The sequence below is a fragment of the Streptococcus australis genome (assembly GCF_003943615.1).
Taxonomy (GTDB): domain Bacteria; phylum Bacillota; class Bacilli; order Lactobacillales; family Streptococcaceae; genus Streptococcus; species Streptococcus australis_C.
The window spans coordinates 1-87,807 of sequence record NZ_RJPZ01000008.1 but is presented as its reverse complement, the minus strand read 5'-3'; the positions used below and the strand labels follow the sequence as shown (position 1 = coordinate 87,807).

Genomic DNA, 87,807 nt, shown 5'->3' with positions numbered 1-87,807 from the left:
AGCTATCGTTTCCAATAGTTATCCCCCGCTACCAGGCAGGTTACCTACGCGTTACTCACCCGTTCGCAACTCATCCGCTCGGTGCAAGCACCAAGCTTCAGCGTTCTACTTGCATGTATTAGGCACGCCGCCAGCGTTCATCCTGAGCCAGGATCAAACTCTCATTAAAATAATTGTTTGTCTAAACTCATTCTGTCACTGACAGATTTATTGTTTTTTTCATTGTTCAGTACTATAACTTCCGTTATAGCGCCCTGCACATTGGTTCGTCTTGTTCAGTTTTCAAAGGTCTTTGTCGCTCTCGCGCGACAACTATATTAGTATATCACGACCAATTATTCTTGTCAATATCTTTTTTCTATTTTTTTATTTTTTTTGTTATTTTTTTGATTTGCGACTATTTATTCCCTATATAAAAGGAAAGCTCCTGTATATTCTACAGGAGCTTTCTGACTGAATTTATTTATTTTTCTTTAACTTCGAGAAGTCCAATATCTCCATCTTCACGACGGTAAATAACGTTAGTTGTATTGTCTTCCACATCCTTATAGATGAAGAAGTCATGTCCCAATAGTTCCATTTGAAGAATCGCTTCATCTAATTCCATTGGTTCAATGTCAATCGTTTTTGTACGAACAACTTTTTCCAATGCAACACTTTCTTCTACTAAAACGTCTGTAAAGATTTTGCTAGTTGCAGATTTACTACGATTTTTCTTTTCAATCTTTGTTTTATTCTTACGAATTTGACGTTCAATCTTATCAACTACCAAGTCAATAGATCCATACATATCTTGAGAAACATCTTCTGCACGAAGCGTAATAGAACCAAGTGGAATCGTGACTTCAACTTTTGCAGTTTTTTCACGATAAACTTTTAGGTTTACACGTGCATCCAATTCTTGCTCTGCTTGAAAATATTTTTCAATTTTTTCGAGTTTAGAAACGACATAGTCGTGAATGGCTTCTGTTACTTCTAGGTTTTCACCACGGATACTATATTTAATCATATAAGTACCTACTTTCTAAACGTTTTTCTTTTTATATCTATATTATAACGCTTTCATTTTATTTTTGCAAATATATTTTTGATTATTCTATCTTGCTAATGAAAAAGATCTTATTTCTTTCACCCCATTTACATTTAACATTTCTTTAGCTCTCTCTATTGTTGCCCCTGTTGTGTAGATATCATCAATTATCAGTATTTTCTCCGGCCAGCTTTTGTTTTTAAACTCTTTTCGTTCAAAGGCTTGTTCTGTTTTTAATCTTTCCTTTTTATTTTTCTGTGATTGGGCTTTTGTATTCTTTTTTTTCAATACGTCTTGATAAGGGATTCTTGCAGCTTCTAAGATGGCTGTTACCTGATTAAATCCTCTCTTCTCATTTCTCTCATCGCTTAAAGGAATTGGAACAATGGTATACCCTTTATACTTTTTGAGCGCTAGCTTTACTTCCTCAGCAAAGAGACCAGCTAACAGTTGGTCCCCCTGGAATTTGTATTTCTGAAAATATTCCTTCATTTCCTCGTTATAGTAGTAAAGTGCTTTATGGTTGACACTTTTCCCTTTTCGCTCCCACTCTTGGCAATCTTCACAAGATGTCTCAGAACTTTTTTTACAACAAGTCTTGCAACTAGCTTCACTAACTGCTTCGAACTTGTTTTTACAGTTTTCACATATTGTGAGATTCTTTTTTGTCATTAAGATTAGATTCCTTAAGGATTCTTGATTGGATAACTCTTCATCACATAACAAACAGTTACTCAAAATCCTGCCTCCCGATTCATTTCTTTTATTTCTTTAATGGCTTGTGTCATTTCTTGGTTGCTTCCTTCTGCTAGGAAAAGCAATTCCCCTGTAGGTCTTTCCATACTTCTTCCCACACGACCAGATATTTGAACCAGTGCGCTCTTAGTGAACAGCCGATGATTGGCCTCAATCACAAACACATCTACTTTAGGGAAGGTGACTCCCCGTTCCAGGATTGTCGTTGAAACAAGGATGGTAATTTCTTGGTTGCGAAATTTTTCTACCAGTTCCAATCTATTTTCTGTTTTAGAGGTCACCAGTTCGATGATTTCATCCTTGAAGTTCTCTCTTAAGAGTTTAAGGATCTTTTCTCCTAATTCAATCTCTGATACAAATAGGATCAGTGGAAAGCTTGTTTTTCGTTGTTTCTTTATTAGTCTGAGTAACTTCCCTGGTATTTGCCTCTTTTCAACTTTCTTTCGTAGATCTTTTAGCCATACTTTTTTAGGAATTACTAGAGGATTTCCGTGAAAGCGCCTGGGTAGGCTAACGCGGGTTATTTCCTTTTTTTTGACCTTTTTATCTAACTCTTTTGTAGAGGTAGCTGTCAAATAGATAAGTTTCCCTTTCTTGGTTACGGCATTTGAAACGGCATGATAGAGAACGGGGTTATCAACAAAAGGAAAGGCATCGACTTCATCGATGATGAGGAGGTCAAAAGCTTGATAGAACTTTAGTAGTTGATGAGTGGTGGATATGATAAGAGGCGTTCGGAAATAAGGTTCTGAATCACCGTGCAACAAGGAGATGGGGCAGGAAAAGTCCTTTGTCATTCGCTTATACAATTCAATACACACGTCAATCCTTGGTGTAGCAATACAAACACATCTCCCCTTTTTTATCACTTCTGCCACCACTTGGTACATCATTTCCGTTTTACCCGCTCCTGTTACTGCGTGTACCATCATCGGCTTGCTATCTGTTAAGGATTGAACCAACTCTTGAGAAACCCGACTTTGAAATGGTGTCAGACTCCCCTGCCATCTTAAGACTTCTTCTTGGGGAAAAGCTTCTTGGGGAAAGTGATAGAGTGTTTGGTCGCTCCTAACTCTTCCTAATTGAATGCAAGCTCTACAATAGTAGCTTCCTATCTGCAGTTTCCATCTAGTCTTATCAATCTGGCTTCCGCAACGATTACAAAGCAAACCCGTCTTTTCCTCTACCATAGTTGGCAGTCGCTGGGCTTGTCCAAGTAGCTCCACCTCTAGTTGATCTTGGGTAAACAACCTTCCATAACAATCTTCAACTTTCATACTTATATATTCGTAAAAGCTCGCAGTTTTAAGAGTTTTTTTGTAAAATAAGTGTATGGAATACAAGACATTTAAAGAGGACGGCCTCATCCAAGAAGAAATTAAAAAATCTCGCTTTCTTTGCCATGTTAAACGGGTCTATACTGAAGAGGAAGCTCGCGACTTTATAGCTGCTGTCAAGAAAGAACACTACAAGGCAACTCATAATTGCTCTGCTTTTGTCATTGGGGAGCAGTTTGAAATTAAACGGACCAGTGACGATGGCGAACCGAGTGGGACTGCTGGCGTGCCTATGCTCGGCGTTTTAGAAAATCATGAGTTGACCAATGTCTGCTGCGTTGTCACTCGTTATTTTGGTGGGATCAAGCTAGGCGCAGGCGGTCTTATCCGCGCTTATGCCAGTAGTGTCGCTCAGGCTGTGAAAGAAATCGGTCTCGTTGAAATCAAGGAGCAAGTTGGTTTAGGGATTACCTTGACTTATCCCCAATACCAAGAGTTTGCGAACTTTCTATCCGCTCACCAATTAGCAGAATTCCAGACAGACTTCACCGATGCTGTCTTTAGTCTGATTTATGTAGATAAAGAGCAAAAAGAAAATGTGATTGCGGACCTGATTGATTTTTACCATGGAAAAGTTGAGATTAGTGATCAGGGATTAAAGGAAGTGGAAGTTCCCATTCAGCTATAAAAAAAGGCTATCACCTCGATAGCTTTTTTATATTTTACAAACCTTCTTACTGGCGGTATACTGGATACACTAACAAAGGAGTGTATATCGTATGCCAATCTATGAAAATATTACAGAATTAATCGGAAAAACACCTATTGTAAAATTGAACCACTTGGTACCTGAAGGAGCTGCTGATGTCTATGTTAAACTAGAAGCCTTCAACCCTGGTTCATCTGTCAAAGACCGGATTGCTCTTAGCATGATTGAAAAAGCAGAACGAGATGGTCTTCTTCAACCAGGTTCTACTATCGTTGAAGCAACCAGTGGGAATACAGGAATTGGTTTGTCATGGGTCGGAGCTGCCAAAGGGTATAAAGTCGTTATCGTCATGCCTGAAACTATGAGTGTTGAACGCCGCAAAATCATTCAAGCTTATGGAGCTGAACTGGTCTTAACTCCAGGTAGTGAAGGAATGAAAGGCGCTATCGCTAAAGCAGAAGAAATCGCTGCAGAACGAAACGGTTTCCTTCCCCTCCAATTTAACAACAGCGCCAACCCAGAAGTCCATGAAGCAACAACAGGACAAGAAATTTTAGAAGCTTTTGGACCAAATGGATTGGATGCTTACGTCAGTGGTGTTGGTACTGGTGGAACTATTTCAGGTGTTTCTCATGCCTTGAAAAAAGTCAACCCAGCTGTCCAAGTCTATGCAGTTGAAGCAGATGAATCAGCAATTCTTTCTGGCGAAAAACCTGGACCACACAAAATCCAAGGACTTTCAGCAGGTTTCATTCCAGAAACTCTGGATACAAATGCTTATGATGGCGTAATCCGTGTCACTTCTGAACAAGCTTTAGAATTAGGGCGCTACATTGGTGGACAAGAAGGATTCTTAGTCGGAATTTCATCTGCTGCCGCTATCTATGCAGCGATTGAAGTCGCAAAAGAGCTGGGAGCTGGTAAAAAGGTCTTGGCCTTGGCACCAGATAATGGGGAACGGTACCTTTCGACTACTCTTTACGATTTTGAACAAGAATAAGAAAGAGAGTGGGACAGAAATCGGTAATTCGTTAGAATTCGATTTCGTCGTCCCACCTCCGCACAGTTGAGTAGGGCTCTACTACTGCGTCTTGCTCGACAATCCAAAGACAATTGAGAGGCTGGGACTTTTGTCCCAGCCTCTTTTTCTTCTATCTGCAGAAACAAATTCTTATTTTCCCTGACCGGTATCACTCAAAAATTCTTTACTTTCTTTAATCCAAATAGGTAATTGCTTGGCTAATGGAGTAAAACCGATCTTATGGCGATCATTTGAAAAACGATGATGACGAAAATGTTTTCTGTTCCCAGTTTCTAGGGTTCGAAGGGACAAACTAGCCTTCCCCGAATATTCATCAATATCGATGACCTGAGTAGTAACTTCATCTCCAATTTTTAAAATATCATGAATGTTGTCAATATACCCACTGCGGATTTCAGAAATATGGATTAAACCGGTTCCCCCTGTCTCTAGTTCAACAAAGGCTCCATAAGGTTGCAACCCTGTCACAACACCCTTCAGTTTATCCCCGATTCTCATGCGTCTCCCTCAATATCAATCGATTCCATCACCACATCTTCTTTGGGTTTGTCCATGGCACCTGTCTCAACTGCCGCAATTGTATCCAATACTTGATAAGAAGCTTCGTCCATCAACTGACCGAATACTGTGTGACGACGGTCCAAGTGAGGAGTCCCTCCTTCTTCTGCATAAATCTCTGCAATAGCTTCAGGCCAACCACCACGGGCAATTTCCTTTTTAGAATAAGGAAGGTGTTGGTTTTGAACAATGAAGAATTGACTGCCGTTGGTATTTGGTCCAGCATTGGCCATAGATAGCGCACCACGGATATTGTACAATTCTTCAGAGAATTCATCTTCAAAAGACTCTCCGTAGATGGATTCCCCACCCATACCTGTTCCAGTTGGGTCCCCACCTTGGATCATGAAATCTTTAATGATGCGGTGGAAAATCACTCCGTTGTAATAGCCATCTTTCGCAAGCGCAATAAAGTTTGCAACGGTTTTTGGTGCATGATCAGGGAAGAGACGAATCTTCAGATCTCCATAGTTGGTATGAATCGTCGCAATTGGTCCTGTTTCCTGATCCATTTTTGTTTGTGGTAAATGCAATTCTTTTTCAACCATTTTTAACTCCTCTAAGGCATGTAAAATGCCATCTTCTTCTAAAGTTATTGTGACATAATCTGCTTTAGCTTTTAATGCTTCCTGGGCATTTCCCATGGCAATCGCTAAACCAGCATAGTCAAATAATTCTATGTCGTTCAATCCATCCCCAAATGTTAAGACATTTTCTGGTTTGAGCCCTAGTTTTTCTACTACCTTTGAGACACCATGAGCTTTGGATTGCTGATTCAAGACAACATCAGATGAAATTGGATGCCAGCGAACCAAACGCAATTCTTGTGCCAAATCCTCTGGGAGAGCATCGAATGCTTCACCAGTCTCGAAGGTCCACATTTGATAGATAGAATGCTTAGTAGCAAAATCAGGATCCACAGGTAAATTTGGATAGATGGGATCAATAGCCTGGCTCATCTCTTCCGTCCGAACAGACAGGGCTGATTGATGACTCCCAACCAAACCATAATGAATTCCAACTTGCTTGGTCCAAGCAATAAAATCCTGAACCAGTGGATTTGGCACCCTTTCTTCATAAATGACATTTTCCTTGCGATCAATCACGTAGGAGCCATTCAGAGTGACATAGAAGTCTGGTTGGAGAGCCTTGATTTCTTCTGGCACTCCAAAAATCCCTCGTCCACTAGCAATAGCTGTGTAAATTCCTTTTTCTCGTAATTGAGAGAATACTCTGATGATCGAAGCTGGAACATAGCCTGTCTCAACGTTTCGTAAGGTATCGTCAATATCAAAAAATACTATTTTAATCTTTTTCGCTTTGTAGCGTGTTTTTGCATCCATGTTGGTCTCCATTTAATATGCTGTCTATTATAGCATGTTTTTGACTAAAAATCTTCCTGAGAGACCAAGTGATGTTGGAAGGCATAAACCACTGCTTGGGTACGATCGCTCACTTCTAATTTTGACAATATATTCGATACATGGGTCTTGACTGTTTTTAATGAAATGAATAATTCATCAGCTATCCGTTGATTTTCATATCCTTTGGTTAGCAAAGCCAAGATATCTCTTTCGCGTGCAGTCAAGTCATCATGGAGTTCCACGTGATTTTTCCGATATTCTACTTTTTGGCTGACTTCTGTCTCAATCGCCAACTCTCCCTGCTCCACCTTGTAGATTGCACGAAGAATTTCCTCTGCACTGGAAGTTTTGAGCATATAGCCTTTAGCTCCCGCATCCAAGACAGGGTAAATTTTTTCATTGTCCAGATAGGACGTTAGGATTAATATTTTTGCATCTGGCCATTTCTTTAAGATGGCGAGCGTCGCTTCAATCCCGCTCATATGGGGCATGACAATATCCATAATAATGACGTCTGGTCGTTCTTGTAAAGCTAACTCGACACCCTCTTGACCATCGCCGGCCTCTAGGACTTGGTCAATCCCCTCTTGCATACTTAAATAACTTTTTAATCCTAATCGGACCATCTCATGATCATCTACTAGTAATAATTTCATCATTTTCTCCTTCTACTAATGGCACTTTGATATCAATGGCCACTCCTTTTTTGGGACTGGCCAAAATTTTAATTCTTCCTGCCATGTCATCCACTCGATCTTGAATATTTTTCATACCGTAACTTAATTCACCCAGCGATTCTGGATCAAAGCCTACTCCGTCATCTGCTATCTTGAGATGGAGGGATTGTTCTGCTTGCAAAAGATAAACATCTAATCGCTTGGCATGAGCATGTTTCAATGTATTGCTAACCACTTCTTGCACAATCCGGAAAATATGCTCTTCAATGGCTTTAGGTAATTTTTGAACATCGTGTTCAAAATGAACTTCTAAATTGCTCTTTTCTTGCAGTTCTCTAAAAATCACCTGCAGACCTTCTACTAGGTTCCGACCTTCCAATTCTGTCGGCCGTAAATGCAGTAGCAAAATTCGCAAATCATTTTGAGCAGTATTTAGAATCTCTGTAACTCCCTTCAACTGTTGCCCTACTTTAGGAAGTTGAAGAACTTGATCCTGGCTGGCTACACCGGACAAGATCATGTTGGCTGCAAATAATTCTTGGCTCACCGTATCATGGAGATCTCGCGCAATTCGCCTGCGTTCTCTTTCCACAATCTCTTCTTCATTTTGCATGACTCGATTTTCTGTTCGTTGCAAATTTTCTGTCAGGCGTTTGAGCTTCCGATCCAAGCGCTGAAATTCTTCATTAATCTCTTTGTTTTCTCCAAGTTTTAGCTTCTTGCCTTCGAGCAAGCTTCTTAAGTTTTTTTGGACGGTGTTCATAATTGTAAATTGAATCAATTTAATCAATAAAATCATCAAGATAGTAAGAGCAACCGTCAATCCAAAGCCAATAAACAGAAATGCACGAAGCTTTGATAAATCTTCCAATAGATAAGTCCACTGAAAGTCGAAGAGACCAAAGATAGAATGGATAATAACAGCTAGAATCAAGACCGTATAAAGGAAGATTAAAAGATAGTCTGTTCGTTTCATCCTCTAACCACCTCCACATCTCCAACAATTCCTGCTACAACAAGCTTCACTGTCCGATGAGAACTTCGATAATTTGGCGTCTCCATGCTAACTGTCTCATTTCTCAATTTCCTAGGTTTTTGAGAGAAGAGGCGTAATTCTCCATATAAGGTATTCACTTGCAAGCTAAGCTCCACATCCACTGGCAAAATAATTTTAGTATTGCCAAACATCTTTCTCATGATTATGACATTGTCATGATTTACGACAATCACTTCGTCTAAGTGAATCGTATCCTTCCCGACTAAACGTATAATCGTTAAATCACGAAAATGGCAGTTTACCTTTGAAAAATGATGCAGATCTCCAATCCAAGGCGTTTTCTCTTGTCGGATTTCTACATCTTCCTCATAATCTATCTTCACTTCTTCGTTTTCACGGTAAAAATAAGGATAAGCCACTATCATGGCATAGACTACGGCAAACAAAAGCGCAGCGATGACATAGGGATTTAGCATGACAATAAAAAACAGCAGGATGCTGGATGCCACTAAAAGAAAATTACTCCGCTGTTTTCCGATGTAATAATACAATAGAAGTAAGCAAAGAACCACGATTAGGACAATACGAGATATATTTCCCGCTAAAATAGTGATTGCAGCCATGGTGAGTAACAAAGCTTCCACAAACACAAACAATTGAATCTTCCACATAATTGAACCTCTCCATTCTATTTTATCAAAATTCCAAGGGATTCGCTTCCGCCTCTAGAAGGATTCATCCCAACTCTCTCTGTACTAAAAAAACCAGACCAATTTGGTCTGGTTTTATATGATCATCACGTTAAGGTTCTGGTTCAGTGGTAGCTGAGGATTCTGTATTGGAATGTGATTCCACTGTTGTAGAGGTTGAACCTTCTGATGAACTGCTTGAAGCTTTCGTACTACTTGATGGTTCCGTCTTCGGTTCGTACACGGTCAAGACAATGCGAGTCTTCTTAATATCGATGCTTGATTGAGCTGCCGGAGTCTGACTCACAATTTGACCTGGTAAGACTTCTACTCCAGCTGGAAGATGCGATGTGGTCTTCCGTTCAATATTTGCTTCCTTCACACCGTAGATTTCAACGAGATTAGAGACAGCAAATTCATAATCAGAACCGACATAACTTGGTAAATCGATAGAATTACTTTCCTTAGATACTTTCAGAACAACCTTCGTATTAGAAGTCAAATCATATTTTTGACCAGCAGCAGGAGATTGCTCAATAACGATTCCTGGTTCTACTTCATTGGTCTCGACTTCTTCAATCGAAATGAGTTTGCTAGAAAGCTTGTAGTTGGTTTTCAGATCATTTTCTGCATTTTCTCTAGACATACCAGTATAGTCTGGCATATCAAAGGTGCTTGGTCCTTTCGAGACAACCAAATCAACCTTGCTGTTTTCTTTTTTCTGAGCTCCTGCATTTGGATTGGTACGAATCACATAGCCCTCAAGTACAGAATCACTGTATTCTTCTTTTTCGTCTCCAACTTGAAGATCCTGATCTTCAATGATAGCACGAGCTTCTGCAACAGTTTTTCCAGATACATCCGGAACTGTTTTGTTGGCTGGACTCATATAAAGAAGAAAGGCAAAGGCAGCTAGTACCAAAGCTAAAGCAACAAACAAGACTTTGTAGCGTGTCCTCAAACGACGACGTGGCTTATTTTTTGGAGAAACTGGAACCGTTCTATCCTCTGAAGCCCCTGGTAGGTCCTCATGAACAACTGGACGAACATCTGATGTTGGAAGTGGCGTTGGTTTTGGAACCACGTTTACCTTTGGTAGGGTTTTGGTATCTGCTTTTGAAGCATCATCAAAGACCAATTTTTTCTCGTTACGACGCTCATAAGATAAGCAACTAGAGAGGTCAACATACATTTCAGCTACCGACTTATAGCGATCGGATAGTTTCTTTGCTGTTGCTTTAATAACCACATTTTCCAAGGCCTGTGGAACATTTTTATTCTCTTCGATGATGGATGGAAGTGGTTTTTGGAAATGTTGCAACGCGATCGTCACTGCACTATCCCCATCATAAGGGATATGTCCCGTCAGCATTTCGTAGAATATAATCCCCATTGCATAAATGTCGCTTTGAACAGAAGCTTTCGATCCTCTGGCTTGTTCAGGAGACAAATAATGAACCGATCCCAACATAGAGTTTGTCTGAGTGAGACTCGTTTCTGCAAAGGCTACCGCAATCCCAAAGTCAGAGACCTTGGCATTTCCGTCCGGTGTTAAAAGTACGTTTTGAGGCTTTAAGTCACGGTGAATAATCCCTTGCGTGTGCGCCAAGCGCATAGCAAGAAGGATTTGCCCCATCAAGCGAACGGCTTCTTCATTTGAAAGAGGAGCATTTTCCTTGATATAACGTTTCAAGTCTAAGCCAGCGACATATTCCATCGCCAAGTATTGTTGGCCTTCCTCTTCACCTATATCCGTGATCCGAACGATATTTGGATGATCCAAATCTGCCATCGCTTTAGCCTCTCGTTGGAAGCGAGCAACTGCAATTGGATCTGTTTGGTAATTGGTCCTCAGTACTTTAACTGCAACTTCTTCACCATCTAAGATTAAATCCCGAGCGAGATAGACATCTGCCATCCCTCCACGCCCAATTTGGCGGATTATCTTATATCGTCCGGCAAAAATTTTGCCGATTTGAATCATGCCATATCCTCCTCAGCAAAGTGAATCAGTACAACTGTAATATTGTCCAAACCACCAGCATTATTCGCAAAGCGAACCAAGGTTTTTGCCTTTTCTTCAACCGATAAATCGCTGACAAGGATATCACGGATTTCATCTCCAGAGATCATATTGGTTAATCCATCACTATTGATAACAATGAAATCTCCCGCTTCAACCGTAAGCATACCAAAGTCCGGTTGTAATTCATCCTTTTGTCCAATAGATTGGGTGATGATATTGCGTTGTGGATGATGAGCTGCCTCTTCTTCCGTAATTTGTCCAGCTTTGAGCAAGGCATTTACTAAAGAATGGTCATTGGTCAATTGATGGTATTCCCCATTACGCACGAGTCCAATTCGGGAATCTCCTACATGCGCAAATAAGACTTGGTCATCGATAATGGCAAGAGCTTCCAGCGTTGTTCCCATTCCTTTATGTTCTTCATCTTGACCAATGCGATGGATCTGCTGGTTTTCTTTTTCCAAATTCTCTGCAAACCACTCTCTTACTTCGTTAATGGTGCTGATTTCAGTCGCTACCCAAGCAGCGCCAAGATCTGTAACAGCCATCTCGCTCGCAATATTGCCAGCACGATGCCCCCCCATCCCGTCAGCTAGAAAAATCATAGATTTTCCTGCTTTGTTTTTATATTGATTTGCATAGTCTTGGTTATTTGTCCGTCTTTGACCTACATCGGTTAAGATAGAAATTTCCATACTGTCCGTATCCTCCTGAGATTACGATATTCTTCGAAAACGACTAATGAAGAAACCATCGCTTCCATACAATTCTGGTGTAATTAACATACAACCCTCTTTCAGAATATCTTTTCGTTCATGATCTAATGGCACGAGTTCAAAATTTGGATGGGTTTCTAAAAACTGGTGAACCACATCAAAATTCTCTTCTCCTATAATTGTGCATGTACTGTAGACTATTATACCATCTTTCCGTACACTTTGACAAACTCCATCCAATATTTCCAATTGAATCGCCTGCAGAGACGCAAAGTCAGCATTATCTTTATTATACTTGATGTCTGGCTTTCGGCGGATCAAACCAATCCCAGAGCAAGGGGCATCTACCAAGATTTTATCGAAGGCATCCGCCCCAAAAGCTTCAAATACCTTGCTGGCATCCAGTTTTTTTGTCTGGATTTTATCTGCTACTCCAAGACGCTCCGCGTTTTCCTGAATTAATTGGAGCTTATGATCGTACAAGTCCAAAGCTGTAATCTTCCCATCGACTAGATAAGAAGCTAGATGAGTGGTCTTACCACCAGGAGCCGCACAGGCATCCAACACCTGATCCGTAGGTTGAATTTCCAAAGCTGGTGCCACCAATTGACTGGTCTCATCTTGGATGGTTATCTTTCCTTGTTTAAAGTAATCAGAGCCCGCAAAATAGCCGTTTTCCTTTACAAGAGCTGTTGAGGCCAATAAGGAATCCGCAGCCTGCAACTGTTCCTTGATATCTTCTTTTTGGTCAAGGTCAACAACTCGAACACTGGCCTTGTTGCGAACATAGAGACTTTCAAAAATAGCGATTGCCCGCTTTTCCCCATACTCATCAAGCAACTTTTTCACCAACCAAACCGGTAGTGAATAACGGATCGAAAGTCGTTTGTTGACTCGTTTAATCTGGTCAATCGACGGAAGCCCCTCTCGTAGCATTTTCCGTAAGAGAGCATTGACATATTTTTCGCTCCCCTTCTTCCGTTGCTTGGCAAGCTCTACTGCTTCATGGACAACAGCATGGGGAGGAATCTTCTCAAGATAGACGAACTGATAAAGGCTCATCAATAAAAGATGATAAATCCATGGGTCTACCTGGTCTCGATCAGCGACAAAGTGCGATAGATACCATTCCAAGGTTAGTTTACGCGAAACCGTCCCATAAACGATTTCGGTCACTAGACTTTTATCCACTTCTGACAAAGTTGCCTTTCTCAGAGCTTTTTTGAGGGCAATATTTGAAAAAGCACCGTCCTGGAAAATCTCTCCTAGGGTCGATAGGGCCAACCCTCGTGCAGTCTGCATCTTAGTTACCAAATTGATCACCTACTTGCAATTGTCGACCTAAGCCATTTAAGAAATCTCCAACAGCCATTTTAGGTTTACCAGCTGGCTGAACCAGGGTCAAGGCCAAGGCTCCCTCACCTGTCGCAACAAGGATTTCATTTTTATGGAGAGCCAAAATTTCCCCTGGTTGACCTTGTCCTTCACACGGTTTCGCTTGGTAAATCTTGAAGCGTTCTCCCTTCCATAAGGTATGGGCAACCGGCCAAGGATACATGCCTCGAACTTGGTTGAAGAGTTCACGGTTGGTCCGTGTCCAATCCAGACGTTCTTCTTCCGGTTTGATATTGGGAGAGTAGGTTACTTGTTTGGGGTCCTGGGCTTGTGGCTTAAGTTCTCCTGCAAGATAAGACGGCAAGGTCTCTAAGAGAAGATCCCGACCGATAAGAGCTAATTTCTCAAACATGGTTCCCACATTGTCCTCTTCTAAAATAGGGATGGCACGAGAGGAAATCATATCTCCGGCATCCATCTCTTTGACCATTTCCATGATGGTCACACCAGCTTCTTTATCCCCATTCATAATGGCATAATGAATAGGAGCCCCACCACGGTATTTTGGAAGAAGAGAAGCATGGACGTTTACAGCAAACTTCATCGCCTCTAACAAACGACTCGGCAAGAATTGTCCAAAGGCTGCTGTAACAATCCCGTCTGCTCCCAAAGCCAATAAATCTTCTAACTCCTGGCTTCCCGATAGTTTCTCCGGCTGGTAGACTGGCAAACCTGCTTCTAAAGCCACTTCTTTTACCGGCGTCATCCGAATTTCTTTTTTTCGCCCAACTGCCCGATCTGGTTGGGTCACAACGGCTAGAATCTCATAGCGTTCATCAGAAATCAAGCCTTTTAAAACTGTAGCCGAGAAATCAGGCGTTCCCATAAATAGTATTTTTGTCATTTTTTCTCCTTCTACATAAAACTTTGCGGTTCATTGTCAATGCTGACTCGAAGATCTTGATTTTCCCGCTCTTGAGTAAAGTCCAAAATCTGATTTAAGACTTGTGGTAACTGGTCTTCAAACCGGTACTTCAACAGGATCTGGTAATGGTATAAATTATGCGTACGAGCAATTGGTTTTGGCGTTGGTCCCAAAATTTGAACCTGTTCCGACAAACCTGCTTTCAACAGGTCCATCACCTGATAAGCTTTTTTAACGACAACCTCTTCTTGTTTGTGAGAGAGGGTCAAACCTACTGTGTAATAATAAGGCGGATAGCCTAACTGGCGACGAACCTTCATTTCATAGGCATAAAATCCTTCGTAATCTTGGCGTTTTGCATATTCAATAGCATAATGATGAGGATTATAGGTCTGGATCAGAACCTGTCCTTCTTTATCCGCACGACCAGCCCGTCCTGCCACCTGGGTTAATAGTTGGAAGGTCCGCTCTGACGAGCGAAAATCAGGTAAATTCAGCGCTGTATCCGCATTGAGGACACCAACAAGGGTAACATTGGGGAAATCCAAGCCCTTGGCAATCATCTGGGTCCCAAGCAAAATATCAGCTTGCCCTTGACCAAACTGGTCCAACAAGGCCTCGTGACTCCCTTTTTTCCGAGTGGTATCGACATCCATCCGCAGAATGCGGGCTTCAGGAAAAATTTCTTGTAGCTCATCGTAGGCCTTCTGGGTCCCCGTCCCGTAGTAACGAATCGATCGACTTTGGCAATTAGGACAGACTGTAGGAATAGCCTTATGGTAATTGCAATAATGGCAGTCCATCGTCTTAGTGTCCATATGGAGGGTCAAGGAAATATCGCAATTTGGACAGGTATCTACCTGACCGCACTCGCGACACATGACAAAGCTGGAATAACCCCGGCGATTGAGCATGAGGACGACTTGCTCTTTTCGTTGCAGACGTTCTGCTATCGCTTCAAGCAACTTGGGGGTATAGGTTCCAGATTCCTGCTGGCCAATATAGTCCCTGAAATCGATCACCTCTACCTCTGGAATGCGAGCAAGCGGATTGGCCCGTTGGGTCAGTTGAAGAAATTCATAAACCCCTTTTCCTGCACGGGCCCGCGTTTCCAAGCTAGGAGTCGCCGACCCCAAGACCAAAACAGCTTGGTGGTATTGAGCTCGTAACAAAGCCACTTCACGCGCATGATAACGAGGATTGCTATCTTGTTTGTAAGTAGCCTCATGTTCTTCGTCAATAATGATAGCTCCCAAATTCTTAAGAGGAGCAAAGATAGCAGACCGAGCTCCAACGACTACTTGGGCCTCCCCTCGCTCTACTCGTCTCCATTCATCATATTTTTCACCGTTGGATAGACCCGAATGAAGGATGGCTACCCGATCCCCAAAGCGAGAAATGAAGCGGTCCGTCACTTGAGGCGTCAAGGAAATCTCAGGAACCAACATAATCGCTGTTTTCCCTTTTTCTAGCACCTCTTGGATGATTTGGAGATAAACCTCTGTCTTCCCACTCCCCGTCACTCCTTCAAGTAAGAAGGGTTTGGAAGGTTGACCAATTTTGCTCGTTATTGCTTGCACTGCTCCTTCTTGTTCAGCATTCAAAACCAATGCCTCCGTCGACTCCTTGTCCTTAAAGTAGACTGCCGCACGATTGACTTCTTTCTCAAACACAAGCAAGGCACCTTGGTCGATGAAATAGTTCACCACTGGACGAGAGAAATCCGCCAACAAATCCCTCAAAGGTGCTTCCTCTTTTTGACCTTGAACAAAGTCTCGCAAGGCCAAGCGCTTTTTAGCATTCTTGGCGATGTCTAAGTTTTCAAGTAGGAGATGATTTACCCGATACCATTTTTCTGTCTTGATATGTTTACGATCTACCGCTTGGTACTCTACTTCCAGCTCTCCCTTACGAGTCAGTCGCATCATCCGTGCTTGGGCTTCAATATCTAAAGAAGAAAAAGCCAAGCTAGTCGCTGTTCCAAAAATATCCTCTCGATCTTCTGGCGATAATAGTTCTGTCGGATGGAGAATTTTATCATAGGAAGAATTTAAAACACTCGGGAGCATGGCTTTCAAGAGGGTAATTTTGTAGGCAAAAACTGTCTTTCGCAACTGATCTGCTAGCCAAAATTGCTCCTCTCCTAAAACCGGTTGGTAGTCTAAGACTTCCACAATACTTTTTAATTCTTGGTCTTGAGCTGCTAGAGTGGTTTCCTCTAAGCCAACTACAATTCCTTGAATGAGCCGATTGCCCTTTCCAAACGGAACATGCACCCGCATTCCTTTTTCCAAGAATGGAGAAAACTCTTCCGGTACTTGGTAACTATAGGGTTTATCCGTCTGCATCAAGGGAACATCAACAATGACTTGTGCAAGCATGTTTCCACCTCCTTCCTGCCCTAGTGCTAAATAGCAAAAAATAAGATTGAGCGAACCCAACCTTAAATTTTTTCCCCATCTTCTTTTTCTTTTGCGATTTGTTCTTTAATTTTACGCTCTTCTTCTTCTTTACGCAAGCGTTCTGCTTCGATTCGGCGACGAACCGCTTCGCGCTTGGCTTCTGGATCTGGGTGAATCACCACATTTCCTGATTCAATCTCTTCCAAGGCACGCAAGGTAGATTTTACGGATTGAAATTCTTGAGTGGGACTTGCACCACTCTCTAACTCATGAGCTCGTTTGGCTTCAAGAATAACCAAAGAATATTTTGACGGTACTTTATCCAACAATGTATCAATGGATGGTTTTAACATCATAATCTTTTTACCTAATTCCTATTCTAAATTATCGTACCACCTGAGTGGCTTTGGGAAGCATTTCTTGGTAGTGACCAATCACCCGATCAACACGGAAATGTTCCGCCTCAATCACACGTTTGACACGTTCCGCAGCCAGAGGCACTTGGTCATTGACAATGGCATAGTCATACTCACGCATCAAGGCAATCTCTTCTTTGGCCTTTTCGATCCGTTGGGCAATCACTTCCGCACTATCCGTGCCACGTCCAACCAATCGATCTTGCAACTCATCCAAATCTGGAGGAGTCAAGAAAATGAAGACGGCATCGGGTACCTTTTTCTTCACCTGCAAAGCCCCTTGCACTTCGATTTCAAGGAAGACATCGATCCCCTTATCAAGAGTCTCGTTCACATAGGTCAAGGGAGTCCCATAATAATTACCTACATATTCAGCATATTCGAGCATTTGACCTTGACGAATCAACTCCTCAAATTCTTCACGTGTACGGAAGAAATAGTCTACTCCGTCCACTTCACCAGGGCGTTGTGCACGTGTTGTCATCGATACTGAGTATTGAAATTGATTGTCTGAGCTTTCAAAAATCTCGCGTCTAACCGTCCCCTTCCCAACACCTGAGGGCCCTGAGAAAACGATTAATAATCCTCGATCCGCCATTTTATCTCCTTCGCTATCTTTCTATCTAGTGTAACAAAAATAGAAAGATTTTTCAACAGATTTTTCCTAGAGACAAGGCTCCTAACCCCTTCTAGACGAAATAATGGTTTTCTTTTTTTCATCATGGAAGAAAATGAAAAATAGTCAACCAAGACCTTGTCGTCTTTGCTGACTATCTTTTCATAATTTAGCAAGCTTTATTTTGCATAATCAACGGCACGCAATTCACGAATAACGTTCACCTTGATATTACCAGGATATTCCAAGTTAGACTCGATCTTCTCACGGATATCATGAGCTAAGATGGTCAACTTATCGTCCTTCACTTCTTCAGGGCTCACCATAATTCGAATTTCACGACCTGCTTGCAAGGCAAAACTAGTCTTAACTCCCTTGAAGCCATTTGCAATTTCTTCAAGATCTTGAAGACGTTTGATATAGCTTTCGAGAGACTCACTACGAGCACCTGGACGAGCCGCACTCAAAGCATCCGCTGCTGCTACAATAACAGCAATGACACTTTCTGGTTCAACGTCTCCATGGTGGCTAGCAATGGTATTAATAACAACAGGATGCTCTTTGTACTTGCGAGCCAACTCTGTTCCAATTTCTACGTGACTACCTTCTACCTCACGGTCGATGGCTTTTCCAATATCATGGAGGAAACCAGCTCGACGAGCCAAGGTAGCATTTTCACCAAGTTCACTAGCAATAATACCAGATAACTTAGCAACCTCAATCGAGTGACGCAAAACATTTTGACCATAAGAGGTTCTAAATTGCAAGCGTCCCATAATCTTCATCAAGTCTGGATGTAGATTTGGTGCGCCAATTTCATAGGCTGCTGCTTCCCCATATTCACGAATCCGTTGGTCAATTTCCAGACGGTTTTTCTCTACCAACTCTTCAATACGAGCTGGATGGATACGCCCATCTTTCAAAAGACTTTCCATAGTCATCCGTGCAATTTCCCGACGAATTGGGTCAAATCCAGACAAGGTGACCACTTCTGGTGTATCGTCAATAATGACATCCACACCTGTTAAACTTTCAAAGGTACGAATATTTCGACCTTCGCGACCAATAATCCGGCCCTTCATCGCATCATCTGGCAAATGAACCGTTGAGTTGGTCTGTTCTGCCACAAAATCCCCGGCCATCCGTTGCATGGCTTGAACCAGGATTTCTTTTGCAACTTTATCTGAACGTTCTTTCACTTCCACTTCTGCTTCTCGAATTCGAGTCGCAATTTCTTTGGAGAGTCGTTCTTCTGTTTGCGTTAAGATAATATCACGTGCTTCCGATTGAGTCAGAGAAGCAATTTTTTCTAATTCTTCTTCTTTTTTCTTTTCTAGCTCATGTAATTGTTCTTCACGCGCATCAATGTGTTTAGTTCTATCTGAAAGACTTTGCTCTTTTTGTTCAAGAGTTTGTTCTTTGCTCGTAAGAATATCATCTTTGCGATCAAGATTATTTGAACGTTCCGCTAAGCGGGTCTCTAATTGTTTTAATTCTTGACGCTCTGATTTAAACTCAGCATCGACCTCTTCTCGATATTTTCTGGCTTCTTCCTTTGCCTCCAAAAGTGCTTCTTTTTTAAGTGAACTAGACTCATGCTTAGCTTCTTTCAAAATCAAATCAGCTTCACGCTCTGCCTGTCCACGTAAATTCGTTGCTTCTTGTTCAGCATTTAAAAGAGTAAGTTCTGCAGCTTCTTTAGATGCTTTCATCTTGACTGAGATCCCTACATATCCAATGACTAAACCAATGATTGCGGCAAAAACAATTGCAATTCCAAATTCCATGTTTTTACCCCTAATCTAATGAATAGTTGAATTAAAAAATTCTTTATTATTTTATCATATTTTTACAAAATTAACAAACAAATTTTCTAGCGAAAACCAATCTATTTCTGCTATTATTCAAATGCCTCCTTCCTTTGATTTTAATGAGAAACTCCCTAAAAAACAAGTTTCTAGCCCCTACTTTAACGGCCACTTTCCTCCCTCCTCTCTTGTATTTTATTCCACCGCCAATTGTGCTATAATCAAGAAAAAAGAAATTGAGGAAGATACATGACTAAAGAAGTTATTGTGGAAAGTTTCGAACTAGACCACACTGCTGTAAAAGCCCCTTACGTCCGCCTAATCGGAGAGGAAACAGGGCCAAAAGGAGATGTCATCTCAAACTATGATATCCGCTTAGTTCAACCAAATGAAGACTCTATCCCGACTGCTGGTTTACATACGATTGAGCACCTCTTGGCTATGTTGATCCGCAAACGCATTGATGGGATGATTGATTGTTCACCTTTTGGGTGTCGTACAGGATTCCATATGATTATGTGGGGACAGCACGATCCAAAAACCATTGCACAAGTGATTAAATCTTCCTTAGAGGAAATTGCTGAAGCAACTAGCTGGGAAGACGTTCCAGGAACGACGATTGAGTCTTGTGGAAACTACAAAGACCACAGCCTCTTCTCTGCTAAAGAGTGGTGCAAACTGATTCTTGAACAAGGCATTTCTGACGATCCATTCACACGCCATATCGTATAAAAAAGTAAAGAGGCTAGGACAAAAGTCCTAGCCTCTCAATTGTCTTTGGATTGTCGAATAAGACGCAGTGGTTGAGTGGGCTCTACTACGCTGATTTCATCAGCTTTTACAGCCCTACTCAACTGTGCGGAGGTGGCGACGACGAAATCAAATTCTAACGAATGACCGATTTCTGTCCCACCCTCCTTTTTTAGCTCTTAATAATCCAATGCATCGGAATGGCCTTTTCCGTTTCCGACAAAGTAGCCAGTTTTAGCATTGATACTAAATAAATACGTTCCATCTGGCTTAAAGAGGTTGTAATAACCATTACCGTTGATAATATTCACGCGTTCCAAAATGTATTGATCCCCAACGATATGGCCACGTTCCCGAGCAATTTTCAGAACCTTCTCCAAGATACCAGGGTTAAAGGTCCATGCAGGATTGTTTACATCGTCAAGTGCTGCCTGATTGTATGGCACCCGGCTCAAGTTTCGTTGGAGGGGCACACCAGTGCTTTGAAGACCGAAGCCAGAATAACCTGGATTCACTCCACCTGTCGTATTCCCTTCAGTAGCTGGAGTAGGAGTAGGAGCAGGACTTGTGACCGTTCCAGAAGAAGCTCCGCTTCCGCCCGTAGCAATGCCACCACCATCTGTCACAGGAGCTGGAGTGGCAACTTGTTGTGAGCGCCCTTGAGAAGCAGCATCCTTCAACAATTGATTCAATTGTGTATTAGATGTCGACACATCTGAAAAAACTGCATTACTCTTTACCTGTGCATTGGCATCGATGACCCCATCCTTAATCACTGGGCTGGTAAATTGAGAGTTCACTGTTTGAATAGCAGAAACTTGCTTCACCAATTCATCGTATTTACTCTTTGCTGCGTCGTATTCCTTGGTATCTTTCAATTTTTCTAAACTTGCTTTCAGTTTTTCCAAATTACCAAAAGAATCATTTTTCAACTTCGTCTGTGTGTCGTCTGTAAAGAAGGCTGCATACTGATCATTAAAGTCCTTCAATAAGGTCTCCGTATTGGCACTGGTTGACGAAGAAGAGCTGGATGACTTTTTCTTTGACGAGCTAGAAGAAGAGACGACGGTGGTTTCCCCTTTAGACTGGTTATGGATCCATTGATAAGACAACCAACTAGCTGTAGCAACTGCTGTCAGAGCTAAAACTGAAAATAAAATTGGTTTTACCCGGCTTTTTTTCGGTTCTTCAGGAATCTCAATGTCATCATCCACATATGGCTCTGTTGGCTCTGGACCAAACTTAATTTTTGCAGGGAGTTCCCCAGGAATTGGATCTGGAATGCGACTAGACGCAACTTCTTTTTGAGTTGCTTCAAAAGGTGCTACTTCTTTGGCAGGCTCTTCGTTTGGAATGGACTCCGTTGCTTCTTCAGTGACTGCTGCCTCTGCATCTGCCAGCATTTCCTTCTTCATGACGATCGTATCAAACTTATGAGCTTCGATTTCGTCACGGTGTTGTTTGATGTATTTATCGAGGACGTTGTCTGTATCCTTGACTCCTGCTTCGATTTCTTCAGCTTTGCGGTTCGCTTGGCCAATCGTCATCTCTTTTGCGTCCTTAAAATCAAGAACTGACTCTGCCTCTTGGCCCAACTGTTGTTTATCTTCTTTTGTCATATGTTTCCTTTCTCACTAGTCGCTTGTCGGCGTACCCGCTCCCCAAAGAACTGATACAAGTCAACCTTTAAGGTTCCGTTATATAATTTTCGTTTTTTATCCGCTTGTCGCCCAAATTTCTTTTCAAAATTTTCATCGCTGGTCAGGATAAATTTGCTCCAAGTATTCAATGGTGCAAAGACCTCTCCCATTTCAGCATACAATTTTGTCACCCCTGCATCATCGGATAAGCGTTCACCATACGGTGGATTGGAGATGATGACCCCATTGATCTTATCTGAACGCAAATCTTGCACCCGCATCTGCTTGAAGGTGATATCGCTCGCAACTCCTGCTTTTTGAGCATTTTCTTTAGCTATCTCAACCATCCGCGCATCGATATCCGTCCCCATGATGTCTAGAACAAGATCACGATTTATCTTTTTAGTAGCCTCTGTACGCACTTCTTGAATCAGGCGATCATCTACCCAGTTCCAGCCTTCAAAAGAGAAGGTCCGTCTCAAGCCTGGCGCTATCTGGCGAGCCATCATCGCCGCCTCGATACAGAAGGTCCCTGACCCACAAGTCGGATCAACCAAGGGCTTATCAGGATACCAATTGGATAGCTGAAGAATGGCTGCCGCCATATTTTCCTTAATGGGTGCCCCACCCTTTTCAGTCCGATAACCGCGCTTGAACAGGCTACTACCAGTGGTATCAATTAAAATGGTTGCTTGGTCCTTCAAGATAGAAACTTCAATTTTAAATTCTGCTCCATTTTCAATCAATGGAACGCCTTCCGGACGAGCATAGTGTTTTTGCAACTTTTTAACAACTGCCTTTTTCGAAATAGCTTGTACACTCGGTTCGTTATGCAGTTTGGATTTGACGCATTTTGCTTTGGAGATTGGGAAACGTGCTCCCAAAGGGAGATATTGGTCCCAATCCAAGGCAAAAACTCCTTGAAAGAGTTCTTCAAAGGTGCGGGCAGGAAAAGATCCTACAACGATCTTGATTCGATCCGCAGCCCGCAACCAAAGATTGGTTTCGATAATCGCACGAATATCACCCTTGAAACGAACCCGTCCATTTTCCACTTGGCAACCGTAGCCTAGCTCACGCAATTCTTTCCCAACGACTGCTTCTAATCCAGCAGCAACTGTCGCAATTAATTCAAATTGTTTTTTCATTTATTCCCCATTGTTTAAAAAAGGAGGTTGAGATTTCTCTCCCCCTCACCACCTATATGCAATTTTCTATAAGCCATGTTTTGTTCCAGAAATGACTAGGTACCATTTCCTTCGATAATCATCTGTCTACTGTTTCCAGTCAGAATGCTATGTTCGTTTCCATGCATCCTATGCCCCGACCAAAGTTTGGGTTGCTAGCTTGAGGGGTTTACCGCGTTCCACTTTTTAGGTTTCCCTAAAAACTACGTCACTGTGGCACTTTCAGAGCTAGTAGAACTTATCCGAAGACTTAGCCCGTTCGCTCGCCGTAACTTGAACATCAAGTCCCTAGGCTTATGGATTCACCTAGCACAAACACTACAGGCATCACAGCCTGTGCTAGCATGGACTTTCCTCATGAGAGAAAGCTCTCACGCGATTATCCAAAAATTGCACGATTTATATTTTATGTCTTAAAAATCACGATCAACGACTTGTTTTCCGAAGACTTCTTTTTCTAGACGGTTTAAGCGTTTCAAAATATCGAAGTTTGTCGTAGTAGTGACCTGAGGAAACTCATGCTTTGGAGTAGACTCAGGAACTGATGGATTCGGAGTTACTTGGCTCGTTTTCTTAGCTAATTCTTCACGGAGCCGAGCGTTTTCTTCTTTCAATTCCTTAACTAAGGCAGCATAGGTTTCATAGTCTTTGATGACATCATCCAAAAACTCATTTACCTCAACTTTACTAAATCCACGAACTTCTTTTTTGAAATCTTGATCAAAAATATCTTTCGCAGTAAATATAATACTTGCCATCATTCTCTCCGTTCTAGTTAATCATAATCATTATATAAAAAATGAGGGGCAAAAATCAAGGTAAACCACTTATTTTTCGTAAATTTTTTCTGCTACTTCATTTAAGTCATCAAAGTTTAATCTTTTGACATGATACTGATCCATTTCTAGCATCATTTTGTAAAGATATTTGAGATTTGTTTCATGATCTGGATCGTAAAATAAATAAGCAGCATCTGTATTTTCTAACAAAAATGTATTGTATTCTTTGAACTGACCTGGCTGGCTATAAGAGGGATAGGCATACTTGACAAAATCAACTTGTTTAAAGCGACTAAGGACTTCTTGATTGGCCTCATTCCAGTTCTCTCCTTGGTTTTCAAACATAAAAATCGTGGCCAACTGTATCTCGTAATCTTTTCTTAATTCCTGAGCAACCTCTAAGGCCCAAGCTTCAAAACCTAGATTCCCCGTGAAAATTAACCACTTGACTCCCTCTTCCAAAAAACGGACTAAATCCCTGCGAATCGCCTCTTTAATAATTGGCAATCTAGGATCCTTAGCTGTCAGAATTCCCAACTCAAATGCCTTATAACCTGTAATCAGTAAACTATTCATTATTTCCCCTCCCTTCTTCATTTTGTGATATAATAGAGTGATGTAATTGTACCAATAAGGAGAATTATGGTCAACTATCCTCACAAACTTAGCAAGAAATCTTCTTCGCCCATCCAGAGGAAGCAAAGTGTGAACTTTGCCAATCGGGGGATGACATTTGAAAAAATGATTAATGAGAGCAATCACTACTACCTTTCCAGAGGACTAGCGGTTATTCATAAAAAGCCAACCCCCATCCAGATTGTAAAGGTAGACTATCCTCATCGCAGTCGGGCAAAGATTGTGGAAGCTTATTTTCGCCAGGCGTCTACTACAGACTATTCTGGTGTTTACAAGGGACACTACATTGATTTTGAAGCAAAAGAGACTCAGCAGAAACAATCCATGCCGATGAAAAACTTTCACCAGCATCAGATTGATCACATGGCTGCAGTCCTTCAACAGGGAGGAATTTGTTTTGTGCTCTTGCATTTTGCAAAGCTCAATGAGACCTATCTACTGCCCGCTCCTTCCTTAATCGACTTTTACAACATTGATCACGGCAGTAAATCTATGCCCTTGACCTTTATACAGAAAAATGGTTATCGTATCGAGACAGATCGCCTTCCAAGCGTCCCTTATCTCGATATTATCGAACAGAATCTACTAGGCGGTAATTAAATGAACAAACAAACAGTTATCCAGTGGTTAAAATATGCGGCGATTGTGGCTATTTCCTTATTTTTCCTTTTACTTATCCTGGGTGGATTGGTATTTGGATATTATGCTGCAAAAGCACCGACTCTTTCTGAGAAAGACCTGGTCGCAACGACATCCAGTAAAATCTATGACAACCAAAACAATCTGATTGCAGACTTGGGTGCTGAAAAACGAATTAACGTAAAAACAAATGAAATCCCAACCGACTTGGTCAACGCAATTGTGGCGATTGAAGACCATCGCTTTTTCAACCACCGTGGAGTCGATATTATTCGAATTGGTGGCTCCTTCCTTTACAACTTGCGAGGAGGAAGCCAAGGGGGATCAACCTTGACGCAGCAATTGATCAAATTAACCTATTTCTCAACTTCTGCTTCCGATCGTACACTATCACGTAAGGTTCAAGAAGCTTGGTTAGCAACCCAATTGGAAAAGAAAGCAACCAAACAAGAAATCTTAACCTATTACGTCAATAAAGTATTTATGGCGAATGGGAACTACGGTATGCAGACAGCTGCTCGTAGCTATTATGCAAAAGACTTAAAGGATCTTTCTCTCCCACAACTAGCCCTATTGGCTGGAATGCCTCAGGCACCGAACCAATATGACCCCTACACTCATCCGGAAGCTGCTCTCCAACGCCGTAATCTGGTTCTCAAAGAAATGTTAGATATGAAGTCCATCTCTAACGAGCAGTACGAAAGTGCCGTCAATACACCTGTTACAGATGGTTTACAAAGTCTAACCAGCTCAAGCAACTACCCTGCTTATATGGATAACTACCTCAAAGAAGTCATCCAACAAGTCGAAGAAGAGACAGGCTACAATGTCTTGACAACTGGTATGGACGTTTACACCAACGTAGATGCCGAAGCTCAAAAACGTCTTTGGGATATTTACAACTCTGATGAATATGTTAATTATCCAGATAATGAGTTGCAAGTTGCTTCTACTATCATCGACGTTACCAACGGAAAAGTCATTGCCCAGTTAGGATCTCGTCATCAATCATCTAATGTATCCTTCGGTACCAACCAAGCTGTAGAAACGAACCGAGATTGGGGTTCTACAATGAAGCCTATCTCCGATTACGCTCCTGCAATTGATAATGAAGAATACAGTTCAACTGCAGTAACTATTCCTGATACACCGTACAACTTCCCTGGTACAAACACGCAAATTTATAACTGGGATAAGCAGTACTATGGTAATATCAGTATGGTCTATGCTCTTCAGCAGTCCCGTAACGTACCTGCCGTCCGAGCTCTTGAAAAAGTTGGTTTAAAGAAGGCTCAAAAATTCTTAAGCAACATGGGAATCGATTATCCAAAAATGGTGTATGCTAATGCCATCTCAAGTAACACCAGCGACTCTAGTAGCAAATACGGTGCTAGTAGTGAGAAAATGGCCGCTGCTTATGCAACCTTCGCCAATGGAGGCACCTATTACAAACCTCAGTATGTTAATCGGGTTGTCTTTAGCGATGGTACAACGAAGAACTTTGACACTTCTGGAACAAGAGTGATGAAAGAGACCACTGCTTACATGATGACTGATATGTTGAAATCTGTAATCACTGCTGGTACAGGATACAATGCTTATATCTCCGGTATTTATCATGCCGGTAAAACAGGTACTTCTAACTATGCTGATAATGAATTGAAGAAACTAACTAAAGACTACAGTTACTCAAGCATTGTGACACCAGACGAATTGTTTGTTGGCTATACCACTCAATATTCTATGGCTGTTTGGACAGGATATACCAATCGCTTGACTCCCGTACTGGATGATGGAATCAAAGTCGCAACAGATGTCTACAAACAAATGATGTTGTATTTGTATGAGCAAAATGGATCAGGTGGCACGGATTGGACCCAACCAAGTGGTATATACCGTAGCGGTTCTTACCTATATCTCAATAACGGTAAGAGTAACTACAATTACTACAATTACTATTATGAGCCGAGTACCGTCAGTCAGGACATCGAAGCTACAGAAGATAGTTCTAGTTCATCTAGCTCAGAAGAGAATTCTGAACACACTTCACCTTCTACCAAAGAAAATGAACAAAATCGCTAGTCAGATAATTTAATTCCAAACAAAAGCACGATTGTTGATCAACAATCGTGCTTTTCAATTCAACTTACTTAGAAGCCAAGGCCCCCATCGGATCCCATGGAGCTAAGACAATTGGTTCTGCCTCATAAGCAGTCAATTCTTCGGCTGTCAACAATTCCTTGCGGACAACGATCTGGTAGGTGTATTCATCCATCCAAGCATCGGAAGCTACAAAGTAACCATCTGTTCCGACTTTTTCTCCCCAAGAATTCTCAACCTTCCATTTGAGAGGGCGTCCAGCTTCGTCCAGATCCACACCAGTCAAGACCATGGCATGGGTCATGAGACTTTCTGCATAATCCAAACGTCCTGCCTTATCTTGAGTCAGCTGGATATCCATTCCCGCTTCAAAGTCGTAGACATCTGTTGCAAGGATTCCAGCTTTGCGGTTGCTGACTTGGCCAACATCCGATCCAAACCAAACAGTTTCCCCAGCTTTCATTTGAGCAATGGCTAATTCCTTCAAGCGCTCCATCGGAACGTTGAGGTAGCGGACTTCACGGCTACCGACCACATTTCCAAGCATCTCAACAGTGTAGGAATGACTATAAGGCTTGTCTGCCGTAGGCGCATTGATAACAGAAACGTAGTCCTCCAACTGAAGATCCACATATTTTTTGTAAAAGCTTTGAGGCGTCAAGCCAGCTTCTTTGTGGAAGTTATTGTCCTTATCGCGGTAAGAGAAACTAAATGTACGAGGGGGCAAGCCCAGTGACATAGCCAAGAAATTAAAGATTTCTTGTAGAAGCTCTTCTTTCTTGCTCTGAACCGTCGCTTGATCTGCTCCACTTGCAAGCAATTCACGAAGGATTTGAGCATCTTGGCGCAACAATTTGTTTAAGTAGCTATTGAGCTCTCGGCTATTGCTAGAAGAGATGGATTCTGGATAAACAGACTTAGGTACGACCCCATACTTTTCAAAGAGGGAAACGACCATATCCCATTGGCCACCATCTTGTTGAGGGGTTTGAAGGAGGAAAGCCACCTTGCGGCTAGTCAAGTCCTGATCCGCTGTCGCAATGATTTGCTCCAAGAACCAGTTGGATTTTTCGTATTTATCCCAGAAGAAGGTATGAGCTTGAGACAACTCAAAATCCTCTAATCGGAAGCTCGAAATCATTTTATGACGGAAGGTATTCAGCGCCGCAAACATCCAGCAACGACCAGAAGCTTTCTGATCCGTCACCTTGTCCTTGGTTAAATCAAGAGAAAAGACGGGTGTGTTTTCTACTGCACTTTTGCTTGTCTCTAAAGCTGCATGAATCCCATTGTGGGTGATGGCATTTTCGAGAGCCGCAAATTTCACATTTGCTTGGTAATTTGCATAAAGTTGATCTGTAAATTCTTGTGTTAATTCTGACATAAGATTCTCCTTTGTAAAGCTACTTACCATTATAGACCATTGGCTAAAATCTTCAAGTAAAAATTGTTTTAAAGGTCAGAAGAATGAATCGTGTAGATGATTTGATCTCCGACATAGCCTTTTCTAGCGACCACATTGGGGAGAGTTTCAAGAACATGCATCCCAGCTTTTGCCATTACCTTTCCTGAAGCAGGGTTCAAACTGACGTACTTGGCCTGAACTTCCTTGAATCCCACTTCTACCAACAAAAAGTGTAAAACCGCCTGGAGGGCTTCTGTCATCAGACCTTGACCCCAGAATTTTTTCCCTAGAATATAGCCGACTTCACATATTTCTTTTTGTGGATCCTGAGAAACGACACTGATATCACCTATCACTTGTGCAGGATCATCTTTTTTGCAAATTGCCCATTTGTAGGTAATTTCCTCTTGGTACTGACGGAGCCACCTTTCGATCGAAGCCCGAGTCACTTGAGGATTTGGATGCGGATCCCAAGTCACATATTTAAGATTATCTACATCAGACGCCCAATTTTTAAACATTGCCTTTGCATCCTCTACAACAAAGCGTCTTAATAATAAACGATTGGTCTCCAGTTCAATAGAACCCAATTTTCTCATCCTCTTTCCTCCTATCCTGTTTTAAAAAAGTCGGCTCAACCGACTTTTTCTTTATTATCAACGCCAGAAGGTATCAAATACTGTAATTGGTAAATGGCGTTTGTGTTGGCCTTTGTGCCACCAGCTTTCAATGGTTGCTTGAGCTTCTGGGCTAACTGATTTCCCTTCTAGGTAGTCATCAATTTCTGCATAGGTCACTCCAAGAGCTACTTCATCAGCGATGCCAGGCTTTTCCTCTTCCAAATCGGCAATCGGTACCTTCTCATACAAGGCTGGCTCAGCTCCCAGTGCCTGAAGCAACTGCTTGCCTTGGCGCTTGTTGAGGCGATAGAGAGGAAGGATATCAGCTCCGCCATCTCCAAACTTGGTAAAGAAACCAGTGATATTTTCGGCTGCATGGTCCGTTCCAATGACGGCTCCGCTGTAGGCTCCAGCTAAAGCATACTGAGCAATCATCCGGCTCCGCGCCTTGATATTGCCCTTGTTAAAGTCTGAAACATCCGTTCCTGTCGCTTCGACAGCACGTTCCATGGCATCGACCGATTCCTTGATGTTCACGACTAGGCTGACATCTGGTTGGATGAAGGCCAAGGCCTTTTGGGCATCTGCTTCATCCGCTTGGACACCGTAAGGCAAGCGGACAGCAACAAACTGATAGCTGGCATCTCCAGTCTCGCTCCGCATTTCCTCCATGGCCAATTGAGCCAGGCGACCAGCTAGGGTAGAGTCCTGTCCTCCTGAAATTCCTAAGACAAAGGTCTTCAGAAAGGGATGTTTTTGCAAGTACTCCTTCAAAAAATTAATCGACCGACGAATCTCTTCCTGAGGATCAATGACCGGCTTGACCCCTAATTGGGCAATAATGTCTTCTTGTAGGCTCATTCCTCATCACCTCCCAAGGCTTTCTGGCGCATTTGATCAATGAGGTCCATCTTATCTTGCCAAACATCCTTAGCCAAGTCCACTGGGTAATGTTGTGGATTAAGGACACGTTTGTACTCATCCCAGAGCTTATCGAATTCTTTCCGAGCATAGGCTTGGATATCCATCAAAGCTGGCAATTCGTAGACTTGTTTCCCATCCTTGAAAATATCAACCAAGAGCGGGATAGCATCAAAATCCCGAACCGTCTTCTTGATATAGGTATAGGTCGGGTGGAACATCTTGATTTCTGTCAATTCATTGACATCGACTCCATCGTAAGTGATGTAATCTCCTTCGGATTTGCCCTTTTCGCGACTGGTAATACGCCACACTTGCTTCTTCCCTGGAGTTGAGACCTTCTCAGCATTGTTAGACAGCTTGATAGTGTTTCGCATTTGACCATTTTCGTCTTCGATAGCCACAATCTTATAGACTGCTCCGAGAGCCGGTTGGTCATAGGCCGTAATCAACTTGGTTCCGACACCCCAGACATCAATCTTAGCCTTTTGCATCTTCAAGTTGAGGATGGTGTTTTCATCCAAATCATTTGAGGCATAGATCTTCGCTTCTGTGAAACCAGCTTCATCCAACTGCTGGCGAACTTTTTTCGAGATGTAGGCAATATCTCCAGAATCAATCCGCACACCTAGGAAGTTGATGCGATCGCCCATCTCGCGCGCTACCTGAATAGCAGCTGGGACTCCGATGCGGAGGGTATCATAGGTATCCACTAGGAAAACACAGTTGCGATGGGTCTCAGCATAGGCCTTAAAAGCTTTGTAATCGTCGCCATAGACCTGCACCAAGGCATGGGCATGGGTCCCAAGGACTGGAATGCCAAAGAGTTTTCCAGCACGAACGTTACTGGTCCCACTAGCACCTCCAATAACGGCTGCACGGGTTCCCCAAATAGCCGCATCTATTTCTTGCGCTCTGCGAGTCCCGAACTCCATCAACGGTTCGTCCTCAATAACAGACTTAATCCGAGCTGCTTTTGTGGCGATCAAGGTTTGGAAATTAACAATATTGAGGAGGGCTGTTTCGACCAATTGACACTGGGCAAGTGGTCCTTCTACTTGAACGATTGGCTCATTGGCAAAGACCAGGTCCCCTTCTTTGGCAGAACGAACAGTCAATTCCATTTTGAAATTTTTCAAGTAATCTAGGAAGGCTCCTTCGTAGCCCAAGGATTCTAAGTAGGCAATATCTGACTCAGAAAAACGTAGATTCTTCAAATAGTTGACAAGGCGCTCAAGACCCGCAAAGACGGCATAGCCATTTTTAAAGGGTTGCTGGCGGAAATAGGCTTCGAAAACTGCCTTTTTATTGTGGATGCCTTGCTCAAAGTAAACCTGCATCATATTGATTTGGTACAAATCAGTGTGGAGAGTTAAACTATCATCTGGGTACATTTTTGATCCCTCTTCTTTTTTCTTACGTCGTGGCACCAGTCACGCTCCGTCAACTGGCACAGTCCAAAATAATTTTAAACACATTATAGCATATTTTAAGCAGGACCACATGAGTTTAATCCGGGCTAAGCCTCATTTTTCATCGTAAAAAAGAAGGGATATTTGTCTCTTTCCATCAGACAAACATCCCTTCTTTCTTATTCTTCGTGTTCAGTAATGTATTTATAGGCTTCTTGACCGGCAACAGCGCCGTCCCCAACAGCTGTGGTTACCTGGCGAAGATCTTTTTGGCGGACATCTCCAACCGCAAAGATTCCAGGAACTGAGGTTTTCATATGATCATCTGTGATCACCCAACCATTCTCATCCAAAATACCCAATTCTTTGGCAAAGTCACTGACAGGATCCAGTCCTACATAGATGAAGACGCCACCTGCTGCTTGCTCGCGGACTTGACCTGTTTGAACATCTTTTAAGACCAGGCTAGTCACACGGTTGTCCCCCTTGATCTCTTCGACCACTGTATTCCAAGCAAAGTGAATCTTTTCATTGGCAAAAGCCCGGTCTTGAAGAACTTTTTGGGCACGTAGGGCATCGCGGCGGTGAACAATGGTAACAGACTTAGCAAACTGAGTCAGGAAGATTGCCTCTTCAACCGCTGAGTCCCCTCCACCAACGACCATGAGGTCTTCATCTCGGAAGAAGGCCCCATCACAGACGGCACAATAAGAAACCCCACGACTATTCAATTCTTCTTCACCTGGAACTCCCAACAAACGATGGTTGGAACCTGTCGCAATAATAACGGTCTTGGCTTGAAGGAGGCCATCATCTGTCGTAATTTCCTTGTAGCTTCCTTGATCAACAATGTTTTCGGCTCTGCCGAACAAGTGTTCCACACCTAGTACTTCTAAAGGCTCGAACATTTTTTCTGCCAATTCAGGTCCACTGATATTAGCATAGCCTGGATAATTCTCGATATCGGACGTGTTGTTCATCTGTCCGCCAGGAATTCCTGCTTCTAACAAGGCAACCTTGAGATTGCTACGAGCCGCATACAAGGCAGCAGTCATTCCCGCAGGTCCTGCGCCGATAATCAGTGTATCATACATAAGCTTCTCCTTTTGTTGTAACTATCTTGATTCTAACTCCAATTGAACCATTTTGCAATTATCTTGCTCGAAGAATAAACAGAACTCCAATGACTGCAAAGGTAAGGACTGGAATTGTCATAATATCAATTAATAAAATATCATAGAGGTGTAACTGGCGTTCCTTAGCTGTTTTATCCTTCTTACGAGCCGCTCGCAAGCCTATCCAAACAGCTGAGGCAACCAACACCCCAACTGAAGTGATGATTAAGCTCTCGATATAGAGAGATAGCAATTGGTTTAACATAAGATCTCCTTAGTATCCAAAATTGGAATGAGGGGACGAGGTGCCATTTCGTTTCGTTAACCGTTGATCAACTTGAAACACCTATCTATGCAGAAAAGTAGACTAGGAATAATCATCTTCTCCTGAGGCACCTACTCAAAGAAAAATCCGAGTCTGAAACATCGCGTTCCAGACTCGAGCTCTTATATATTATATCAAACAAATGTTCGTTTGTAACTAGCAAAGAATTCTTTTGTCCGCTCTTCTTTAGGAGCTTTCATAATCTCTTCTGGTGTTCCAGTTTCAATAATTTTCCCCTGGTCGAGGAACAAGACCTTGTCTGCCACTTGGGAAACAAAGCTCATATCATGGCTGACCAAAATCATGGTTTGACCTGCCTGAGCTGCTACTGCGATGGCTTTTTCTACCTCTCCAACCAATTCTGGATCGAGAGCTGAAGTTGGCTCATCCAATAAAAGGACTTCCGGCTTCATAGCTAGGGCACGTGCCAAAGCTACCCGTTGTTTCTGCCCTCCTGACAAATGACGAGGGTAATGGTTTTCACGGTCCGACAAACCGACTTTTGCGAGTTCTTCTTTGGCAATCTCGGTTGCTTCCTGTTCGGATAAGCCTTTGACGACGATCAGTCCTTCCTTGACGTTGTCCAAAGCTGTCTTGCGACTGAAGAGATTGAATTGTTGAAAGACCATAGCTAGCTTTCTTCGAAGGGTCAGGATCTCGTCCTTGCTGATGTTTTCAAAGTCTACCTTCTCCCCATTGATCTCAATACTCCCACTATCTGGAGCTTCCAAATAGTTCAAGCTTCTCAAGAAGGTTGATTTACCAGCTCCAGAAGAACCAATCAAGGCAACAACTTCCCCTTTTTGAATTTCTAAATCAAGATGGTCTAGGACCACTTGACCTGAAAAGGATTTTGATAATTGTGAAATCCGAATCATGCTGCTCTTTCCTCCTCTTGCAAGGTTTGGGTTACGACTTGTGGATCTTTGATAGAGAGGACCTGTTCGATCCAGCGACCCAATTGTTCAATCAAAATATTGATAACCCAGTAAATCAATGAAACAGAGATAAAGCGTTCAAAGTAGCGACTGTCATTCCCCGACATAATCTTGGCTTGGGCAAAGATTTCCAAAACACCTGCATAAAAGGCTAGAGAAGTCCCCTTGGTCAAACCGATTAAAGAGTTGATCAAGGTCGGTGTCGCCACCACTGCTGCATTTGGAATGATAATCCGTCGATAGACTTGAGTATTGGTCATCCCGATACTCTTCGCTGCTTCGATTTCACCCGCATCAACAGACAAAATCGCTGCCCGAATGGTCTCACTGGCATATGCCGCCTCATTGAAGGCAAAGGCCACAATGACAAATAAATGGGCCGGCACATCGTTGATATTAAAGGTTGTACCATATTGTTGGTTAATGGCTTTCAATAGGAGCGGAATTCCATAATAGGTCAGCATCAACTGGACCAAAATCGGTGTCCCTCTAAGAAAACTCACAAACAAGGCTTGAATAGGGTAGAGAATTTTTACCCGATTGATTTTGACAATGGCAAACAATAGGGCTAGCAATAAACCAAAAAATGCTCCTGCCAAGGTTAACAAAATCGTATTTGGAAGCTCTTTTAAAATTCCGGGAATAGCTTCAAAAACGACGCGTAGGTTAAAGATTTCTCCCTCTGGTATCCATTTTAAAAACTGTTCATACCAACCAGACGCCAGATAAGTAGTTGTAAACATCTCCGTTACTTCCTCCCTAGATAATGAATCATTCTATCATATTTACAGCTAAAATGCTGAGTTTTGCTATTGATTGTTCGTAAATCATGCTCAAGGTATCATGCACTAGCAAGCAACACTCTCCCTTAGGAGCAAAAAAATAGACTATCTATAGATAGTCTATCACAAAATAAATCAGCGACCAAATAGTTAATTTTTATGGAAATCTTTAAATTTCTTTATCACTAAAAGGTTTGGCGTTTAGCCTTTCTTTCTGCCCGACCACGAGCACGATTCTCAGCCCTCTTGGCTTTCCGGCGTTTCTCGTCCACGGCCCATTTGATTTTTTTCTTGTAGCCTGGTTTGATTTTTTTCTTTTTCTTCTTGACCAAGCCAATCATCTCAATATCGAGTTTTTCTTGGCGCTTTTCGCGATTAGCCCGACGATCCCGGTCATAGGTATCCTCGATAGCTCCGGCCTTCAAGACCTTGGGTACAAATTGAATCCCCAATTTTTCAAGCTCTCTAATGTCTGAGTCATCACTCGGTTGATAGAGGGTGATGGCTGTACCAGGAAGGCCATTTCGACCAGTCCGTCCGACACGGTGGACAAAGAAGGACAAGTCTTGTGGAATGGCATCGTTGATAACATGACTGACTCCTTCAATATCAATACCACGCGCTGCCAAGTCCGTCGCCACGATATATTCAAAATCCAGGTTTTTGACTTGGTTCATGATGCGCTTGCGCTCCCGCGGAGGAACCCCTCCATGGATTTTAGCGACTTTAAGCCCCTTCTCTACTAGAAAAGCATGCAAGTCATCTGCTCTATCCTTGGTATTCACAAAAATCATAGCTAGATAAGGTTGAAGAGCCTGGGTTAGTTGATAGACTTGCTCATTCTTATCGCGCCCTTTTGTCGATACCAACCAGTTATCAATGGTATCCGAAATCACCGTTTTAGTTTTAATCTGCTCCATGACAGGGTTGGACAGGTATTTTTTTAAAAAGGGTTGTAATTTTTGCGGAATCGTCGCTGAGAAGACTAAAAACTGAAGTTTCTTGGGAAGACTAGATGCAATCTTATCTACCGTCGTCAAAAAGCCCATATCGAGAGTCATATCAGCCTCATCGACCACAAAGGTATGAGCCTTATGAATGGCTAAATCTCCAGAAGCGACCAAATCATAGATACGCCCTGGTGTCCCAATCACGATATGGGGTTGCGCCACTTGGAGCTTATCAATCTGACGAGCCTTATCAGTCCCACCAACATAGTTAGCAATCCGAATTTCCTTTTCACAGTGGCTAGCAATCTGACGGGCCGCTTGGTAGATTTGAGTGGCCAATTCCCGACTCGGTGCTGTGATGACCACTTCAACCTGGCTACTATCTTCGTTCAAGGTTTGAAAAATAGGCAAGAGGAAGGTATGGGTCTTCCCTGATCCTGTTTTGGATTCGCCGACTAAGTCACGCCCTGCTAATACAATCGGAATGAGTTTTTCTTGAACTTCTGTTGCTTCGATAAAATTAATCTCTTTTAAGGCCTCTTGGATATAGTCCTTAAACTTAAAATCTGTAAATTTCATTCTCTTATCCTTTCATCATCTCTACTATTATATCAGAAAAATCTTCTTCCCGCTCTTCTTTTGGACAGTAATTCCTAGCCAGCGAAAAAGGTTGAGATAGCATCCCAACCTATTATTTTTAATGACTTACGAATTGGTTAAAAAGTAGATCAAAAGAGTCAAGGCACTCATTCCTGCACCGACACTCCAAAGAAAGGCATCGACCTTCCACTCAGACCATTTAGGTCCATTTCCAGACAGACCACCCAATTCTAAATGGTGATGGAAAGGCGTCATGCGGAAAATCCTACGTCCTTCACCTGTCCGTTTTTTCGTCCATTTGAAGTACGACACTTGGAGCATGACTGAGCTAGTCTCAAAAACATAGACAATTCCTATCAAGAGCAAGGTCCACTCTACGTGGAGAGCCATGGATAGAGTCGCCAGCATCCCACCTAGGGCCAAGCTTCCAACATCGCCCATGAAAATCTTGGCTGGCTTGTGGTTGTAGACGAAGAAACCTAATAGAGCTCCAATCATACTGATGGTCACAAAGAGGATATCGATTCGTCTTTGCCAAACAGCGATGATGGAATAAGCGATTAAACTGATGGTCACCGAAATGCTCGCCAAACCATCAATCCCGTCCGTCAAGTTGACTGCGTTTGAAAAACCAACCAACCAGAACAAGGCAAAGACAATGTAGAAATGTCCCAAATAGACATCCCAACCAAAGACATTGAGAAGGCTGCCGCCTCCATGTCGTTCAGAAAATACATAGAAAATGATCCCGCCCACCAATTGCAAGGCTAATTTTTGCTTAGGATTCAGCCCTTCATTAATCTTACGAAAAACTTTTAAGAAGTCATCCAAGAAACCAACGATTCCATACAAGACCAAAATAAAGAGAATCAATTGGACGGGTCGCGTAAAGTTCCCAGTTAAAAAGCTAAAAACAAGGGTGACAAAGACAGAAGTGATCAAGAAGACCACTCCCCCCATGGTAGGAGTGCCCGCCTTGGCTTTGTGTTGCTTTACGTCTTCGTGCATTTGTTGCCCTGAAATATGGGCTCGTTGATAGAAACGGATGAAGGCAGGAATGCCAATAACCGTTAATATAAATGATACTACTAGGGTAGCAAATAACATATCAATCTCCTAATGTAATTGTTATTTTCTTCGTCTTCTTTAAAGCAGTTTCTACTTTGACGTTTTGTTTGCTCACACGAGAACCTTTCCCTTTATAGGTGATCTCAATGCCCGTCCATTCAGCAAATTTATCAACATTTTCCTTGGTCCAGCCGTACATATCCGGAACTGAATCCAAATCATCTGTCAACAACAACACTTGCTCATTTGCCTTTAATTTCGTTCCTGCTGAAACAGACATCTTTTTAATATTTTTTCCAGTTCCTAGAACGACAGGCTGGATCAGATTGCGACGCAGTTCATCTGCGAAGCCACCTGGGCTAATAGTCTGCTTCAACTTCAATTCTTTCGACAAGGATTCTGCCGACGGCATCTTATAGGTTTCCTCTTTCGTAACCCCATCCAAGGCTTTGGTTTCTGATACCAGATTCAGTTCATCCTTCAAAGCCACCGCATCTTCTAGAACTGGATTCACCAGTTCTTGCCAACTCTTTGGACTAAAGCTGACTTCTGGCTGTTGAACCGTCACATACATAATGAAATCTGGGTCTTCAGCTGGTGTCATGACAACTATCGAGTTGATATTGTCATTTTCTCCTTCCAAATAGCCATTAGCCGTTGCAATTTGGGCTGTCCCTGATTTGACAGCAACATTTTGTCCAGCTACTTGAATAATAGGACCATCCGACGAGTAGAGGGTACCGAATTGAGGATCAGTCCCTACTGTAATCATGTAATTACGAGTCTGCTGAGCAGCTGAAGCGGAAACTGGATTGCCGACGACCTCTCTTTGTGATTTACGAGCGGATTCATGCTTGCCGTCGTAGATCGCACTGATAAATTTAGGCTCTAACATTTCCCCATCATTGGCAATGGCAGAAAATGCTCGCAACATCTGCGTTTGGTTGACAGATATCCCTTGTCCAAAGGCAGACATAGCTTGAGTAACATAGTTATCACCCGGAAGGCTTCCAAAACTCTCATCGCCCATGCCAAAACGGGTAGGGAGACCAAATTTGAAGCGGTGGAGGTAATTCATCCAGACGTTATTTCCCATCTTCTGCTCTAGCTTGGTCATCCCAATGTTACTTGAATAGGCAAAACCTTGAGCAATATTCATATAGTGGCCTTCTGACAAGCCCATATTGATTTCCCAGTCTTTGATGATCGCATCTTTTACTTGCAGCTCGTTATTGTAATATACCTCATTATAGGCTGGGAAAGTCCCATGATCAATCGCCGCGGCCAAGGTCATGACCTTCATAGTCGAACCTGGTTCGTACTGATCCTGGTAAAGAATCGTATTCCAAGTTCTCAAATTCTTGATATCCAGACCTTCTTTGGTATCTGCATTATAGGTAGGACGTTGAGTAGTCGCCAGGATTTCCCCTGTTTTGGCACTCACTAGGGTCGCATTGACAAATTTGCCTTTTACCTTTTCTTGGAATACATCCATTCTGGTTTCGAGATAGGTTTGCAGTTCCGCAGAAAGGGTTGTATAAACATCCTTTCCATCTTCTGTCTTCACGGCAACCTTGTCTGATCCCGGCACAATATTTCCGTTACGATCCTTTTCATAGGTCACAACTCCATCCTGACCACCCAAGATACGATCCAAGGATTTTTCTATTCCCGTTGTTCCCTGCAGGGTTTTATTGCCTTCTTTATCTTCTACCAATTGAGCTTGACCGATAAATTGAGAGGCAAAGGTCCCATTTTTATAACTCCGGTTTGGACTCGTCGTAAAATCAACACCTTTAATGTTGGCAGCTTCTAGTTCACTCCGGATAGCATCCATATTGCTATAGCTGATATCGTTCCCCGCCGCACCAAAAGAAACTTGGTTGAGCCTCTTTTGAGACAGTTGTTGGACGACATAATCTTTTTCCATCCCCAAATAACGATTAAAAACGTCCGCTACTTGGTTGTATTGGCTTTCTTCAACGTATAAAACTTCACCTTTTGCTGATTTATAAGTTTTGTCGATGATAGCATAAACATTATAAGTCGTCGCATCTTCAGCAATGACAGCTCCATTTCGATCATAAATTGTTCCTCGTTTGGCTGGAACAATCTCGGTTTTCTGATGGACTTGATGCGATAACTCAGATAAATTTTTTCCAAATTTGCTATCTGTGCCTATAATAACTGCAAAATTAATGAGAAAAATGAAGAAAACAAGAATGGAAAGCAAACTCAAATTCTTAGCTACTTGCCGACGATTTTGGTCTGGAAGTTTCCTTTTTTTAAGGGAATAACGAATGATTTTCTTTTTTAATTTACTCATCGCTACTTGAACTCACCACTTTTCGATTTTCTTTTTGGAGGGTCATCCCCTGAGAACTAGCTAACTTAGACAAGCGTTCATATCGAGTCAACTCATTGACTTCTTGCCGGATATCTTCTAGTTCAGTCTCTTTTGTTTTTAGTTCCGTATTGAGGTTTGTCAAATCACTTTGCACTTGTAGAATCCGCGTCTGCATAAAAATAATACTGACAGCAAGGATAATCCCTGTTAGGACAATCGAGCCATAAAAGGCTTTCTCTACTCTGGTAAAGCGACGAATACGATCTTGCAATTGACTGCCACGAGATCGTAATGGTTGATCTGCCATGTTCATTTCCTCTTACTTATGAATTTTTTGAGCAACCCGCAATTTTGCAGAATGAGCTCGGTTGTTATTTTCTAACTCTTCTTGGCTTGGAAGAATCGGTTTTCGAGAAACTAATTCCATTTTTGGTTTTAAGTCCTCTGGGATGAAGGGCAAGCCCTTCGGTACATCTACTGTAGAAGCTTCTTTAAACAATTGCTTGGTCAAACGATCTTCCAAGGAATGAAAGGTAATGACTGAAATACGACCACCAACTGCCAACAAATCCATAGCCTGCTGGATTGATTCATCAGCCGCTCCCAATTCATCATTGACTTCGATCCGAATAGCCTGAAAAATTTGTTTGGCTGGATGTCCCTTTTTCTTTAGTTCCTTGGCTGGTTTTGCCGACTTAATAATCTCTGCTAATTCTGTCGTCGTTTCAATCGGTTTGACAGCACGCGCCTGTTCGATCTTTCTAGCAATTTGTTTAGAGAATTTATCTTCTCCATACTTGAAAAAGATGCGAACCAAATCATGGTAATCATAGGTATTGACTACTTCATAAGCTGTCAAAGAAGCTTCTTGATTCATCCGCATGTCCAAGGGAGCGTCTTTTTTATAAGAAAAACCACGAGACCGCTCATCTAACTGAGGACTAGAGACTCCCAAGTCATAACAAATGCCATCAATTTCACTGACTCCCAATTCTTGGAGACGGGCTTGAAGATTCCGGAAATTGTCTTTGATGAAGGTTACCATGCCCTTTTTAACATAAGGAGTCAATCGTTTCTCCGCATTATCAATCGCATGCTGATCTTGGTCAAAGGCATATAAATGTCCTTTTTCACTTAATTGACTTAATAAATATTCGCTATGGCCGGCTCCACCTAATGTGGCATCCACATAGATTCCATCTGGCTTTACATCCAGCATATCAATCGTTTCATGGAGCAAGACCGTTACATGATGAAATTCTTTACTCATATCTTATCTATTTTACCACAAATCTGACCAGGATGCACTTGAGATTCTTTCCTCTATCCACACACCGTTTCAAGATAAAAACTTCCTATTCTTTAAAAACCTCATCCTATTTCATTCTATCAACCAATAGACCTAGAGAAGCAAATTGTGATACAATAACTCTATGAAAGATAAGAAATACCTTCTCCTTGGCCTGCTAGTTGCCGATCTTATTGCAGTTTACTTTTTCCTACAAACTCCTGTCCCTTGGATTTTTTGGACAGCTACCTTTGTTCTTGCCGTCTCCATTTGGATATTTAAAAATCAATGGAAAAACTACAAAAATAGAGATAAGGATTCAGAGTAGCCCATATAGAACTAGAAAACTCGATCAGTTCAACATCTGATCGAGTTTTCTATTGTCTATTTATGAATTGGGATCATCAAGGCTACGGCCATGCAAGCCTTTTTCTCGTTGGACTTGACGTAGTTTTTCTGGTGTCACGTCATTTCCTTCTTCATCCACGATTTTAATTCCTTCCACGTGGTGACGAACGGAACGACGATAGCCTTCGATATACTCTTCACGAAGTTTGGCTTGTTCAACTTTTTCTTCTGCAGTCAAACCTTCCGTCTTTTTCTTTTTAGCAAGCTCATTAATACGAGCAATTTTTTTAGGATCCATATTCTTTTACCTCTATTTTGTGTTCAATTGGTTGAAAGCGGCGACAGCCTTAGCCTTCGCTACAAGACCAGCAAGAAGGGCCAAACGGTTATTTTTAACAGCCTCATCTTCTGCCATAACCATGGTATTGTCAAAGAAAGCGTCAATGACTGGGCTGAGAGCAAAGAGTTGAGCTAATTTGTCGCTAGCTGAACCTGTCAATTCAAGACTTTCTGCTGCTTGAGCCAAGGCTTTTTCTTGATCATTTTCAAAGAGACTAGCATCGACCGCTACTGAAGCATCTGCTTTTTCTGCCAAGTTGAAGGCACGAGAGAGTGACTCAACAGCTGCCTTATAACCATCAGTCTTAGCAGCTTCTGAAAGAGCTTCAGCCGCTTCAAGCATATCCGCTACCACGAAGTTTGAACCAGCAAGTACAGCTTCTTTGATGTCTTTAGATGTGCGTCCCATCATCTTGTCTACACGCGCCTTGATGAAGTTGAGCACTTCTGCTTGATTGGCATACGAAAGACTAGCAAATGAAAGTCCGTAAAGACTATCGATTAACTCATCCATCGGGATGTTCCAACCAAAGGCATCCAAGATCCGAACAATCCCTTGTGTTGCACGGCGAAGCGCATAAGGGTCATTGGAACCAGACGGAATCAAACCGACTGAGAAGAAGGAAAGAAGGGTATCCAATTTATCCGCAAGAGCAAGGATGGCACCAACCTTGGTTTCAGGAAGGGCTCCGTCTGCTGCATCAGGCAGGTAGTGCTCACGGATAGCTGTCGCTACTGCAGCATCTTCACCAGCAAGGAGGGCGTATTTTTCACCCATGATTCCTTGCAATTCATCAAACTCTCCAACCATACCAGTCAAGAGGTCAAATTTGTAGATTTCTGCTGCACGAGCTACAGCAGCTTTTTCTTCAGCAGTCAAGCCAGCTTGCTCAGCTAAGGAAGCCGCAATGACACCAGCACGGGCCATGTGTTCTGAAAGAGAACCGATTTTTTCATGGAAAGTCACGTGTGCCAATTTAGCAACCAGGTCTTCAATCTTGAGTTTTTGGTCTTCACGCCAGAAGAATTCACCATCTTCGAGACGCGCCACCAAGACTTTTTCATTTCCTCGGATAACATTTTCCAAGTGCTCAGCATTCCCATTACGGACTGAGATGAAGTTTGGTTTAAGCTTACCGTCAAGGTCACGTACAACAAAGTAACGTTGGTGCGTTTCCATTGATGTCACCAAGACTTCTTCTGGAACGTCCAAATACTTAGTATCGAAACTTCCCATAAAGGCAGTTGGGTATTCGACCAAGTTCAAGACTTCATTCAAAAGTCCTTCTTCGATTTGGACTTGAACACCTTGTTCTGTTTCAATAGCTTTGATTTGCTCACGAATCATGTTTTCACGTTCTTTGCTGTCTGCAATGACGTAAACGGTACGAAGGTCTTCTTCGTACGAATCCGCATTGGTAATTTCCACTTCATGTCCAAGGAAACGGTGTCCGCGACTCACACGACCTGAATGGATATCCAAGAAGTCGAGATCAAGCGCTTCATCACCCAAAAGGACAATCAAGGTATGAACTGGACGAATGTATTCAAAGCTGTTGTTAGCCCAGTGCATGCTGACAGGGAAAGTCAATGAAGCAAGTACTTCTGGAACGCCGGCCAAGACTTCTTTGGCAGGTTTTCCAGCTTCATGTTTCGTCACGTAAACGTATTCTTCTCCCTTAACTTCACGGAATTCGATGTCATCTACAGTCAAGCCTTTTCCACGGACAAAGCCTTGCGCTGCTTTTGAGAAGTTTCCATCAGCATCCAAGGCAATTTTCTTAGAAGGTCCTTTAAAATCTTCAGTCAAATCGGTTTGTTGGTCTGCTAAACCAAGTACACGAACAGCCAAACGACGTGGAGTTGAGAAGGTTTGAATGCTTTCATATGAAAGACGGTTTTCATCCAAGAAGGCTGCCATTTTCTCACCCAATTGTTTTTCACTTGGTGTGACAACGTAGGCTGGTAACTCTTCAAGTCCTAGTTCTACTAATAAGTTTTTTGTCATGTTTTTTCCTTTACACAATTAATGTTCTTCAACAAGACCTTTAGTAGTGGGGGACGCAAGCAAACCTTCGGTTTCATTGCTAACTGTCAAGCCTTAAGTCTCGTCAGTTCCCCAGTCGGATAAGAAACTTCTTATCCGACTTTCACTACAGCGGTCTTGTTTTATTTAGCGACCTACGGTCGACTTTCAGTCATTTATTCCTGTAATTCTGTCTATTCTTCCTCTTCTGCTAGGAGTTTGGCGCGTGTAGCTTCATCTAGCAGTGGGTAACCAAGTTTTTTACGTTCTGCAACAAAGGTCTTAGCTACGACACGGGCCAAGTTACGAATGCGGGCAATGTAGCCGGCACGTTCTGTAACAGATACCGCTCCACGAGCATCAAGTAAGTTAAAGGTATGTGAACATTTCAAAACGTAGTCATAGGCTGGGTGAACGAGACCCAATTCCAAAGCACGTCCGGCCTCTTTTTCAAATTTTTCAAAGTTTTCAAGAAGCATATCTTGATCTGAAACTTCAAAGCTGTATTTTGAGTGCTCATATTCTGGTTGAAGGAAGATTTCTCCGTATTTAACACCTGGAGCCCACTCGATATCATAAACTGAGTCTACTTCTTGGATGTAAGAAGCCAAACGTTCCAAACCATAGGTGACCTCAGCGGTAACAGGACCTGTTGCCAAGCCACCAACCTGTTGGAAGTAGGTGAACTGAGTGATTTCCATACCGTCCAACCATACTTCCCAACCAAGACCTGCTGATCCTGTTGATGGGTTTTCCCAGTTATCTTCAACGAAGCGGATATCGTGTTCCAAAGGATTGATACCCAGTTTTTCCAATGACTCAAGGTAAAGTTCTTGAATGTTTGATGGGGATGGTTTCATAACCACTTGGAATTGGTGGTGCTGGTAAAGGCGATTTGGGTTTTCCCCGTAACGTCCATCTGCTGGACGACGTGATGGCTCTACATAGGCCGCATTCCATGGTTCAGGACCAATGGCACGGAGGAAGGTATAAGGACTCATGGTTCCCGCACCTTTTTCGTTATCATAAGCCTGCATGAGCATACAACCCTGATCATTCCAGTATTGTTGCAAAGTCAAAATAATTTCTTGAAAGGTTAATTTCTTAGACATTAAATACTCCTTAATTAATATAGTTTCTTGCGACCTAGAATACAAAAAGAACCGTGTCTTCCCCCTAAGTCAAGTGACCTAGGGGCGTCAGAAACGCGGTTCCACCCTAATTTATTACTTCATTTTATTCTACTGTACTCAGCTATCTACTGAGAGAAAGCGCCACTTGCCTATTTTGTTCTACTTGGCTTTCACTGTCCCAAGCTCGCTAAAAAAACGCCATAAGCCTTTCTTTCTTGACTAGTATTATAGCAGATTTCTATTCGAGTGTAAACAAAAAACAAGTCCGAAACAGTTGTTTCAGACTTGTATAAATTCCTTTCAAAGAAAGGGTAAGGTTATGGGCGTTTTGCAACCTTTGGTTTTTTCCCATTTAATTTTTTCTTAGCAGCTTTAACCTCTGCTAAGGCCGCCTTGACTTCCTGTTGACTAGCACCAGGATTAGCCAGTACAGCTTGAGCGCGGATAAAGGCTTGAAGGTAGTTCACCTTCACCTTATCTGCTGCATAGATAAACTTAGCGTTCTTAGCTTGGAACTGGAGTTCTGACGCAATCAGTTTCTTAAGACTTGAAAAATCAGTTGTTTTCCCATTTAACTGTTGATCAGCAGTCTGGTAGTTCGCAAGTGCTTGGTTGATTTGCTCTTGTGTCACACCTTCACGAACGAGCAAGAGGGCCAATTCCTTAAAGCTTTGATCAAAGGCACGCCGAGCAGTATCTTTAGCATTCGCATAACGACCTGTTTTTGAGGTCACATCATAGGCAGCAATGGCTGATTTAAGTGCTGTAAAATCAGACTCTTTCCCATCTAATTGACTTGTTACCAATTCAAGATTTGAAAGGACTTTGTTAACTTCTGCTTGTGACAACTTAGTCGCAAGAGCTTTCTGAGCTTCTTGATAAACTGCATCATAGGCTAAACGTTTTTCACTCGTTGCATTAAAGTACTGAGGAGTGCTGGTCAAGTTAGCTTGTTGAGCTAACAATTGCAACAATTGGGACTTAATGACAACAGAAAGTTTCGCGAGATTGTTTTGGTCCGCCAGAACGGTCACAGTCGGTGCATCCTCAAATAACTCATAGCCTGTTGGTAGACCGACTGAAATCGTATAGGTTCCAACTGGGACATCTTTTCCAAAGGCATTCTTACCATAGCGTTGAACTGGAAGAACAAAGGTTTCTCCAGCTTCATTTTTCAAGACAACTGGTGTTGTTCTTGGTACTGCTTGATCAAAGACCAGACTCAAAGGTGCAGTGACAATCTCTTTAGCCAAGAATTCGATGGTCTTAAAGCTATCCTCTGCAGTGATTTCAAATTTCTGAGTTCGTTCGCTGACGAGTTTCAGATCTGATTTATCATAGGCAAAGAGTTCTGCAACATAGCTACCAAACTTAAGGAAATTGATTTCTTTCCCTTTGTCTAAGTTGACATACCGTCCTTGATCATCCTTGATACGGTAGACAAAATCGGTATCTAATTCTTGATGTGTATCAGCATCTAGGACTGACACCTTAATTCGGCCACTATCTTCAGTACCAGCAAAATCAGCAAGAGAAGCAAAGTCACGGTTTCCAGCGTAGTCTTCTACCACATAGTAAAGTAAGTCTTTACTGATTCCTTCTGGAAGAGTATAGCCACCATCTTCATTCGTCGTTAAATAGACACGGTTTTCAAAGCGACTAGTCTTCCCTAGGCCGTCTTTCCCCTCCTTAACCAAGGTCCCCTCTTCATCAAAGGCCTTGACATAGAAGACTTGCTCTCGTAAGATTCCACCATTGCCAACATCTTTTGTTTTACGAGCATAGAAGGTTTCTACTCCATCCTTCTTGGTTGTGTAACCTGAAGTCAAGACTGGGTTTTGGGTATCAATTTGGAGGTTAAAGCGAACAACTTGCTCGTCTGCTCCTGGAACTGCTGGTGTATAACGAACCTCATAGACATAGTGACCATCCGCCACCTTTTCACCCTTGGCATCAGTTCCTTCCCAAGCCGTGTTGTCGACTAGATAAGATTGTTTCCCACGTCCGTCAAAGTAATTCTTACGAGCAGAGAAAGTTCCTGTACTTGTCCAAACTGGCTGAGCAAATGCTTGATTATCCGCCTTGTAGACAGCTGCTTTCATTTTTTTTAGGTTTCGCAAGACTACAGCACGGTACTGCACGTAATCTTTGTTTCCATCTCCATCTGGAGAAATAGCCAGACGTACATTGCCATCCGCATCTAAATGGAGGACATTCAAACCTTCTGGAGTTTCTACTGTCCCAAGAACGATTGGGCTTCGTTCTGCTGTTTTCTTCTTAGCAGTCGAATAGAGCACGTCGTTAGCGTTAGAGACTAAGGATGTTACATTCGCATTTGATGGCACGTGTTTGGTTTCTGGAACATCATAGTAGAATCCTGATTTTCCTTCTCTTACCAAGTTGTAGATTGGTTTTTCAACAGCAGGGATATTTTGGAAAGAACCACGGAAGCCCATAAATGGAATGCTAACCACATCGCCGTCATCTGCTGGATCCACAAAGCGGACAAATCCTTCTAGGAAGTAACCGTTCGGCATCAATTTAGTCAATTCTTCTGCAAACTTAGACGCATCGACAGTCACCGTCACTGTCTGACTACTATGAGCTTTTACGGTTACATTTGGCCATACCGTCTCTGTTAATTTCCGTGGCTTCAAGGTAAAGTGATCGTCTTTTACATCGTCAGTAGTAGTATTCACAATCATCTTCAACTCTCTGTCAGTATCAGAAATATTATGAACGGTTACATCAAAACTAAAACGGTCCTCGACATTGCCAAGTGTGACGCTTGGGTAAGCATCTTCATTCGTTACATACAGGTCTGTTGAAACCGCTGCAGCAGTATCCACAATCCCCGCCCCTTGTTGACGTACCGAAGTGTAGGCGCCCGTTTCTTTGTTGAAGTGCGGTTTTGCGGTTGACATGATCAAGGCCTTAACCGTTGCAGATAGCTTCTCTGGTGAAAGTTCTGGATGGTGAGCTTGGAGGTATTCCTTCACCAAAGCCGATACTCCAGCTACATGAGGGGAGGCCATACTGGTTCCGCTCATACTACCATAGCTATTGTCATTTAGAGATGAAAAGATCGATCCACCAGGTGCTGTGACATCCGGTTTTAATTGGCCATCCGTTGAAACTCCCCAACTAGAGAATTCGGATATCTTCCCTGCATCAGGGTTTGGACGGTTATCCAGGCTACCATCAAAGACTATCTTGTAGTCTTTGCCTTTAATCGCTTCTCCATAGCGCTTAGAAATGAAAACAGCAGGGATCTTTCTCGCATCCCCTCCGAGGCCCATTTTGACACTCGCGCCTTCGACACTGTTGTAAATAAGGGCTCCAATTGCTCCCTTTTTATAGACATTAGCGACCTTATCCGAGAAGGTGATCTCACCACGTTTGATGAGGGCGACTTTACCAGTCAAATCGAGAGTTTCTAAATCACTCTCACGTCCCAAGCCAGCATCCACATAGTCATATTCTTTCCCATTTTCGAAATTGACATCTGTTTCAGCTGCTGTATAGGTGAATTTCCCTTTGTCCAAGTCAGCATTTTCTTCCAAACCACGAACTGTAAAGACTTCTTCTGTTACAACCGAGTCATTTACTGAGGCAACCGAAATAGACTCTTCTACAGTTGAAGGACTGCCCACGACACCGTAATCAGGATTGTCAGCACTTGGGTTGTCATAACCGTATCCATAGGTATTGCTATTTCCTGCCGCGATAATGACGCTAACCCCTTTTGCTCGTGCTCGCTGGATGGCTTCCCGGACGGCGGGACTAGCATTCACTGTAGAACCTGTCGCAGATCCTAAACTCATGTTAATGACATCAGCTCCCAATGCAACTGCGTCATCAATTGCTTTCACATAGACAACATCACTGGTTGATCCACTACGATCAGAGAAGACTCGCATAAACATCACTTGGGCTTCTGGAGCAACTCCGTATACATAGTTGCCATCCCCAGCTTTTTTGTTAGGGTTCCCAGTCGCGATCCCTGTTACGTGCATACCATGTGAATCATGGTCTTTTTCTTTAATATTGTCATCTCCATCCATATAATCATAAGCAAAGACGACCTTATCGTTGTACCATTTTCCGTAATCAATTCCCGCTGCTTTTTTTGCAGCTTCTAATTCTGTTTGATTTTTGAACTTCCCTTTTGTCGGGTCTGAAATCCGCAATACTTCATGGTAGACATCTAAACCAGAGTCAATGACTGCAACAACAGTCCCTTCACCCTTGTAGCCTTTTTCCCAAGTTTGAGGCACATTAATCATCGTATTGCTGCTGATACTGAATGGTTTGTCTTCAGCTTTCTTTTCAGCTCTTGCTTCTGTTGCAGGTTTAGCCTCAGCCTTCTCCTCTGTTGAAGAGGGTTTAACTTCTGTTTTTTCCTGTCCCTCACTTGCTTTTTCTGCAGGTTTAGCCTCAATTTTAGTTACAGCTTCTACTTGCTTTTCAGTAGCTTTATCCTCTGTTTTTGCTTCCTGGGCAACTACTTGGCTACCTGATTCGACAGATGGACTTGTTGCCCCTTTTTCTGAAGAGGCTGGTTCGTCAACAACTTTACCATTTTCAACTACTGAGTCTCTAATCTGCTCATTTGCCTGATCACTTACAGGAGTTGGCAACGCTGGATTTGCTTCTGCAGATGCAACTACTGCAGTCTCTGGTTGTTTTGTTTCATTCGCACTTACATTCCCTGCTCCAAAGACAAGAACCGATCCTAACAGCACCGATGCAACACCAAATTTATATTTTCTCAATGAGAAACGCTGTTTACTCATAAAATTCCCCCTATATACTAAATTATTCTTATTATACTCCTAATTTTTCAGAAAATTCACTCAACATTAACTTTGTTATCAAATTGTAATATTTCCGAACAATATCTTTAATTAGTTGTTTTTTTGTTTGTTTTTAGTGGTTTTGCGATTCGAATAATTAGAAAACTAAAACTAATCGTCCGTTTTTTATCTCATTGCACAAAAAAACAGCGAGAGCAAACTCTCACTGTCTTTTATAAATCAACTAACTTACTATCTTAAAAGTCTTTGGTATCTGGATCTGGCGCTCCCGCTTCTACTGGGATCTTCCGAAGGAGCTCACAGTCTTCTAGAGCCAATTCGATTGTAGTGCATTGCAGATTACTTGCAATGCGTTCAGGAGTCACTGATTTAGGCAAAGGTAAAAATTCTTCTGCTAAACTCCAAGCTAAAAGAAGCTGGGCTGGAGTAACGCTATATTTTTTAGCCAATGCAAGAACTGTCTCATTTTGAAAAAGCTCTCCTTGACCAAATGGACCCCATGCCTCCAATAAAATTCCTTTATCACGGCAATAACGGACTACTTCCTCTTGATAAACTCCAGGCGCCAAGCGGATCTGATTGACTGCTGGAAGAACTTTGGCACTCTCAAACAAAGCATCTAGGTGATGAGGCAAAAAGTTACTCACGCCAATCGAGCGAATTTTACCCACTGCCTGCATATCTTCCATGGCTCTCCAAACCTCACGATTCCGTTCTTTCCAGGCCTCATTTTCTCGATGAGTCACAGGATTTGGCCAGTGGATGAGGTACAAATCGATATAATCTAGTCCCAATTTGTGCAAAGATTCTTCTAGGCCATTAACAGCATCCTCATAGGTGTGACGATTATTCCACAACTTGGTCGTTACAAAAAGCTCTTCTCTTGGAATACCACTATCTTTGATAGCCTTTCCGACGCTTTCTTCATTTTGATAGATGGCTGCCGTATCAATATGGCGATAGCCCGCTTCTAAGGCTGCTTTTACTGCTTGATAAGCTTCCTCGCCATCTTTCGCCTTCCAAGTACCAAAACCTAGTACAGGAATGTGGCGTCCGTCATTTAGTTTGTAGCTCTTCATCTTATTTCCCGTTACTTTCCTTTGTTTTTTCACCAGACTTAGAAGTCTTCGCATTCAAGCGCAATTTTGGCTTAAAGATATTTTCCTTCGGTTGCACCATCGATTTACTAAAAAAGGCATAGAGTAAAAAGGCACTACCTGCCACTAGGATGACGGGACTACGGCGCAACATACCGTAGATAAAGAAAAACAAGCCCATCAATAAAAAACGTACGTTTATCTTATTCATAAAACTACCTCGCGATTCAATTACTTTCATTATACCATGTATCGGAGCAAAGAGACAAATGGCTAGATCAGGGAATCCAATCCAAATAAGCTGAGACTCTCATCCCAGCTTATAGAAGAAATTCAATTTTTAGTTTGGCGATAGCAAGAGATTCGTAGTTGAACCTCTTTTTCACCATTAAGCTTCAAATCGTTTTTGGCCATCCAAGAAGGTTGCTACCAACTCTAAATCTTTATCCAATACAATAAAGTCAGCGTCATACCCTTCACGGATTTGGCCACAGACATCATCAATATGGACAGATTTAGCAGGGTTGAGACTCGCCATCATGACCGCTTCATGAGGATTGGCAATGCCCCACTCAACAACATTCTTCAATCCATCTTTAAGCTTCAAGATTGAACCAGCCAGGTTCCCTGTCGATTTCAAACGGGCTGTTCCATTTTCTACGACAACAGGGAATTCACCCAACATATAGTCGCCATCTTCCAAGCCACCAGCTGTCATACAGTCGGTGATCAAGGCAATATTTTCCACTCCTTTTTGTTTGAGAAGGATGTCGCAGGCTTTTGGATCAACGTGATGGCCATCACAGATTAACTCTGCATAGGTATGAGGAAGTTGGTACATAGCCCCAACCATTCCCAATTCACGGTGCGTCAAACCGCGCATTCCGTTATAGGCATGTACCCAGACACTAGCCCCAGCATCCACTGCTTTTTTGGCTTCGTCAAAGGTTGCATTGGAGTGACCAAGGGCAACCGTTACCCCTTCTCCTGTCACTGTACGGACAAAGTCTTCTACACCATCTCGCTCAGGGGCAAGGGCAATTTTATTGAGCAAGCCGTTGGCTGCTTTTTGCCATGCACGGAATTCATCCATTCGAGGATCTTTCATGTAGGCTGGATTTTGTGCCCCTTTGTACTTCTCTGTAAAGTAAGGTCCTTCAAAGTAAATACCACGAATCTTAGCACCAGATGCTTCTTGGTAGCGTGCTCCAATGTTTTCAGTGACTGCTAATAATTGCTCATAAGAAGAGGTCAAGGTTGTTGGCAAAAAGCTAGTGACCCCTGTGCTCAAGAGCCCCTCACTCATAGTATGAAGGGTTCCCTCGATGTTGTTGTCCATAACATCAACTCCACCAAATCCATGGATGTGCGTATCGACCAAACCAGGAGCAATACTATAGCCTGTATAGTCCAAAACAGTAGCTCCCTCTGGTAGCTGATCTACATGTTTCCCAAATTTGCCATCGACAATTTCTAGATATCCTCCCTTACGAATGCCATGGGGATAAAAGAATTGATCTGCTTGTATATAAGTTGTCATGGTGATTTCCTTTCTTTTTCTACCGATATATTCATACACATTATAATCCTTTGTACTGTATTTGTAAATGGTCTAGACCTATTTTATTTAAATATATTAACATTCTTTATAAATGAGATAAAAAATCCAGTTTCAAAGAACTGGATTTTTTGCTTTTTTAGATCTGCTCCAATTGCACCTTCTCTGCTAAATTCATGGCATGGTCTGCAACACGTGTATAGTGAGAGATGATATCAATAAAGTTGACACCTGCTTGAGGTGTACACTCGCCCTTGTTCAGACGAGAAATATGAGTCTTCCGCAATTTCTTTTCGAGTTTTTCAATGGCCTGATGGCGCTGTTCCAACTCTGCCGCCAACTCTTGGTTATCTTCTTCTACACTTCTAAGCGCATCTTTAACAAAAGTCGCAGTTTGTTGGTAGATATCTTCTAATTCAGCCAAGGCATTGTCAGAAAACACAACTTTCTTCCGAATGAGGTAGTCCGTCAGGTTGATCAAAGCTTCCGCGTGGTCTCCAATCCGCTCTAAATCACGAGACGAATCCAAAATATTGGTCAAGGATTCGCTTTCTTTTGGACTCAGAGCTTCACTAGACAAGCGGATCAAGTATTTGGTCAACTGGTCATCGATGGTATTAATCGCTTCTTCCGTTTTATGGCCTTTTTCAGCTAGTTTTTCTTCTTGATTTACAATATAGCGATAGGCCAAGTCGAAACTCTTTTCAGCATATGTTCCCAAGTGCAAGAGTTCTTTTTTTGCATTTCCCAAGGCAATTGAAGGAGCTTGCGTAATCAGATTCTCATCCAAATAGAGTGGCTCATATTTGACAACTTCATCCTCACCAGGGATCAGTTTGGTTACAAAGTAAGCCAAAGCCCCGATGAATGGGAATTGAACGATGGTGTTGGTCACATTAAATGCACCATGTGAAAAGGCAATAGTCATCTCTGGTGAGAGATGTAACTGAGCTTGGAAGAACTCAATCATGCTGGTAAATGGTCCCAATAATATAATACAAAGAACGGTCCCGATGACATTAAATAAGACGTGGGTCGCCGCAACCCGTTTGGCAGAAATATTGGCCCCCATAGCAGCAATGATCACGGTGAGGGTAGTTCCGATGTTATCCCCAAACAAAATTGGCAGAGCTCCCTTAAGATCTAAAAAACCACCTGAGTAGAGACCTTGCAGAATCCCAATGGTTGCAGAAGAAGCCTGAATCAAGACTGTGATAATCGCTCCTGCGAGAACTCCGAGGATTGGATTTTTCCCAAGAGTCACCATGTATTGGCTGAACTCTGGCAAGTCTTTCAAAGGACTCATTCCTGCGCTGATGAGGTTCAAGGCGTAAAAGATTCCCCCAACCCCAAATAAGATCCGACCAATATTGTTGGCTATCCGGTTCTTGGTAAAGAAGAGACAGACGGTACCGACAAACATAATCGGCAAGGCATAAGTTCCTAACTTAAAACCGATGATAAAGGAAGTGACGGTTGTCCCGATATTTGCCCCCATGATGATTCCAATTGCTTGGCGTAGCGTTAAGAGGCCTGCACTTACCAATCCAACCGTAATGACAGTTACCCCTGTACTAGATTGGATAAGGGCAGTAACGACAATCCCTACGAGCACTCCTAAAAATGGATTGCTGGTATATTTGTCGATATAGTAGCGAAGGCGGTCCCCTGCAGCCTGTTGCAAGCCATCACCCATGGTTTTAATACTATATAAAAATAGTCCCAAACCACCTAAGAAGTTAAATAAAATGTTCTGCCAATCAATGGACATTCCTTTTCCTCCATCATCATTCGATAAAAGTTTACTCACTCTATTTTAAAACATCCACCACTTGGACACAAGTTTTTTTTGAAATTTCTTCTGAATTTTTCCATAAAAAAAACGATAGACTCTACAGAATCTATCGTTTTGTTTATTATTTTTTATCAAGCTCTCGTAACATTTGATCAATTTTGTTTCCATATTCAATGGATTCATCTTTGACAAAGGTTAAATCTGGAATTTTATACAGTTTTAAATTCCGACCTAATTCGCGCTTGATGGTTCCTGTTGCTTTTTCCAGCCCTGTCTGAGCCTTCTGATTATCTGAAGCCAGGTCACTCATAATCGAATAGTAGACCTTAGCCATAGACAAATCGCCTAGCATTTGAACATCCGTAATGGTGACACCTTGAACACGCGGGTCACGAACTTTCTTTTGCAAAATTTCGTTGACTTCCCGCTTGATTTCCATCCCTACTCGGTCTGTCCGAAAATGACTTGCCATAGGAACTCCTTTCTGATCTGTTTTTAAAACTAGGAAATGGGAGAATTCTTCTCTTCTTTCCTAATTAACAGTTTATTTTTTAATTTCTTCCATGATGTAAGCTTCGATGGTATCATCCGTCTTGATATCGTTGTAGCCTTCGATCATCAATCCACCTTCGCGACCGTTGGTCACTTCTTTGACATCATCCTTATAATGTTTCAAGCTAGCAAGAGCTCCATCATAAATCACAACACCATCACGAATGACACGGACTTTGGAATCACGAGTGACCTTACCACTGAGAACCATAAATCCACCGATGGTACCCACTTTAGAGACTTTAAAGGTTTCACGGATAATCGCTTCACCGATCACTTTCTCTTCAAATTCTGGATCAAGCATACCCTTCATGGCTTCTTCCATCTCTTCGATAACCTTGTAGATAATGCTGTGGAGACGGATTTCTACATCGTCTGCTTCTGCTTGTTGACGAGCTTGTGGTGTAGGGCGTACGTTGAAACCAATGATAAAGGCATTTGAAGCTTCGGCAAGAGTCACGTCAGATTCATTGATAGCACCAACTGCTGAGTGAACGATAGTCACTTTCACACCTTCTACGTCAATCTTTTGAAGTGATGCAGCAAGGGCTTCAACCGAACCTTGTACGTCAGCTTTGATGATGACGTTAACAGACTTGAGTTCACCAGCTTTAAGGGTATCAAAAAGGTTTTCAAGGCTAACACGTTGTGTAGCTTGACGTTGCTTCATAAGAGCACGTTTAGCACGTTCTTCACCCGCTGCACGCGCTGATTTTTCATCTTCATAAACCGCGAAATGGTCACCTGCCATCGGCGCTTCGTTCAAACCAGTAATAGAAACCGGAGTAGATGGTCCAGCCACTTTCACACGGCGTCCAAGGTCATTGGTCATGGCACGGACACGTCCGAAAGTATTACCAACAACGATTGGGTCTTGAACATTCAAAGTACCTTGTTGAACCAAAAGGGTTGCAACCGCACCTTTTCCTTTATCCAAACGCGCTTCGATAACGGTACCAATAGCACGGACTGTTGGGTCTGCCTTGAGTTCTTGGATTTCAGCTACAAGTAGGACAGTTTCCAACAACTCATCGATGTTTTGGTTGAACTTGGCTGAAATTTCTACAAACTCAGAATCTCCACCCCAAGCTGTTGACATAACGCCGTGTTCTGCCAATTCTCCGATTACACGTTCTGGGTTGGCACCTGGTTTATCAATCTTGTTAATGGCAACGATAATTGGAACGTTAGCCGCTTTTGAGTGGTTGATAGCTTCGATAGTTTGAGGCATAACCCCGTCATCTGCCGCTACGACCAAGATGGTAATATCGGTAACAGAGGCACCACGTGCACGCATAGAAGTAAAGGCCGCGTGTCCAGGTGTATCCAAGAAGGTAATCTTCTTGCCATTTTCCTCAATCTGGTAGGCACCGATATGCTGGGTGATCCCACCGGCTTCTCCTGTCGCAACACGTGAGTTACGAAGGGTATCCAAAAGGGTTGTTTTACCGTGGTCAACGTGTCCCATGATGGTTACAACTGGTGGACGCTCCACCAATTTATCTGGATTCAAATAGCCATCTTCTACGAAGAAACGCTCGATATCCGCATTATCCACTTCAACCTTTTTCTTGGCTTCAATTCCATAATCTACCAAAAGGAGTTCAATGGTATCGCCATCCAAGGATTGGTTTTGTGTCGCCATCACGCCCATCATGAAGAGTTTTTTCACGATTTCTGCTGGCTCACGCTTAATCCGTTTTGCGATTTCCGCAACCGTCATTCCATCTGTGTACTCCAATTCACTTGGCAATTCGTGGAATTTACGCTCTGTTACTGGTTTTGGAGCCTCATTGCGGTTATTCTTTCCTTTTTTATTCTTTTTGTTGTTATTCCAGTTACTATTCTTTTGATTTCTCACTTGATTCTGATTACTTCGATTCTTTTGTTGTTTTCTTGGACCATCTTCTTCACGATCAAAATCTTCACGCTTCTTGTCTGGTCTAGCTTGTTTCTTCCGACGTGTATCAACTGTTGCAGGACTTGGAGCCGCTACTGGCGTAGCCTTCACTGGTTCCGCCTTTGGTTGAGGAGTGACAACTTCAGTTGCAACCACCTCTTCGTGCTTGCGACGTTGTTGACGTTCTTGTTCAACCTTGGCTGCCTGATTTTGCTTGTAGCGTTCTTCACTACCACGGGCATATTCCGCATTTTGCTCTGCCTTTAATGCTGCAGCACGAGCTTTGAAATCAATCTTGGGTGCACTGTTTACAGGATTTGGACGTCCTTGACCATTTCCAGCTTGATTGCGACGACGATCATCCCCTTGATTTCGACGGTCATTACTTTGGTTTTTGCGATCATTTCTGTTTTGGAAACGATCACCATCCCGTCGATCATTTTGTTGTTTTTTAGGTCGATTTCCTTGTTGTTGACGACGTTCCGCCTGCTCTTTCGCACGGGCTTCACGTTCCGCCTTGAAATTACGACTCTTTGGCTTCACAACAGGTGCTGCAGCTGTTTCAGTTGTTTTTTCTGAATTTTTTGCAACGGGTTCTTTTGCAACCGGCGCAACTTTTACTTGTTTTTCTTCCGTCACTTTAGGAGTTTGAGGAGCCTTTGATGCAAAACTATTCACCAAACGCTCAACAGCTTCACCTTCAATACTAGAAGCGTGACTCTTTACCTCCAACCCTAATTCTTTCGCCCGTGTGACGACTTCTTTACTTTCCTTGCCTAGTTCTTTGGCAATCTCATACAATCTTTTCTTAGACAATTGCTGTCCTCCTCTTCTATTCCATAAGAGACCTCATTTTCTTTGAAAATCCAGCATCTGTCACGGCCGCAACCTTTCGTGAGCGACCAATGGCAGTGCTTAATTCTAGTGTTGAAAACACGGTTAATACCGGAACGCCATAATAGTGGCATTTATCTGTGATTTTTTTGGTAAGATTGGAAGCTGCATCTTCTGCCAGAAAGACCAAACGGGCCTTTCCTTCTTGAACAGACTTGATAACCAACTCTTCTCCTGAGATAATTTTCCCTGCTCGCTGAGCCAATCCCAATAAATTACTGACTTTTTGCTTATTCAAGGCCTAACTCTCTTCTCTTCACCTTATGATCCACATAAGCAATCAATTCGTCGTAAAAAGCTTCATCCACTTCCATGCTAAAGCTGCGATTGAAGACTTTCTTCTTTTTAGCTTGAAGTGCTTCCTCATTATCCAGTTTGATATAAGCACCACGACCATTTGCTTTCCCAGTCGGATCGATAAAAACTTGACCTTCTTTATTTTTTACGATTCGCAAGAGATCTCGTTTATCGATGACCTCATTTGAAACAACAGACTTGCGTAAAGGGATTTTTCTTGTTTTTACCATGATTCCCTCCCTATTCGTCTACAGAATCAAAATCACTTTCTACTTCTTCAAAAGCAGGCTCTTGACTTGCTTCCATTTCTTCGTACTCACTAGCTGATTTAATATCAATCCGGTAGCCAGTTAAGTGAGCCGCCAAGCGCACGTTTTGACCACGACGACCAATAGCAAGAGATAGTTTGCTGTCTGGCACTACCACAAGGGCATGCTTGCTGTCTTCTTCGTCAAAGATAACTTGATCGACCTCAGCAGGAGCAATGGCATTGTAGATAAATTCTGCTGGATCTGGAACCCACTCAATGACATCAATATTTTCTTCTGTTGGAACCATACGATCCAATTTCTGATCGTAACGAGCTGGGTGGAACTTGCTAGTAATCTTTTTGATGTTAGATCCACCACGACCAACGATGGTTCCAATCGCATCCACGTTTGGATTATGGCTACGAACAGCAACTTTGGTCCGGTCGCCAGCTTCACGCGCTACGCTCATGATTTCAACCGTTCCATCGTAAACTTCCGGAATTTCTTGCTCCATTAAACGTTTGATCATTTCTGGATGACTACGGCTTACGAATACGTTCACCCCACGAGGATTGTCTTCTACTTTGTAGACAAATACTTCGATGCGATCATGAGATTGGAAGACCTCACCAGGGATTTGATCTTGTTTAGACAATTGAGCTTCGATAGACCCTAAATTTACATAGATAAAGCGATTATCAAAACGTTCAACGGTTCCACTCATAATTTCATTTTCATGCTCTTTATAAGTGTTATAGGTAATCGCACGAGTTTGCTTGCGCATTTTTTCCATGATGGTTTGTTTGGCAGATTGCGCTGCGACACGGCCAAACTCAGCAGGAGCTTCTTCAAATTTGATTTTATCTCCCAATTCATAAGCAGAGCTAATCGCAAGAGCATCTTTCAAACTAATTTCTAACCGACTATCAAACACTTCGTCTACTACTTCACGAACGGTATAAACGCGGAAGTCACCAGTCTTTTCATTAAACTCGATAGCGGCACTCTCTGCTTGGCCATACCGTCTCCGGTAAGCTGAACGCAATGATTCTGTGACAGCTTCAATGATATCTTCTTTTTTGATTCCTTTGTCTTCTTCCAAGATGCGAAAAGCATCTAGCATTTCTTTACTCATTCTTTTCTTGCTCTTAGGCTACTAAGAGCCTTCCTTTCTTTTCTGCTATAATTTGACAGCTAATCTTGCTTTCGATACAAGACTATAGGGGATTTCAATGGTTTTCTTTCTGGTTTTGTCCATGTATTCCATGGTCAATTGGTCATCTTCGAACTTGACGAGTGTTCCTTCAATAACCTTTTGTTTGTCCACTGCCTTGTACAGGCTAACATGGATATATTGACCCAGAGCTTTTTCCACAGCATCTTTGGTTTTTAAAGGACGCTCCAAACCAGGACTCGTCACTTCTAGGAAATACTGTTCTGGGAATGGATCTGGTTGAATCTGATCCAACAGAGGACTAATCACTTCTGTTAAATCTGCTGTATCATTCAGGGTAATACCACCTGGCTTATCAACAAAGATACTTAGAACATAATCTCCTCCTATCTTTCCATATTCAACATCCACTAGTTCAAATGGAGCTTGGATAGCTGGTTGAAGAATTTCTGTTACTAATTCAACAATTGTTGCGATAGGACAACACCTCCTCACAGATAAGAGGCGAAGATATGTCTTCGCCTCTCCTTTTCTATTCATTTTAAACATTGTAGCACAAGTTCCGTCGAAATGCAAGAATTTCGACTTCCTCATTCACACAGCTATCACCAAAAAGAAAAAAACCTCCTTTTCAGGAGGCGTAAATCTTTATCTAGACTTTAAAATTGTGCTTCAACTCGATAAATGACCTGACCCTTACTGGAGAATTTCTTTTCATATTCGGTCATGACATTGCCCTCAAAATCACTCGCATGAAGATCTAACCAGACACCCTTTAAAGTCATTCCGTATTGAGAAAAACTCACCAAGCTATATTCAAAGAGTTCTCGATTGTCCGTCTTAAAATGAATTTCCCCATGCTCTGGCAAAATCTGTTTGAAGGTATCTAAGAAACTCTTATAAGTTAAGCGACGTTTTTCATGACGTTTCTTGGGCCAAGGATCCGAGAAGTTGAGATACAATTGATCAATCTCGCCATCTTCAAAATAATTGGTAAGGCTATCTCCATCTACCCAAAGCAGCTTGATATTCGGAACATCGGCTTCTAACACCTTGTCCAAAGCGTAGCTTAATACCGATTTTTGAATATCAATCCCAATATAGTTGATAGTTGGATTTTGTTTGGCCATTCCAGTGATAAAGGCTCCTTTACCGCTTCCCACTTCAATATGAATCGGATGGTCATTTCCAAAAATCTCATGCCACTTCCCTTTGGCTTCTTCTGGTTTCAAAACAACATATTGCGGATTGGCTTCTAATAATTCAGTTGCACCTTTGCGGTTTCTAACTCTCATGCTTCTTTCCCATATTTTGACCGGAAATTACGCAAGGCATAGATTTCCCGGTTAACATTTTCTAAATCATTATTTTCATAGTATTTCACAATCTGACAAAGGAAAGAGTATTGACCAAACCAGTACAATTTACCAAATACTGTTTCGTTGTACTTATAGCCATAATAGACCAACCAGTCCTGCCACTGAGAATCTGGAATGTAGTGACTTAAAACATGAGCAACATCCATCATCCGATCTGTCAAGCGGACAGAATCCCAATCAACCAAGTAGATGAATCCACTGTCCGTTTCAATCCAGTTACTGTGGCGTACATCTCCATGAACAATGGTCGCATAATCTTCTCGAAAAGCTGGAACAGTTTGTCGTAAACTCTTTAACACTGATTGCAAATAATTGTTTTGACGCAAAGCAATTGGCAATTGACTGCTCAGAGAATTCAATAAATCCAGCGGAGATTCAGCCGTGTAGCCCAATTTTCTCAATTGTGTCATCAAGGGGCGTGAACGGTGCAAACGAGTCAGGATATGAACCACTTGCTTTTTCCCCATCCCATTTGGAGTTAAAATTTCTCCATTTAACCATTCTTGTGCGCTCATCACATTTCCGTCAGGTAAGCGTCGGCTCCATAAGAGTTGTGGAGCAATTTGTTCTTTAGCTAGCCCCGCTAATATTGGAGTTGTATTCATTTTGACAAATACTTTCCCCCCATCCGGATAAGTCCCCATAAAGGCTTTCCCGCTTTTACCAGCAATTGGGGTCAACGTTAGCTCTTTTTCGTTCGAGTCCATCTATTCCTCCGTAAAAAGTTTCCCATCTATTTTACTAATTTTAAGGCGTTTCGTCAACTAATCGTCTCACCTTGAAAGGTGCATAAACATGGGCTAAAAAGGCTGTGAAAGCTAGCAAGGCCAAGACCAGAAGTTTGTCTTCAAAGACCACCAATCCTAGGCCTCCTTCGACGAGAACCACAAATAAAGTCACCGATTGAACTGTTTGAAGAAGCCCTCGTGTTTTAGCACGAATTTCCAAGGGGAAAAGTCGCGTTAAATATTGATAGTCAAAGGCCTTGTAGAGTCCAAGCAATTGAAAAACAAGTAAATAATTCAAGAGTCCAGTGACAGCCACTGCTACTAGTGTTTGCGGGATGAAGAGAAAGACAGCTATTGATAGTCCTAATAGCCGTAGACTCATGGAAAACAGATCCCCATTTCTGAGATAAGAACGGAGATACAAGTTGTTCCAGGTCTTGTCGCTGACTTTCGGAACCATTTTTGTCAGCTTGTCTAAATAAGCCCGCCGTTTTACGCTATTAGTCATTCCTTTTACTGTTGTAAAAAGGGCAAAAAACCTTAGAATGCTTTGCTTTCTCAGATTTTCAAGCTCTACGATTCGCTTCCAATCAAGACCCGCCTGGTTATAGAATCTTTTCCCCTTCCCTTGAAAAACAAGAACTTTCAAGAGAAAGAGAGCAACCAAATAAACCCCTACAATGGAAAGAGACAGTCCTAAAGCCAGAGCCAAAGGGACAAACAGGACAAGCACAAAGGTTTGCACAATTCCCCAGAAAATAGTCGCTCGTAAGGTTTGTTGTTTCAAATAGCCCTTCAATTCCTCTTCTTTTACTAGGAGGAAAATCATATCTGGCTTCTCAACATAGGTTGCGATTGAACCAACAGGAAGCAGGAGAAAGGGAGCTAGGGTAAGTACAAGGAGGAGAAGGCTCTTATCTTCTGGTAAAGAGCGCAAAAATTGGCTGTACTGAACTGCTAAAAAACCTAGAAAAATCAAGAGAAAGAGAACAAAGTGATCATTAAACACATAGCGGGAATATTTCAAACACTGATTGCGAAAGCTCGCTTTCCTCTTTTTTAGTACTTCTATCATCGGTCAGCCTCTTTTGTTAGTGCAAGGTAAATCTCATTCAAATCCGCATCTGCCATTCCAAACTCTTTTCGCAATTCCTCTAAAGTCCCCTGGGCACGGACCTGTCCCTTATGGAGGATGACAAAGGCATCACACATTTTTTCAGCAGAATCCAGAACATGGGTACTCATTAAAATAGATTTTCCTTTTTCTTTCTCTGCATTCAATAGTTGAATTAAATCTGAGATTGCAACTGGATCTAAGCCTAAAAAGGGCTCATCCACAATAAACAAACTTGGATCAACAGCAAAGGCACAAATGATCATGACCTTTTGTTTCATCCCCTTAGAAAAATGGACAGGAAACCAATCCAATTTTTCCTCTAGTCGAAATTGCTTCAGGAGAGGAGTCACCCGCGCAAAAACAGCTTCTTGATCCAAATCATAGGCCATAGCTACTGTCTCAATATGCTCACGTAAGGTTAACTCTTCATAAAGGCTAGGGGTTTCTGGGATATAACCAATTTTTTTGCGATAAGCACTTGGAGAAGCCACTAGAGTCAAGCCATCAATCCGGATTTCACCAGCATAAGGACGCAGGAGACCTATAATTTCATTAATGGTCGTTGACTTTCCTGCTCCATTCAAGCCAATCAATCCAATCAATTGACCATCGCCAACCTCAAAACTAACATCTTTTAAGACAGGGATATTGACATAGCCTCCTGTCAGGTTTTTTGTTTCTAACATATTTTTCTATCTTTCTGGTATAATGTTCTTATATTATAACAAAATCTAGCTAAATTGAGGTATATTTATGGTTTCAGATTGTATTTTTTGTAAGATTGTTTCTGGAGACATTCCTGCTTCTAAGGTCTACGAAGATGACCAGTTTCTTGCTTTTTTAGATATTTCTCAGGTCACTCCAGGCCATACCCTTGTGATTCCAAAAAAACATGCCCGCAATCTGTTGGAAATGACGCCAGATGAAACGGCTGATCTCTTTAACGTCGTTTCAACAGTGACCAAAAAAGTGGAGAATGCTACGCAGCCTCAAGGGATGAACATCATTAGCAATATGGAAGAAATCGCAGGACAATCTGTCTTCCACACCCATGTCCATATTCTTCCGCGCTACTCTCAAGATGACGACTTAAAAATTGACTTCATTGCCCATGAACCTGATTTTGATCGCCTTGCCCAATTAGCCAAGGATATCTCAAACCATTAAAAAGGAGCTTACTATGAAATTAAGAGATCTATTTTGGTTTGCGACTGGAGCAACCATCAGCTATCAACTGGTTAAAAATCGCGAACCTCTGAAAAATGAATTCAGTGAAACCAAACAACTAACCGAAGGAATCCAATCAAACCTTTCTAACATCAAAAAAAATATTGAAATCATCCAAGAGCAAAGAGTTCTTTTAAATCAATTACTGGAAGACTTTTCCTATAAAGCAAGGGTCTTCTCTCAGCAAGCCAATGCTTCTGTAGAACAAATCCAAACTATTTGGTCTGAGAAATCGAATCACGAATAAGCAAAAAAGGTTTTGAGACAGTCGTCTCAAAACCTTTTTATTATTAGAAGAGAAATGATTTAGTTTCCTCCAGCACCGGCTACTGTTGTATCCGTAGAAGGAGTCACTGTCGGTTGGTATTGTGTAATTGCTTCTGAGCTTACAGTAGTTTCTGGAACATAGGAAGGTTCATAATATCCTCCACCAGTATCCTGGCTCGATTCTACTGAAGCTTCACCACGTTCTGATGAAACAGTTCCCGCAGATTCGTCTCCATCTAATAAAACAGCACTCGTTTTAAGCTTGCGTAAAGGCGATAAGCCAAGACTTTTACGCAGTATATTCTGCATCTTCAACAGGTGTTCTGAAGTAACAATTTGGTAACTACCGCCATCGGCAAGGGTGGCATCTTCACCTTTCAACTGTTCCATACGGATGTTCTTCAAGGCATCTCGATAGCCCATCAACTGCATCAAACTATCCGTATCCAAGGAGATATTGGTCTGCATATTATCACTAACCGCTTCAATAATTCCTTGATAATTGCTCAGACCATCTAAAGTCAATACTTTCTTGATGATCTTTTCGATGACTTCTCGTTGACGCTTTTGACGACCATAGTCTCCTTCTGGATCTTGATAACGCATTCGTGAGTATACTAACGCTTGTTCTCCGTCAATTTCTTGACGACCAGGTGGAATTTTGGCTGTATATTCTGGTTCGTTTTCTTCAATCGAAATATCGAAATCAAATGGATTGTTTACCGTTATCCCACCGACCTTATCAACCAGTTGGACTAGGCCTTTCATATTAATCATCGCATAACGGTCAATATGAATATTCATCAAATCTTGGATGGTTTCAATGGCCAACTCGGCCCCACCTTGAGCATAAGCTGCGTTCAGCTTAGCTTGAACAGTTTCTCCGTCCTGCGTAATATTGGTTAAGATATCCCGTTCCAAGCTCATAATCGTTGTTTCACGCGTCTGTGGATTCACCGTCACCAGAATCATCGTATCACTGTTTCCTACCCACTGATCCTCTCGTGAGCCTGATCCAGTATCGACCCCCATGAGCAAGATGGTCATTGGTTTGTTTTCTGCAATGACATTGTTTTCACCGCCGATTCCTTTATAGGTCTTACTCAACGCATTTGTCGACTGATTAAGGATGGTCAGCCCGTACGCTCCAATCCCAATCGTCGTTACTGCTAACAAACTAAAAAACATTAATAGAATTTTTTTAATCATTGATACTGTCCATCTATCAGTTTGCCCATTAGGTAAACATCCAGATATTCCCCTTCCTTGTACACGCCTCTCTTGCGGAGACCTTCAATTTCAAATCCTAGCGTTTGGTAGAGACGGATAGCCCGTTCATTTCGAACCTGGACACTGAGGTCTAACTTCCGAAGGAGGTTGGTACCTTCCGCCCATGCGATTCCTTCTTTTAGAAGAAGGCGACCGAAGCCTTTATTCCAGTATATCTTCCGAATAACAATAAAGAGATCTCCAATATGACGCAAGGCTCTATTTTGATCCGCGACAATATTTAAGACGCCTACCAGATCATCACCCAAGTATAACAAGAGACATAATTGATTGTCTGTTTGTGCTTGTTTTTCTGCAAAAATTTCCAACTCTTGCTTGGTCATCCCAAGTCCTTCTGGAGCCAAGGTCGTAAAATCAGATTCAGTCGCTACATCTTTAAAAAATTCAAGTAAAGACTGTGCATCCGAAGCTTCAGCCTCTTTCAAAAAGAGATCTAGTACCTGTTCCATCTTCAAGCTCCTACAGAAGTCAAAAATGACTCCCTTAATTGTTCTGCACGTTCACCGACAGCTGACAAGCGTATCTCACGTCCATCACCGTCCTTTAGCAGTTCAACCTTTAAATATCCAGCAGGAAGGCTGGTCTCTAGCAACTCTCCCCACTCAATGACGGTAACCCCTTCACCAAACAAAAAGTCATCCAAATCAATCGAATCTGGATCGTCCCCAATACGATAGACATCCAGGTGATACAAGGGCAATCGGCCTTCATATTCTCTCACGATAGTATAAGTAGGACTTTTGATCATCTGGCGAATATCCAAACCTTGAGCAAGGCCTTTTGTAAAGGTTGTTTTCCCTGCCCCCAGATCTCCTGTCAGAATCACTACATCCTGTTTTTCTAATCGTTGCCCCAGCTGTTTCCCAAGGGCAATCAACTCTTGTTCATTTTGACTTTTCATTCCACCATTATACCAAAAATAATTGATTCTTGCCCACAATTTTTCGTCAATCATCCTTCTCTCTCACTTGAAACAATAAAAAGAAGCCTGGACTATTCGTCCAAGCTTTCCTCTATTTCCATTCTAGTGCAAGGCCATACTGATAAAGTTCAGGATAAACAAAGCATCTAAAATCCAAATCATACTGTGAACCTCTTTGGCTTCACCTTTGACAAGTTTAGTCACTGTATAAGTAATAAAACCTGCTGCAATCCCATTTGTGATTGAATAGCTGAACCCCATAAAGATAGAGGTGAAGAAAGCTGGTACAGCTTCTGCCATATCATCCCAATGGATGTTTTTCAAGCTACTTAACATCATAATCCCAACGATAATCAAAATTGGTGCTGTCGCTGCAGTTGGCACAATGGCAAGAAGGGGACTAAAAATACTTGACACAGCGAAACAGAGGGCTACTACGAGGGCTGTCAGACCAGTCCGTCCACCAGCTCCAATACCCGCAGCTGACTCAACATAAGTCGTCACATTCGAAGTACCCGCAATTGCACCAACAGATGTCGCTACGAGGTCTGAATAAAGGGCTTTATCCAATTTAGCGGATTGGTGATTTTCACCATTTGTGGCAACAATACCAACTTTTTCACCTGTTCCAATCAAGGTACCAATAGTATCAAAGATATCTGTCAATGAGAAAGCGAGAATAGCCATCAAGGTTTCAGGAAGACGAGAAGTATTGGTAATCAAAGAACCTAATCCTTCTGAACCAAGTGCAGCACCAAAAATTTTCCCAAGATCATTGACAGCTGCTCCAAGATGGGTACTACCAAAGTCAATCGTTGAAAGATCAACAATGCCAAACACAATAGCGAGGACTGTTGTCGTAAGGATAGATAGGATAATTCCTCCTTTAATGCCCTTGATGACAAAGAAAACAGTAATGGCTAAACCAGCCAATGCAAGGAGGACTGTCGGACTATTGAAGTTAACAAGTCCTGGGACCGCTGCAGAATTTGCTGTAATCGCCGCATTTGCCTTATCAGCCCCTTCTCCTGCTACTGTATAGGTATGTGGATCAATCGAAAACTTCAACAGGCCAGCATTTTTAATTCCAACGTAGGCCAAGAAAATTCCGATACCAGCTGAGATAGCTGAACGCAAAGCATTTGGAATAGACTCAATAATCATTTTCCGAACATTGGTTAATGTGATAATCAAAGAAATCAATCCACAAATGAAGACCATTCCCAAAGCTTCTTTCCAAGAATAGCCCATCCCAAATACCACTGTAAAGGTAAAGAAGGCATTCAATCCCATCCCTGGTGCTTGGGCATAAGGTAGATTGGCATAGAAAGCCATCATGAGAGTTCCAACGACTGACCCAATAATGGTTGCTAGAAATACTCCTTGAGCAGGCATACCTGTTTGAGAAAGCATTTGAGGGTTTACAAACAAGATATAAGACATGGCAAAGAAGGTCGTTAAACCAGCTAACACCTCTGTACGAACCGTCGTTCCATGTTCAGATAGTTTAAAAAACTTATCCATTTTTCCAATAAACTCCTTAAAAAATAAATCTGCCCGCGATTCAATCACGAACAATACCAATATTTTATCAAATAACATTCACTTTTACAAGAGATTCATCTGGACAATCTTTCGTGGCACATCCTTTACCATTCGAAAGACTGAAATTTTCCTATTTATCTGGTATAATGGTAGCATTCTTCTTAAAATATGGTGCTCTTTACTCTATAAAATATTCCTTATTTAGAGTACGAAAAACTATACAAATGAAAGGATTTTCCTATGAATAAAAAACTAATCGCTGTCGATTTAGATGGCACCTTATTAAATTCTGAGAGTAAATTATCACCCTATACGATTGAAACCATTCAGAAAATCAGTGAACAAGGTCACCAGGTCATTATTACAACTGGGCGTCCCTATCGAATGGCAGATCATATCTATAAGGAATTGGGATTGGAAAGTCCCATGGTTAACTTTAACGGTGCTCTCACTCATATTCCAAATAAAAAATGGTCGAAAGAACTATCGATGACCCTTGATAAAAAATACCTCCTGGATATGGTCGAGAGAGAAAATGACATCCAGGCGGACTTTATTGCAGGGGAATATCGCAATAAGTTCTATGTCACACACACCTACCACCATACTATTGATCCTGCCTTATTTGGGGTTTCTAAAATCTCCTCCAAAACAAAATTCGAAGCTCGCAAAGTTACCGAAAATCCGAATGCTATCCTCTTTCAAACACGCGCTGAAGATAAGTATGCTTTAGCCGAAGAAATGCGTGCCTACTACCATCATGAGTTGGAAATCAATAGTTGGGGTGGGCCACTCAATATTCTGGAGTGCGCTCCAAAAGGGGTTAATAAGGCCTTTGCCCTCAACTATCTCCTCGAGACTTACGGACTTGATCGGAAAGACTTGATTGCTTTTGGGGATGAGCAAAACGATACAGACATGTTGGCTTTCGCAGGAACTGGTTATGCTATGAAAAATGCCAATCCTATCCTCCTCCCCTATGCGGATAAACTAACCGATTATACCAATGATCAGGACGGTGTTGCTCGTCAACTAGAAAAACTCTTCCTTTAAGACGAACCGCTTGAATCACCTTTTACAAGAAGGGATTCAAGCTTTTTTTGTTTTCTTACTAAATAAGAAAACATCGACGGATTCTTTTCCGAAAAATATTTAACCGGTTAAAATTATTTTCAGAAATTTTCTATGTAAACGCTTGCTAACTGATAAAGTTTGTGATAAAATTAACATAACAAAAATAAAAAAGGAGCCTAGCTCGTTTCATACGATAATGATTCTAGTGATTTTACTTCTCGTTTTATTACCGTCTCTAATCTACTAAGCTCTTGAGGAGGAAAACTATGAAGGCTGTTGTTGTAAATCCAGAAGGTACTGGTGTTGAAATCGTTGCAAACAAAGACATGCGTCCATTGGAAACAGGGGAAGCACTTGTTCAAATCGAATACTGTGGTGTCTGCCATACTGACTTGCACGTTGCTCACGGAGACTTCGGTAAAGTTCCAGGCCGTGTACTCGGACACGAAGGAATCGGAATTGTTAAAGAACTTGCTCCTGATGTTAAGAGCCTTAAAATTGGGGACCGTGTCAGCGTCGCTTGGTTCTTCGAAGGGTGTGGAACTTGTGAATACTGTACAACTGGTCGTGAAACCCTTTGCCGTACTGTAAAAAATGCTGGTTACTCTGTTGATGGAGGAATGGCTGAACAATGTATTGTTACTGCAGATTACGCAGTAAAAGTACCAGAAGGATTAGATCCAGCGCAAGCTTCTTCTATTACCTGTGCCGGGGTTACAACCTATAAAGCTATCAAAGAAGCCAAAGCTGAACCAGGACAATGGATTGTCATCTACGGAGCTGGGGGACTAGGTAACTTAGCTGTTCAATATGCTAAGAAAGTCTTCAACGCTCATGTCATCGCTGTCGACATCAATAATGATAAACTGGAATTGGCGAAAGAAGTTGGTGCAGACTTCGTTATCAACGGTCGTGAAGTAGAAGACGTTCCAGGATTGATCCAAGAAAAAACAAATGGTGGCGCTCACTCTGCTGTCGTAACCGCTGTTTCAAAAGTAGCCTTCAACCAAGCTGTTGATTCTGTTCGTGCTGGTGGACGCGTTATTGCAGTCGGACTTCCTTCAGAAATGATGGACCTCAGCATTGTGAAAACAGTACTAGATGGTATCCAAGTCATTGGTTCTCTTGTTGGAACTCGTAAAGACTTAGAAGAAGCCTTCCAATTTGGTGCAGAAGGTTTGGTAGTGCCAGTCGTTCAAAAACGCCCAGTAGAAGATGCTGTTAAGGTCTTTGACGAAATGGAAGCTGGAACTATTCAAGGACGTATGGTACTTGACTTCACCAACTAAACAACTGAATCTACAAGACTAGTCCAACTGGGCTGGTCTTTGAATTTAGACAAACTATTGTTTTACATAAAATAGCTAGATGATTTTCTTAAATGACTTTTACGTTTTAGTCATTTAAGAAAAGGAAAAAACTTTCCGCTGTGAGAAAAGTGCCTGAAACACAATTGTTTCAGGCACTCGGAATTATTGAGACCTTAGGCTCAATAATTAGTTATGGAACTTCGAAGAAGTTCGCTGACGTCCGTACTCACCTAAGGAAAGTTTTTCATAAGACTATGGCTTCAATCTGAGACCAGCCCAATTGGGCTGGTCTTTTTTAGTTTCTCATAAGCGGGGCCTATAAGGAGTTTCTATATCTTTATTTTACCCCTTAGAACCTATTACCAATCTTTTAAGAAACTTCGAATCCCCTTCACTCCCATTTTATCAAGGATTTCCAAAGGCTTTTCGAGTTCAGTCGTGAAAAACTCTGCTAGCACCCAAAGATAAATATTAACAATTTAATATATTAATAATCTTCTGTTTCCTTTAATTTAGTACTGAAAAATTGACTTTATGATGAAAACGTTTTATAATAAATTAGCTTAAAGTTTTCTTAAACTGAAAGTCAAACAAATTTTATAAGGAGGAATGTCAATAATGAGTATTGGTATCATTATTGCTAGCCACGGTGAATTTGCAGCTGGAATCCACCAATCCGGCTCGATGATCTTTGGGGATCAAGAGAAAGTTCAAGTGGTTACGTTCATGCCAAGTGAAGGACCAGATGATCTCTATGCTAAATTCAATGCTGCTGTTGCCGCATTTGATGCAGAAGATGAAATCTTGGTTTTGGCTGACCTTTGGAGTGGTTCTCCATTTAACCAAGCTAGTCGTGTCATGGGGGAAAATCCCGATCGTAAATTTGCGATCATCACTGGATTAAACCTTCCGATGTTGATTCAAGCTTATACAGAGCGTTTGATGGATGCAAATGCCGGCGTTGATCAAGTCGTTGCAAACATCATCAAAGAATCTAAAGATGGAATCAAAGCTCTTCCAGAAGAGTTGAATCCTGTCGAAGAAGCAAGCACTGCTTCCGCTGCTCCTGTTGCCCAAGCTGCTATTCCAGAGGGAACAGTGATCGGAGATGGCAAGCTCAAAATTAATCTTGCTCGCTTAGATACTCGTCTACTTCATGGACAAGTTGCAACTGCTTGGACACCAGATTCTAAAGCAGATCGGATCATTGTTGCTTCAGATTCAGTTGCCAAAGATGAACTCCGTAAAGAGTTGATCAAGCAAGCAGCACCAAATGGTGTAAAAGCAAACGTTGTCCCAATTCAAAAATTAATCGACGTTGCAAAAGATCCACGCTTTGGTGAAACACATGCTTTGATCTTATTTGAAACACCTCAAGATGCCCTTCGTGCCATCGAGGGTGGTGTTCCGATTAAAACCTTGAACGTTGGTTCAATGGCCCACTCAACTGGTAAAACCATGGTTAACAATGTGTTGTCAATGGACAAAGAGGATGTGGCTACATTTGAAAAAATGCGTGATCTTGGAGTGGAATTTGATGTCCGTAAAGTACCAAATGACTCTAAGAAAGATTTGTTTGACTTAATTAACAAAGCGAACGTTCAATAATCGATTACTTACGAAAGGATTTTAAACATGTCTATTATTTCTATGGTATTAGTGGTCGTTGTTGCCTTCTTAGCAGGTCTTGAAGGTATCCTTGACCAATTCCAATTCCACCAACCACTTGTTGCTTGTACCTTAATCGGTTTGGTAACAGGTAACTTGACTGCCGGTGTTATGCTTGGTGGTTCCCTTCAATTACTTGCACTTGGCTGGGCAAATATTGGTGCCGCAGTTGCACCCGATGCAGCTCTTGCATCAGTCGCTGCTGCGATTATCTTGGTTCTTGGTGGTGACTTTAGCTCTAAAGGAATCGCTGTGGCTCAAGGTGTGGCTATCCCACTTGCAGTTGCTGGTCTTTTCTTGACTATGATCGTCCGGACTCTCTCTGTTGGTTTGGTCCACACTGCTGATGTTGCTGCTAAAAAAGGTGATTTCAAAGGTGTAGAACGTGCTCACTTTGTAGCTCTTCTTCTTCAAGGTCTCCGTATCGCGATTCCTGCAGCCCTTCTTTTGATGATCCCTGCTGAAACTGTTAAAGGTGCGCTTGAAGCGATGCCTGCTTGGTTGTCAGACGGTATGCAAATCGGTGGTGGTATGGTTGTAGCCGTTGGTTATGCCATGGTTATCAACATGATGGCAAGCCGTGAAGTATGGCCATTCTTTGCCATTGGTTTTGCTCTCGCAGCTGTTAGCCAATTAACCTTGATCGCCCTTGGAGCGATTGGTGTTGCCCTTGCTTTGATTTACCTTTCACTTTCTAAGAAAGGTGGCAACGGAGGGGGCGGAGTCGCTACTTCTAATGACCCAATCGGCGATATTCTCGAAGACTATTAAGAAAGGTGTGACACTATCATGACTGAAAAATTACAATTATCTAAATCAGATCGTCAAAAAGTTTGGTGGCGTTCAACCTTCTTGCAAGGTTCTTGGAACTACGAACGGATGCAAAACTTGGGTTGGGCTTACTCATTGATCCCAGCCATCAAAAAACTCTATACGAAGAAAGAAGATCAAGCGGCTGCTCTTGAGCGTCACATGGAGTTCTTCAACACTCACCCATACGTAGCTGCTCCAATCATCGGGGTTACTCTTGCCCTTGAAGAAGAAAAAGCAAACGGTGCTGCTATTGACGATGCTGCTATCCAAGGGGTGAAAATTGGTATGATGGGGCCTTTGGCTGGTATCGGTGACCCAGTCTTCTGGTTTACAGTACGTCCGATCCTTGGTGCCCTTGGAGCATCTCTTGCCTTGACTGGTAACATCCTTGGACCACTCATCTTCTTCTTTGCGTGGAACGCGATTCGTATGTCCTTCTTGTGGTACACCCAAGAACTTGGATACAAAGCCGGTTCTGAAATTACAAAAGATATGTCAGGTGGGATTTTGCAAGACATCACTAAAGGAGCTTCTATCCTTGGGATGTTTATCCTCGCTGTCTTAGTAGAACGTTGGGTATCGATTAAATTTATCTTCAATGTCTCATCTGTTAAGCTAGACGATAAAGCTTATATCCACTGGGATAAACTTCCTGAAGGATACAAGGGAATCCAAGAAGCCTTCGCTCAAGTTGGTTCAGGCCTATCTCAAACACCTGAAAAAGTTACGACTTTCCAACAAAACTTGGATTCATTGATTCCTGGTTTGATGGGCTTACTTCTTACTTTTGCTTGTATGTGGTTGCTTAAGAAAAAAGTATCTCCTATCACCATCATTATCGCCCTCTTTGTCATCGGTGTCTTGGCACACGTTGCTGGCTTGATGTAAGCAAAAATCAATAAAAAGAAGGTTTCGGCCTTCTTTTTATTATGATATAATAGACTTACTTGAAATCAGGAGGAAAAAATGGCGCAATCGCAGAATAAAACCGTTGAATTCCATACCACAGGTGTCTCTTATCTAGGAGTGGGAGGAAAGGTTGGAAAAATGTTAGTTGGGGACGTGGCTTTTGAATTTTATGCAGATGCTAATGTAGAAGACTATGTCCAAATTCCCTGGAAAGAAATCGAACAGATTGGAGCCAACGTATCTGGACGTAAAGTTAGCCGCCATTTTGAAATTTATACCAAGGAAAGCAAATTCCTGTTTGCTTCTAAAGACTCGGGAAAAATCTTAAAAATTGCCCGTGAACACCTTGGAAATGATAAAATTGTCAAATTGCCGACCTTGATCCAAACCATCGCAGCTAAAATAAAAAATCTATTTGCAAAATAGCTTCTTTTCTTGTATAATAAACAAAAACGGATAAGTAAGTTAAGAGGCTCTTTCAGAAAGTCTGCGGTTGCTGTGAGCAGATAGAAACCTTAATTGAAATTCTACCGTTTCTTTAAAATACAATATTGAATCAAGTGCACACCTGTGAAGTTGGATGGAACCGTGGCCCTGCCACTCCAACACTATAACAGGTGTGTTTTTTGTTAAAGGAGAAGCTATGTTAGATATTAAACGAATTCGTACCGATTTTGATACGGTTGCTGAAAAATTGGCGACACGTGGGGTAGACGCTGCTATCTTAAATGAGATGAAGGAAATCGATGCTAAACGTCGTGACATCTTAGTCAAGGTTGAAACCCTCAAGGCAGAGCGTAACACCGTTTCTGCTGAAATTGCTCAAGCCAAACGCAACAAGGAAAATGCAGACGACAAGATTGCTGCCATGCAAACCCTATCTGCTGAAGTCAAAGCGCTAGATGCAGAATTAGCGGAAATCGATGCTAAATTGACAGAATTTACCACTACTCTTCCAAACATCCCAGCTGATAGTGTTCCTATTGGTGCAGACGAGGACGATAACGTAGAAGTTCGCCGTTGGGGAACTCCTCGTGAGTTTGACTTTGAACCAAAAGCCCACTGGGATCTTGGGGAAGACTTAGATATCCTTGACTGGGAACGTGGTGGAAAAGTCACTGGTGCCCGCTTCCTCTTCTATAAAGGCCTGGGAGCTCGTTTGGAACGTGCTATCTACAACTTTATGCTAGATGAGCACGGTAAGGAAGGCTATACTGAAGTCATCACCCCTTACATGGTTAACCATGATTCTATGTTTGGTACCGGACAATATCCAAAATTCAAGGAAGATACTTTTGAACTCAGCGACACCAACTATGTCTTGATTCCAACTGCCGAAGTGCCTCTGACCAACTACTACCGTGATGAAATCATCGATGGGAAGGATCTTCCAATCTACTTTACTGCCATGAGCCCATCTTTCCGTTCAGAAGCTGGTTCTGCTGGTCGTGATACACGTGGCTTGATTCGTTTGCACCAATTCCACAAGGTTGAAATGGTTAAATTTGCCAAACCGGAAGAATCATATGAAGAATTGGAAAAGATGACAGCTAACGCTGAAAATATCCTTCAAAAGTTGAACTTGCCATACCGTGTCGTAGCTCTCTCAACAGGAGACATGGGCTTCTCAGCCGCTAAGACTTACGACTTGGAAGTCTGGATCCCAGCACAAAATACCTACCGTGAAATCTCAAGCTGTTCCAACACAGAAGATTTCCAAGCACGACGCGCGCAAATCCGCTACCGTGATGAAGCCGATGGTAAAGTCAAACTTCTTCACACTTTGAATGGTTCAGGATTGGCTGTTGGACGTACCGTCGCTGCTATTCTTGAAAACTATCAAAACGCAGATGGTTCTGTAACCATTCCAGAAGTCCTTCGTCCATACATGGGTGGAGCTGAAGTTATTGCACCAAAATAAGATAAGATAAAAAAACTGAGTCTTGCATCTGCAAGCTCAGTTTTTTTAATATTTACGAAAACGCTGGTAGCGTTGCTCTAGCAGATCTTCGAGAGACAAAGCTTGTAGTTCCTTCAATTCTGCTTGAATTTCCTTCTTCACTTGAGCGAGTAGTTCTCCATTTGAGAAACCATGCTCCGGAATCACCTTGTCTACAATATCCATATTTAACAACTCATGCGAAGTAATCTTCATCAACTCAGCAGCTTCCATGGCACGGCTTCCATCTTTCCATAGAATAGAAGCAAATCCTTCTGGACTCAAGACGGCATAGATAGAGTTCTCCAACATCCAGACCTTGTCCGCTACAGCCAGAGCAAGGGCGCCACCTGAGCCACCTTCCCCGATGATAATTGCGATAATCGGAACCTTTAAATCACTCATTTCCATGAGGTTACGCGCGATAGCCTCACCCTGTCCCCGTTCTTCAGCGCCAACACCCGGATAAGCACCCGCGGTATTGATGAAGGTTACTACTGGACGACCAAACTTCTCCGCCTGTTTCATCAGACGCAAAGCTTTTCGATAACCTTCAGGATGGGGTTGACCAAAGTTTCTACTGAGGTTATCCTGAAGATTCTTTCCTTTTTGAATCCCGACAACCGTTACCGCTTGATCTCCAAGCCAACCAATTCCACCAATCACTGCACCGTCATCTCGGAAATTCCGATCTCCATGTAATTCGATAAAGTTTTCAAAAATTCCATGAGCATAATCTAGAGCTGTCAAACGTCCTTGGTCACGAGCTTCTTTAATAATTTGTGTTATTCTTGTCATTGCTTCCCTCCATGAAAGGCTAACAAGTCTGCGATTGTTGAACGCATCTCACTACGCTGGAGAATCACATCCACAAAGCCATGCTCTTGTAAAAATTCAGCCTTTTGGAAATTATCCGGCAACTGTTCCCGCACGGTTGACTCGATCACTCGACGACCTGCAAATCCCACAAGGGCTTGACTCTCTGCAATGATGATATCCCCTTCCATTGCAAATGACGCCGTTACCCCTCCTGTTGTTGGGTCTGTTAGAACGGTAAGATAAAACAAGCCTGCTTTTGAGTGTCTTTGAACAGCTGCAGAGATTTTAGCCATCTGCATCAAACTGACGATTCCTTCTTGCATCCGAGCACCACCAGAAGCTGTAAAGAGCACGACTGGGAGCTTTTCTTCTGTCGCCAATTCAAATAGGCGGGTAATCTTTTCACCGACCACAGAGCCCATAGAAGCCATGATAAAATTGGAATCCATAATACCAAGAGCGACTTTATGGCCCCCGATTTTTGCAGTTCCTGTTAACACAGCCTCATCAAGCCCTGTTAATTCACGAACAGTCGCCAATTTCTTCTTGTAGTTTGGAAACTTAAGCGGGTCCTTGGTCTCAATACCCGTAAACAGTTCAATAAAGCTTCCTGGATCAATCGTCAATTGAAGCCGTTCTACAGCAGAAATACGGAAGGTATAGCCACACTTAGGACACAGACGTTCACTTCCTAGATCCTTTTGGTAAATGGTATGTTTACAGCCCGGACACTGAGAAAACAACTCATCTGGAACCTCTGGTTTCGGCTGAGGTGCTTCAATGGCCGACCGATTGGGATTAATTCGAATGTACTTATCTTTTTTAGAAAATAAAGCCATCAACTTCTCCTTACTTGGTAAAAGAACTTTGTAATTGTGCGCGTTCATTCCTTGTGAAAATGAATCTCACATTTACAAAGTTCAATGCTTATTGATTTTTCTGATAATTTGGTAAAAATTTTTCCATCAGAAAGGCGGTATCGTAATCACCAGCAATCACATTCGAATCTGAAATCAAATCCAATTGGAAATCACTGTTGGTCATTACACCGTCAATTTCCAACTCATAGAGGGCGCGTTGCATCTTCATCAAGGCATCGAAACGATTCTCTCCATGGACAATGATTTTGGCAATCATACTATCGTAGTAAGGTGGAATCGTATAGCCAGGATAGACTGCAGAATCCACGCGCAAGCCAACCCCTCCACTTGGAAGGTAGAGATTGGTGATCTTTCCTGGACTTGGTGCAAAGTTAAAGGCAGGATTTTCCGCATTGATCCGGCATTCAATGGCATGACCGGAAATTTGGATATCTTCTTGACGCACAGACAATTCTTGGCCTTCAGCAATCTTAATTTGCTCTTTCACGATATCAATTCCTGTGACAAATTCCGTCACGGGATGCTCAACTTGAACCCGAGTATTCATCTCCATGAAGTAAAATTCACCTTTTCCTTCATCATAAAGAAACTCAATCGTCCCAGCATTTTCATAACCAACAGATTCGGCTGCTCGGACGGCTGCAGAGCCGATTTGGTCTCGAATCGTCTTTCCAATTGCAACGGACGGGGATTCTTCAAGAACCTTTTGATTGTTTCTCTGAAGCGAGCAATCCCGCTCACCCAAATGAACCACATGTCCAAATTGGTCAGCTAAAATTTGCACCTCAATATGACGAGCAGGATAGATGACGCGTTCTAGGTACATCGCACCATTGCCAAAGGCTGCCTTAGCCTCTGTTGAAGCAGATTCAAAGGCTGGAACCAGGTCTTCTGCCCGTTCCACTTTACGTATTCCTTTACCTCCACCTCCAGCTGAGGCCTTCAACATGACAGGATAACCAATCCGATCTGCAACCTTCAAGGCTTCTTCAGCAGAATGAACTTCTCCATCTGATCCTGGAATAACAGGCACACCTGCTTTAATCATTTGCGCCCGGGCATTAATTTTATCTCCCATCATATCCATGACAGATCCTGATGGTCCGATAAACTTAATTCCGACTTCTTCACACATGGTTGCAAACTTCGAATTTTCACTTAAAAATCCAAATCCTGGGTGAATCGCTTCTGAACCAGTTAGAACTGCCGCAGATAAGACGGCATTCATATTCAAATAAGACTCTGTTGACTTGGCAGGCCCAATACAAACTGCTTCATCCGCAAGTAAGGTATGCAAGGCTTCCTTATCAGCCGTTGAATAGACAGCGACTGTTTCAATTCCTAATTCACGAGCAGCTCGAATAATCCGGACCGCAATTTCACCACGATTCGCGATTAAAATTTTTCGGAACATAGAAACCTCCCTAGTTACCAATTGCAAATGTTAGGGTCCCGCTAGCAGCTAATTTCCCGTCGACTTCTGCTTTTGCTTCCACGACCGCAATCGAGCCACGACGCTTAACAAAGGTAGCCGTCATCACGAGCTGATCTCCCGGAACGACTTGTTTTTTAAATTTAACCTTATCCATTCCAGCATAAAAGACCAATTTCCCTTTATTTTCTGGTTTGGACAATTCTAAGACTCCGGCAGTTTGTGCCAAGGCTTCCATAATGAGAACACCTGGCATAACTGGATAGCTTGGAAAGTGCCCATTAAAGAAGGGCTCATTGATCGTAACATTCTTGATAGCTACAATCGTATCCTCGCTTGTTTCAAGGACGCGATCCACCAATAACATAGGGTAGCGGTGCGGAAGAGCCTCTTTAATAGCTTGAATATCGATCATTTAATCCGTACCAATCCTTTCCCAAACTCAACCATTTCTTCATTTGAAACAAGGATTTCAGTCACAATTCCATCCCTTGGTGCAGGAACTTCATTCATGACTTTCATTGCTTCAATAATCAATAGAGTTTGGCCTTTTGAGACACTATCTCCAACCTGAACAAAGGCTGGTTTATCTGGACCTGAAGCTAAATAGGCTACACCGACAAGAGGACTTTCAACTACTTCCCCTTCTGCTGCAACTGCTGGTGCAGCTTCTGGAGCTGGTACTGAAGGAGCAACTGGTTCTTCTGCAAGAACCACAGGACTCTCAACAGCGGGTGCTACTTCCTGAACGACAGGAGCTGGAGTAGCCGGTTGCGGGCTAGCTACACTGCCAGTGTTTTTACTAAATGATAGCGCATCAGTTGCATTTTGATAGGTAAATTCACGAAGACTAGATTGGTCAAATTGACTCATTAAGTCTTTAATTTCTTGAATATTCACTTTATCCCTCCCAACGTTTAAAGGCTAAGACAGCATTGTGTCCTCCAAATCCAAATGTATTGGAAATGGCATAAGAAATTGGACGTTCTTGCCCTTCACCAAAGATGACATTGGCTTCAATATAATCTGATAACTCTTGTGTTCCAGCAGTTTTTGGAACATATTGATGACGAATCGCTTCGATCGTCGCAATGGCTTCAACTGCTCCTGCTGCTCCCAAGAGGTGACCTGTAAATGATTTTGTAGAAGATACTGGAACTTCTGTACCAAATACAGAAACGATTGCACCACTTTCTCCTTTTTCATTTGCTGGAGTAGAGGTACCATGGGCGTTGACATAATCAACTTGAGCTGGTTCAATTTCTGCCTCATCCAAAGCCAACTTCATTGCCTTGATAGCCCCTTGACCTTCTGGATGTGGAGAAGTCATATGGTAGGCATCACAGGTATTTCCGTAGCCCACGACTTCAGCAAGAATAGTTGCCCCACGTTTTTCAGCGTGTTCCAAACTTTCAAGTACCAACATCCCTGATCCTTCTCCCATTACAAATCCATTCCGATCTTTATCAAATGGAATAGAAGCACGAGTTGGATCTTCTGTTGTTGAAAGAGCTGTTAGAGCTTGGAAACCGGCGATTGCAAACGGCGTAATAGAAGCTTCTGAACCACCTACCAACATCAAATCTTGGAAACCGAACTTAATAGCACGGAAAGCATCCCCAATCGCATCATTCGAAGAGGCACAAGCCGTGTTGATTGATTTACAAATTCCATTAGCTCCAAAACGCATCGCAACATTACCGGATGCCATATTTGGCAGAGCTTTTGGAAGGGTCATTGGTTTGACACGTTTTGGTCCTTTTTCATGCAAACGAATCACTTGATCTTCGATTTCTTTGATGCCACCGATACCAGAAGCAACAATGACACCAAAACGATCTTTATCAATAGCTTCTATATCTAAACCTGCATGATTCACAGCTTCTTGAGCTGCATACAAGGCATATAAAGAGTAGTTGTCAAAGCGGTTTGTATCTTTCTTGATAAAGTACTTATCAAATGGGAAATCTTGGATTTCAGCTGCATTATGAACAGCAAAGTCACTGTGGTCAAATTTTGTAATTGGACCAATTCCAATCTTTCCTTCTTTTAAGCTATTCCAAAATTCTTCTGGAGTGTTTCCGATTGGAGATGTCAAGCCATAGCCTGTTACAACAACACGATTTAATTTCATTTCAAAACCTACCTCTTTTTATTGCATGGTTAAGCCACCATCAATTGCGATGACTTGTCCTGTTAGATATTCTTGAGTCGCAAGAAAGACTGCAACATCTGCCACTTCTTCTGTATTTCCAAAGCATTTCATTGGAATTTGAGCGAGAGACATTTCTTTAATTTTTTCCGGAAGTCCTTCTGTCATATCAGACTCAATGAAGCCCGGAGCAATGACATTGACTCGAACATTTCTTCCAGCTACTTCACGCGCCACCGATTTAGAAAAACCAATTAAACCAGCTTTTGAGGCAGCATAGTTGGCTTGTCCAACATTTCCTGTCAGACCGACAACACTCGACATGTTAATGATAGCACCTTCACGCGCCTTGGTCATCGGTTTTAAGACTGATTGTGTCATATTAAAAGCACCAGTCAAATTCACCTTCAAAACTTGCTCAAAATCTTCTTCCGTCAATTTTAACATGAGCTTATCATTGGTAATCCCAGCATTGTTGACAAGGATGTCTACTGAGCCAAGTGCTTCAATCGCTTCCGCCACCATACGCTTCGCTTCTGCGGCTTGGGATACATCCCCAGTAACGCCAACTACCTTCACACCGTATGAGGCAAATTCATCTACTAAGCCTGCTGGTAGTTCTCCACGACTATTTAAGACGACGTTGGCACCTTTTGAAGCAAATTTATGAGCAATAGCCAATCCAATGCCTCGACTTGAGCCAGTAATAAATACATTTTTATTCTTCAGTTCCATAGTCACCTCATCTATTCGTTCAGTAGGGTATCAAGGCTCGCCTGATCCTCAACATTTTTTGTTGGAAGAGTTTTATCGATTTTTTTCAAGAAGCCAGTCAAGACCTTCCCTGGACCAATCTCAACCACTTCATCTACTCCAAATTCTTGAATCGTCGCAATCGAATCATAGAAACGAACGGGCTCCATCACTTGGCGAGCCAATAATGTTTTGATTTCGTCTGATTTCATAATCTGCGCTTCTGTATTCCCAACCAAAGGCAAGATAAAGTCCTTAAAAGTAACTTTTTCAAGTTCAGTCGCTAGTTTCTCACTAGCAGAAGCGAGTAAAGCTGTATGGAAGGGACCAGAGACATTGAGTGGGATGAGACGCTTAGCGCCCGCTTCTTGTAATAATTCAACTGCATAATCTACAGCTTCAACCTCTCCACCAATTACAATTTGAGCAGGGGTATTGTAGTTTGCGGGGGTAACAACTCCCTTCACAGAAGCCTTCTGGCAGATTTCTTCAATCAAGGCAGGATCTGTATTCATAACTGCTACCATCTTCCCACTTCCAGCAGGTGCAGCAGTTTCCATAAATTCACCCCGTTTAGAAACCAAGGCAACCGCTTCTTCAAAAGAAAGAGCGCCCGCAGCAACTAAAGCAGAATATTCCCCTAGAGAAAGACCCGCCACAATATCCGGTGTAATTCCTTTTTCTGCCAACAGACGATAAATAGCAACTGAGGTTGTCAAAATAGCCGGTTGGGTATAGCGTGTTTGATTGAGCTTTTCTTCGTCAGAATCAATCAATTTTCGTAAATCATAACCCAAAATCTGACTTGCGGTGTCAAAGGTTTCCTTGACAATTGGATAGGTTGCATACAAGTCACTAGCCATCCCCAATTTTTGAGTACCTTGACCAGCAAATAAGAAGGCACGTTTTGTCACTGTTCTCTTCCTTTCCTTTACTTGTTAGAATTTCACATCAGCCCAGCGAGCTGCTTCTTTCTGAATCACCTTAGCAGCCCCAAGGTAGATATCTTCCAAGATTTCAGCACAGGTTTCTTCTTTGCTTACGAGACCCGCAATTTGCCCCGCCATGACAGATCCGTTATCGACATCTCCGTCCACAACTGCATTGCGAAGTGCACCCGCACCAAGTTCTTCAATTTCTTCTTGAGTCTTCTTACCAGCCAAGAAATCTTTTTCAGCTTGGTTATAGGCAGAAGCCAATTTATTCTTAATCGCACGAACTGGATGTCCAACAACCGACGCAGACACCACTGTATCAATGTCCTTAGCTTTCAAGATTTTATTCTTAAAGTTTTGGTGAGCATTTGATTCTTTAGCAACGACAAATCGTGTTCCTACTTGAACAGCTTCTGCTCCAAGCATGAAGACCGCAGCCGCTCCAGCACCATCTGCAACACCACCAGCACCAATAACTGGAATAGAGACAGCTTCGACCACTTGACGAACCAGGGTCATGGTCGTCAATTTACCAATATGCCCTCCTGCTTCCATTCCTTCAGCAATCACAGCATCTGCACCTAATTTTTCCATCCGTTTTGCTAAAGCTACTGAAGGTACAACCGGAATAACGGTAATCCCAGCTTCATGGAAGCGATCCATGTATTTCCCAGGATTCCCTGCACCAGTGGTAACAACTTTAACCCCTTCTTCAATGACCAAGTCAACGATGTCATCCGCAAAAGGAGAGAGGAGCATAATATTCACTCCAAAAGGTTTATCAGTAATGGATTTGACACGATCAATATTCGCTTTGACAACTTCTTTAGGTGCATTTCCTCCACCGATGATTCCAAGACCACCTGCATTGGATACAGCTCCCGCTAGATCACCATCAGCGACCCAAGCCATACCACCTTGGAAAATTGGATATTTAATATTTAATAAATCTGTAATTCGTGTTTGCATAGTACCTTCCTCATTTTCGCTTAAGTAATAGTTTGAAAGCGGTTCTTTGCTTTGAGCGTCAAACTATTACCTAAACAAGAGAGAATATCTTTCGATACTCTCATCCATTCTTATTTAGTTTTTTCTTCTACGTAAGCTACAAGGTCACCTACAGTAGACAATCCTTCTTCAGTTTCAATTTGAATGTCGAATGCATCTTCAATTTCTGAAATCACTTGGAACAAATCCAATGAATCAGCTTCAAGATCTTCAAAAGTAGACTCAAGTGTTACTTCTGATGGTTCTTTACCAAGTTCTTCAACGATAATTTCTTGTACTTTTTCAAATACTGCCATGATTGGCCTCCTTAAAATAATAAAAAATTTTTAAAATGTGTTTCCACATGTTTAACTAGATTGTAACAAGAAGTGAGCCCCATGTCAAACCTCCACCAAATCCAGATAGAAGAATTGTTTGACTTCCATCCAATTTGATCAGTCCTTGGTCGACACACTCCGATAATAAAATTGGAATACTTGCAGCACTAGTGTTGCCATATTCCATCATGTTTGCAGGAAGTTTTTCCCGATCAACCCCTATTTTCTTAGCAATTTTATCTAGGATACGATTATTTGCTTGGTGCAGAAGAAAGTAATCAATCTCCTCAACAGGCACTGGAGCATCTGCTAACATATTTTTAATACTCTTAGCCACATCCCGAATGGCAAAATCAAAGACAGCTCTCCCATCCATTGACAAATATTTTTTATCTTCTTCCTTATCAGAATATGGTGAAGATAAACCAACAGATGATGATTGAAGAACCTCTCCACGGGAACCATCTGAAAACAGACTCTCTGCTAAAAAAGTTTGTTGCTCGGAAGCTTCCAATAAAACGCCACCAGCACCGTCTCCAAATAAGACTGCTGTTGTCCGATCTTCCCAATCAATCACTTTCGACAAGGTTTCACTTCCGATAACAATTCCACGTTTGTATTGTCCAGAACGAATAAACTTTTCAGCAGTCGCAAGCGCAAAGACAAATCCACTACAAGCAGCTGTCAAATCAAAAACAAAAGCTCTAGAGGCCCCAATTTTAGCTTGAACGCGAGCAGCTGTAGATGGCATCATAGAATCCGGCGAAATCGTTGCAACAAAGATAAAATCCAACTGATCCGCATGTAAACCACTTTTATTAAGCAAGCGACGAGCTACTTCCGCAGCTAAATCGCTGGTTGATTCCAACTTGGATATATGTCGCTTCCGAATTCCTGTCCGACTTGCAATCCACTCATCACTGGTATCCATCCGTTCAGAAAGATCTTGATTGGAAATCACTTGGCTAGGCGAATAATGGGCTACCTGACTAATTTTTGCAAAAGTCATTATTTCAACTCCTCCAAGAAACGATAAAGGTTCTGCAAACCTTTTTGCATCACTTTCCGTTCATCTGGAGACATCCCATCGATAATCTGATTGACCATCCGCTTGTGAAATTGTTGGTGAAGGCGATACAAGAGCTTTCCTCTTTTAGTCAAACTCAAATGGACAACACGACGATCAACTTCAGACCTGGTTCGTTCAATATAACCTTTTCGTTCAAGATTATTTAAACTGGTAGTGACTGTACCTAACGTTACCATTAACGAACGCGAAATATCACTTGGAGTTGCATTTGGTGTTGAGCCAATCACATCAATTGTGTGCATTTCCTTGATAGAAACATCATTAAAACGACTACTACGTAGACTAGTTTCTTCGATAACTAATACGTTGTTAAAAATGGATGTAAGGTAATCATTGACTAGTTGAAAATTCAAAAACCACACCCCCTATTCATTACTTTGATAATCAAATTTTATCAAAATTCAAACCAAATAGCAACCCTCAATAACAAAAACATAGAAATTTTACATTTTTATTTTCCTTGAAATTTTGGACGCCGACGCTCTGAATAGGCAATAACTCCCTCCTTGAAGTCGTCTTTTAGAGATAGATTTCTTTGTAATCTCAATTCAATTTCAGCATAGCTGTCCCAGTCAGTTAGCATGCTAGACCATGCCAACTCTTTGATCGCAGCAAAAGAATTGTCTGAGCTACGTCTTAACTTCATGAGAAGTTGGTTGACAGTTTTTTCTAATTTTTCAACTTCAGAAACCTTATAAACAACACCATATTCTAGAGCCTTCTCAGCACCTAATGGTTCACCAGTCATCGCTAACTGTGTTGCTCTACTCAAACCAATCGCTCTTCCTAAAAGGAAAAGGCCACCGGCATCAGGAGCCAAACCGACTCCAACAAAGGCTTGTATAAACTTCGTTTTATCAGAAGCAATACAAAAATCTACCGCTACTGCCATATTTGCAGTTGCTCCTGCAACCGCCCCATCTGTGACCATAATCACAGGTTTTGGAATTTGCTTCATTCTTTTAGAGATTTGATTAACCAATTCCGCAATTTGCGTTAAAGAATCAATATCATCGGCATCAACAGCCCGTTTCATCTCTGCTAAATCACCACCAACTGAGAAAACCTTTCCGACTGCTTTAAATAAAATAAAACGAACGTCTGCGTTCTTCTCAGCTAATTCTAATGCTTCAAGGATTTCCTGACACATTGGAATGTTAAAACCATTTGAAACCTCAGGCCTATTTAAAATAATAGATGCGAGGTCGTCTTCTACAGAATATATAATCGTTTCGAACACCATAAGCCACCTCTTTACTAATTAGCTATTCAAATTGTTTGATAGTTGAACTTATTTATTTTTATATTATTTTAGCACAACTACTTTGAGAAGTAAATTACATTTTCATAACAAAGTGTCTCAGCCGAAAGACTTGCTTGATAGCAGTACTATTTTAGATTGTAACAAGGCAGCATCTTTGGTATAATTTAAAGAAAGTTATAAAAAGGAGCCTACATGAAAGTAGTAAAATTTGGTGGTAGTTCATTAGCATCTGCTACCCAGCTAGAAAAAGTATTCAATATCGTTAAAGAAGATGAAAGCCGAAAATACGTTGTCGTCTCTGCCCCAGGGAAACGCAATCCTGAGGATACAAAAGTTACAGATGCCCTCATAAAGTATTTTAAAGAATATACCAACGGAAAAGATACTAGTCAAAGTCAAGAATGGATTATCAATCGCTATCGTTCTATTACAGAAGAGTTAGACTTGGACGAGGAAATCATTGAAGAGATTTCTAGAGATATCAAGTCTCTTGCAACACTTCCCAAGTCCGATAACACCTTCTTATATGATACCTTCTTGGCCGCTGGAGAGAACAACAATGCAAAACTGATTGCAGCTTACTTTGTTAAAAATGGCTTAGAAGCAAAATATATCCATCCAAAAAATGCAGGTATTTTTGTTACAAGTGAACCTTGCAATGCTCGTATTCTCCCTTCTAGTTATGACAAGATTGAAGAACTGAGTAACCATAATGAGATTTTAGTGATCCCAGGATTCTTTGGAATTACAAAAGAAGATCAAGTATGTACATTCTCAAGAGGAGGATCTGACATTACAGGATCCATTATTGCAGCCGGAGTTAAAGCAGATCTCTACGAGAACTTTACGGACGTAGACGGTATTTTTGCAGCCCATCCAGGAATCATTAAACAACCTCATTCTATTCCAGAATTAACCTACAAAGAGATGCGAGAATTAGCCTATGCTGGCTTTAGTGTCCTCCATGATGAAGCGCTTGTTCCTGCATATCGTGGAAAAATTCCAATGGTCATTAAAAACACCAACAATCCAAAACATCCAGGTACCAAGATTGTGCTGAACCATACCGATGAAAATGTTAAAGTCGTTGGAATAGCAGGAGATTCTGGATTTGTCAGCATTAATACCACAAAGTACCTAATGAATAGAGAAGTCGGTTTTGGTAGAAAACTATTACAAATTTTAGAAGATTTGAATATTAGTTGGGATCACATGCCAACAGGAATTGACGATTTATCGGTCATTCTACGTTCGAAAGAACTAACCCCAATTAAAGAACAAGAAATCCTAAAACATTTAATCCAAGACTTACAAGTAGACTATGCAGAAATCGAACATGATCTTTCTATTATCATGATTGTAGGAGAAAATATGAAAAATCAGATCGGTGTAACTGCAACAGCTACGAAAGCTTTATCAGAAAACAATATTAATATCCAAATGATTTCCCAAGGATCCAGTGAAGTTTCCATCATGTTTGTAGTTAATCAAGAACAAGAAAAACAAGCTATCAAAGCTTTATACAATGTTTTCTTTAATTAAAAAAAGGTTCGAAAGAACCTTTTTTTAATTTATCTATAAAAAAGAAAAATAAAAAACCCTTTCGGGCACTTACTCCGCCAGTAGGACTCGAACCTACGACATCATGATTAACAGTCATGCGCTACTACCAACTGAGCTATGGCGGAAAAAAGCTAAGCGACTACCATATCTCACAGGGGGCAACCCCCAACTACTTCCGGCGTTCTAGGGCTTAACTTCTGTGTTCGGCATGGGTACAGGTGTATCTCCTAGGCTATCGTCACTTAACTCTGAATGATGAACATTCAAAATTGAATACCTATATTCTAACAAAAATCTAAACTGCTGTAAATATCCTCAGTTACTTTTTGGATAAGTCCTCGAGCTATTAGTATTAGTCCGCTCCATTGCTCACACAACT

82 protein-coding genes, 1 tRNA gene, 2 rRNA genes, 1 other RNA gene and 4 pseudogenes are annotated in these 87,807 nt (G+C 42.0%); 16 read left to right on the top strand and 74 right to left on the bottom strand.

Annotated features, from left to right (window positions below):
• From D8785_RS09340 to D8785_RS09320, 4 genes are all read right to left on the bottom strand, one after another.
• Window positions 1-169: ribosomal RNA gene (locus D8785_RS09340) — 16S ribosomal RNA — on the bottom strand; the annotation flags it as partial.
• Window positions 170-463: 294 nt separating this feature from the next.
• On the bottom strand, window positions 464-1,009 hold the full coding sequence (hpf, locus tag D8785_RS09330) for a ribosome hibernation-promoting factor, HPF/YfiA family (RefSeq protein WP_125375215.1): 546 nt from the start codon (window positions 1,007-1,009) through the stop codon (window positions 464-466).
• 87 nt (window positions 1,010-1,096) lie between these two features.
• Window positions 1,097-1,702, bottom strand: coding sequence for a ComF family protein (locus tag D8785_RS09325; RefSeq protein WP_185759641.1), 606 nt, complete (start codon window positions 1,700-1,702; stop codon window positions 1,097-1,099).
• Between the two features lie 62 nt (window positions 1,703-1,764).
• Window positions 1,765-3,063 (bottom strand): ATP-dependent helicase ComFA, encoded by a 1,299-nt coding sequence (locus D8785_RS09320; RefSeq protein ID WP_125375213.1) that lies wholly within the window; start codon window positions 3,061-3,063, stop codon window positions 1,765-1,767.
• A 55-nt stretch (window positions 3,064-3,118) separates the two neighbouring features.
• Between D8785_RS09320 and D8785_RS09315 the strand changes: the two genes are divergently transcribed.
• Complete coding sequence (locus tag D8785_RS09315) at window positions 3,119-3,751, top strand: YigZ family protein (protein ID WP_125375212.1); 633 nt, start codon at window positions 3,119-3,121, stop codon at window positions 3,749-3,751.
• Between the two features lie 91 nt (window positions 3,752-3,842).
• Window positions 3,843-4,772, top strand: a complete 930-nt coding sequence (cysK, locus tag D8785_RS09310) for a cysteine synthase A (protein ID WP_125375211.1) — start codon at window positions 3,843-3,845, stop codon at window positions 4,770-4,772.
• Between the two features lie 171 nt (window positions 4,773-4,943).
• Here cysK and D8785_RS09300 read toward each other — a convergent pair whose 3' ends face one another.
• The 13 genes from D8785_RS09300 to D8785_RS09240 all read right to left on the bottom strand — a co-directional run bounded on the left by D8785_RS09300 (window position 4,944) and on the right by D8785_RS09240 (window position 19,322).
• Window positions 4,944-5,312 (bottom strand): S1 RNA-binding domain-containing protein, encoded by a 369-nt coding sequence (locus tag D8785_RS09300; RefSeq protein WP_125375210.1) that lies wholly within the window; start codon window positions 5,310-5,312, stop codon window positions 4,944-4,946.
• Entirely contained in the window at window positions 5,309-6,715 is a 1,407-nt protein-coding gene (locus tag D8785_RS09295; protein ID WP_125375209.1) for a bifunctional Cof-type HAD-IIB family hydrolase/peptidylprolyl isomerase, read from the bottom strand. The genes D8785_RS09300 and D8785_RS09295 overlap by 4 nt, the downstream gene beginning before the upstream one ends.
• A 44-nt stretch (window positions 6,716-6,759) precedes the next feature.
• Entirely contained in the window at window positions 6,760-7,392 is a 633-nt protein-coding gene (locus D8785_RS09290) for a response regulator transcription factor (RefSeq protein ID WP_125375208.1), read from the bottom strand.
• Window positions 7,370-8,389, bottom strand: a complete 1,020-nt coding sequence (locus tag D8785_RS09285; RefSeq protein WP_023022359.1) for an envelope stress sensor histidine kinase LiaS — start codon at window positions 8,387-8,389, stop codon at window positions 7,370-7,372. Before D8785_RS09285 ends, D8785_RS09290 begins: the two co-directional genes overlap by 23 nt.
• Entirely contained in the window at window positions 8,386-9,081 is a 696-nt protein-coding gene (liaF, locus tag D8785_RS09280; protein ID WP_117745175.1) for a cell wall-active antibiotics response protein LiaF, read from the bottom strand. Before liaF ends, D8785_RS09285 begins: the two co-directional genes overlap by 4 nt.
• 130 nt (window positions 9,082-9,211) lie before the next feature.
• Entirely contained in the window at window positions 9,212-11,083 is a 1,872-nt protein-coding gene (gene pknB / locus D8785_RS09275; RefSeq protein ID WP_125375207.1) for a Stk1 family PASTA domain-containing Ser/Thr kinase, read from the bottom strand.
• The gene (locus D8785_RS09270; protein WP_023022352.1) at window positions 11,080-11,820 is read right to left on the bottom strand and encodes a Stp1/IreP family PP2C-type Ser/Thr phosphatase; all 741 of its coding nucleotides are present in this window, start codon (window positions 11,818-11,820) and stop codon (window positions 11,080-11,082) included. Before D8785_RS09270 ends, pknB begins: the two co-directional genes overlap by 4 nt.
• Before the next feature lie 21 nt (window positions 11,821-11,841).
• A complete protein-coding gene (rsmB, locus tag D8785_RS09265) occupies window positions 11,842-13,155 on the bottom strand; it encodes a 16S rRNA (cytosine(967)-C(5))-methyltransferase RsmB (protein ID WP_125375206.1) in 1,314 nt (437 codons plus the stop codon).
• Window positions 13,145-14,080: a methionyl-tRNA formyltransferase gene (gene fmt, locus D8785_RS09260; RefSeq protein WP_125375205.1), complete on the bottom strand. Its 936-nt coding sequence runs from the start codon at window positions 14,078-14,080 to the stop codon at window positions 13,145-13,147. The genes rsmB and fmt overlap by 11 nt, the downstream gene beginning before the upstream one ends.
• Window positions 14,081-14,091: 11 nt before the next feature.
• Window positions 14,092-16,482 (bottom strand): primosomal protein N', encoded by a 2,391-nt coding sequence (locus D8785_RS09255; RefSeq protein ID WP_125375204.1) that lies wholly within the window; start codon window positions 16,480-16,482, stop codon window positions 14,092-14,094.
• Window positions 16,483-16,544: 62 nt separating this feature from the next.
• On the bottom strand, window positions 16,545-16,859 hold the full coding sequence (gene rpoZ, locus D8785_RS09250; protein WP_042361373.1) for a DNA-directed RNA polymerase subunit omega: 315 nt from the start codon (window positions 16,857-16,859) through the stop codon (window positions 16,545-16,547).
• Between the two features lie 28 nt (window positions 16,860-16,887).
• Window positions 16,888-17,517: a guanylate kinase gene (gmk, locus tag D8785_RS09245; RefSeq protein ID WP_006596846.1), complete on the bottom strand. Its 630-nt coding sequence runs from the start codon at window positions 17,515-17,517 to the stop codon at window positions 16,888-16,890.
• Between the two features lie 197 nt (window positions 17,518-17,714).
• Window positions 17,715-19,322, bottom strand: a complete 1,608-nt coding sequence (locus D8785_RS09240) for a ribonuclease Y (protein ID WP_125375203.1) — start codon at window positions 19,320-19,322, stop codon at window positions 17,715-17,717.
• Between the two features lie 270 nt (window positions 19,323-19,592).
• Between D8785_RS09240 and D8785_RS09235 the strand changes: the two genes are divergently transcribed.
• Complete coding sequence (locus D8785_RS09235; protein WP_006596848.1) at window positions 19,593-20,075, top strand: S-ribosylhomocysteine lyase; 483 nt, start codon at window positions 19,593-19,595, stop codon at window positions 20,073-20,075.
• Between the two features lie 197 nt (window positions 20,076-20,272).
• On the opposite strand, the gene D8785_RS09230 is transcribed toward D8785_RS09235, so the two are convergent.
• From D8785_RS09230 to D8785_RS09210, 6 genes and pseudogenes are all read right to left on the bottom strand, one after another.
• Window positions 20,273-21,712, bottom strand: coding sequence for a cell division site-positioning protein MapZ family protein (locus tag D8785_RS09230; RefSeq protein ID WP_125375202.1), 1,440 nt, complete (start codon window positions 21,710-21,712; stop codon window positions 20,273-20,275).
• Window positions 21,709-22,881 carry a THUMP domain-containing class I SAM-dependent RNA methyltransferase gene (locus tag D8785_RS09225; RefSeq protein WP_125375201.1) on the bottom strand — a complete coding sequence of 391 codons (1,173 nt, stop codon included), beginning with the start codon at window positions 22,879-22,881 and terminating at the stop codon, window positions 21,709-21,711. Before D8785_RS09225 ends, D8785_RS09230 begins: the two co-directional genes overlap by 4 nt.
• A gap of 64 nt (window positions 22,882-22,945) precedes the next feature.
• Window positions 22,946-23,311, bottom strand: an RNA gene (rnpB, locus tag D8785_RS09220) — RNase P RNA component class B.
• A gap of 22 nt (window positions 23,312-23,333) precedes the next feature.
• Window positions 23,334-23,423: pseudogene (locus D8785_RS09955) on the bottom strand (cell division regulator GpsB); the annotation flags it as partial.
• A pseudogene (locus D8785_RS09215) lies at window positions 23,406-23,678 on the bottom strand (DivIVA domain-containing protein); the annotation flags it as partial. The pseudogenes D8785_RS09955 and D8785_RS09215, both read right to left, overlap by 18 nt.
• A gap of 69 nt (window positions 23,679-23,747) precedes the next feature.
• Window positions 23,748-24,275 carry an SLOG family protein gene (locus tag D8785_RS09210; RefSeq protein WP_023022337.1) on the bottom strand — a complete coding sequence of 176 codons (528 nt, stop codon included), beginning with the start codon at window positions 24,273-24,275 and terminating at the stop codon, window positions 23,748-23,750.
• A 66-nt stretch (window positions 24,276-24,341) separates the two neighbouring features.
• Here D8785_RS09210 and recU point away from each other — a divergent pair, with 66 nt between their 5' ends.
• Together recU and pbp1a are read left to right on the top strand one after the other, a co-directional pair.
• Entirely contained in the window at window positions 24,342-24,935 is a 594-nt protein-coding gene (recU, locus tag D8785_RS09205) for a Holliday junction resolvase RecU (RefSeq protein ID WP_125375199.1), read from the top strand.
• Window positions 24,936-27,056 (top strand): penicillin-binding protein PBP1A, encoded by a 2,121-nt coding sequence (gene pbp1a, locus D8785_RS09200; protein ID WP_125375198.1) that lies wholly within the window; start codon window positions 24,936-24,938, stop codon window positions 27,054-27,056.
• A 64-nt stretch (window positions 27,057-27,120) separates the two neighbouring features.
• Here the strand turns inward: pbp1a and pepC are convergent, their stop codons facing one another.
• From pepC to rsmH, 13 genes are all read right to left on the bottom strand, one after another.
• Entirely contained in the window at window positions 27,121-28,458 is a 1,338-nt protein-coding gene (gene pepC / locus D8785_RS09195; RefSeq protein WP_125375197.1) for an aminopeptidase C, read from the bottom strand.
• A 68-nt stretch (window positions 28,459-28,526) separates the two neighbouring features.
• Window positions 28,527-29,078 (bottom strand): GNAT family N-acetyltransferase, encoded by a 552-nt coding sequence (locus D8785_RS09190; RefSeq protein WP_125375196.1) that lies wholly within the window; start codon window positions 29,076-29,078, stop codon window positions 28,527-28,529.
• Between the two features lie 57 nt (window positions 29,079-29,135).
• On the bottom strand, window positions 29,136-29,960 hold the full coding sequence (gene nadE, locus D8785_RS09185) for an ammonia-dependent NAD(+) synthetase (RefSeq protein ID WP_125375195.1): 825 nt from the start codon (window positions 29,958-29,960) through the stop codon (window positions 29,136-29,138).
• Entirely contained in the window at window positions 29,957-31,414 is a 1,458-nt protein-coding gene (locus D8785_RS09180; protein ID WP_125375194.1) for a nicotinate phosphoribosyltransferase, read from the bottom strand. Before D8785_RS09180 ends, nadE begins: the two co-directional genes overlap by 4 nt.
• A 197-nt stretch (window positions 31,415-31,611) precedes the next feature.
• On the bottom strand, window positions 31,612-32,526 hold the full coding sequence (gene trxB / locus D8785_RS09175) for a thioredoxin-disulfide reductase (RefSeq protein ID WP_125375193.1): 915 nt from the start codon (window positions 32,524-32,526) through the stop codon (window positions 31,612-31,614).
• Between the two features lie 58 nt (window positions 32,527-32,584).
• Window positions 32,585-32,812 (bottom strand): DUF4059 family protein, encoded by a 228-nt coding sequence (locus D8785_RS09170; RefSeq protein WP_125375192.1) that lies wholly within the window; start codon window positions 32,810-32,812, stop codon window positions 32,585-32,587.
• A 194-nt stretch (window positions 32,813-33,006) separates the two neighbouring features.
• Window positions 33,007-33,750 carry an amino acid ABC transporter ATP-binding protein gene (locus D8785_RS09165; RefSeq protein WP_125375191.1) on the bottom strand — a complete coding sequence of 248 codons (744 nt, stop codon included), beginning with the start codon at window positions 33,748-33,750 and terminating at the stop codon, window positions 33,007-33,009.
• Window positions 33,747-34,553, bottom strand: a complete 807-nt coding sequence (locus tag D8785_RS09160) for an amino acid ABC transporter permease (protein ID WP_125375190.1) — start codon at window positions 34,551-34,553, stop codon at window positions 33,747-33,749. Before D8785_RS09160 ends, D8785_RS09165 begins: the two co-directional genes overlap by 4 nt.
• Window positions 34,554-34,777: 224 nt before the next feature.
• Window positions 34,778-36,121 (bottom strand): DEAD/DEAH box helicase, encoded by a 1,344-nt coding sequence (locus D8785_RS09155; RefSeq protein WP_125375189.1) that lies wholly within the window; start codon window positions 36,119-36,121, stop codon window positions 34,778-34,780.
• A gap of 126 nt (window positions 36,122-36,247) precedes the next feature.
• Complete coding sequence (gene mraY / locus D8785_RS09150) at window positions 36,248-37,249, bottom strand: phospho-N-acetylmuramoyl-pentapeptide-transferase (RefSeq protein ID WP_125375188.1); 1,002 nt, start codon at window positions 37,247-37,249, stop codon at window positions 36,248-36,250.
• 1 nt (window position 37,250) lies between these two features.
• Complete coding sequence (gene pbp2x / locus D8785_RS09145; protein WP_125375187.1) at window positions 37,251-39,536, bottom strand: penicillin-binding protein PBP2X; 2,286 nt, start codon at window positions 39,534-39,536, stop codon at window positions 37,251-37,253.
• Complete coding sequence (ftsL, locus tag D8785_RS09140; RefSeq protein ID WP_006596866.1) at window positions 39,529-39,864, bottom strand: cell division protein FtsL; 336 nt, start codon at window positions 39,862-39,864, stop codon at window positions 39,529-39,531. The genes pbp2x and ftsL overlap by 8 nt, the downstream gene beginning before the upstream one ends.
• 12 nt (window positions 39,865-39,876) lie before the next feature.
• Entirely contained in the window at window positions 39,877-40,827 is a 951-nt protein-coding gene (gene rsmH / locus D8785_RS09135; protein WP_125375186.1) for a 16S rRNA (cytosine(1402)-N(4))-methyltransferase RsmH, read from the bottom strand.
• A gap of 163 nt (window positions 40,828-40,990) precedes the next feature.
• Here rsmH and D8785_RS09130 point away from each other — a divergent pair, with 163 nt between their 5' ends.
• Window positions 40,991-41,173 carry a hypothetical protein gene (locus tag D8785_RS09130; RefSeq protein WP_125375185.1) on the top strand — a complete coding sequence of 61 codons (183 nt, stop codon included), beginning with the start codon at window positions 40,991-40,993 and terminating at the stop codon, window positions 41,171-41,173.
• 60 nt (window positions 41,174-41,233) lie between these two features.
• On the opposite strand, the gene D8785_RS09125 is transcribed toward D8785_RS09130, so the two are convergent.
• The 19 genes and pseudogenes from D8785_RS09125 to D8785_RS09040 form a co-directional block, all read right to left on the bottom strand.
• Window positions 41,234-41,491, bottom strand: a complete 258-nt coding sequence (locus D8785_RS09125) for a DUF896 family protein (protein ID WP_125375184.1) — start codon at window positions 41,489-41,491, stop codon at window positions 41,234-41,236.
• A gap of 12 nt (window positions 41,492-41,503) precedes the next feature.
• Window positions 41,504-43,540, bottom strand: coding sequence for a glycine--tRNA ligase subunit beta (glyS, locus tag D8785_RS09120; RefSeq protein ID WP_125375183.1), 2,037 nt, complete (start codon window positions 43,538-43,540; stop codon window positions 41,504-41,506).
• A gap of 212 nt (window positions 43,541-43,752) precedes the next feature.
• Window positions 43,753-44,670, bottom strand: a complete 918-nt coding sequence (glyQ, locus tag D8785_RS09115; RefSeq protein WP_000038760.1) for a glycine--tRNA ligase subunit alpha — start codon at window positions 44,668-44,670, stop codon at window positions 43,753-43,755.
• 338 nt (window positions 44,671-45,008) lie between these two features.
• Window positions 45,009-49,487 (bottom strand): S8 family serine peptidase, encoded by a 4,479-nt coding sequence (locus tag D8785_RS09110; RefSeq protein WP_125375182.1) that lies wholly within the window; start codon window positions 49,485-49,487, stop codon window positions 45,009-45,011.
• A gap of 257 nt (window positions 49,488-49,744) precedes the next feature.
• The gene (locus tag D8785_RS09105; protein WP_125375181.1) at window positions 49,745-50,587 is read right to left on the bottom strand and encodes an aldo/keto reductase; all 843 of its coding nucleotides are present in this window, start codon (window positions 50,585-50,587) and stop codon (window positions 49,745-49,747) included.
• A gap of 1 nt (window position 50,588) precedes the next feature.
• Entirely contained in the window at window positions 50,589-50,816 is a 228-nt protein-coding gene (locus tag D8785_RS09100; RefSeq protein WP_048715249.1) for a hypothetical protein, read from the bottom strand.
• Window positions 50,817-50,993: 177 nt separating this feature from the next.
• Complete coding sequence (gene nagA / locus D8785_RS09095) at window positions 50,994-52,145, bottom strand: N-acetylglucosamine-6-phosphate deacetylase (RefSeq protein WP_006597080.1); 1,152 nt, start codon at window positions 52,143-52,145, stop codon at window positions 50,994-50,996.
• A gap of 157 nt (window positions 52,146-52,302) precedes the next feature.
• The gene (locus tag D8785_RS09090) at window positions 52,303-53,934 is read right to left on the bottom strand and encodes a Na/Pi cotransporter family protein (RefSeq protein ID WP_125375180.1); all 1,632 of its coding nucleotides are present in this window, start codon (window positions 53,932-53,934) and stop codon (window positions 52,303-52,305) included.
• A gap of 145 nt (window positions 53,935-54,079) precedes the next feature.
• Window positions 54,080-54,430 (bottom strand): 30S ribosome-binding factor RbfA, encoded by a 351-nt coding sequence (rbfA, locus tag D8785_RS09085; RefSeq protein WP_123160924.1) that lies wholly within the window; start codon window positions 54,428-54,430, stop codon window positions 54,080-54,082.
• A gap of 72 nt (window positions 54,431-54,502) precedes the next feature.
• A pseudogene (gene infB, locus D8785_RS09080) lies at window positions 54,503-56,710 on the bottom strand (translation initiation factor IF-2); the annotation flags it as partial.
• 290 nt (window positions 56,711-57,000) lie between these two features.
• Window positions 57,001-57,226: pseudogene (locus D8785_RS09950) on the bottom strand (translation initiation factor IF-2 N-terminal domain-containing protein); the annotation flags it as partial.
• Window positions 57,227-57,242: 16 nt separating this feature from the next.
• Window positions 57,243-57,542, bottom strand: a complete 300-nt coding sequence (locus tag D8785_RS09075; RefSeq protein ID WP_120701213.1) for a YlxQ-related RNA-binding protein — start codon at window positions 57,540-57,542, stop codon at window positions 57,243-57,245.
• On the bottom strand, window positions 57,535-57,831 hold the full coding sequence (rnpM, locus tag D8785_RS09070; protein ID WP_006596879.1) for an RNase P modulator RnpM: 297 nt from the start codon (window positions 57,829-57,831) through the stop codon (window positions 57,535-57,537). The genes D8785_RS09075 and rnpM overlap by 8 nt, the downstream gene beginning before the upstream one ends.
• A 10-nt stretch (window positions 57,832-57,841) precedes the next feature.
• Window positions 57,842-58,987, bottom strand: a complete 1,146-nt coding sequence (gene nusA, locus D8785_RS09065; RefSeq protein WP_125375178.1) for a transcription termination factor NusA — start codon at window positions 58,985-58,987, stop codon at window positions 57,842-57,844.
• A 45-nt stretch (window positions 58,988-59,032) separates the two neighbouring features.
• Entirely contained in the window at window positions 59,033-59,521 is a 489-nt protein-coding gene (gene rimP / locus D8785_RS09060; protein ID WP_174705361.1) for a ribosome maturation factor RimP, read from the bottom strand.
• A gap of 164 nt (window positions 59,522-59,685) precedes the next feature.
• Entirely contained in the window at window positions 59,686-60,321 is a 636-nt protein-coding gene (gene trmB / locus D8785_RS09055; RefSeq protein ID WP_125375177.1) for a tRNA (guanosine(46)-N7)-methyltransferase TrmB, read from the bottom strand.
• A complete protein-coding gene (ccrZ, locus tag D8785_RS09050) occupies window positions 60,318-61,112 on the bottom strand; it encodes a cell cycle regulator CcrZ (protein ID WP_023022280.1) in 795 nt (264 codons plus the stop codon). The genes trmB and ccrZ overlap by 4 nt, the downstream gene beginning before the upstream one ends.
• A 40-nt stretch (window positions 61,113-61,152) precedes the next feature.
• Window positions 61,153-62,208: an ABC transporter permease gene (locus D8785_RS09045; RefSeq protein WP_125375176.1), complete on the bottom strand. Its 1,056-nt coding sequence runs from the start codon at window positions 62,206-62,208 to the stop codon at window positions 61,153-61,155.
• Window positions 62,205-62,936: an ABC transporter ATP-binding protein gene (locus tag D8785_RS09040; protein WP_125375175.1), complete on the bottom strand. Its 732-nt coding sequence runs from the start codon at window positions 62,934-62,936 to the stop codon at window positions 62,205-62,207. Before D8785_RS09040 ends, D8785_RS09045 begins: the two co-directional genes overlap by 4 nt.
• A 67-nt stretch (window positions 62,937-63,003) precedes the next feature.
• On the opposite strand from D8785_RS09040, the gene D8785_RS09035 reads away from it, so the two are divergent.
• Entirely contained in the window at window positions 63,004-63,417 is a 414-nt protein-coding gene (locus D8785_RS09035; RefSeq protein WP_125375174.1) for an HIT family protein, read from the top strand.
• Window positions 63,418-63,430: 13 nt separating this feature from the next.
• Window positions 63,431-63,724: a hypothetical protein gene (locus D8785_RS09030; protein WP_123159662.1), complete on the top strand. Its 294-nt coding sequence runs from the start codon at window positions 63,431-63,433 to the stop codon at window positions 63,722-63,724.
• Window positions 63,725-63,783: 59 nt separating this feature from the next.
• Here D8785_RS09030 and lytR read toward each other — a convergent pair whose 3' ends face one another.
• From lytR to D8785_RS09010, 4 genes are all read right to left on the bottom strand, one after another.
• Window positions 63,784-64,953 carry a glycopolymer--peptidoglycan transferase LytR gene (gene lytR / locus D8785_RS09025; protein ID WP_125375173.1) on the bottom strand — a complete coding sequence of 390 codons (1,170 nt, stop codon included), beginning with the start codon at window positions 64,951-64,953 and terminating at the stop codon, window positions 63,784-63,786.
• The gene (locus tag D8785_RS09020) at window positions 64,950-65,483 is read right to left on the bottom strand and encodes a GNAT family N-acetyltransferase (protein ID WP_125375172.1); all 534 of its coding nucleotides are present in this window, start codon (window positions 65,481-65,483) and stop codon (window positions 64,950-64,952) included. Before D8785_RS09020 ends, lytR begins: the two co-directional genes overlap by 4 nt.
• A gap of 2 nt (window positions 65,484-65,485) precedes the next feature.
• Window positions 65,486-65,935: a tRNA (adenosine(37)-N6)-threonylcarbamoyltransferase complex ATPase subunit type 1 TsaE gene (gene tsaE / locus D8785_RS09015; RefSeq protein WP_125375217.1), complete on the bottom strand. Its 450-nt coding sequence runs from the start codon at window positions 65,933-65,935 to the stop codon at window positions 65,486-65,488.
• Window positions 65,936-66,058: 123 nt separating this feature from the next.
• Complete coding sequence (locus D8785_RS09010; RefSeq protein WP_125375171.1) at window positions 66,059-67,480, bottom strand: NCS2 family permease; 1,422 nt, start codon at window positions 67,478-67,480, stop codon at window positions 66,059-66,061.
• Window positions 67,481-67,741: 261 nt separating this feature from the next.
• On the opposite strand from D8785_RS09010, the gene D8785_RS09005 reads away from it, so the two are divergent.
• The 7 genes from D8785_RS09005 (at window position 67,742) to serS (ending at window position 75,196) form a co-directional block, all read left to right on the top strand.
• Window positions 67,742-68,554, top strand: a complete 813-nt coding sequence (locus D8785_RS09005) for a Cof-type HAD-IIB family hydrolase (RefSeq protein WP_125375170.1) — start codon at window positions 67,742-67,744, stop codon at window positions 68,552-68,554.
• 287 nt (window positions 68,555-68,841) lie between these two features.
• On the top strand, window positions 68,842-69,864 hold the full coding sequence (gene adhP / locus D8785_RS09000) for an alcohol dehydrogenase AdhP (protein WP_125375169.1): 1,023 nt from the start codon (window positions 68,842-68,844) through the stop codon (window positions 69,862-69,864).
• Between the two features lie 639 nt (window positions 69,865-70,503).
• Window positions 70,504-71,493, top strand: a complete 990-nt coding sequence (locus D8785_RS08995; protein ID WP_125375216.1) for a PTS sugar transporter subunit IIB — start codon at window positions 70,504-70,506, stop codon at window positions 71,491-71,493.
• A 27-nt stretch (window positions 71,494-71,520) separates the two neighbouring features.
• On the top strand, window positions 71,521-72,324 hold the full coding sequence (locus D8785_RS08990) for a PTS mannose/fructose/sorbose transporter subunit IIC (RefSeq protein ID WP_125375168.1): 804 nt from the start codon (window positions 71,521-71,523) through the stop codon (window positions 72,322-72,324).
• A gap of 18 nt (window positions 72,325-72,342) precedes the next feature.
• A complete protein-coding gene (locus tag D8785_RS08985) occupies window positions 72,343-73,254 on the top strand; it encodes a PTS system mannose/fructose/sorbose family transporter subunit IID (protein ID WP_006596896.1) in 912 nt (303 codons plus the stop codon).
• Between the two features lie 78 nt (window positions 73,255-73,332).
• Window positions 73,333-73,701, top strand: a complete 369-nt coding sequence (locus D8785_RS08980; RefSeq protein WP_125375167.1) for a DUF956 family protein — start codon at window positions 73,333-73,335, stop codon at window positions 73,699-73,701.
• 217 nt (window positions 73,702-73,918) lie between these two features.
• The gene (gene serS, locus D8785_RS08975; protein WP_023022252.1) at window positions 73,919-75,196 is read left to right on the top strand and encodes a serine--tRNA ligase; all 1,278 of its coding nucleotides are present in this window, start codon (window positions 73,919-73,921) and stop codon (window positions 75,194-75,196) included.
• A gap of 45 nt (window positions 75,197-75,241) precedes the next feature.
• Here the strand turns inward: serS and D8785_RS08970 are convergent, their stop codons facing one another.
• The 13 genes from D8785_RS08970 to fabM all read right to left on the bottom strand — a co-directional run bounded on the left by D8785_RS08970 (window position 75,242) and on the right by fabM (window position 85,844).
• The gene (locus tag D8785_RS08970; protein WP_023022250.1) at window positions 75,242-76,012 is read right to left on the bottom strand and encodes an acetyl-CoA carboxylase carboxyl transferase subunit alpha; all 771 of its coding nucleotides are present in this window, start codon (window positions 76,010-76,012) and stop codon (window positions 75,242-75,244) included.
• Window positions 76,009-76,872, bottom strand: a complete 864-nt coding sequence (gene accD / locus D8785_RS08965) for an acetyl-CoA carboxylase, carboxyltransferase subunit beta (RefSeq protein ID WP_125375166.1) — start codon at window positions 76,870-76,872, stop codon at window positions 76,009-76,011. The genes D8785_RS08970 and accD overlap by 4 nt, the downstream gene beginning before the upstream one ends.
• A gap of 88 nt (window positions 76,873-76,960) precedes the next feature.
• Complete coding sequence (locus tag D8785_RS08960) at window positions 76,961-78,328, bottom strand: acetyl-CoA carboxylase biotin carboxylase subunit (RefSeq protein ID WP_023022246.1); 1,368 nt, start codon at window positions 78,326-78,328, stop codon at window positions 76,961-76,963.
• Between the two features lie 10 nt (window positions 78,329-78,338).
• Window positions 78,339-78,761 (bottom strand): 3-hydroxyacyl-ACP dehydratase FabZ, encoded by a 423-nt coding sequence (gene fabZ / locus D8785_RS08955; RefSeq protein ID WP_006596902.1) that lies wholly within the window; start codon window positions 78,759-78,761, stop codon window positions 78,339-78,341.
• A complete protein-coding gene (gene accB, locus D8785_RS08950; protein ID WP_125375165.1) occupies window positions 78,758-79,246 on the bottom strand; it encodes an acetyl-CoA carboxylase biotin carboxyl carrier protein in 489 nt (162 codons plus the stop codon). Before accB ends, fabZ begins: the two co-directional genes overlap by 4 nt.
• A gap of 1 nt (window position 79,247) precedes the next feature.
• The gene (gene fabF / locus D8785_RS08945; RefSeq protein ID WP_125375164.1) at window positions 79,248-80,480 is read right to left on the bottom strand and encodes a beta-ketoacyl-ACP synthase II; all 1,233 of its coding nucleotides are present in this window, start codon (window positions 80,478-80,480) and stop codon (window positions 79,248-79,250) included.
• 18 nt (window positions 80,481-80,498) lie between these two features.
• Complete coding sequence (fabG, locus tag D8785_RS08940; RefSeq protein WP_125375163.1) at window positions 80,499-81,233, bottom strand: 3-oxoacyl-[acyl-carrier-protein] reductase; 735 nt, start codon at window positions 81,231-81,233, stop codon at window positions 80,499-80,501.
• 11 nt (window positions 81,234-81,244) lie between these two features.
• A complete protein-coding gene (gene fabD / locus D8785_RS08935; protein ID WP_125375162.1) occupies window positions 81,245-82,165 on the bottom strand; it encodes an ACP S-malonyltransferase in 921 nt (306 codons plus the stop codon).
• Window positions 82,166-82,189: 24 nt separating this feature from the next.
• On the bottom strand, window positions 82,190-83,155 hold the full coding sequence (gene fabK, locus D8785_RS08930; protein ID WP_125375161.1) for an enoyl-[acyl-carrier-protein] reductase FabK: 966 nt from the start codon (window positions 83,153-83,155) through the stop codon (window positions 82,190-82,192).
• Between the two features lie 110 nt (window positions 83,156-83,265).
• Window positions 83,266-83,490 (bottom strand): acyl carrier protein, encoded by a 225-nt coding sequence (locus tag D8785_RS08925; protein ID WP_003003892.1) that lies wholly within the window; start codon window positions 83,488-83,490, stop codon window positions 83,266-83,268.
• Between the two features lie 55 nt (window positions 83,491-83,545).
• Window positions 83,546-84,520 carry a beta-ketoacyl-ACP synthase III gene (locus D8785_RS08920; protein WP_125375160.1) on the bottom strand — a complete coding sequence of 325 codons (975 nt, stop codon included), beginning with the start codon at window positions 84,518-84,520 and terminating at the stop codon, window positions 83,546-83,548.
• Window positions 84,520-84,954 carry a fatty acid biosynthesis transcriptional regulator FabT gene (fabT, locus tag D8785_RS08915; protein ID WP_006597415.1) on the bottom strand — a complete coding sequence of 145 codons (435 nt, stop codon included), beginning with the start codon at window positions 84,952-84,954 and terminating at the stop codon, window positions 84,520-84,522. The genes D8785_RS08920 and fabT overlap by 1 nt, the downstream gene beginning before the upstream one ends.
• A gap of 98 nt (window positions 84,955-85,052) precedes the next feature.
• Window positions 85,053-85,844: a trans-2-decenoyl-ACP isomerase gene (gene fabM / locus D8785_RS08910; RefSeq protein WP_125375159.1), complete on the bottom strand. Its 792-nt coding sequence runs from the start codon at window positions 85,842-85,844 to the stop codon at window positions 85,053-85,055.
• Between the two features lie 213 nt (window positions 85,845-86,057).
• Between fabM and D8785_RS08905 the strand changes: the two genes are divergently transcribed.
• Complete coding sequence (locus D8785_RS08905; protein WP_125375158.1) at window positions 86,058-87,407, top strand: aspartate kinase; 1,350 nt, start codon at window positions 86,058-86,060, stop codon at window positions 87,405-87,407.
• Between the two features lie 72 nt (window positions 87,408-87,479).
• Here D8785_RS08905 and D8785_RS08900 read toward each other — a convergent pair.
• Window positions 87,480-87,553, bottom strand: a tRNA-Asn gene (locus D8785_RS08900).
• 5 nt (window positions 87,554-87,558) lie between these two features.
• A 5S ribosomal RNA gene (rrf, locus tag D8785_RS08895) occupies window positions 87,559-87,674 on the bottom strand.
• Window positions 87,675-87,807 lie beyond the last annotated feature (133 nt).

Coding starts and splice junctions, on each gene's coding strand:
- hpf (WP_125375215.1), bottom strand. CDS start 1,009: ATGATTAAATATAGTATCCGTGGTGAAAACCTAGAAGTAACAGAAGCC.
- D8785_RS09325 (WP_185759641.1), bottom strand. CDS start 1,702: ATGACAAAAAAGAATCTCACAATATGTGAAAACTGTAAAAACAAGTTC.
- D8785_RS09320 (WP_125375213.1), bottom strand. CDS start 3,063: ATGAAAGTTGAAGATTGTTATGGAAGGTTGTTTACCCAAGATCAACTA.
- D8785_RS09315 (WP_125375212.1), top strand. CDS start 3,119: ATGGAATACAAGACATTTAAAGAGGACGGCCTCATCCAAGAAGAAATT.
- cysK (WP_125375211.1), top strand. CDS start 3,843: ATGCCAATCTATGAAAATATTACAGAATTAATCGGAAAAACACCTATT.
- D8785_RS09300 (WP_125375210.1), bottom strand. CDS start 5,312: ATGAGAATCGGGGATAAACTGAAGGGTGTTGTGACAGGGTTGCAACCT.
- D8785_RS09295 (WP_125375209.1), bottom strand. CDS start 6,715: ATGGATGCAAAAACACGCTACAAAGCGAAAAAGATTAAAATAGTATTT.
- D8785_RS09290 (WP_125375208.1), bottom strand. CDS start 7,392: ATGAAATTATTACTAGTAGATGATCATGAGATGGTCCGATTAGGATTA.
- D8785_RS09285 (WP_023022359.1), bottom strand. CDS start 8,389: ATGAAACGAACAGACTATCTTTTAATCTTCCTTTATACGGTCTTGATT.
- liaF (WP_117745175.1), bottom strand. CDS start 9,081: ATGTGGAAGATTCAATTGTTTGTGTTTGTGGAAGCTTTGTTACTCACC.
- pknB (WP_125375207.1), bottom strand. CDS start 11,083: ATGATTCAAATCGGCAAAATTTTTGCCGGACGATATAAGATAATCCGC.
- D8785_RS09270 (WP_023022352.1), bottom strand. CDS start 11,820: ATGGAAATTTCTATCTTAACCGATGTAGGTCAAAGACGGACAAATAAC.
- fmt (WP_125375205.1), bottom strand. CDS start 14,080: ATGACAAAAATACTATTTATGGGAACGCCTGATTTCTCGGCTACAGTT.
- D8785_RS09255 (WP_125375204.1), bottom strand. CDS start 16,482: ATGCTTGCACAAGTCATTGTTGATGTTCCCTTGATGCAGACGGATAAA.
- rpoZ (WP_042361373.1), bottom strand. CDS start 16,859: ATGATGTTAAAACCATCCATTGATACATTGTTGGATAAAGTACCGTCA.
- gmk (WP_006596846.1), bottom strand. CDS start 17,517: ATGGCGGATCGAGGATTATTAATCGTTTTCTCAGGGCCCTCAGGTGTT.
- D8785_RS09240 (WP_125375203.1), bottom strand. CDS start 19,322: ATGGAATTTGGAATTGCAATTGTTTTTGCCGCAATCATTGGTTTAGTC.
- D8785_RS09235 (WP_006596848.1), top strand. CDS start 19,593: ATGACTAAAGAAGTTATTGTGGAAAGTTTCGAACTAGACCACACTGCT.
- D8785_RS09230 (WP_125375202.1), bottom strand. CDS start 21,712: ATGACAAAAGAAGATAAACAACAGTTGGGCCAAGAGGCAGAGTCAGTT.
- D8785_RS09225 (WP_125375201.1), bottom strand. CDS start 22,881: ATGAAAAAACAATTTGAATTAATTGCGACAGTTGCTGCTGGATTAGAA.
- D8785_RS09210 (WP_023022337.1), bottom strand. CDS start 24,275: ATGAATAGTTTACTGATTACAGGTTATAAGGCATTTGAGTTGGGAATT.
- recU (WP_125375199.1), top strand. CDS start 24,342: ATGGTCAACTATCCTCACAAACTTAGCAAGAAATCTTCTTCGCCCATC.
- pbp1a (WP_125375198.1), top strand. CDS start 24,936: ATGAACAAACAAACAGTTATCCAGTGGTTAAAATATGCGGCGATTGTG.
- pepC (WP_125375197.1), bottom strand. CDS start 28,458: ATGTCAGAATTAACACAAGAATTTACAGATCAACTTTATGCAAATTAC.
- D8785_RS09190 (WP_125375196.1), bottom strand. CDS start 29,078: ATGAGAAAATTGGGTTCTATTGAACTGGAGACCAATCGTTTATTATTA.
- nadE (WP_125375195.1), bottom strand. CDS start 29,960: ATGAGCCTACAAGAAGACATTATTGCCCAATTAGGGGTCAAGCCGGTC.
- D8785_RS09180 (WP_125375194.1), bottom strand. CDS start 31,414: ATGTACCCAGATGATAGTTTAACTCTCCACACTGATTTGTACCAAATC.
- trxB (WP_125375193.1), bottom strand. CDS start 32,526: ATGTATGATACACTGATTATCGGCGCAGGACCTGCGGGAATGACTGCT.
- D8785_RS09170 (WP_125375192.1), bottom strand. CDS start 32,812: ATGTTAAACCAATTGCTATCTCTCTATATCGAGAGCTTAATCATCACT.
- D8785_RS09165 (WP_125375191.1), bottom strand. CDS start 33,750: ATGATTCGGATTTCACAATTATCAAAATCCTTTTCAGGTCAAGTGGTC.
- D8785_RS09160 (WP_125375190.1), bottom strand. CDS start 34,553: ATGTTTACAACTACTTATCTGGCGTCTGGTTGGTATGAACAGTTTTTA.
- D8785_RS09155 (WP_125375189.1), bottom strand. CDS start 36,121: ATGAAATTTACAGATTTTAAGTTTAAGGACTATATCCAAGAGGCCTTA.
- mraY (WP_125375188.1), bottom strand. CDS start 37,249: ATGTTATTTGCTACCCTAGTAGTATCATTTATATTAACGGTTATTGGC.
- pbp2x (WP_125375187.1), bottom strand. CDS start 39,536: ATGAGTAAATTAAAAAAGAAAATCATTCGTTATTCCCTTAAAAAAAGG.
- ftsL (WP_006596866.1), bottom strand. CDS start 39,864: ATGGCAGATCAACCATTACGATCTCGTGGCAGTCAATTGCAAGATCGT.
- rsmH (WP_125375186.1), bottom strand. CDS start 40,827: ATGAGTAAAGAATTTCATCATGTAACGGTCTTGCTCCATGAAACGATT.
- D8785_RS09130 (WP_125375185.1), top strand. CDS start 40,991: ATGAAAGATAAGAAATACCTTCTCCTTGGCCTGCTAGTTGCCGATCTT.
- D8785_RS09125 (WP_125375184.1), bottom strand. CDS start 41,491: ATGGATCCTAAAAAAATTGCTCGTATTAATGAGCTTGCTAAAAAGAAA.
- glyS (WP_125375183.1), bottom strand. CDS start 43,540: ATGACAAAAAACTTATTAGTAGAACTAGGACTTGAAGAGTTACCAGCC.
- glyQ (WP_000038760.1), bottom strand. CDS start 44,670: ATGTCTAAGAAATTAACCTTTCAAGAAATTATTTTGACTTTGCAACAA.
- D8785_RS09110 (WP_125375182.1), bottom strand. CDS start 49,487: ATGAGTAAACAGCGTTTCTCATTGAGAAAATATAAATTTGGTGTTGCA.
- D8785_RS09105 (WP_125375181.1), bottom strand. CDS start 50,587: ATGAAGAGCTACAAACTAAATGACGGACGCCACATTCCTGTACTAGGT.
- D8785_RS09100 (WP_048715249.1), bottom strand. CDS start 50,816: ATGAATAAGATAAACGTACGTTTTTTATTGATGGGCTTGTTTTTCTTT.
- nagA (WP_006597080.1), bottom strand. CDS start 52,145: ATGACAACTTATATACAAGCAGATCAATTCTTTTATCCCCATGGCATT.
- D8785_RS09090 (WP_125375180.1), bottom strand. CDS start 53,934: ATGTCCATTGATTGGCAGAACATTTTATTTAACTTCTTAGGTGGTTTG.
- rbfA (WP_123160924.1), bottom strand. CDS start 54,430: ATGGCAAGTCATTTTCGGACAGACCGAGTAGGGATGGAAATCAAGCGG.
- rnpM (WP_006596879.1), bottom strand. CDS start 57,831: ATGGTAAAAACAAGAAAAATCCCTTTACGCAAGTCTGTTGTTTCAAAT.
- nusA (WP_125375178.1), bottom strand. CDS start 58,987: ATGAGTAAAGAAATGCTAGATGCTTTTCGCATCTTGGAAGAAGACAAA.
- trmB (WP_125375177.1), bottom strand. CDS start 60,321: ATGAGAGTTAGAAACCGCAAAGGTGCAACTGAATTATTAGAAGCCAAT.
- ccrZ (WP_023022280.1), bottom strand. CDS start 61,112: ATGGACTCGAACGAAAAAGAGCTAACGTTGACCCCAATTGCTGGTAAA.
- D8785_RS09045 (WP_125375176.1), bottom strand. CDS start 62,208: ATGATAGAAGTACTAAAAAAGAGGAAAGCGAGCTTTCGCAATCAGTGT.
- D8785_RS09040 (WP_125375175.1), bottom strand. CDS start 62,936: ATGTTAGAAACAAAAAACCTGACAGGAGGCTATGTCAATATCCCTGTC.
- D8785_RS09035 (WP_125375174.1), top strand. CDS start 63,004: ATGGTTTCAGATTGTATTTTTTGTAAGATTGTTTCTGGAGACATTCCT.
- D8785_RS09030 (WP_123159662.1), top strand. CDS start 63,431: ATGAAATTAAGAGATCTATTTTGGTTTGCGACTGGAGCAACCATCAGC.
- lytR (WP_125375173.1), bottom strand. CDS start 64,953: ATGATTAAAAAAATTCTATTAATGTTTTTTAGTTTGTTAGCAGTAACG.
- D8785_RS09020 (WP_125375172.1), bottom strand. CDS start 65,483: ATGGAACAGGTACTAGATCTCTTTTTGAAAGAGGCTGAAGCTTCGGAT.
- tsaE (WP_125375217.1), bottom strand. CDS start 65,935: ATGAAAAGTCAAAATGAACAAGAGTTGATTGCCCTTGGGAAACAGCTG.
- D8785_RS09010 (WP_125375171.1), bottom strand. CDS start 67,480: ATGGATAAGTTTTTTAAACTATCTGAACATGGAACGACGGTTCGTACA.
- D8785_RS09005 (WP_125375170.1), top strand. CDS start 67,742: ATGAATAAAAAACTAATCGCTGTCGATTTAGATGGCACCTTATTAAAT.
- adhP (WP_125375169.1), top strand. CDS start 68,842: ATGAAGGCTGTTGTTGTAAATCCAGAAGGTACTGGTGTTGAAATCGTT.
- D8785_RS08995 (WP_125375216.1), top strand. CDS start 70,504: ATGAGTATTGGTATCATTATTGCTAGCCACGGTGAATTTGCAGCTGGA.
- D8785_RS08990 (WP_125375168.1), top strand. CDS start 71,521: ATGTCTATTATTTCTATGGTATTAGTGGTCGTTGTTGCCTTCTTAGCA.
- D8785_RS08985 (WP_006596896.1), top strand. CDS start 72,343: ATGACTGAAAAATTACAATTATCTAAATCAGATCGTCAAAAAGTTTGG.
- D8785_RS08980 (WP_125375167.1), top strand. CDS start 73,333: ATGGCGCAATCGCAGAATAAAACCGTTGAATTCCATACCACAGGTGTC.
- serS (WP_023022252.1), top strand. CDS start 73,919: ATGTTAGATATTAAACGAATTCGTACCGATTTTGATACGGTTGCTGAA.
- D8785_RS08970 (WP_023022250.1), bottom strand. CDS start 76,012: ATGACAAGAATAACACAAATTATTAAAGAAGCTCGTGACCAAGGACGT.
- accD (WP_125375166.1), bottom strand. CDS start 76,872: ATGGCTTTATTTTCTAAAAAAGATAAGTACATTCGAATTAATCCCAAT.
- D8785_RS08960 (WP_023022246.1), bottom strand. CDS start 78,328: ATGTTCCGAAAAATTTTAATCGCGAATCGTGGTGAAATTGCGGTCCGG.
- fabZ (WP_006596902.1), bottom strand. CDS start 78,761: ATGATCGATATTCAAGCTATTAAAGAGGCTCTTCCGCACCGCTACCCT.
- fabF (WP_125375164.1), bottom strand. CDS start 80,480: ATGAAATTAAATCGTGTTGTTGTAACAGGCTATGGCTTGACATCTCCA.
- fabG (WP_125375163.1), bottom strand. CDS start 81,233: ATGGAACTGAAGAATAAAAATGTATTTATTACTGGCTCAAGTCGAGGC.
- fabK (WP_125375161.1), bottom strand. CDS start 83,155: ATGCAAACACGAATTACAGATTTATTAAATATTAAATATCCAATTTTC.
- D8785_RS08925 (WP_003003892.1), bottom strand. CDS start 83,490: ATGGCAGTATTTGAAAAAGTACAAGAAATTATCGTTGAAGAACTTGGT.
- D8785_RS08920 (WP_125375160.1), bottom strand. CDS start 84,520: ATGACTTTTGCAAAAATTAGTCAGGTAGCCCATTATTCGCCTAGCCAA.
- fabM (WP_125375159.1), bottom strand. CDS start 85,844: ATGGTGTTCGAAACGATTATATATTCTGTAGAAGACGACCTCGCATCT.
- D8785_RS08905 (WP_125375158.1), top strand. CDS start 86,058: ATGAAAGTAGTAAAATTTGGTGGTAGTTCATTAGCATCTGCTACCCAG.